The 115,343-nt window shown below is 56.7% G+C and carries 102 protein-coding genes, 1 tRNA gene and 1 pseudogene; 37 read left to right on the top strand and 67 right to left on the bottom strand.

The genetic code is table 11. From position 1 onward, the window contains the following. Positions 1–2: 2 nt before the first annotated feature. Both AABO57_06190 and xerC read right to left on the bottom strand, forming a co-directional pair. A complete protein-coding gene (locus tag AABO57_06190; protein ID MEK6285312.1) occupies positions 3–1,715 on the bottom strand; it encodes a LodA/GoxA family CTQ-dependent oxidase in 1,713 nt (570 codons plus the stop codon). 188 nt (positions 1,716–1,903) lie between these two features. Further along, positions 1,904–2,821 carry a tyrosine recombinase XerC gene (gene xerC / locus AABO57_06185; protein ID MEK6285311.1) on the bottom strand — a complete coding sequence of 306 codons (918 nt, stop codon included), beginning with the start codon at positions 2,819–2,821 and terminating at the stop codon, positions 1,904–1,906. A 259-nt stretch (positions 2,822–3,080) separates the two neighbouring features. Between xerC and AABO57_06180 the strand changes: the two genes are divergently transcribed. From AABO57_06180 to AABO57_06170, 3 genes are all read left to right on the top strand, one after another. Next, positions 3,081–3,689: a PH domain-containing protein gene (locus AABO57_06180; protein MEK6285310.1), complete on the top strand. Its 609-nt coding sequence runs from the start codon at positions 3,081–3,083 to the stop codon at positions 3,687–3,689. A gap of 53 nt (positions 3,690–3,742) precedes the next feature. Further along, entirely contained in the window at positions 3,743–5,053 is a 1,311-nt protein-coding gene (locus tag AABO57_06175; GenBank protein MEK6285309.1) for a DUF6599 family protein, read from the top strand. 70 nt (positions 5,054–5,123) lie between these two features. Continuing rightward, positions 5,124–6,560, top strand: coding sequence for a sigma-54 dependent transcriptional regulator (locus AABO57_06170; GenBank protein MEK6285308.1), 1,437 nt, complete (start codon positions 5,124–5,126; stop codon positions 6,558–6,560). A 346-nt stretch (positions 6,561–6,906) separates the two neighbouring features. Here the strand turns inward: AABO57_06170 and AABO57_06165 are convergent, their stop codons facing one another. From AABO57_06165 to AABO57_06140, 6 genes are all read right to left on the bottom strand, one after another. Further along, positions 6,907–7,692, bottom strand: coding sequence for a hypothetical protein (locus tag AABO57_06165; protein ID MEK6285307.1), 786 nt, complete (start codon positions 7,690–7,692; stop codon positions 6,907–6,909). Between the two features lie 59 nt (positions 7,693–7,751). Further along, positions 7,752–8,453, bottom strand: a complete 702-nt coding sequence (locus AABO57_06160) for an ABC transporter ATP-binding protein (protein MEK6285306.1) — start codon at positions 8,451–8,453, stop codon at positions 7,752–7,754. A gap of 257 nt (positions 8,454–8,710) precedes the next feature. Continuing rightward, positions 8,711–9,874 (bottom strand): HEAT repeat domain-containing protein, encoded by a 1,164-nt coding sequence (locus tag AABO57_06155; protein MEK6285305.1) that lies wholly within the window; start codon positions 9,872–9,874, stop codon positions 8,711–8,713. Between the two features lie 154 nt (positions 9,875–10,028). Beyond that, positions 10,029–11,570, bottom strand: a complete 1,542-nt coding sequence (locus AABO57_06150; protein ID MEK6285304.1) for a HEAT repeat domain-containing protein — start codon at positions 11,568–11,570, stop codon at positions 10,029–10,031. Between the two features lie 23 nt (positions 11,571–11,593). Beyond that, positions 11,594–12,415 (bottom strand): hypothetical protein, encoded by an 822-nt coding sequence (locus tag AABO57_06145; protein ID MEK6285303.1) that lies wholly within the window; start codon positions 12,413–12,415, stop codon positions 11,594–11,596. Further along, positions 12,412–13,005, bottom strand: coding sequence for a sigma-70 family RNA polymerase sigma factor (locus AABO57_06140; protein MEK6285302.1), 594 nt, complete (start codon positions 13,003–13,005; stop codon positions 12,412–12,414). The genes AABO57_06145 and AABO57_06140 overlap by 4 nt, the downstream gene beginning before the upstream one ends. 533 nt (positions 13,006–13,538) lie before the next feature. Here AABO57_06140 and AABO57_06135 point away from each other — a divergent pair. After that, a tRNA-Ser gene (locus tag AABO57_06135) sits at positions 13,539–13,623 on the top strand. A gap of 191 nt (positions 13,624–13,814) precedes the next feature. On the opposite strand, the gene AABO57_06130 is transcribed toward AABO57_06135, so the two are convergent. From AABO57_06130 to lexA, 10 genes are all read right to left on the bottom strand, one after another. Next, positions 13,815–15,047, bottom strand: coding sequence for a tetratricopeptide repeat protein (locus AABO57_06130; GenBank protein MEK6285301.1), 1,233 nt, complete (start codon positions 15,045–15,047; stop codon positions 13,815–13,817). Between the two features lie 247 nt (positions 15,048–15,294). Continuing rightward, a complete protein-coding gene (locus AABO57_06125) occupies positions 15,295–16,722 on the bottom strand; it encodes a Fic family protein (GenBank protein ID MEK6285300.1) in 1,428 nt (475 codons plus the stop codon). A gap of 44 nt (positions 16,723–16,766) precedes the next feature. Further along, a complete protein-coding gene (locus AABO57_06120) occupies positions 16,767–17,996 on the bottom strand; it encodes a glycine C-acetyltransferase (GenBank protein ID MEK6285299.1) in 1,230 nt (409 codons plus the stop codon). A gap of 89 nt (positions 17,997–18,085) precedes the next feature. Next, positions 18,086–19,261 (bottom strand): alcohol dehydrogenase catalytic domain-containing protein, encoded by a 1,176-nt coding sequence (locus AABO57_06115; protein MEK6285298.1) that lies wholly within the window; start codon positions 19,259–19,261, stop codon positions 18,086–18,088. Between the two features lie 42 nt (positions 19,262–19,303). Then, a complete protein-coding gene (locus AABO57_06110) occupies positions 19,304–19,702 on the bottom strand; it encodes an MmcQ/YjbR family DNA-binding protein (GenBank protein MEK6285297.1) in 399 nt (132 codons plus the stop codon). A gap of 11 nt (positions 19,703–19,713) precedes the next feature. Continuing rightward, complete coding sequence (locus AABO57_06105) at positions 19,714–20,274, bottom strand: Uma2 family endonuclease (protein MEK6285296.1); 561 nt, start codon at positions 20,272–20,274, stop codon at positions 19,714–19,716. 92 nt (positions 20,275–20,366) lie between these two features. Beyond that, on the bottom strand, positions 20,367–21,377 hold the full coding sequence (locus AABO57_06100; GenBank protein MEK6285295.1) for an L-threonylcarbamoyladenylate synthase: 1,011 nt from the start codon (positions 21,375–21,377) through the stop codon (positions 20,367–20,369). 89 nt (positions 21,378–21,466) lie between these two features. After that, entirely contained in the window at positions 21,467–23,251 is a 1,785-nt protein-coding gene (gene thrS, locus AABO57_06095; protein MEK6285294.1) for a threonine--tRNA ligase, read from the bottom strand. A gap of 216 nt (positions 23,252–23,467) precedes the next feature. Continuing rightward, positions 23,468–24,793 carry a carboxymuconolactone decarboxylase family protein gene (locus AABO57_06090; protein MEK6285293.1) on the bottom strand — a complete coding sequence of 442 codons (1,326 nt, stop codon included), beginning with the start codon at positions 24,791–24,793 and terminating at the stop codon, positions 23,468–23,470. Positions 24,794–24,914: 121 nt separating this feature from the next. Next, positions 24,915–25,523: a transcriptional repressor LexA gene (gene lexA / locus AABO57_06085; protein ID MEK6285292.1), complete on the bottom strand. Its 609-nt coding sequence runs from the start codon at positions 25,521–25,523 to the stop codon at positions 24,915–24,917. Between the two features lie 447 nt (positions 25,524–25,970). Between lexA and AABO57_06080 the strand changes: the two genes are divergently transcribed. Further along, on the top strand, positions 25,971–26,285 hold the full coding sequence (locus AABO57_06080; protein ID MEK6285291.1) for a hypothetical protein: 315 nt from the start codon (positions 25,971–25,973) through the stop codon (positions 26,283–26,285). Positions 26,286–26,307: 22 nt separating this feature from the next. After that, positions 26,308–26,466, top strand: coding sequence for a hypothetical protein (locus AABO57_06075; protein ID MEK6285290.1), 159 nt, complete (start codon positions 26,308–26,310; stop codon positions 26,464–26,466). Between the two features lie 118 nt (positions 26,467–26,584). Here AABO57_06075 and AABO57_06070 read toward each other — a convergent pair whose 3' ends face one another. From AABO57_06070 to AABO57_06055, 4 genes are all read right to left on the bottom strand, one after another. Next, entirely contained in the window at positions 26,585–27,079 is a 495-nt protein-coding gene (locus AABO57_06070) for an EVE domain-containing protein (GenBank protein MEK6285289.1), read from the bottom strand. Between the two features lie 148 nt (positions 27,080–27,227). Continuing rightward, a complete protein-coding gene (locus AABO57_06065) occupies positions 27,228–27,602 on the bottom strand; it encodes a VOC family protein (protein ID MEK6285288.1) in 375 nt (124 codons plus the stop codon). A gap of 13 nt (positions 27,603–27,615) precedes the next feature. Beyond that, positions 27,616–28,353: a DNA alkylation repair protein gene (locus AABO57_06060; GenBank protein ID MEK6285287.1), complete on the bottom strand. Its 738-nt coding sequence runs from the start codon at positions 28,351–28,353 to the stop codon at positions 27,616–27,618. Further along, positions 28,338–28,814, bottom strand: coding sequence for a DinB family protein (locus tag AABO57_06055; GenBank protein ID MEK6285286.1), 477 nt, complete (start codon positions 28,812–28,814; stop codon positions 28,338–28,340). Before AABO57_06055 ends, AABO57_06060 begins: the two co-directional genes overlap by 16 nt. Before the next feature lie 140 nt (positions 28,815–28,954). On the opposite strand from AABO57_06055, the gene AABO57_06050 reads away from it, so the two are divergent. Together AABO57_06050 and AABO57_06045 are read left to right on the top strand one after the other, a co-directional pair. Beyond that, positions 28,955–29,491, top strand: coding sequence for a DNA-3-methyladenine glycosylase I (locus AABO57_06050; protein MEK6285285.1), 537 nt, complete (start codon positions 28,955–28,957; stop codon positions 29,489–29,491). A 106-nt stretch (positions 29,492–29,597) separates the two neighbouring features. After that, entirely contained in the window at positions 29,598–30,005 is a 408-nt protein-coding gene (locus tag AABO57_06045; protein ID MEK6285284.1) for a DNA translocase FtsK, read from the top strand. Between the two features lie 36 nt (positions 30,006–30,041). Here AABO57_06045 and AABO57_06040 read toward each other — a convergent pair whose 3' ends face one another. Further along, positions 30,042–30,836 (bottom strand): hypothetical protein, encoded by a 795-nt coding sequence (locus AABO57_06040; GenBank protein ID MEK6285283.1) that lies wholly within the window; start codon positions 30,834–30,836, stop codon positions 30,042–30,044. Positions 30,837–30,988: 152 nt separating this feature from the next. Between AABO57_06040 and AABO57_06035 the strand changes: the two genes are divergently transcribed. The 7 genes from AABO57_06035 (at position 30,989) to AABO57_06005 (ending at position 39,742) form a co-directional block, all read left to right on the top strand. Further along, positions 30,989–32,398 (top strand): DNA polymerase Y family protein, encoded by a 1,410-nt coding sequence (locus AABO57_06035; GenBank protein MEK6285282.1) that lies wholly within the window; start codon positions 30,989–30,991, stop codon positions 32,396–32,398. A gap of 116 nt (positions 32,399–32,514) precedes the next feature. Further along, positions 32,515–35,910 carry an error-prone DNA polymerase gene (locus AABO57_06030; GenBank protein MEK6285281.1) on the top strand — a complete coding sequence of 1,132 codons (3,396 nt, stop codon included), beginning with the start codon at positions 32,515–32,517 and terminating at the stop codon, positions 35,908–35,910. A 552-nt stretch (positions 35,911–36,462) separates the two neighbouring features. Next, positions 36,463–36,708, top strand: coding sequence for a CopG family transcriptional regulator (locus AABO57_06025; protein ID MEK6285280.1), 246 nt, complete (start codon positions 36,463–36,465; stop codon positions 36,706–36,708). A gap of 33 nt (positions 36,709–36,741) precedes the next feature. Further along, positions 36,742–38,760: an NAD-dependent DNA ligase LigA gene (gene ligA / locus AABO57_06020; protein MEK6285279.1), complete on the top strand. Its 2,019-nt coding sequence runs from the start codon at positions 36,742–36,744 to the stop codon at positions 38,758–38,760. Positions 38,761–38,773: 13 nt separating this feature from the next. Continuing rightward, the gene (locus AABO57_06015) at positions 38,774–38,968 is read left to right on the top strand and encodes a hypothetical protein (protein ID MEK6285278.1); all 195 of its coding nucleotides are present in this window, start codon (positions 38,774–38,776) and stop codon (positions 38,966–38,968) included. 133 nt (positions 38,969–39,101) lie between these two features. Further along, positions 39,102–39,332 carry an AbrB/MazE/SpoVT family DNA-binding domain-containing protein gene (locus AABO57_06010; GenBank protein ID MEK6285277.1) on the top strand — a complete coding sequence of 77 codons (231 nt, stop codon included), beginning with the start codon at positions 39,102–39,104 and terminating at the stop codon, positions 39,330–39,332. Then, on the top strand, positions 39,332–39,742 hold the full coding sequence (locus tag AABO57_06005) for a type II toxin-antitoxin system VapC family toxin (GenBank protein ID MEK6285276.1): 411 nt from the start codon (positions 39,332–39,334) through the stop codon (positions 39,740–39,742). Before AABO57_06010 ends, AABO57_06005 begins: the two co-directional genes overlap by 1 nt. A gap of 157 nt (positions 39,743–39,899) precedes the next feature. On the opposite strand, the gene AABO57_06000 is transcribed toward AABO57_06005, so the two are convergent. The 8 genes from AABO57_06000 to AABO57_05965 form a co-directional block, all read right to left on the bottom strand. Then, a complete protein-coding gene (locus tag AABO57_06000; GenBank protein ID MEK6285275.1) occupies positions 39,900–40,634 on the bottom strand; it encodes a hypothetical protein in 735 nt (244 codons plus the stop codon). A gap of 346 nt (positions 40,635–40,980) precedes the next feature. Beyond that, a complete protein-coding gene (gene bcp / locus AABO57_05995; protein ID MEK6285274.1) occupies positions 40,981–41,445 on the bottom strand; it encodes a thioredoxin-dependent thiol peroxidase in 465 nt (154 codons plus the stop codon). A 244-nt stretch (positions 41,446–41,689) separates the two neighbouring features. After that, complete coding sequence (locus AABO57_05990; protein ID MEK6285273.1) at positions 41,690–42,304, bottom strand: SRPBCC domain-containing protein; 615 nt, start codon at positions 42,302–42,304, stop codon at positions 41,690–41,692. Between the two features lie 40 nt (positions 42,305–42,344). Further along, positions 42,345–42,875 (bottom strand): heme-binding beta-barrel domain-containing protein, encoded by a 531-nt coding sequence (locus tag AABO57_05985; protein ID MEK6285272.1) that lies wholly within the window; start codon positions 42,873–42,875, stop codon positions 42,345–42,347. 62 nt (positions 42,876–42,937) lie between these two features. Further along, entirely contained in the window at positions 42,938–43,297 is a 360-nt protein-coding gene (locus AABO57_05980) for a hypothetical protein (protein MEK6285271.1), read from the bottom strand. Positions 43,298–43,360: 63 nt separating this feature from the next. Further along, complete coding sequence (locus tag AABO57_05975; protein ID MEK6285270.1) at positions 43,361–44,455, bottom strand: serine/threonine-protein kinase; 1,095 nt, start codon at positions 44,453–44,455, stop codon at positions 43,361–43,363. An 18-nt stretch (positions 44,456–44,473) separates the two neighbouring features. Next, entirely contained in the window at positions 44,474–45,205 is a 732-nt protein-coding gene (locus AABO57_05970; protein ID MEK6285269.1) for a hypothetical protein, read from the bottom strand. 40 nt (positions 45,206–45,245) lie between these two features. Further along, positions 45,246–46,325 carry a PA0069 family radical SAM protein gene (locus tag AABO57_05965; protein ID MEK6285268.1) on the bottom strand — a complete coding sequence of 360 codons (1,080 nt, stop codon included), beginning with the start codon at positions 46,323–46,325 and terminating at the stop codon, positions 45,246–45,248. A 123-nt stretch (positions 46,326–46,448) separates the two neighbouring features. On the opposite strand from AABO57_05965, the gene AABO57_05960 reads away from it, so the two are divergent. The 4 genes from AABO57_05960 to AABO57_05945 all read left to right on the top strand — a co-directional run bounded on the left by AABO57_05960 (position 46,449) and on the right by AABO57_05945 (position 48,247). Next, positions 46,449–46,874, top strand: coding sequence for a transcriptional regulator (locus AABO57_05960; GenBank protein MEK6285267.1), 426 nt, complete (start codon positions 46,449–46,451; stop codon positions 46,872–46,874). A 72-nt stretch (positions 46,875–46,946) separates the two neighbouring features. Further along, complete coding sequence (locus tag AABO57_05955) at positions 46,947–47,414, top strand: hypothetical protein (GenBank protein MEK6285266.1); 468 nt, start codon at positions 46,947–46,949, stop codon at positions 47,412–47,414. A 143-nt stretch (positions 47,415–47,557) separates the two neighbouring features. Next, positions 47,558–47,794 carry a hypothetical protein gene (locus tag AABO57_05950; GenBank protein MEK6285265.1) on the top strand — a complete coding sequence of 79 codons (237 nt, stop codon included), beginning with the start codon at positions 47,558–47,560 and terminating at the stop codon, positions 47,792–47,794. Further along, positions 47,795–48,247 (top strand): putative toxin-antitoxin system toxin component, PIN family, encoded by a 453-nt coding sequence (locus AABO57_05945; protein MEK6285264.1) that lies wholly within the window; start codon positions 47,795–47,797, stop codon positions 48,245–48,247. Here the strand turns inward: AABO57_05945 and AABO57_05940 are convergent. Continuing rightward, entirely contained in the window at positions 48,242–48,493 is a 252-nt protein-coding gene (locus AABO57_05940) for a hypothetical protein (GenBank protein ID MEK6285263.1), read from the bottom strand. The two genes, AABO57_05945 and AABO57_05940, sit on opposite strands and share 6 nt — an antisense overlap. 213 nt (positions 48,494–48,706) lie before the next feature. Between AABO57_05940 and AABO57_05935 the strand changes: the two genes are divergently transcribed. The 7 genes from AABO57_05935 to AABO57_05905 all read left to right on the top strand — a co-directional run bounded on the left by AABO57_05935 (position 48,707) and on the right by AABO57_05905 (position 57,479). Next, complete coding sequence (locus AABO57_05935) at positions 48,707–48,946, top strand: hypothetical protein (protein MEK6285262.1); 240 nt, start codon at positions 48,707–48,709, stop codon at positions 48,944–48,946. Beyond that, a complete protein-coding gene (locus tag AABO57_05930) occupies positions 48,943–49,212 on the top strand; it encodes a hypothetical protein (GenBank protein ID MEK6285261.1) in 270 nt (89 codons plus the stop codon). The genes AABO57_05935 and AABO57_05930 overlap by 4 nt, the downstream gene beginning before the upstream one ends. Positions 49,213–49,441: 229 nt before the next feature. Further along, positions 49,442–53,806: a DEAD/DEAH box helicase gene (locus AABO57_05925; GenBank protein ID MEK6285260.1), complete on the top strand. Its 4,365-nt coding sequence runs from the start codon at positions 49,442–49,444 to the stop codon at positions 53,804–53,806. A gap of 181 nt (positions 53,807–53,987) precedes the next feature. Continuing rightward, complete coding sequence (locus AABO57_05920; protein MEK6285259.1) at positions 53,988–54,500, top strand: hypothetical protein; 513 nt, start codon at positions 53,988–53,990, stop codon at positions 54,498–54,500. 158 nt (positions 54,501–54,658) lie between these two features. Beyond that, the gene (locus AABO57_05915) at positions 54,659–56,731 is read left to right on the top strand and encodes a S9 family peptidase (GenBank protein MEK6285258.1); all 2,073 of its coding nucleotides are present in this window, start codon (positions 54,659–54,661) and stop codon (positions 56,729–56,731) included. 101 nt (positions 56,732–56,832) lie between these two features. Beyond that, positions 56,833–57,105: a hypothetical protein gene (locus AABO57_05910; protein ID MEK6285257.1), complete on the top strand. Its 273-nt coding sequence runs from the start codon at positions 56,833–56,835 to the stop codon at positions 57,103–57,105. Continuing rightward, entirely contained in the window at positions 57,105–57,479 is a 375-nt protein-coding gene (locus AABO57_05905) for a hypothetical protein (protein ID MEK6285256.1), read from the top strand. The genes AABO57_05910 and AABO57_05905 overlap by 1 nt, the downstream gene beginning before the upstream one ends. 145 nt (positions 57,480–57,624) lie before the next feature. Here AABO57_05905 and AABO57_05900 read toward each other — a convergent pair whose 3' ends face one another. Beyond that, entirely contained in the window at positions 57,625–58,419 is a 795-nt protein-coding gene (locus AABO57_05900) for a VOC family protein (protein ID MEK6285255.1), read from the bottom strand. Positions 58,420–58,874: 455 nt separating this feature from the next. Between AABO57_05900 and AABO57_05895 the strand changes: the two genes are divergently transcribed. The 3 genes from AABO57_05895 to AABO57_05885 all read left to right on the top strand — a co-directional run bounded on the left by AABO57_05895 (position 58,875) and on the right by AABO57_05885 (position 68,729). Next, positions 58,875–61,661, top strand: a complete 2,787-nt coding sequence (locus AABO57_05895; GenBank protein MEK6285254.1) for a M14 family zinc carboxypeptidase — start codon at positions 58,875–58,877, stop codon at positions 61,659–61,661. 328 nt (positions 61,662–61,989) lie between these two features. Further along, positions 61,990–67,320, top strand: coding sequence for an MG2 domain-containing protein (locus AABO57_05890; GenBank protein ID MEK6285253.1), 5,331 nt, complete (start codon positions 61,990–61,992; stop codon positions 67,318–67,320). A 452-nt stretch (positions 67,321–67,772) separates the two neighbouring features. Then, complete coding sequence (locus tag AABO57_05885) at positions 67,773–68,729, top strand: OmpA family protein (protein ID MEK6285252.1); 957 nt, start codon at positions 67,773–67,775, stop codon at positions 68,727–68,729. Positions 68,730–69,132: 403 nt separating this feature from the next. Here the strand turns inward: AABO57_05885 and AABO57_05880 are convergent, their stop codons facing one another. Further along, entirely contained in the window at positions 69,133–69,378 is a 246-nt protein-coding gene (locus AABO57_05880) for a DUF433 domain-containing protein (protein MEK6285251.1), read from the bottom strand. 271 nt (positions 69,379–69,649) lie between these two features. Between AABO57_05880 and AABO57_05875 the strand changes: the two genes are divergently transcribed. The 6 genes from AABO57_05875 to AABO57_05850 all read left to right on the top strand — a co-directional run bounded on the left by AABO57_05875 (position 69,650) and on the right by AABO57_05850 (position 77,941). Beyond that, positions 69,650–72,973 (top strand): hypothetical protein, encoded by a 3,324-nt coding sequence (locus tag AABO57_05875; protein MEK6285250.1) that lies wholly within the window; start codon positions 69,650–69,652, stop codon positions 72,971–72,973. Between the two features lie 145 nt (positions 72,974–73,118). Continuing rightward, complete coding sequence (locus tag AABO57_05870; GenBank protein MEK6285249.1) at positions 73,119–73,355, top strand: DUF2281 domain-containing protein; 237 nt, start codon at positions 73,119–73,121, stop codon at positions 73,353–73,355. A gap of 1 nt (position 73,356) precedes the next feature. After that, entirely contained in the window at positions 73,357–73,737 is a 381-nt protein-coding gene (locus tag AABO57_05865) for a type II toxin-antitoxin system VapC family toxin (GenBank protein MEK6285248.1), read from the top strand. A gap of 41 nt (positions 73,738–73,778) precedes the next feature. Then, the gene (locus AABO57_05860; protein MEK6285247.1) at positions 73,779–74,750 is read left to right on the top strand and encodes an ATP-binding cassette domain-containing protein; all 972 of its coding nucleotides are present in this window, start codon (positions 73,779–73,781) and stop codon (positions 74,748–74,750) included. Between the two features lie 4 nt (positions 74,751–74,754). Then, positions 74,755–75,519, top strand: coding sequence for an ABC transporter permease (locus tag AABO57_05855; protein ID MEK6285246.1), 765 nt, complete (start codon positions 74,755–74,757; stop codon positions 75,517–75,519). Positions 75,520–75,661: 142 nt separating this feature from the next. Next, positions 75,662–77,941 carry a S9 family peptidase gene (locus tag AABO57_05850; GenBank protein ID MEK6285245.1) on the top strand — a complete coding sequence of 760 codons (2,280 nt, stop codon included), beginning with the start codon at positions 75,662–75,664 and terminating at the stop codon, positions 77,939–77,941. A 36-nt stretch (positions 77,942–77,977) separates the two neighbouring features. On the opposite strand, the gene AABO57_05845 is transcribed toward AABO57_05850, so the two are convergent. The 11 genes from AABO57_05845 to AABO57_05795 all read right to left on the bottom strand — a co-directional run bounded on the left by AABO57_05845 (position 77,978) and on the right by AABO57_05795 (position 93,113). Next, on the bottom strand, positions 77,978–79,537 hold the full coding sequence (locus tag AABO57_05845; GenBank protein MEK6285244.1) for an MraY family glycosyltransferase: 1,560 nt from the start codon (positions 79,535–79,537) through the stop codon (positions 77,978–77,980). Between the two features lie 55 nt (positions 79,538–79,592). Continuing rightward, positions 79,593–80,978, bottom strand: coding sequence for a glycosyltransferase family 4 protein (locus tag AABO57_05840; protein MEK6285243.1), 1,386 nt, complete (start codon positions 80,976–80,978; stop codon positions 79,593–79,595). Between the two features lie 54 nt (positions 80,979–81,032). After that, positions 81,033–81,980 (bottom strand): GDP-L-fucose synthase, encoded by a 948-nt coding sequence (locus tag AABO57_05835; protein ID MEK6285242.1) that lies wholly within the window; start codon positions 81,978–81,980, stop codon positions 81,033–81,035. A gap of 1 nt (position 81,981) precedes the next feature. Further along, entirely contained in the window at positions 81,982–83,025 is a 1,044-nt protein-coding gene (gene gmd, locus AABO57_05830; protein MEK6285241.1) for a GDP-mannose 4,6-dehydratase, read from the bottom strand. 12 nt (positions 83,026–83,037) lie between these two features. Continuing rightward, a complete protein-coding gene (locus AABO57_05825; protein ID MEK6285240.1) occupies positions 83,038–84,801 on the bottom strand; it encodes a carbamoyltransferase C-terminal domain-containing protein in 1,764 nt (587 codons plus the stop codon). Between the two features lie 13 nt (positions 84,802–84,814). After that, positions 84,815–85,657 carry a glycosyltransferase family 2 protein gene (locus tag AABO57_05820; protein MEK6285239.1) on the bottom strand — a complete coding sequence of 281 codons (843 nt, stop codon included), beginning with the start codon at positions 85,655–85,657 and terminating at the stop codon, positions 84,815–84,817. An 86-nt stretch (positions 85,658–85,743) separates the two neighbouring features. Further along, a complete protein-coding gene (locus tag AABO57_05815; protein ID MEK6285238.1) occupies positions 85,744–86,712 on the bottom strand; it encodes a GDP-mannose 4,6-dehydratase in 969 nt (322 codons plus the stop codon). Beyond that, the gene (locus AABO57_05810; protein MEK6285237.1) at positions 86,705–89,449 is read right to left on the bottom strand and encodes a glycosyltransferase; all 2,745 of its coding nucleotides are present in this window, start codon (positions 89,447–89,449) and stop codon (positions 86,705–86,707) included. The genes AABO57_05815 and AABO57_05810 overlap by 8 nt, the downstream gene beginning before the upstream one ends. Continuing rightward, positions 89,446–90,954: a hypothetical protein gene (locus AABO57_05805; protein ID MEK6285236.1), complete on the bottom strand. Its 1,509-nt coding sequence runs from the start codon at positions 90,952–90,954 to the stop codon at positions 89,446–89,448. The genes AABO57_05810 and AABO57_05805 overlap by 4 nt, the downstream gene beginning before the upstream one ends. Positions 90,955–90,993: 39 nt before the next feature. Further along, the gene (locus tag AABO57_05800; protein ID MEK6285235.1) at positions 90,994–91,914 is read right to left on the bottom strand and encodes a glycosyltransferase family A protein; all 921 of its coding nucleotides are present in this window, start codon (positions 91,912–91,914) and stop codon (positions 90,994–90,996) included. Continuing rightward, positions 91,911–93,113: a glycosyltransferase family 4 protein gene (locus tag AABO57_05795; protein MEK6285234.1), complete on the bottom strand. Its 1,203-nt coding sequence runs from the start codon at positions 93,111–93,113 to the stop codon at positions 91,911–91,913. Before AABO57_05795 ends, AABO57_05800 begins: the two co-directional genes overlap by 4 nt. A 122-nt stretch (positions 93,114–93,235) precedes the next feature. On the opposite strand from AABO57_05795, the gene AABO57_05790 reads away from it, so the two are divergent. After that, complete coding sequence (locus AABO57_05790; protein ID MEK6285233.1) at positions 93,236–94,183, top strand: class I SAM-dependent methyltransferase; 948 nt, start codon at positions 93,236–93,238, stop codon at positions 94,181–94,183. 157 nt (positions 94,184–94,340) lie between these two features. Here the strand turns inward: AABO57_05790 and AABO57_05785 are convergent, their stop codons facing one another. From AABO57_05785 to AABO57_05695, 19 genes are all read right to left on the bottom strand, one after another. Next, positions 94,341–95,270, bottom strand: a complete 930-nt coding sequence (locus tag AABO57_05785) for a glycosyltransferase (GenBank protein ID MEK6285232.1) — start codon at positions 95,268–95,270, stop codon at positions 94,341–94,343. Positions 95,271–95,287: 17 nt separating this feature from the next. Continuing rightward, positions 95,288–96,256, bottom strand: coding sequence for a glycosyltransferase family 2 protein (locus AABO57_05780; GenBank protein ID MEK6285231.1), 969 nt, complete (start codon positions 96,254–96,256; stop codon positions 95,288–95,290). Positions 96,257–96,259: 3 nt separating this feature from the next. Beyond that, on the bottom strand, positions 96,260–97,231 hold the full coding sequence (locus AABO57_05775; protein ID MEK6285230.1) for a glycosyltransferase: 972 nt from the start codon (positions 97,229–97,231) through the stop codon (positions 96,260–96,262). Between the two features lies 1 nt (position 97,232). After that, on the bottom strand, positions 97,233–98,504 hold the full coding sequence (locus AABO57_05770) for a glycosyltransferase family 2 protein (GenBank protein MEK6285229.1): 1,272 nt from the start codon (positions 98,502–98,504) through the stop codon (positions 97,233–97,235). Positions 98,505–98,524: 20 nt separating this feature from the next. Next, on the bottom strand, positions 98,525–99,349 hold the full coding sequence (locus AABO57_05765) for a hypothetical protein (protein ID MEK6285228.1): 825 nt from the start codon (positions 99,347–99,349) through the stop codon (positions 98,525–98,527). Continuing rightward, the gene (gene asnB / locus AABO57_05760; protein MEK6285227.1) at positions 99,346–101,112 is read right to left on the bottom strand and encodes an asparagine synthase (glutamine-hydrolyzing); all 1,767 of its coding nucleotides are present in this window, start codon (positions 101,110–101,112) and stop codon (positions 99,346–99,348) included. The genes AABO57_05765 and asnB overlap by 4 nt, the downstream gene beginning before the upstream one ends. A gap of 146 nt (positions 101,113–101,258) precedes the next feature. Beyond that, positions 101,259–102,011 carry an FkbM family methyltransferase gene (locus AABO57_05755; GenBank protein ID MEK6285226.1) on the bottom strand — a complete coding sequence of 251 codons (753 nt, stop codon included), beginning with the start codon at positions 102,009–102,011 and terminating at the stop codon, positions 101,259–101,261. A gap of 136 nt (positions 102,012–102,147) precedes the next feature. Continuing rightward, the gene (locus tag AABO57_05750; protein MEK6285225.1) at positions 102,148–102,807 is read right to left on the bottom strand and encodes a hypothetical protein; all 660 of its coding nucleotides are present in this window, start codon (positions 102,805–102,807) and stop codon (positions 102,148–102,150) included. Beyond that, positions 102,800–103,690: a glycosyltransferase family 2 protein gene (locus tag AABO57_05745; protein MEK6285224.1), complete on the bottom strand. Its 891-nt coding sequence runs from the start codon at positions 103,688–103,690 to the stop codon at positions 102,800–102,802. The genes AABO57_05750 and AABO57_05745 overlap by 8 nt, the downstream gene beginning before the upstream one ends. Further along, positions 103,678–105,126 (bottom strand): glycosyltransferase, encoded by a 1,449-nt coding sequence (locus AABO57_05740; GenBank protein ID MEK6285223.1) that lies wholly within the window; start codon positions 105,124–105,126, stop codon positions 103,678–103,680. The genes AABO57_05745 and AABO57_05740 overlap by 13 nt, the downstream gene beginning before the upstream one ends. 7 nt (positions 105,127–105,133) lie before the next feature. Beyond that, a complete protein-coding gene (locus tag AABO57_05735) occupies positions 105,134–106,021 on the bottom strand; it encodes a glycosyltransferase family 2 protein (protein ID MEK6285222.1) in 888 nt (295 codons plus the stop codon). A 127-nt stretch (positions 106,022–106,148) separates the two neighbouring features. Continuing rightward, the gene (locus tag AABO57_05730; GenBank protein MEK6285221.1) at positions 106,149–106,625 is read right to left on the bottom strand and encodes a methyltransferase domain-containing protein; all 477 of its coding nucleotides are present in this window, start codon (positions 106,623–106,625) and stop codon (positions 106,149–106,151) included. 269 nt (positions 106,626–106,894) lie between these two features. Next, positions 106,895–107,938: a glycosyltransferase family 2 protein gene (locus AABO57_05725; protein MEK6285220.1), complete on the bottom strand. Its 1,044-nt coding sequence runs from the start codon at positions 107,936–107,938 to the stop codon at positions 106,895–106,897. A 101-nt stretch (positions 107,939–108,039) separates the two neighbouring features. Continuing rightward, positions 108,040–109,056, bottom strand: a complete 1,017-nt coding sequence (locus tag AABO57_05720) for a glycosyltransferase family 2 protein (protein MEK6285219.1) — start codon at positions 109,054–109,056, stop codon at positions 108,040–108,042. After that, positions 109,046–109,762, bottom strand: a complete 717-nt coding sequence (locus tag AABO57_05715; GenBank protein ID MEK6285218.1) for an FkbM family methyltransferase — start codon at positions 109,760–109,762, stop codon at positions 109,046–109,048. The genes AABO57_05720 and AABO57_05715 overlap by 11 nt, the downstream gene beginning before the upstream one ends. Before the next feature lie 92 nt (positions 109,763–109,854). Beyond that, complete coding sequence (locus AABO57_05710; GenBank protein ID MEK6285217.1) at positions 109,855–110,532, bottom strand: class I SAM-dependent methyltransferase; 678 nt, start codon at positions 110,530–110,532, stop codon at positions 109,855–109,857. Then, positions 110,529–111,902: an ABC transporter ATP-binding protein gene (locus tag AABO57_05705; GenBank protein MEK6285216.1), complete on the bottom strand. Its 1,374-nt coding sequence runs from the start codon at positions 111,900–111,902 to the stop codon at positions 110,529–110,531. The genes AABO57_05710 and AABO57_05705 overlap by 4 nt, the downstream gene beginning before the upstream one ends. Before the next feature lie 117 nt (positions 111,903–112,019). Next, on the bottom strand, positions 112,020–112,277 hold the full coding sequence (locus AABO57_05700; protein ID MEK6285215.1) for a YgiT-type zinc finger protein: 258 nt from the start codon (positions 112,275–112,277) through the stop codon (positions 112,020–112,022). Then, entirely contained in the window at positions 112,274–112,573 is a 300-nt protein-coding gene (locus AABO57_05695; GenBank protein ID MEK6285214.1) for a DUF4258 domain-containing protein, read from the bottom strand. The genes AABO57_05700 and AABO57_05695 overlap by 4 nt, the downstream gene beginning before the upstream one ends. A gap of 3 nt (positions 112,574–112,576) precedes the next feature. On the opposite strand from AABO57_05695, the pseudogene AABO57_05690 reads away from it, so the two are divergent. Next, positions 112,577–112,672: pseudogene (locus AABO57_05690) on the top strand (hypothetical protein). Position 112,673: 1 nt separating this feature from the next. On the opposite strand, the gene AABO57_05685 reads toward AABO57_05690, so the two are convergent. From AABO57_05685 to AABO57_05675, 3 genes are all read right to left on the bottom strand, one after another. Then, positions 112,674–113,495: an ABC transporter permease gene (locus AABO57_05685; protein ID MEK6285213.1), complete on the bottom strand. Its 822-nt coding sequence runs from the start codon at positions 113,493–113,495 to the stop codon at positions 112,674–112,676. A gap of 131 nt (positions 113,496–113,626) precedes the next feature. Further along, positions 113,627–113,989 (bottom strand): four helix bundle protein, encoded by a 363-nt coding sequence (locus tag AABO57_05680; GenBank protein MEK6285212.1) that lies wholly within the window; start codon positions 113,987–113,989, stop codon positions 113,627–113,629. A gap of 163 nt (positions 113,990–114,152) precedes the next feature. Further along, positions 114,153–115,241 (bottom strand): glycosyltransferase family 4 protein, encoded by a 1,089-nt coding sequence (locus AABO57_05675; protein ID MEK6285211.1) that lies wholly within the window; start codon positions 115,239–115,241, stop codon positions 114,153–114,155. Positions 115,242–115,343 lie beyond the last annotated feature (102 nt).

Below are 115,343 nucleotides of genomic sequence, written 5' to 3'. Positions count from 1 at the left end.
CACTACGCCTCTGTACTCAGAGATTCGTCTCGCTCAGTCTCGACGACCTGGGTCAAACCGTTCAGCGTCAGCGGGGCGCCGTCTTTCGTTTGATTGACGAGGAACCCCAGTCGGTGCCAGTCGTTCACCATCGCGTTGTCACCGGCGGGCGATTCGCCGGGCAGCCCTCTCGCCCACGGCTCTCGCTCGCGCCATAGCCCGTCGCGTTGCGCTTGAAGGTTCTGGAAAGCTTTGCTCTTAGGGTTGAGCTTCGCCATCTGCTGCTCGAGTTCCTTGAGACTATTGTAGCTCGCGAGCGTCAAGATCTCGTCGGGCCGTTGCGCGGGCCACCAGTGCTCGCGGCATTCGAAGAAGTCCGCCTGCCAGGGCAACGCGCTGCGTTTGGTCACGTCGCCTGGTGCAAGCTGCCGGTGATCAAACCGGAATGGCTCGGCATAGACTTCGGGGTTGCGCATAAGCCAGCCGGCTTCGATGCCCGGGTAGAACGGGCCGCCCGAGCAGTTCTCGAGCGGCGCCCTATCCAGACCCTCGGGCGTCACTTTGCGCGACGGGATGGGTTCACCCTTCCAGTCCGCCTCGAATTCCCCCTCGGCCCATCGTCGCATCAACTCGTACCGAGTCTTAGTGAGTGAGAGCCACGTCCCCGGCTTGCCCGAAACCTTGTCTCCCTCATCCCCCGAGAGCAGAGGCATGAAGCCCCGGTTCGCCTGCTGCTTGGCTGCTGCGCCCGTGGCGTTGGGATTTCGGAGCCTGCCGAAAATGCTCTGGCGAAACTCTTTGTGGTCTGGCCCGTTGCTAGCCAGCTCCGCCAGAGTCGTCGAGAAATTCCCGCCCCCGGCCCCCGGTCCGTGACCCATCAAGGCGACCTGCTGTACCCACTGCAAGTCCAGAGTGCGCGCGAAGATTGGATAGATGTCCTGAGTGAAAGAAGGGCGGGATGGCGCTTGCATCCGTCCCCGGCTGATTGCCGCCTCCATCGCGATGTCGTGGAAGGTGACGAAATGCCTGGTCGGGGGCGAGAAATCCGGCGGGCCGACAATCACCCAAGCAGGCATCGCGGTCAACTGTCGCCCGTCCGTGAGGGTGACCTGGGCGGTCACCGGGCCATCGGAAACGTCATCGTACCAGCCGTCGTTGTTGGCGTAGTGCGTGATGGGCCGCGTCGGGTCCGAGGTCCCCGATTTGCCGAAGCCGCCGATCACAAGGAGCCGGCCATTCTTTTCTGTGCGGATTTCGCCCAGCGGAACCGGGATGCCCATGAATTGGCCGCCCGCGAAGTGGGCCAACTGACCGGGGCCTCCGATCGTCCTCTTGCCCGGATCAATGATCAACGACTGGCGATCCGTGACTTTGGGATTTCGCCGCGGCGCTTTTGGCGTCCCGTGCTCTCCATCACGTCCCCGAAACTCAAACCACTCCGCCTTTTTGTTCGCGAGGTGAACGGACCAGGTGATGATGGCTTCGCCGGCGGTAATCTCTCGGATGGCGTTGCCATCGCGATCGTAGCCGAAGATGCGGAATCGGGCCGCTTGACGTTTGACGCGAGGCGGAACACCTTTGCGGGGCTCCCCGGCGTCTTTGTAGCCTCCGCGCGGCGTTTCGCACAGGCCCGGCACTTCCGGGCCGATAAAGTACTTGTCCGGGCTATTGCCGACGCGGGCGATCCCGATTGCCGGATGAATCTTGCACGCGACGATTTCACGGGTAGCAGCCATTGCGTTCCTCCGTAGAAGGTATTTTATCTCATCATGAATCGAGGACCCGCTCGATTCGTTCTCCACATGCCCCTACACAATTTGAAGACGTATTTCAGCGTCGGAATTCTGCTAAAGCTTCTGCTGTTTTGTTTGAGGACCGGGGAAGATCGCGGATGAAGAGAGCAAAAGAGCGCTTTCTTTGTCGGTCAGGCCCTTGGATGGGCTTTGTCGTATACGCGCAACAACTGTTCAATGGAAACATGAGTATAGATCTGCGTAGTAGAGAGCCGCGCATGGCCAAGCAACTCTTGAATCGCGCGCAGATCCGCCCCGGCGGATAACAGATGAGTCGCGACTGAATGACGAAGCGAGTGGGGGCTTATGGCCTGAGCAAGCGCGCACTCCTTTACGTACTTCTCGATCAACCTGCCTATCGAGCGGGTCGTGATTCGCGTCCCTTGATAGTTAAGAAACACAGCGTTCGCCTGACGCTTATGTTCGGGCGCTTCCGCAAGCAAAGCACCTCGCACTTCAGAGTAAGCTCCGAGAGCTTCCTTCGCCTTGGAGCCGAATGGCACGAAGCGTTCCTTGCGGCCTTTGCCTCGCACGCGGATTGTTTCGTGCTTGAAGTCGATGTCGTCGAAATTCATCCCGGCGATTTCCGATACGCGGCAGCCCGTGGCATATAACATCTCGATTATCGCGCGATCGCGCTTACCCAGCACGGTCTCGGTGTCCGGCGTCTCTATGAATTGAATGATTTCGTCGATCGACATCACTTTTGGAAGCCTCTTCTCAAGACGCGGGCTCGAGACCAATTTGGCGGGGTTCACTTCGAGCAGTTGCTCGCGGCATAGGAACTTGAAGAATGTCCGCAGCGTAGCCAGCTTCCGCGCTATTGACGCCTTCTTTCGCTTGGCCTGATAAAGCTGCGCCATGTACTCGCGAATCGTAATGTGATCGATCTGTCTTATGTCTATGTCGTCGCGCGTTCCGTCAGAGTGTCTGGGGCAGAGGTGATCGTAAAACTGTGCGAGATCGCTGATGTAGTTTCGCAGAGTATGCGCGGACGCGTTGCGTTGATACTTCAGATAGTCGGAGAAACGGTCGATGTACTCTTGCATGACTTAACTTTGAGAATCCTGCGGAGTATCTGGAGGGGGTGGTTCAATTCTATAGCTCGCGGCGCGGGCGTCAAGCGCGAATCCGTAGAACTGCAAAGGCGCGGCCGCGCACAGAACGAGACGCCAGAAATGATGCAGCGTCACAGGCCTGGCCGGAGGTCAGAGCGTTCGCACGGCTCTCAACCTTCTTATATCGCCGCGCGCTCGTATGCTAGAATTCGAGTTGGCTCGGGTAAGATAACAATGGCGTGAGGAAAATATGCGCTGTAACAAGTGCGGTGAGACGCTCCCGGATGGAAGCCGCTTCTGCAATAGTTGCGGCTCGGAGATGCTTACGGCAACCGGCGCATCGAATGGGCCCGTTGCGGTTGGGCCGGCCGGGGCGGTTGGGTCTTACGCCGACGAGCACGAAATATTTACGGTAAGACCGACTCTGATTTTCGTGCTGATCCGTTACATAGTCGGCGCGTTGATCACAATCGCCACGGCGGCGTTGATGGGAGTTCTGAGCAACATGAAGGTGCAGTGGGTTACAGGAACGGTCGCCTTCTTCGTGATACTCGCCGTGGCGCTCATCGCGTTTTCAAATCCAATCTACCATCACATTTTAAGGAAGCGCGAGGTGTACACGCTTACCAACTACAAGCTCGAAATGCGATACGGAATAATCGCGAAGATCGTGCGCAACATACCGCTGCGCAACATTCAAGATGTGACCGTTACGGCATCGGTCTGGCAGCGATTGTTGAACCTCGGCGATATTGGAATCGACAGCGCCTCGGAGTCGGGCAAGATAATCCTGGACGACATACATCATCCTGAACGCTACGCGAACATGATACTCGCCGAGTTGCGGCGCCGGAACTAAAGCGCTCGGCGTGGGGTCTAATCTGGCTGACGCCTGATCTTGGAACCGAACAAATGCATTTGGAGAAGCAACGGCCGGCAGTGCTGGCACTCATACTAGTACTAATATCGCCCCTTGCCATCGGAGCTCGGCAGGCGCCGGCGGGGGAGGATCAACCGGCCAGCGCGGCAGTGACGCCCCTCGCATCGTCGAGCCCGCTCGCGCGATTGCTACCCGGCAGCCTCGCTCGCTTAAGGGCAACCAGCGACATAAAGCCAATAGGTGGAGACAACCTCGTCGAGCTTGTCGGAGACAAAGCGGCAATCTACGAGGAATACCGGGTCACGTCGGCCGCTTCGCGTGAGTACGCGGGAGTTCGCGTCGATGTGTTCGAAACAGAAAACCAGTTCGCGGCACTTGGGCTGTTTATGTTCAATTGCGGAGCGAGCAGGGTCAAACCCATCGAGGAAGATATAGGCTCGGGCGGCGCTCGGCTCGATGGCGAGCTGGTCTTCTGGAAAGGGACCTTCTTTGTTCGCGTTGGTGACCCAAGTCAGAAGCCTTCCCGGGTAAGCTCGACTGTTCGAGAAGCTTTGGCCCGCGCGGTTGCGGATGCGATTGTTCCGATGAGCGCGGTCGTCACCCGTCCGCCTCTGCTCGACAGCTTGCCGGCCGCGTCCCTGGTTCCGCAAAGCCAACGCTATTTCCTGGGTCCGGAATCGCTGGACGCCTTCCTTGAACATGGCCGGGCGATGTTTGAATTCGCCGGAGACACCGAAGCGGTGATGGCTCAGTACGCGCAAGGCGAAGGCCCGAACAGTGGCGCGCCGCAGACGCAGGCGACGGGTCAAACACAGGCTAAGATGGAAAGCGTTGCCCGATCGGCGCCGGGAGCACCCGATTCGCCGCTGAAGCTTCTGATCGTCGAGTTCCACACTCCGCAGTTTGCTACCGACGCTATGGCGCGCGTCACAAGCTACGTCTCATCGCTCCCCGAAACCGATCAGCAGCACATAATCTTCAAGCGGACGGGGAACTACCTGGTCGAGGCAGTGAACGTCCGGGACCGCGAGTTTGCCGAAAGCCTGGTCAACTCGGTGCAATATCCCTACACAGTGAAGTGGCTACGCAATCCGCTATGGCCGGTCAACGATCCGTTCCGCATGGAGAAAACGGCGGATATGTTGCTATCGACCTTTGGTCTGCTTGGCTTGATCCTGGCCACGGTGCTGGTAGGGGGCTCGGTATTCGGCACGACAATCTTTTTGAAGCGGCGAAAACAGCAGCGAGAAGTGTTCTCCGACGCCGGTGGCATGCTGCGCCTTGATATCGAGCCGTTCGAGTCCGTGATGCTAAGACTACCACCGAAGAGGAGTGAAGAGTGATGCGTGAAACGTGATGCGTGATGCGTGATGCGTGATTCGTGATTCGTAACCGGACCCCTGCGTAGAAATCTTGTCACGCATCACGTCTCACGTCTCACGCATCACGCATCACGTTTCACGCATCACTTTCCGCATGCCCAACTCAGTTCTAATAGTCGATGATGAAGAAGGAATCCGCCGCTCGCTGGCAGGAGTGCTCGCGGACGAAGGTTTGTCGGTCGAGACTGCAGCGTCGGGCGAGGAGTGCATTGCCTTCTTTGAGCGGAATCTGTTTAGTTGCGTGCTTCTGGACGTCTGGCTCCCGGGCATCGACGGCATCGAAACCCTCGAGCGATTGAAAGCCGCCTATCCGGACACGGCGGTGATAATGATCAGCGGACACGGGAACATCGAAACAGCCTTGCGGGCGACTCGGCTTGGCGCCGTGGACTTCATCGAAAAGCCGCTTCAGATAGATCGCACCGTGCTTGCCGTTCGCAACGCGCTTCGCCAGCGCCAACTCGAAGCCGACAACCGAAGGCTCCGCGAGCAACTCGACGATGAGAACGCAATGATCGGCGAGAGCGTTCCCATCCGCGCGCTTCGCCAGCAGATCGCCGTTGCCGCGCCGACCAACGGACGCATTCTGATATACGGCGAGTCGGGCACCGGGAAGGAGCTGGCCGCGCGAGCGATTCATCATCAATCTTCGCGAGTGGTAATGCCCTTCGTGGAGCTCAACTGCGCCGCCATTCCCGAAGAGCTGATCGAGTCCGAACTTTTCGGACATACGAAAGGCGCATTCACCGGCGCTACTCAAGCGAAGCGAGGCAAGTTCGAACAAGCCGACGGCGGCACGCTGCTGCTCGACGAAGTCGGCGATATGAGCTTGAAAGTCCAGTCTAAGGTGCTGCGAGTTCTCGAGGAGCAGCGATTCGAGGCTCTGGGTTCGAACACCCCGCTGCAGGTCGACGTGCGCATAATCGCAGCGACGAACAAGAGATTGGACGAAGAGATCGAGCGCGGCGCGTTTCGAGCGGATCTTTTTTATCGCCTAAACGTGATTCCATTCGAAGTGCCTCCGCTTCGCGACCGCCGCGAGGATATCCCGCTGCTTGCGAACTACTTCAATCTCAAATACTCGACTGCGTACAACCGAGCGCCGAAGGCTTTCACCGAAGACGCGCACAAGCGGTTGGCCGATTGCGATTGGCCGGGCAATGTGCGCGAACTGCGAAACACGATCGAGCGCGTGGTCATAATGGCGGCCAAGGAGCGAATCACCGCCGATGACTTGCCGCCGTTTGGAACTCCCGAGGGTGTGAAGATGCCGCCGCGGTACAACTTCACTTCGTATCGCGAAGGCCGCGAAGCCTACGAGCGCAACTACATTCTTCGGAAGCTGGGCGAGTGCGACGGCAACGTCACCCACACCGCCGAAGCGCTGGGCATCGACCGCTCACACTTGTATCGTCGAATGAAAGCGCTGGGCATTAGCGAGAAGCGAACAGGCGGCAATCAAAACTAACGGTCGAGGGTTTCCATTTCCGAAACGCTGTCATCGAGACAAATCACAAAGACGCGAAGACCAGGAGGAGGCATTCGGTCTTCGCGTCTTTGTGTTCATTAGGCTCACTCACACCTCAGAGCAACCATTGGATCGACCTTTGTGGCGCGGCGAGCTGGCACAAAACAGGCTGCTAGAGCCACTCCCGTAGGCTCGCCTCTTGACTGCGGATTGCTGAGGTCGGCTTGCGAAACCGTCCGAGAGAAATCTCAAATGTCTCAGATTTCCAATTTCAGATCTCAAAGCTCAAGCTCAAAGCTCAAGCTCAAAGCCGAGATTCGAACTTGTTTGAGAATTGGAAATCAAATCACTCGCCGCGAAACGTCACGCTGCCGCTAATGCCGGAGACCGAGATGACCGACCCGCCGGAACCGGCTCGTCCGCGGAAGTCTGAATGTCCGACCTTGCTGAGCGTCACATGTGGCGCTGCAGCGTTCACGTCGCCGTTGATGCCGCTGACGTTCAGATCTGCGTTCAAATTGCTCGCCAGCCGGAGCTCGACTCTCCCGCTGATGCCGCTAACGCGAATGCCGCGCACGCTCAGGCGAGGGATCGTTATCAAAAGCACGCCGCTGATGCCCGAGATGTCCGAATACCCGAGCGCCTGCGCGACCTCGACTTTGCCGCTTATTCCGCTGAGGCGCAACGAACCATCGATCTCTCCAATAGTGACCGGTCCGCTAATCGCGTTGAGCTTCAAATCGACATTGCGTGGCAATCGGAGGGTCACTTGCTGGCGGGCCCTTATGTTTTGGCAGTCGTCGGTCCGCTCTTGTCGATGACGCATCACCAGGCTGGTGGGAGTATGCTCGATGCCAACGGTATAGCAATCGAGATCCTTGCGAGTCTCCCCCATTCGCACAATGCGAACTTCTGCAGTCGTGCTGGTGGTTGTTTCGACGTCGACGGAGCCCGATATGACCGACAGCTCGACGCGCGCACCCGGAGCAAGCTCGTAGGTCTGGTTTATTTCTTCGCGTTCAGAATAGTCGCGATCGTCAACGTGCTTGCGCTGCGATTGCGCGCCGGTTAGCGGCGCAAGCATCAAAGCCAGCACCGCGATGCCGAAAAGAGCGATAGATTTCTGTCGCATTGTTAATACCTCCTTAGGGTTTTTCTGTCTTAGCTCACGCGGCCTTTGATATGTCGCCATCACGCCGCCTTTGATTGTTCTTCCACCACCTGGCCGTCGAACAGGTGAACAGTCCGATCTGCATGAGCCGCGTACCGCGGGTCGTGAGTCACCATGCAAATGGTCGCGCCCGCACTGTGAAGTTCGCCCAGCAGCTCCATCATCGATTCGCCGTGCGCTGAATCGAGATTGCCGGTAGGCTCATCGGCCAGCACGATCAGCGGATCGCCCGCGACCGCGCGCGCCACCGCGATTCTCTGCTGCTGGCCGCCTGATAGTTGACTCGGCAGATGTCGCTCACGATGCGCCATGCCAACTCGCTCGAGCGCGTCCCTTACTCGCTCGCGGCGTTCGGATGCTTTAACCCCGCGATAGGTCAGCGGAAGCTCGACATTCTCAAACACGGTGAGGTCGCCGATGAGATTAAAGCTCTGAAACACGAATCCTATTTCTCGATTGCGGATTACCGCGCGTTCGGAGCGTGGCAAATCGGCAACCGATTTGCCGGCGAGAAGGTAGGTTCCGTCGGTCGGCGAATCCAGCAATCCGAGAATCGAGAGAAGAGTGGACTTTCCACAGCCTGATGGGCCCCCGATCGAAACGAACTCGCCTTTGTCGATCTCGAGATGAATGCCCGAAAGCGCGTGCGTTTCCACCTCGTCGGTGAAAAAGACCTTGGTGACGCTTTGCAATCGAAGCAGGGGCTGGTCGAAATGTTTCATAACCTTATCCTTCGGAATGGCCTCACGAATGGCTGTCAAATGAAACGGATGGCTCGGCTGAATCGAAGACGCTAGTTAGTGAGACGCAAAGCCAAAAGGTTTCAGGTGGCTTGGGAAACTGAAAATTGAAAATTGAAAATTGAGTGGAACCCGCGCGCTTTGGCAAGTTTGCAATTTTCAATTTTCAATTTTCAATTTCCGATTCTCGCTGAGGCTGCTTGGTCCCAGACCGAACCCGCGCCACCTGAAGCTCCTACTCACTTCGCCAATATCTCTTTGAAAAACTCCAGCGCGCGCTCATCGCCGGTCTGCCCGAGCCAGAACATCGCTTGCTTGCGCACGGCGGGTTTGGGATGGGTCTTTGCGATCTTGATTAGAAGAGGTATCGCTTCGTCCTTCGGCCTCTGGCTTATGGCGAACACGGCTTGCTTTTGCACTTCTGTGTCGTCGTCGGATTTCTCGACCACGTTCCCCAACACCTCGAGTCCGCGCTTGCCCGCTGTTTGACCGAGCCAGAAGAGAGCTTGCTTTCTCAGTTCGCGGTCGGGGTCGCTTTCTGCAACCTTGATCAGGAAGTTGATTCCTTCATCATTGTTCCTGTTTGCTGAAGTGGATTTTGTGTCGCTGTTGTTTATCGAAGCGGCAAAGATGATTTGCCTCTTGACCTCGCGGTCGCCGACCGTTGGATAAAGCGCTTCTAGAGCCGCAATCGCGCCTGGCTCTTTGCTGACGCCGATGGCGAAGGCCGCCTCTTTGCGAAGCTTGGTGCTCTCTTGTTGGTTGCGGACCAGGTCAACCAGAAAGGGATTGTGACCCGGGATTTGACCGAGCCAGAAAACCGCGCTCGTGCGGACCTTCTCTACCTTGGACTGGCGAACGAAATCTTCAAGCATGCCGCCGACCCGCGGATCGTCGTGTAGCGCGATGGCTACGATCGAATTCCTGGGGGCATCGCCGATTTGATTTGATTCGACAAGGCCTCTGAGCAAACTCAAGCTCTCTTCATTTGCGGCGCGGCCGAGCCAGTAAACGGGGTAGCCGCTGTACTCGCGACTGCGGTCCAGATTGTAGACCTCGACCCTCGCGATCGAACCGTCGCTCGATTCGTGAAGCGCGAAGACACCCAGGTTGCGTGTTTCAATGTTCGAGCCCACCGAAACGCTCGTGCCGCTGAATATGGTAGTGCTTCCGTGGCCGTCGCGAATTTCAACGTCGACCGCAACTCCGGGCCTCACGTCAAACGAATAAGCTGTCCAGAAGCGCGTTTGCTTGGCGCGGCCCTGTCTTAGGGCAAGGTCTATCTTTGATCTCAGGTTCGTTCCTTCTACGGGTATAAAGCCTTCGCGTTGAGCCCGCGAGCTGCCAGTGCTCATCAGCACCGTTCCAATCAACAAAGTGAGCATGCAAATTGTCTTGAGCATTTTGGTGACTCCTTAGAAAAAAATCCGACAAACCTAGTCTCTGGTTTCTAGTTTCTGGTTCCGGGTTCAGAGTTCAGAGTTCCGGGTTTAGGCTTCACCAATGTTGTTGGGCGTTTGGACGCGAAATCCTGAACCCGGAACCACAAACCACAGTCTACTTCAGAACATCTTCAAGAAACTTCAACGCATCAGGGTCGCGGCTCTGACCCAGCCAGAAAATCGCTTCCTTGCGCGCCTGAACCGAAGAATCGCCCTTGGCGATGGTCATCAGCTTCTGCAATGCGCGCTTCTTGCCGGTTTGCCCGAGCGAGAAGATGAGTTTCTTTTTGACTTCGTCGTTCTTTTCGGTGTCATACAACTGGATCAGTAGATCAGCGCCCTGATCGCCGCCGGTCTGCCCGATCCAGAACACCGCCTCGCCTCGTAGCGCGGAACTGTCTCCGCTGCGCGCGATGTCCATGAGCTTCGACTTGGCGCGCGCGTTGTTCATCTGTGACATTGAGAAGATGACCTTCTTGCGAATCTCGACGTCGGTGTCGGCGTCATAGATCTTGATCAACTCGTCGGCGTTTTGTTCGTCGCCTCGCTGCCCGAGCCAGAAGATCGCTTCCTTGCGGATTTCGGGATCGGCGCCGGAGCGAGCGATCTCGCTGAGCTTGGTTCGGGCTTGCGCTGTGCCGCGTTGCGAGAGCGCGAACACAACCTTCTTTCGAATCTGCGCGTCGGGATCGGACTCGAAAATCTTGATCAGCTCGCCGTCAACCGCTTCGCCTCCGCGTTGGCCCAGCCAGAAGATCGCTTCCTCGCGCACTCTGCGTGACGTTGCGCTACGAGCAAGCTCGCTCAGAAGCGCGCCGGCTCGCGCGCTTCCGTGCTGGGATATCGCGAACACCGCCGCTTTGTTCACTTCAGTGTCTGTAGAACTTGTCGCCAGCTCCTTGAGCAGGTCGAGCACGCCTTCGTCGTTAGTCTGTCCCAGCCAGAAGATCGCAGACTTGCGGAGATGCGCGTCTGTTTCATTACGGACGATCCCGAGCAGCAAGTCTGAACCGGCCTTGGTGTGATGCTGGCCCAGCAGGCTGACTGCCGCCTCCTTCACGCGCTTGCTGGCTCTGGAGTCGCGCTTCAAGAGATCGGCGGCGATGGCAGCGCCTCGCTCGGGATTACCCTGGAAAATACTTTGCAGCGCTACGATCTTGGTCTCCTCGTCGTAGTTGTCCAGACTGCCCGGAGTCTGCCTATTGGGTAGCGCCGAAGCGAGCTCGATTCGCATCGAGCTTGCGTCGTCTTTCCATTTCGATCTTGGGTACTCGTTGATCAGCCTCTCAAGAGAGCGATCCGCTTCCTGATACTTCTCTTGCTTCTTCAAGGCGAAAGCGAGCCAGTAGAGCGCGGCGTCGGTATCCTTGCCCTTCGGATATCTGCTGATGTATTCGCGGAACTTCGTCGCGGCCTTCTCCCAGGATTCATCGCCAATGAGGTCTCGCCCTTCGCGGAAGATCTTCATCTCGGCGTCCGAGGCGTTGGACGTTTGAACCAGCCTGTTGAGCTTCTCCAGCTCCTGTGTGTAGCGAGCGGCGCTGCTGTTGCGGGGCAGCACGAGCAGACTGCTCAAGCTGAGCGCGATGATAAGAAGCGGGATCAAACGAGATGGTCTCAGCCCGGCTAGATTTGGAACGGTAATAATGCGAATCATTTTCTCTCCTTGAAATTCCCGTTTTAGAAAACCTGGCTCAGAGTCGGCGCCGAATAAATCTGCAGCGCGGAGATAATCTCTTTCTTTTGCATCCGCTCTTTGATTGAGCGCACGTCGTCGCCGGAAGGTCTGTCGGACAAATTTGCTATGTCGAGCAGGAACGGCTCCAGGCCGCCCAGCAAATCTTCAACTGGCATATTGCCTTTCGCTTCCGCGTCGCGGCGCAGAAGAACGTTTTTGTAAAGCAACTCTCTCGACCCCTGCCTCTCGTAGGAAAGATCAGCGCCAGGCCGCGAACCGGAGTTGCGAGTGTTGTCGCGAGTGTTTCTGAAGGATCGTAGCAACAACTGGGCCCGCTCGATGTGACGAGCCGTCTCCACGTCAATGAACGGATTGATGAGTGGCCGGCGTTCGGCGATCGAGCTCGAATCGACGACCGGCAAACTTTCCACAAACCGTTCCTCAGAAGGTCTGCGATGAGACTTTCGCGGGGCCCTGACAGTCGTTGCCGCGCTTGGCAGGTGCTCCGGTTCCTTCACAGTCGCCAACAGGTCTTGAGGCTTGTCCCGCCTCTCTGCCGGGCGATCGTCGTTGGAGGACAACCCGGGCGGATCGATGATGCCCCTGTTCTGAACTTTGAAAATCCATAGTCCCGCCAACACCATCAGAATCGCTGCCGCTGCCGCGGCTAACCGAATCCATCCAGTTCGCCTGTTAAACAAGCGCGAATCGAGGACCGGGCTTAGCTGCTGAGGTTGATAGCGATACTTGCCGAGCACTCTTTCGAGGCGTTCAACTTCCAGATCGGGCTCGCCGGATCGGTCCCACAGATAATCGTCGTTCATAGTTGCTTCTCCATTCCCAACTTTTCACGGAGCAGCTTCATGCCGCGGTGTAGATTCACTCGGACTGAGGCCGGAGTAAGACCGGTGCGGTCCGCGATTTCAGGTCCGGTCATTCCTTCAACCAGTCTCAAGACCAGTGTCTCGCGGTAAGCTTCCGGTAGCCCGCAGATCTGTCCGAGCACGTTAGCGGCTTCGCGGTCCGATTCGGAGCGGTTTTGCGTTGCGAGGTCTTCGTTCAACTCTTCGGTCTCACGTTTTCGCCGGTGGAAATCCATAGCGCGGTTGCGCGCAATCATCGCCAGCCAGCCTCCGAAGGCTCGGTCGTCGCGTAGCGTATCGAGCTTCTTGAGAGTGATGAGGAAGACGTCTTGCACAAGATCATCGACCTCGCTCCACGGCACGCGAGCCAGCAGTATCCCGTGCACCATCGGCGCGTAGAGGCTGTACAGTTTGGCGAACGCCTCATGCTCACCGTGACGCACAGCCTTCAGCAACAAGGCTTCTTCCGAGATTTCCGTCACGGGAGCCCGGGCCGCTGGCTGAGTTTGTTGAGCCACGAGGAGTAGGCCGTTACTATCAATCTTGTACATCCTTTATCTTGTCCGGCCATTAAGACGCGAAATGGCGGACGACCGTTAACAAGGCATTGAACAACGTGCTGAGATTCGATTGTTCATCCATGCGCTTGAAACGCGCCAGGCGGTTAGCGGCCTTCGAGCCGGATTGTCTAACTAAGCGGTATTAGTTTGAATATTTACGTGACAGTAGAAACCGAAGTTCAGTTGCTTGCAAACTGGGTACTTCTCTTTGCTTTTCCGGTTGGCCTGATTCTCAGCCATAGACGGCTTTGATATAGTCGCGAGCAACTCGGCAACCATGAGGGAATTTGGATTGTGGCTGTCAAATAACCTCCTCTTCTTCTCTGGTTGAGGGACACAACCAGTTGAAGGGACGCAGAAAACGGGAAGGGACACTCGCCCGAGTCTCCCTTCCCGTTATTTTTTTGTTCACGACCTGAGAACGCAGAGGTTGCGCAGAGAATGATTCAAACTAAGACATCACTTGGCAGCAGCGAATCTTGAAATGAGCGCGAGGGCTCACCTATACTCTCTTCGGTTATCGAGGAGGGGTATCCTAATGGTAAGGAAGCGGTCTTGAAAACCGCCGGGCGAAAGCCCTTGCAGGTTCGAGTCCTGTCCCCTCCGCCACTTCACATCAACCGTTCAAGCGATCGCCGCCGCCGCCGCCTATCCACAGGAGCCAAACTGCCGGTCTTCAAACATCGCGCTAAAAGCGAAGGGCGGCTCGCGCCGCCTTCAAGAATCTCATCTCACCCCGTTCGGTCTTAGGCTTTAGGCTTTGAGCTTCTTCTTAGCTTCCGGATACGCAAGCGCCCTTTCTAACGTGAGCTGATTGTATTCGGTAATCTCTTTGTAGAGCTTCTGAGCATTGGCGGCGTCGCCGGTCTTCTCATAAGCGCGCCCAGCAAGAGCTTGTGGAACGGATCAGTAAGGTCGGTCTGCTTGAGCTCTTCGACCGCTTTAGCATAGTCTCCTGCTTCGAGCCTCAAGTAACCGGCCAGATAATGGTACGACGGCCAGAACTGCTCGCCCTCTTTGCCGCCGTCTTCGATCATCTTCTTTATCAGCTCGGCTTCTTTCCAGGCTTCTTCGCGCTTGCCCATCTTCGCCAGTGCGCGAGCCTTGCCGTGATGAAGCCGGCCCAGCCAGATCTTCTTCTGCGTCTCGTCAAGTGTGCTGCCCGGTATCGTGTCGTAGCCTTTCGCGTAAGCCTTGATCGCATCCTCGGCCTTGCCGAACTCCAAATGCAATCGCGCGATTGAATTCCAGATGAGCACCGCGGGGAAGTTTTGCTGTTGCGTCGAGGCCTGGTAATCCGCGACGTAACCTTCGAGCGTCTTAACCGCTGACTTGATGTCGCCCTGATAGATGTACGCGAGCGCGAGCCCGTAGTTGGGACCGAACGGCGCGCTGCCTTTCACCTGCTTGGCCAGCGAGGCGTTGAACATCTCGCGGGCCTTGGCGGAGTTGCCCTTCAGCAGTTCAATGTTGCCGAGGAACGTGTAAACGCGCGGCGTGCTGCCATCGATTCTGAGCGCTCTCTCGAAAGCCGCCTTCGCTTCGTCGAGCCTTCCAAGATTGGTGTACACCTGACCGAGCAGCATCTGGACCATTCGCTCGTCGGGGTATTGCTTCGCGAGGTCGAGGAAGATCGTAAGCGCTTCACTCAGCTTCTGAGCGCGAGTGAGCAGCACGGCCTCGATGTACCGGCGCTCGCCGTCCGAAGCGTTCTTTGCAAGCTCGACCGCCTTTTCGCTGTTTTGCTTCACCTCGTCGGGCGTAGCACTGGTCGTGGCAAGCAGATAGTAGCCAAACGCGAATTTGGGATCGGCCTCGACCGATTTCTTTGCAAGCGTGTTCACGTCAGGCCCGAATTGAAACGTCTCGATCCGGTTGACGATCTGCGTAACGTAGTCTTTCGCTTCTCTTGAACTGGTTGTGAACTCGATCCTCTTGTTGCCTTCAGATACTCTCGACGCGAGAGCATTCGAGGCGGCGAGCATAGTGAGAATCAGAACGGCAAAGATGCCGCGCGAGTAGTTGGGTTTCATCCTTTACTCCTTATTGAGAAAACTATTGTTAAGGCACACTTCGAATCCGACATCGAAGTCGGTTTGTTGATATTGAACGGATAGACTTTGATTAAACGACAAGAAAAGGGACGAAGTTTCTTGAGAGATCGTCGTGAAGCCGCCGAAATGCTGCATCAAGGGCGATCGACATAGCCGCTGCGACGATTCAATTCTTTGAACTCGGGAGCCGCGTGATTTCTGCTAACCGTGCTTGAATAGCAGACTCTTACTCTTGTGGATTGCGTAAGGCTGCGGCGCGAGTGGATAACTCATTCAGCGCTTCCGCGATCAGCTTTTCGCTCCAAACCGAGAGTCGCATGCGAACTGAGACGGTTGGCTCAGGTGACAACTCTGAGACCGCGGCTTCAAAAACGTCGTCGGAATCAAGGCTTCGGATCAATACGTTATCTGCGCCTTTAGCGTCGTTCGGCACCTCGACCTGGAATCTGCGTTGAACCGACGCGCGGAATGGATCCGCAGACGAGAGTGCGAACCCCCCTGCTCTGTTTTCCCGCACGCGATAGCCTATTCGAAGTGGCGCGCGGTAGTCGGACAGCACGCTTCCGATCGAGACCACGTTTGGCTGATCAACCGAGTCCAATCTCTCATTTATCCTGTCCCTGAAGGCGTTGAACAGGCTGGTTGCAATACCATCGGAAAAGTCTCGAGCGTCGGTTTGCGCTTTCTCTCTCAAATACAGGCCGGTGAGCTCATTCAGCGCTGCTTCCAAATTCGGCGCCTTGGCAGCTTTGAAGCTATCCTCGGTGAGCCGAATGGTGTCTATCGCCTTTTCAAGAATGAAGTCCACGAATCTTTGGACGTCACCGCTGTCAGCAGCCTCCAAGGCAGGCAGGTACTCGGCATCACCCTTTAGAATCAACAATGGGATTGACTCTGCTCGGTACGTGAACACTGACGCTAGCGCCCTCGCGACTCTTCCATTGCCATCGGCAAACGGGTGCACTGAAACGAACGCATAGTGTGCGTAAGCCGCCTGGATGATTGGGTGCGCCGCATTGAACGCCTCACTGCGAAGCTCTTCGCAGAGCCTGTGCATCTCCGCTGGCGTGAGGTCGACCGGTGACCATGAGTGGATCGAGCCGTCACGCTGCACGACATGGTTTGGATTCTGTTTGTATTCCCCCTTAGGCAACGGCTGGTGCTGTTTACCGATTGATGTTTGGACTTCATACGTATCCTGCGACTCGCATACCACTTCGTGAAGTTTACGAATCCAGGCCTCCGCGATGGGGATCTCTTGCGTTGCGAAATCCAAAACGTAGTCATACGCCTTCAGTTGCGATTCAAACAACGCGCGCGCGTTGGCTCCTCTCTGCTCGACCAGGCTCTCCCAGGCAGTTACTTCCATTGCCACAGTCAACGTGAATCCCCGATCAGTTGGGTAAAGCCCTTCGATGGCCCCTGTGTCCCAAGCGGCAGCCCTCTTAACCACCTCAAGCGCGCGCGGGAGAAGATCAGGTGAGGTGGCTCGCAGCTTACGAATAGCCTCGGCGTAGCGCTCCCACCTCTGCGAGTCGACAGTGGACTTGGCCAACCATTCCGCGAACGACGGAAACGGCTTGTAACGCGCATCAGCTTCACGAGGATCAAACGTCCGCGTTGCTTCTTCTCGGACTTCATTTAGCGGATCCATCTCTAACCTCTATTCAATGAAGCGTCCTCGAAACGTATTCCCAGCTAGAGCACACCAAGAGCCTTGCCAACCTTATCAAATGCATCAAGCGCACGGTCGAGATCTTCGCGTGTGTGGGCCGCTGAGATCTGTGCCCTCAAGCGAGCTTCGCCTTTGGGTACGACCGGGTACCAGAGGCCTTTGATGTATACACCTTCCTTCAACAACTCCTGGCTCATGTCCTGCGCAAGCGCGGCTTCGCCTAGCATCACCGGTACAATCGGGTGCCGGCCCTCAATGATCTTGAAGCCCAGCCGCACGATCTCGCGACGGAAGTAGTCGGTGTTCTCGCGGAGTTGCTCGACGATTGAAGGATTCTTCTCGATCAAGTCGATCGCTTCAATTGACGCTACAACGACCGAAGGCGGCATCGTGTTCGAGAATGTGTAAGGCCGCGATTTCTGGCGGAGGAATTCGATCAACGGAGTTCGTCCCGCGATGAACCCACCACACGCCCCGCCCAGCGCTTTCCCAAAAGTTCCGGTGATGACGTCGACCTTGCCGTACACGCCAAGTTCTTCGATGGTGCCGCGACCGGTCTTTCCCAACGCGCCGGTCGCGTGAGATTCGTCCACAAACAGCAGCGCGTTATGCTCATTTGCGAGTGCAACAAGTTCAGGCAACGGCGCGAGCAAGCCTTCCATCGAGAACACCCCGTCGGACGCGATGATCTTGATGCGATAATTCTTGCCGCGGTCCTCTTCGAGCATCTCGCGCAGATGATTCACATCGCCGTTTCGATAAAGGCGCGACACCGTCTGCTTGGCCACGGCCCTGCAGAGACGAACGCCGTCGATGATGCTCGCGTGATTGAGCTGATCGCTGTAGATGACGTCCTGGTAGTCGCTCTGCCCGAAATCGTTCGCGAGCAGCGCGGTGAAGAAGGCTTCGTTCGCGGCGAAGCACGACGAGTGAAGAATCGCCGCTTCGCAACCGACAAACTGCGCTATGCGGCGTTCGAGCTCGATATGAATGGGCTCGGTCCCGCAAAGGAATCGCACTGACGAAAGTCCGTAGCCCCACTCGTCGATTCCGCGGTGTGCGGCTGCTTTGATGCGAGGATGATTCGCAAGCCCGAGGTAGTTGTTGGACGCGAGCATCACCACCCGGTGGCCTTCAACGATGACCTCGCCACCCTGCTCGCTCTCGAGCGGGACTTCGTACTTGAAGGTCTTTGCCTCTTTGATGTTTTCAAGTTCGCGATTGAGTGTTGAGTAAAGCTCAGTGGGATTCATTCAGGTCTCCTTTGATCAAGACGACCGATGACCGACGACGGAAGACCGACGGCCTCCGTCGCTCGTCCACCGTCGGCGGTCATTCGCTCTCACTTGCTCGTCCGGTCTGGCGTAAGCAGAAGCTTGACCGCCTCGTGGTTCCGCACCAGCTCGAAGCCTCGCTCGAAATCTGAAAGCGGCACTGCCTCACGCGAGATGATCTGTTCGAGTCTTGCCTTCAATCCCGACTTCTCCGTCGCCAACAAGTCCAGCATTGCGTACCAGGTCTCGAACAGCCGTCTGCCGAAGATGCCTCGAATCGTAACGCCTTTCCACACCGCGTACTTCCCAAAATCAAAAGACCTCAACGGGCGCGCGGGAATTCCAAGAAGCAGAATCTGTCCGCCGTTTTTAACCATCGCCCCTGCGTCGTTGTAGGCTGATTCGGCTCCGCTCATCTCGAGCACGACGTCGATGCCGCCACCGTGCTCGTTGCGGGCGCGCTCCATCAACTTTTGTTTCTGGCCTGGCATCGCCTCTTCGTTGGTGTCGAAGCAGAAATCAGCGCCAAGCTCGCGCGCGGTCTTGAATCGCGCCGCCAGCCGGCTCGCATCGAAGCGTCCGCGAGGATCGGAAAAGTCGGTGACGTATATTCTGGTAGCGCCAAGCGTTCGCGCGACTGCGGTGGCCATCAGTCCCTGAGCGCCGCATCCCAGGATCGCTACAGTCTTCCCTTCGACGTCGCCTTCCATCACCGTGTGCACAGCATTTCCCAGCGCGTCAAGAAAAGCTCCAAAGCGCGGCGGGATGACTTCTCGTCCCCCGAAGCGTTCGAGGTTTACGACGTTGCTTGCGGGCACGACTACGTACTCGGCGAACGCGCCGTCGAGATGCAGCCCTTTGACGCGGATGTTCTTGCAGATGTGCTGGCGGCCAGTTCGGCACTGCTGGCAATGGCCGCAGAAAATGTGCATCTCACTGGTGACATAATCACCCTGCCTGGCGATTCCGGCCGGAACGTCTTCGCCGACTTCAACTACTTCGCCGCAGAACTCGTGACCGACTACGATTGGCTGATAACGCGACACGTCGCCGCCGTTGTAGGTCAGCATCTCATCGCGCATCCCCGGCTTCGATGTGATCTGATAAATGCTCTGGTCGGTGCCGCAGATTGACGCTGCTTCGACGCGAATCTTCACTTCCGAATGTCCCACCCGCGGCTCGGGTTGGTCAGTGACGAACTCGAGCCCGTCTTCAGTGAGGCTCTGTTTCTTGAGTGCTTGCATTCGTGCTCCCGTTGTTGATGCCAACCCGAAGTTGCCGGCAGCCTACTTCTTTCGCGGCGGCTTCGGCTTGGCGGCTGCTTTATTGCTCGCGCCAAGTTCTGCGTGCGCCTTCCTGGTTAGCTTCGCAAAGATCATCTCATATGAATTCTTGATCAGCGGTTTGATTTCAGAATCGCCAAGCGCGTCCAGGCTTTCAAGCATCACCCATTTGTTCCGCGCCGTATAGGGCGCGGGTATGATGCCCTCGAGTTCGATCAACTCGTCAAACTTCTCAGGGGTGCACTTGAACGAGAAAGAATGTGGTGGATCGAGGCTTATCCCGGCGAATATTTTTCCCGAGATTCGAAACAGCAGATCGTTGCCCCACTGAATGTCCTCTGTTGCGTGCGGAAGAGAGAGGCAGTAGTTTCGGATCGAGTCGATGTCCATCAGAGGATGCACGCGGGCGGTTCTCAAATTCTGAACAAGTCAGTCAGCTTCAAACGGAATCCGGGGAGTACCGACGAGGTCAATTCATCATCGCCGCTGAAGGTAGCAGCCAATTCCAGTCCTGATTTACCAAGTTCGTAAATCTCCACTGCTCTATTTACCAAGTCAATGAGCCAATACTCTTTAACGCCAAATCGGCCGTAAAGGCGTCGTTTGATCGTTCGGTCTCGACGCTCATTCTCAGCGCCCGGAGAAATGATCTCAATCACGAGATCAGGCGCGTCCGTGAATCGCTCGCCGGAAATAATTTGTGCGCGACGCTCATTGCTGACGAATACAATGTCTGGAATAACGCCGTTGAAATCATCAAAGGTCACGCCCGGCCCGGGCACAATCAAACCAATCGGGTTGCGCATCAGAAAGACATCGATCCCGGTCAGCAGATTCCGAAACACGAGTTGGTGAGTGATGCTGGGCGCACGAGACATGTAAATCTCCCCCTCGATGAGTTCATATCGGTTTCCATCCTCTGGCATGAGATCGAGATCTTCGATAGTCAGAACAGGTTGTATCTGTGTGGTCATGCACGCCTCCGTGCTTGCGATTCTTCCGCAAGCGAGCCGTGGTCATATTATCACAAAACCGTAAGCCGAGCCGCAGCCTACGGAATCATTAGTCATCGGCCATCATCTTGCCACGCGGCCCTGCGAAGCCGATCCATAACGGCCGCCCCTTCACCAGCCTCACTGATGCCTTCGACCACAACCACGCGGGTGTTCTTATCATCAAGCTCGCGTAACGCGGCGTAGATGGAATGAGCATAGTCTTTCGCACTGTTTTCCAGGCGAATCTTTGAGAGGTTCGGGTCATCGATCGCGACTGCCGAGTGACCTACGAGCCCCACGCTGCCTTCTTTCAGATGCTCTTTGCAAATGCCTTCAATCAAGCCTGCCGAGCCGTGCTCGACTAGGATCACCTGGGCGCGAGGGCTGTAGTGTCGATGCCGGGTGCCCGGCGAGCGCCGCAGTTCTTCTCCGGACGTCGCTTGCTCCACCGGTCCAATGACCGCCATCAACATCTCGCGGGTTATCCAGCCCGGCCGCAGGATCATTGGTGGATCGGAAGTCATATCAAGCACCGTCGATTCGATCCCGATGTTCGTAGTTCCGCCGTCGAGAATCATATCGATTCGCCCGCCCAGATCTTCGAGCACGTGCGCTGCGGTCGTTGGGCTCGGTCTTCCAGATGCGTTAGCGCTCGGCGCGGCAATGGGAGTGCGCGAGGAGCGAATCAGGGCGAGGGCGATTGTGTTCCTGGGCATTCGCACGGCAACCGTCGATAAGCCCGCCGATGCCGAGGGCGCGACTTCCGGCTTTCGCTCGAGCACCAAAGTCAGCGGGCCTGGCCAGAATTTATCCATCAGCCGCTCGGCGTTTTTGCTTACACCGCTTGCTGCGAGGTCAACCATATCGCGGCTACTGACGTGAACTATCAGCGGATTGTCGGCGGGTCTGCCCTTTGCTTCGAAGATCTTCTCGACCGCGCTCTGGTTCATCGCATCGGCGCCCAGTCCGTACACGGTTTCGGTTGGGAAGGCGACCAGACCCCCGTTTCGAATGATCGACGCCGCCCGTTCGATTGCTTCCTGTTGAGGGTGCTCAGGGTCTAGATGGATGGCCTGGGTCATTGCGTGAAGGTCCGCCGGAGTTCAGAGTACAAGCTTTAGCTTGCTAGCCACTACAACAGCAAGCTAAAGCTTGTACTCTGAACTCCAGACTAATAGTCAAAGCTCGCTTCGACCTTTATCCGGGCGACGAACTCTTCAAGCGGTACGGCGCCCTCGTCGCCCTTCTCGCGCGAGCGAACAGCCACCGCGCGCGACTCGGCTTCCTTCGCGCCGGTGACCAGCATGTACGGAACCTTCTCGAGCTGCGCGTCGCGAATCTTGGCGCCGATCTTATCGTCGCGCACGTCCAACTCGACGCGAATCTCTTCGGCGAGCAATCGCTCGTAGACCTCGCGCGCATAGTCGGCGGTCTTCTCCGATATCGACAGCACCTTCGCCTGCACCGGCGCGAGCCACACCGGAAACGCTCCGGCGTAATGCTCGATCAGGATGCCTACGAACCGCTCCAACGAGCCGTAGATGGCGCGATGAATCACAACCGGAATCGATTCGGCGTTGTGCTCGTTGACGTAGCTCAGCCCGAAGCTCCGCGGAAGCTGAAAATCCAACTGGATCGTGCCGAGCTGGTGCTCGCGTTTTAAGGAGTCCTGGACCATCTGATCGATCTTCGGCCCGTAGAAGTTGGCCTCGCCTTTCTCGACGGTGTATTCGAGATGGTTTTCCTCGAGCGCCTCCGCGAGCAGCTTCTCGGCCCGGTCCCACACCGCCGGATCGCCCATGTGTTTCGACATATCATCGCCGCGAACACTCAGCGTAAAGCGATAACCCATACCGAACGCCTTGTAGACTCGGGCTACCAGCGCGAGCAGCCGGTTCACTTCTTCGCCGATCTGGTCTTCGGTGATGAACAGGTGAGCGTCGTCCTGTTGGAACTGGCGCACGCGGGTTAGGCCAGCCAGCACGCCGGCGCGCTCGTTGCGATGAAGCACGCTATGCTCGGAGAGTCTCAATGGAAGCTCGCGATAACTGCGCCGCTTCGCCCCGAAGATCAGCATGTGGCCCGGGCAATTCATCGGCTTCAACGCGTATTCGTGTTCATCTTCGTGGACGATGAACATGTTCTCTTTGTAGTGAGCCCAGTGCCCGGAAGTCTTGAACAGGTTCTCGCTGAACAGCAGCGGCGCCTTGACCTCGACGTAGCCGTTGTGCGCGAGCAGCCGTCTTATGGTCTCCTGAAGCGTGTGATAGATGACCGTGCCCTTCGGCAGCCAGAACGGCGCGCCCGGCGCCCACTCGTGAGTCATGAAGAGTTCAAGCTCGCGCCCGACCCTTCGATGATCGCGCCGTTTCGCCTCTTCGATGTTGTGCAGGTACTCCTCGAGCTCGTCCCTGGTTGGCCACACCGTGCCGTAGATGCGTTGAAGCATCGGGTTCTTCTCGCTGCCGCGCCAGTAAGCGCCGGCAATCGAAGTGAGCTTGAAGTGTTTGCACTCGCTTGTGCGCCGAACGTGCGGACCCGCGCAAAGATCGGTAAATTCGCCGATCGCGTAAGTCGATACCGTGTCGCCGGGAATGCCATTGATCAATTCGGTTTTGAACTCCTGGTTGTGTGACCCGAAAAAGTCGAGCGCCTTCGATTTATCCCAATTCTCGCGTTTGAACTCGATCCCTCGTTTGACGATCTCGCGCATGCGCTGCTCGATTTCCACCAGGTCCTCGGGCGTGAGCGGCCGCGGCAGCATCATGTCGTAGTAGAAACCGTTCTTGATCGGCGGACCGATGGCGAACTTGGCGTCGGGGAAGATTTGCTGAACAGCCGAAGCCATTATGTGCGAGGTCGAATGTCGCAGGCAGTGCAGCTTGTAGTCGCGCTCGGAAGGGAAGTCCTCGACTCCGAGCGCGAAATCCTCATCGCTATGAAACTCGTCGGCCATCTTAGTGCGTCTCCTCAAAGAGATCAGGCGGGTCTATGCTCGACCCGAAAGGATTATGGTACATCACGACGAGCCAAACAGGCATGTCCGAAGCAGCATTCGATTAGACAAAACCCCAACTGAAGTTGGCGGTGTTGACACAGTCTCTGAACGACTGGGCTAATGGAAAAACTGGGGTCGGTGTCGCTCAGGTTTTGACGCGGATCGGAGCGCTCTTCAATTTCGATTCGCTGGGGTTTCGAAGCCGATCATTCCTTTGTCCAACTGCGCACCAAAGCTATTGAGCGCCATCGCCAGCATCTTGTACGCGCCGACCGTGAATACCAAATCCATCAGTTGCCTCGTATCGAAACGCCTCGCGAGCGCCGTCCAGGTAGCATCACTGATCAGAGCATCGTAGTGCAGCTCATCGACAGCTTTCACGATTGCTCCATCAATCGGTCTCCAGCCCTTAGCGTCCGGTCCTTCTGACAGGCGAGTGATCTCCGCGTCAGTCAAACCCGCGTCCTTGCCAAGGCTCTTATGCGCCGCCCACTCATACTCGCCGCTCGCAAGCCAGGCTATCCGGCAGATCAGCATTTCTCGTTCTCTGGCCGGCAGCGATGACTCTCGCAAGATGTATCTCGCAAAGGCCAGCCACGGTCTGTACATCTGCGGATGACGCGTCAGCGTGCCGTAGACGTTCATAACGTAGCCCCGCTGCTGTTTGAAACCGGACAAAAGCTCGCGTTCGTCATTGGACCAGTCGCTCTCCGGAGTTGGCGGGATCCTCGGTCTCGAGAGCCGAATCGGAATGCCACCTCTGCGGTTCGGCCCGGGTTGGAGCGTGCCGGCTCGAGTTGGAAAACCGGCAGCGTCCTGCTCAAGCCGAACACCGAAGCTGTTGAGCGCCATCGCCAGCATGTGATACCCGCCTACGGTCATCACAAGATCCATCATCTGATGAGTGTCGTAGCGCATTGCCAGACTGTTCCAAGTCGGATCGCTAATGAACATGTTCCGATACAGCTCGTCTGCTGCAAGCACCAGCGAAGCGTCGAACGCATTCCATCCACGTGCTTGCGGCCCTTTGGCTATGCGCTGGATGTCTTCTTTTGTCAGGCCGTTTTGGATTCCGATAGTCGTGCGCGCCGACCATTCGTACTCCCCGCTTGAGAGCCAGGCGATTCGGAGGATGAGAATCTCGCGGTCTCGCGCCGGCACCGTCGAGCCGCGTTGAATGTAGCGGCCGAAGGTAAGACGAGGTGCGAACAGCTTTGGGTGGCGCGCCAGGGTCCCGTAGATGTTCGGCACGGACCCACGTTCCGTCTTGATCGGGGCGAGAAGTTCGCGCTCCACCGCGGTCCAATCTTTTTCCTCGATAGGTTTGATTCTCGGCTCGCGCAAGCGCAACGGCACACCGCCTCGGTTTAGTTGCTTGTTGACAGGCTGCTGAGCCACGACTCGGCGCAAGGAAGTATCCGCGAATGAGAATAGAACGACGCAGAGGAGAGTGGTTCGTGCGCGGCCTATGGCTCGGGGAGTAATGATCGGCTGTTTCATGTCGTCTATTCCGGCTGCATTCGGGGAACCGGATTATAAAACAGTAGGACGCGGTGTTGAAACAGCGCAGTCGGGCAGTGAAGAACGGACGGGAAGCGTCGGGGATCCGGCTTGATTTTCCTCACCGTTTGTACTTACGAATAAGCCCCTTTACGACGCCCTGAATCGTCACGCGATCGGGCGGGCTAACGATGATCGGTTTATATCGCGGGTTAGCCGGCTCGAGTCTTATCTGATTGCGTTCCTTGAAAAAAGTCTTCACCGTCGCGTCGCTCCCATCCACCAGCGCTACGACCATCTCGCCGTTGTTAGCCGTCTGGCGCGACTCGACGATGATGCAGTCGCCTTCGCGTATTTGCTCGCCGATCATCGAATCGCCGCGCACGCGAAGCGCGAACAGGCGCTCGCGGCCCATGAAATCGCGCGGCACGCAGATGGTTTCGTGGCTGAGGATTGCTTCTATCGGTTGGCCGGCTGCGACTACACCCAGCAACGGTATCTCGAAGTCCTGTTCCGAGGCTTCTTCTCTCACGACCTCGATGCCGCGGCTTACGTTCGGGATGCGGCGGATCAGCCCCTCACGTTCCAGTCCCGCTAAAATGTGGTGAACGCTTGCCGGCGAGCTGAGCTTGAATTGTTTGCCGATCTCCGCCATCGTTGGCGCATAGCTGTGCGCATCGGCGTAACGGCAAAGGTAGTCATAGATCTGTCGCTGTCTTGGTGTGACCATATCGCCTCCAGGTAGCACAGACTTCAGTCTGTATAGCAACCCCCGAGGAGTTCAATGTTTGTACGATGATGTCTACCGCCACGGGCCAACTCCGTCAGGAGTTGGATGTACGATTAGACGACTTCGACACCAGCCGACATTTCAACCGGCCGGGGTGAGGACTTGTCGCCGCCGATTACTACAAACATTTGACCACTACGTGGTTGCTGCCCAGACTTCAGTCTGATCTCGTCCGCCCGCATGACTCTGAAGCTCACAGACTAAAGCCCAATTCCTACTTTCGCACCGTCCTGAAAATTCACTGAACATTGTCGAATACCAGCCCCGGTAATGTCAAGAAAAAAGTGCATACGGCGAGCGAAAATAGTTCTTGACAATGTTCAGAGATTTTCGTATATTTTCGGGCACTCCCTATGAGCAGGAAAACGAACTCAAAGGTGATTCGCGATGACTATACAGCAAGCGATAAGAGCGAGATTGAGAATAGAACCAGGCCGAAAGGTAAACACGTTTGGGGGCTGGTGCAGGCGAGACAGGGTTCTGTTGGACGGATACGAGATCGGAAAAATTCAGACGAGGCGCGCGCGCAGCCGCACGGAGATCCTGACCATTGCCTCGGGTGGTTTCGTTCCGGGGCACAATGTTGATTGGCTGGTGGCACAGGCGGGCGAGATCCCCGCTGGCTCGGCGGTTTTCAGGATAGACAGGTCTCGATCGAGGATGGATCGCAAGGTTGCGGTTTTGCGGCGAAGCGCAATGTGACGCATCGCAGCACGAGAGACGGGTGTCAAAGGCGAGCACTCAGAACAAAGAAGAGCGGATTGCGAGGCTCGAAGCTTTGGCTACAGCGGTCGAGCGCTGGCTTGCGGATCCCAGATATGTGACCGAGCAAATGATGATCAAAGCGCTTCGGGAAGTCTACAAACTTGGAAGAGGCACTTGAGGGCTCGCATATCACACGTTCGTGCCCCCGAAGTTAGTCATCGATGCAGCAACGCGTCGAATAGTAGCGAAGGATTGGTTCCCGTTTCTCAACGCCTGCGGGTGACGCAGCCCCCGCGTCATCCCTTGGCCTTTCTTGCGCCAGTGGCTTTGCGCGATCCAAGTTTGATGACGAGCTTGAACTCCTTTTCGGTGACCGATTGAATCGAAAGCCGGCTCCCTTTTCTCAGCAGCATCATGTTCTGCAGTTCCTTCTGCTCTCTCAATTCTGAAAGCGCAACCGGGCGGTTGAGTCTTTGTTTGAACTTCACTCGCACGCAGTACCAGATCGGATTCGCGGGCGTAGCCTTCGGATCGTGGTGCGAGTCGCGCTGGTCAAACTGAGTGGGGTCCGGTTCAGCGCGAGCGCTCACTTCGGCGATACCTACGACGGCGGGCGGCTCGGTGCTCGAGTGATAGAACAGTACTTCGTCGCCAACGCTCATTTCTTTCGTCATGAAGTTTCGCGCCTGGTAGTTTCTCACTCCTTCCCAAAGCGTTGACTTGTCTCTTTTCAGATCATCGATCGAGTATGAGGTTGGTTCGGATTTCATCAACCAGTATCGCTTTGGCATAGTTTCTCCAGACATCTATGAGCCGCTGGGCGGGGCTTGAGGAAATCGTGAAGAGATCTGTATGGCGTCCCTCTGTGGCCGCCCCCCTCACACGATGAAGCCTCTCACGGCCAAGGGGCGCCCACTGTGGGACGCCCATACAAGCTTGCTACTTCGTCGCATCGATCGAGAAATTTGGGTTCTCAATCACGCCCAGTACGTTACCAAACGGGTCGTTGACGGCCGCAACCCGGATGCCGCCGCCGACATTCTGCACCGGACTATGCGCCGAAGCGCCGAGCTCCAGCAGCCGGTTGAAGGCGGCCTCACAATCGCTCACACCCCAATAGGCGCTCACGCCGCCGGCGCCGGTTGTGATGCCGGTCATGTCAGGATCGAGCCCCAGCTCAAAGCCGCCGACGTTGAAACCGACGTAGAACGGCTGATCGAAGTACGGCTCTATTCCAAGCACCGAGCTGTACCAGGCCTTAGCTCGATCCAGCTCATTCACATGATAGATAACCGTTCTGAGTCCTCGAAACATTTCCGCCTCCTGTTCAGCGAACTTTGCTCTTGCCGGCATTTCTTTCCCGCGGGTTCTTCAGTCCGGTTGAGAGCTTATTTCCTACTTCCCTGACTACTCGAGCCGCGATGACGTTCTGACGTTCGTCGAGAAACTGTTTCACCGCGTTTGCGTCGCGCTTCGACAGTTCGCGAAGCGCCCACGACATCGCCTTGACGACCATATCGTCGCGATCCGTTACCAGTAGGCGGCAGACTGCAAGCGTGCGCGCCGTATCACCGCTTCCTCCTTGAGCCTTGCTGTTGAGCGGCACAGTGCTGACCAGCGCAGCGCGGCGCCACCAGCGGTCCTTTGAATGCGCCCAGCGATGAATGAGCTTGTCGGGAACTTGATTCTCCCGCCACGCGGGTCCCGCTAAATAGCAGGCGAACATATCGACCGCGCCCCAACTGTTTATGCCGCGGCCAAATCGTTCGAGTTCCGTTTCACGCAAGCTTGCGAGTGCCGCTCGATGATGCCGAATAAGCTCGTAGGCAACGAAGCGATAGTCGCTTGACGGATCGTCGAGCAGTCGCCCCGCAATTTCCAGGACGGTGGCGGACGAGGCTTTCGAAAGGCGCTTTGAGAACTCGCGGCGAACCGCTCTCACACGTTCGGTGTTCAATCCTGGCAGCGCGCGAATCCGGTGGGCGATCTCAGCCGCAAGCGCGTCGGCGCTTTCGATCGGGCCGTCGATAGAGCGGGTCTGGGGCATTGTTATCGCACGCCCCATTCCCAGATTCCATAACCAACCTTCTTGTCGAGCGGGTGCCCGGACTGCTTCAGCGAGAGAGCAATCTGGCCGCGGTGATGCGATTCGTGAGCGATGACATAGCCCAGGAAAGCCGTAACATGCGGTTTGAACCCCTTCACCTTGCCCCCGTTCTCGATCGCTTTCTTGAGCAGCGCTTCCATGGCCTGCCCGGATTCCTTCAGTCGCCGCGCCAGCAGCTTCTTGTCGGCGGCCGCCTCCTTCTCGATCTTCTCGAGACCTTCCATGAGGTCGGGACCGGACACCTTCAGCCACATCAGCCTGACGTTGTGAAGGTGAGCTACTTGCTCGGCAACGGTTCGCCCCTTCGAAGCCGAGATGTCACTGAGCGCGTCTGCCGGGATCGCTTCGAGCAGGTAGAGGTTGATGCGGTTGTTTATGTTCCACGTGTCGACGATTTGGTTTTCGAGATCCGGACTCATCTCAACTCGTCCTTTTTTCAGAGTGCCGGGCACAGCGCATGAGTTCTACCGCGCGAGCATATCCAGACGCAAGCTCGAAGGAATTTGATCGAGAGCCGTGCTGCACGATACATTGTTTCAACTAACGAGAAGGAGTCGAAATGGGCAGCTACTGCGATATCGCACCCGGGCATCCTTATCATGGTCCGTACCACGCAAAGGAGTACGGATTTCCTATTCGCGATGAATCGAAACTATTCGAGCGGCTGGTGCTCGAAATCAATCAGGCGGGTTTGTCGTGGTTGACGATTCTAAAAAAGCGAGAGAACTTCCGTGCCGCGTTCGACGGGTTTGACGTCGATCGGGTCGCGGCTTATGGAAGAAGAGAGCGCTCACGTCTGCTCGGCGACGCCGGTATTATTTGCAACCAGCTTAAGATCAATGCGGCGATCGAGAACGCGCGCCGCATCGCCGGAATCCGGGATCGCGACGGATCATTCGCGAAGTGGCTGGATGCTAACCATCCGCTGGCGAAAGACGATTGGGTAAAGCTATTCAAGAAGACCTTTGTGTTTACAGGCGGGGAGATCACCGGCGAGTTCCTGCTCAGCACCGGTTATCTTCCCGGCGCGCACGCTGTGACATGCCCGGTGTACGAGCGAATCGCAAAAAGGAACCCGCCTTGGATGAGGAGCTAGTTCCCGTTGCACACTTCTGCGCCATTCACTGGATGCGCAGCCCCCGCGCGATCTGTGATATTCTGTCGCAGCAACCCCCACTTCGCGATCAGCATTTGAGGTATCGATGGACTCGTCCAATCTGGAGCTTCGCCTGTCAGAGTTGCGCCGCGAACTGGAAGAGATTCTCTTGATGATCGAGGCGACCCCGAGCGCCGCGGCGCGCGCTAACCAACAACGCGAGGCTTCACTGTCCAATCTCGGCGATGCCGAGCATGAAACCAGTCAACCGGCGAAACCCTGCGATGCCGACGCGTCTGTGCCCGACGAACTATACGACGACGCGCTTGTCGTGGTGACCGAGTTTGGCCAGGCATCGCACGCGATTCTGCAGATGTGGCTCTCAATTGATTACCACCGCGCGGGGCGAATACTGCGCGAGTTCGAAGCTCAGGGGTTGGTGTCGTCTAGAGGAAAGGTCCGTCACAAAGCCTATGGTCTGCGACGTTCAAAGGGCATGGAGTTCAGGCTTTAGCCTGGGTTTGTTTTGCGAAGCGGGGAAGAACCCAGGCTAAAGCCTGAACTCCATGCTCTTCCGCGCATTCTCTTGATAGTATCGGCAGCTCGATTTCACCGGGCAGGACGGGCACAACGGCTCGATCCTTTTGCACAGCTCCTGCCCGTGACGGCGCAGTAGTTGATGAGCCGCAATCAACCAATCGTAGTCTTTCTTCAACTCGTCCTTGACCGCCTCTTGCGCCGAGCGATAGGTCGAAGAGTAGCTCTTTCGCTCTTCGCCATAGCCAAGTCGCAGCAGCACTCGCAGCCCGTTCGAATCCAGTGCGAGGATCGGATGGGTCTTCGAGACGAGCAATATTTTTTCCGCGCCTGGGTCACCGATTCCCGAAAACTTCTTCAATGATTTCTTTGCCTGAGCAAGGGGCAGCTTGAGGACTTTGTCGAGGTCGCCATCGAACTGTTGCAGCGCAATCTGCGCGATGCGCCGGAGTTTTTCCACCCGCGCGGCAGGATGCATTCCCCCGAGGCGGGCCACTTCGAGCAAGGTCTCCTCGTGAGCCATGAGGATTTCAGGCGGCGTTAGGCCGACTCGCTCGCGAAGAGCGTCGAAGGCTTGCTCGCGGCGCTCGTCACTCACCAGGTAAGCGACGTTCTCGAGCAAGATGATCCCCAGCGGATCGGTGACCTTGGGTGGCTCGGGCGGGCCATAGAATTCCCGCAGCTCGTCGATGATGTTTTGGAAAGACTTGCCGCGAGCATGTTGCAAAGCTTGCCCTAGCGATTCCTTTAACTCACCAAACAACGCATCGCTCATGTGTTCCGATCTTTTGTTTTTCTTTTCTGCCATTCGCGACACTCGATTATCACGACACAGAGGCACATGGATCAAGGCTTCGCCCCTGAAAGCAACGGAGATTCGAGAGCTTGACGATTTTAGATTATTTTCGTATATATTCGATGGATTTTCGGATAACTGGGAAAGCTCGGAACGGATTTGAAATGTTCGCGTGTATTCATAGCCCCAATCTCAAGAATCATGCGACGCTGGTGGACTGTGCTTACGCGTTCTCGCCGCTGGTGGAAGAGACCGCCGGGAACACGGTCGTGCTGGACATCGAAGGCTGCGAGTTGTTGTTCGGCTCGCCTCGCGAGATTGCAAAAGAGATCGCGCGCCACGCCGCGGAGCTCGGTCTCAAAGTCAATGTAGCCATTGCTCGAGATCCTGATGCGGCCATTCATGCGGCAAGAAGTTTCGGTGGCATAACCGTCATCCATCCCGGCAAAGAAGCAAAACGCCTCGGTGATTTGCCGCTCGCGTCGCTGGATGCTTCTCTGGCTCGCGTCGAAGCTGATCGCGCGGCGGAGATTTTAGAGACGCTCGAGCTTTGGGGCATCCGAAGCTTTCGCGATTTCGCGGCATTGCCCGAAGCGGGAGTCTCCGAGCGGCTCGGGCCTGAGGGTGTGCGGTTGCAAAAGCTCGCTTGCGGTGAAACCGATCGCCCGTTGTTGCTTTCGAAGCCGGCGCCGGGGTTCGAGAAATCCCTCGAGCTTGATGATCCTATCGAGCTTCTCGAACCGCTCTCTTTCATTCTTGCCCGACTGTTGAATCAGCTCTGCGCAAACCTGCAAGCACACGGGCTGGCGGTGGATGAACTGAGGCTTCGATTGAAGCTTGAAGATAAAACCGAACACGAGCGAGCGATTCGCCTGCCTTTTCCGATGCGCGACGGCAGAGTCTTTTTGAAGTTGCTGCTGCTGGACATCGAATCGCATCCACCAAAGTGTGCGATCGTCGCGGTGTCGATCACCTGCGAACCGGCGAAGCCCCGATCGATACAGAACGGACTGTTTCAGCCGCTCGCGCCTGAACCGGAAAAGTTAGAGCTGACGTTAGCGCGGCTCGCCAGACTGGTCGGTGCAAACAACGTCGGCTCGCCTGAGTTGGTGAACACGCATCGGCCGGGAGCTTTTCGCATCAAGCGTTTCATCGTGAAGAGAGACGTTAACCGCAGAGGACGCCGAGCGCGCGGAGCTAATAACCTGACAGGGCGAGGGGGCGAGGGGGCGAGGGGGCGAGCCAATCCTCGATCTTCAATCCTCCATTCTCGATCCGTTCTTGGCTTCAGAGTGTTTCGTCCTCCGTTGCGCGCGGAAGTCGAAACACCAGGCGGCTGGCCGACTCGGATCAAAGCGCAAGCCGCAGCCGGTCGAAGCATACGCGGCAAGATTTTGCATCTGGCGGGTCCGTGGCGCACTTCGGGTGATTGGTGGACCGAGGACCGCTGGTCTCGCGACGAGTGGGATGTAGCTGTTGCTGGTTCTGATGCTTCTTCGGAGAAGGGAACGCTCTATCGCATCTATCACGATTTGCGGAGTGATGCGTGGTTTGTTGAAGGGGTATATGACTGATTGCTAAATGGCCGTAGCGAGCTTTGCGGAACTTGGCGCTCTTTGCGCGAAACATGATTCGCAGAGAAACGTTTCGCGCAAAGACCGCCAAGATTCGCAAAGACGCAGAGTTGGTTATGACCGAAGACTACGTTGAACTCCACGCGCGATCCGCGTTCAGCTTTCTGGAAGGCGCGTCGCTTCCGGAAGAACTGGCATCCGTGTGCGCGGAACTCGGAGGCTCGGCGATGGCGCTGCTCGACCGCGACGGGGTCTACGGCGCGCCGCGGTTTCATATGGCGGCGAAAAAGACCGGGATCAAAGCTCACATCGGCGCAGAGATAAGCGTTGTACTCGCAACCGGTCACGCATCACGCATCACGCATCACGAGTCCCCGCGCATCACGACTCTTCCTTTGTTAGTCCGGAACCGCGCGGGCTATCAGAACCTCTGCCGCTTGATCACTCTAATTAAGCTTCGCGCTCCGAAGCACGCAAAGCCCGGCGAAGTCGCGGCCACCTTGGACGAACTGGCTGAGCATGCCGGGGGATTGACTTGTTTGACCGGCGGAGATGATGGGCCGCTCTCGCACGCGCTCGGAAGCGGCGGTCTTGATGAAGCGGCCAGGTTAACCGAAAGGCTTGTTGACATATTCGGGAGGGGCAACGTCCAGGCCGAGCTTCAACGCCATTTCAATCGCGAAGAAGAATCGCGCAATCAGGCGCTGATAGAAATAGCGCGAAGGCTCAGGCTCCCGCTGCTTGCCACCAACGGCGTGTGCTACGCCAGCGCCGCGCGCCGTCAGCTTGCCGACGTGTTGACCTGTGTTCGTAACCATGTGCAGCTTGAAGCTGCCGGGCGATTGCTCGGTCGAAATTCCGAACGTTATTTAAAGACGGCTTCTTCAATGTCGAAGCTGTTTGCCGACCTGCCCCAGGCAATCGCAAATACGGTTGAGCTTTCTTCCCGGCTTGAGTTCACTCTCGAGGATCTCGGGTATGAATTTCCGAAGTATCCCGTCCCCGCCGGCGAGACGATGGATTCGTTTCTTCGCAAGCGCACCTGCGAAGGCGCGCGGGGGCGCTACACCGGCGCGAACGGAACGCCGACTTACCAGCGTGCGCTTCAACAGATCGATCGCGAGCTTGCCTTGATCGAGAAGCTTCATCTCGCGGGTTACTTTCTGATCGTTTGGGACATCATCAACTTCTGCCGGGATCAAAGAATCCTGGTTCAAGGCCGCGGCTCGGCGGCCAACAGCGCGGTGTGTTACTCGCTTGGAATAACCGCCGTCGATCCGGTCGGCATGGAGCTGTTGTTCGAACGCTTCCTCTCCGAAGAACGAGGCGAATGGCCGGATATAGACCTCGATTTGCCGAGCGGCGATCAGCGTGAGCGCGTGATTCAACACGTCTATCAGCGTTACGGCACACACGGCGCGGCGATGACCGCAAACTGCATCACTTATCGCGGCCGTTCGGCGGCGCGCGAAGTTGGCAAGGCGATGGGCTTTGATGAAGAAACGATCACTCGGCTTTCAAGTCTGGTGCGCGCTTTTGAATGGCACGATCCGAAGGACACAACCGAGCGTCAGTTCCGCGACGCCGGGCTCGATCTGTTGGACCCGCGCATCAAGAAATTCTTCGAGCTTTATGTGGCCGTGCAAGACCTGCCGCGCCATCTGGGTCAGCACTCGGGCGGGATGGTGATCTGTCAGGGACAACTCGATTCGGTTGTTCCGCTCGAGCCCGCGGCAATGCCCGGCCGCGTGGTCGTTCAGTGGGACAAAGAAGACTGCGCCGATATGGGCATCATCAAAGTCGATTTGCTGGGCCTCGGAATGATGGCTGCGATTGAAGAATGCCTGACGTTGATTCGCGATCATTACGATGAGGAAGTAGATCTGGCGCATCTTCCGCAAGACGACCCGGCTGTCTACGACGCGCTGTGTAAGGCTGACACGATTGGCTTGTTCCAGGTCGAAAGCCGCGCGCAGATGTCTTGTCTTCCGCGGTTGCGGCCTCAAAAGTTTTACGACATCGTGGTGCAGGTGGCCATCATTCGACCCGGCCCGATAGTCGGCAACATGGTCCATCCTTATCTGAATCGGCGGCTTGGCAGGGAAGAGCCTGCGTGTTTGCACCCTTCGCTTGAACCGGTGTTGAAGCGCACGCTCGGGGTGCCGCTGTTTCAAGAACAGTTGCTGCGCATCGCGATGATCTGCGCGAACTTCACCGGAGGTGAAGCCGAAGAGCTCAGGCGCGCGATGGGCTTCAAGCGTTCCGAAGCGCGCATGCAGGAAATCGATATCAAGCTGCGGCGTGGCATGGAGCGCAACGGAATCACCGGCGAGACTCAGGATAAAATCGTTCAAGCAATTACTTCATTCGCGCTATATGGCTTCCCCGAATCGCACGCTGCGAGCTTCGCGCTGATCGCATACGCAAGCGCTTATTTGAAGTGCCACTATCTTGCCGCGTTCACTGCTGCGATCCTGAACAATCAACCGATGGGTTTCTATCACCCGGCTACGATTATCAAGGACGCGCAGCGGCACGGGCTGAAGATCAAGCCCATCGACATCACTTGTTCGGACTGGGAATGCACGATTGAAGATGGGGGATGGGGGTCAGGGGATGGGGGTTGGGTTGCTGAAGAGCGAGCTTCTTATTCGTCTACCAATCCCCAACCCCCAACCCCCAATCCCCGACCCCTGACCCCCGACCCCCGACCCCCAGCCCCCGATCTTCGGCTTGGCATGCGATACGTAAAAGGGCTTCGAGAAGAAGCCGCGTGCGCGCTCGTGCGTGAACGTGCGAAGGGCTCGTATGTTGACATCGACGATCTGCACAACCGCGTGCCCGAGCTTCGCAAGGATGAGATGAGAAAACTCGCAGAGGTTGGCGCGCTGAATTTCATCAGAGGTCAGTCAGTAGTAGACGGTCGGCGGTCGACGGTCGACGGTCGGTCAGCAGTAGACGGTCGGCGGTCGACGGTCGACGGTCAATTCTTGCATCGTCGCAGCGCGCTTTGGCAAGTCGAACGCGCGGCTCGGGCGGTTGGGCCTCTGCTCAAAGAACAGAAGGATCAGAATGCCGAATCGCCGCTTCCGCCTATGACGATAGAAGAGCGGGTGAACGCGGACTTTCGCGGAACAGGGCTTACGGTAGGAAAGCATCCGCTCGCTTATCGCCGCGACGAATTGAACAAGCTCGGTGTCAAGCGTGCGATTGATCTGCGCGAGATACGCAACGGCGTTTGGGTAAGGGTTGCCGGGTGGGTCATCGTTCGCCAACGGCCCGGAACGGCGAAAGGGTTTTTGTTCTTGAGCATGGAAGACGAGACCGGCATCTCGAACATAATCGTTACGCCGGATATCTTCGACCGCAATCATTTAGTGTTGGTGAATCAGCCGCTGCTTCTGATCGACGGCGTGTTGCAGAATCAGGATGGGGTGATTCACGTCAAAGCTCGGCGCATTCAGCCGCTGTCGTACGCGATGACGGCCGCGGCTTCGCACGATTTTCATTAACCAAAAGACCCCTAACAGGCTGTTGAAAAAGTCGATGACAACACGAGTATTCAGGTGAAATCCCACCAACGCAGTTGGTGGTGCGTTCATACTCAGCCTACACGGGACACTTGGCGCTGGGCGCGGGTTCCGAATCCCACCAACGCAGTTGGTGGATCGTTCATATCCAACCTCGCTCTTGATCAGCCGGAAAGTGAATCCGAGCGGAGCGCAGTTCACAATGAGCCTCGTGCATAGTTTCTTCCCTTCAGAGATCCGATTGGCGGGCCCACAGCATTACATCGACTATGGCTTTCTCGCTATCGCAGGATGATCGGTGAGTACTACGGACTGGCTTTATGGGATAAGCCCAGGGATCCGCTGAACAACGACAGGATACGACCCCCCGGCGCCGGTGCGAGAAATTCTTGAATCGCAAATATCGCGTCAAGTGACGCGCGTCCAGCCGACTTTCTACGAGATAACGGCCGTAGTTTCGCAGGACTCTTATTGACCGGTTGATTAGGCTAAGAGTCTGTCATACGATGAACCTCTGGCTCTACTAGGACAAACATGAAAACGATATCCCTGACATTGTCCAAGACGCTCGATGCGAAGCTCACCTCCGCAGCTAAGCAACAGGGGACTACGAAATCGGCAATAGTCCGTGCCGCACTAACGCACTATCTCGCTCGAACTGCGGAACCTCCGCCCGAATCTTTCGCGGCGCTCGCCAAAACTCTCATCGGCTGTGTTTCTGGAGGACCACCCGATCTCTCGTATAACAAGAAACACATGGATGGTTTCGGACGAGACTAGATGCCCGACCAAGGTCTTCGCTCTAGAGAACTGATGACTACTCAAATCGACATAGACCGCATTGCCGCTCGCGTCGCCGACCTTCGGCAAAAGCTCGAATACCACAACTATCTCTACCACGTTAAGGACACCCCTGAAATTTCGGACGCCGAATACGACCGGATGTTCCGCGAGCTGCTCGAGCTCGAGAAGGAGCATCCTGAACTTGCGTCTCCCGACTCTCCGACCCAGCGAGTCGGCGGCGAGCCGCTCGAGCGGTTCACCAAAGTCGAACACCACGCGCCGATGCTGTCGCTCGCCAACGCCTTCAGCGAAGAAGAGCTGCGCGCATTCAACCGGCGCGTGTGCGGTTTGCTGGAACGCGAAGAAGCGGCCTACGTCACCGAGTTGAAGATTGATGGAGTGGCGATCGCGCTCACCTATAAGAACGGCCGTTTTGTCAGAGGCGCGACTCGCGGCAACGGCGTTGTCGGCGAAGAAGTGACCGCCAATCTGAAAACGGTCAAACAGATCCCGCTCAGACTCAAGGCCGGCGGCGAACGCATTCCGGAAATGGAGGTGCGCGGCGAAGTCTATTTGCCGCTGTCGACTTTCAACGCGCTCAACGAAGAGCGGGCCGACCAGGGGCTGGCGCAGTTCGCCAATCCTCGCAACGCGGCTGCGGGTGCAATCCGCCAGCTCGATCCCAGGGTCTCGAAATCTCGCCCGCTTTCATTTTTTGGCTACGCGATCGGGTACATCGAGAACGGCGAGATCAAGTCACAGAAAGAGATTCTGGAGACGCTTGAGGAGTGGGGCTTCCCTGTTAACACGAACTATCGCTGGCACGAATCGATCGAGGGCGTGCTCGAGTTTTGCCGCGGTTGGGAACCAAAGCGCGAATCGCTCGACTATGAAATAGACGGCGTCGTGGTCAAGGTTGACGACCTCGAGGATCAAAGAGTTCTGGGCACTGTCAGCCGCGACCCGCGATGGGCGATAGCTTACAAGTTTCCCGGACAAGTCGCGACTACCAGACTCAAAGAGATCGGAGTCAATGTCGGCCGTACCGGGTCGATGAATCCTTACGCCGTGCTCGAGCCGGTTCGTCTCGGCGGAGTCACGATCAAGCTCGCGACTCTGCACAATGAAGACGACGTTCGGCGTAAAGATATTCGCGTCGGCGACATGGTTGTAGTCAAACGCGCGGGTGACGTAATACCTCAAGTGGTCGGTCCGGTGCTGGAACAACGCACCGGCAAAGAAAAGATCTTCCGGTACCCGGACAAGTGCCCGTCCTGTGGGCAGCGGGTCGTCCACGAAGAGGGCGAAGCGATGGCCTATTGCGTCAATCGCGAATGTCCCGCTCAGATCTTCGAAGGCTTGAACCACTTCGTAAGCCGCGGCGCGATGGACATTCGCGGGCTCGGTCCGTCGACCATATGGAAGCTGCTCGAACTCGGCTTCATTGGTAACGCGGCCGATCTTTATTCGCTGACCGAAGAGCAACTGGGGCAGCTACCGGGCTTCAAAGAGAAGTCAATTCGGAATCTGCAATCGGCCATCGAAGAGAGCAAGAAGCGCCCGTTCGAAAATGTTTTGTTCGCGCTGGGGATCCGGCACATTGGCGAAGGGGTGGCCGCTCTGCTCACCAGGGCGTTTCACGATCTCGACGGCTTGCTGAACGCAAGCGAAGAAGAGATAGCAGGTATAATGGGCATCGGGCCGCGAATCGCGCACAGCGTCTTTGAGTACTTTCAAGACCCGCAGAATCGGAAGCTGGTTGAGAGGCTTCGCCAAGCCGGGCTTAAGATGGAAAAAGAAGAACGCGCCGTCAAGCGCGGGCCTCTGGTAGGGAAGACCTTCATCATCACCGGCAAGCTTGAAACAATGCCGCGAAGCGCGGCGGAGAAATGGATCGAAGAGCGCGGCGGCATGGTGCTGCCATCGGTTTCAAAGAAGCTGGACTACCTGGTGCTGGGCGCCGATCCGGGATCAAAGCTGGCTAGGGCGCAGAAACTTGGAGTGCACACAATCACGGAGAAACAATTGTTCGAGATGGTAAGCGAATAATCGGGAGACTTAAATGGATACTTTTCAGGCTAAGGGGAGTTCTTTTGAAATCGACCATCGCAGCGGAGCTATAAACCTGACGATCGACGCCGGAGATAACACAGTGGCATTTTCTCTCTCAGTTGTCGAAGCCTCCCAACTGGTGGCGATCCTTCACAAGCACATCAACGAAGCGGCGGTCGAGAAGCTCCGAAACCGGACCCCGTAGCGCTGTGTAGTGGGCGCGGTATTGTTCGGCCTACTTTTCTAATTAAGTAAGCCACAATGGTGTTGACTTACTTTCTCGCCATTGTTAGAATTTCAACCAACCAGCATACCCGGCTAAACGAGGAGACAAGTTCATGGAGACCACCGCGACTTCCAAGGGTCAGATTGTTATCCCGTCGTCAGTACGACGAAAGCTAGGCATCAAAGAAGGAACTCGTATCCACATACAGGTGGACGAGGAGGCAAGACAGATAATCCTTAAACCAATAACCCGTGAATACATTCACGGGCTGCGTGGGAGGTATCGTGGCAAAGGGCTACTTAAAGCATTGATGGCTGAGAAGAAGCGCGAGAGGGATCTCTGATGCCTAAGAAGCCTAAGGCGATTGTCCTGGACTCGTGGGCCGTAATGGCATACCTCGAAGACGAACCGTCGGGCGAGAAGATAGCCGACATCTTGGCCGATGCTCACGAGGAAGGCACCCCTCTGCTGATGTCCGTCATCAACGTCGGAGAAGTTTGGTATATCGTCGCGCGCGAGGTTTCTCAGCCTGATGCCGAACGCTGTTTGAGAGAGATAAAGGAGCTCGGGATCGAAATCATCGACGCCGACTGGGGCATCACGCAAATAGCTGCTTCTTTCAAGTCGAGATGCAAAATGTCATATGCCGACTGTTTCGCGGCTGCTCTGGCGAAGGACCGAAAAGCTCACGTGGTGACCGGCGATCCCGAGTTCAAACAGGTTGAGCAAGAAGTGCAGGTTTTGTGGGTTTGAATGAAAGAAAAGAATAAGGAGTTGTTGAGATCTTGATCCTGAGCGAGTGAAATCAAATAGGAGCTGAGTGGGAACGAGCGCGCAACCATGCTGAGGCTCGCAGGATTGAATTGCGCACTTGCGACTTTGACTGAAGCTGTTGATTTTTATATGCGAATCAACCGAGCCAACAACCTTTCGCTTCAAAGCGAGCTTCTCGTTCATCCAGACACACCGGTTTGCATCGCTGGACGTGAAGCTGAAAGCCGCCGAGGAGATTCGCACACGTCGGAAGCAAGGCTTCTTTTAGGCCAGGCGATGCGGATGGCCGCAACCACTCCACGCTTTCTCTGTTCAGCTCCAAGACAAGCGATGCGCAAGACCGCGCGTTTGGATCGCGGCTGATTACAAGCATTGCCGTCGGCGTGTTCTCGATCGCTCGGCGGAAACGAAACCACCAGCTCAATTGAATGCGGCGAGACTGCTGGGGAGAAATGTCTCCAAGGTCCAGTGCTACCAGCCCAAAGCCGCCGCTCTGCAACAGAAGATCGGTTGCTTTGATTGCGTGCTCGACGTTCGAGGCGCAGCGTATCCAGAGCAGTTGCTGGAAGTCTACGCCGGCCTTGGCAGACGATGTGGCGTCGAACGAGTCGCTGGCGTCCACCAGAGCGCATACTTCCTGACAAGTAGTGGACGCGGCCAGCGCAGAATGAAGAAAGCTTGTGCGGCCCGATGATGCGGGACCGAGAATTTCAGTGACGGCTCCCCGCGGGAGACCGCCCGCAATGCGATCGACTTCGGGGATGCCGGTGGACATCACTTCTGCCGCCGGTTTCTCCCGCAGCTTGAACGCAGAGCCGAAACGCTGCGCCAGCTCGGATTGGATTTCTGCTTTTGAAAACGCGAGCTTCAAAGCGGTTCCTTCAGAAGCATGTAGGTCGTCCCTCGGCGGCGTCCCTCTTTCAATAGCGTGCTCTTGAATCGCCGGAGGCGCCCACGAGGGATGTCCTCGAATCGAAAATCTCTGAAGATTTTCGAAAATAACTCTGCGCTTGTTCGTGTATTGCTGTCAAGCATAATATCAATTATTAAGGACGCCAATTGGTTGCAGAGTCGTGGCCAGGCGAAAATCTCAAGGCTCAGCAGAAGTCTTATTCCCGAGAGGCCGACCGACCTTGCCCCTTTCATCGACGATCTGAAGAAGATCGCACCTCTGGTTAGGTGATCGGGATTTGCTTCCGGGGATCGAGAGCCGTTCCTCACCCGAGTGATTTGATCGCCTCGATAACTTCCTGGCTGTGGCCGTCGGCTTTGACCTTGGGCCACACCTTAGCGATCTTCCCGTTCTCGTCGATGATGTAAGTGATCCGCGCGATCCCCCAATACTTCCTGCCGTACATGCTTTTCTCTTGCCACGCGCCGTACTTTTCCGACAGCTCGTGGTTCACATCGGCGAGCAGTGGGAAGTTCAGGTCGTGTTTCGCGCGAAACTTCTGATGCAATTTTTCATCGTCGGCGGAGACGCCGAGCACCACTGCGCCGAGTTTCTTCAACGCGCCGATATCGTCTCGAAACGCGCAAGCTTCAATCGTGCAACCGGGCGTCAGGTCCTTCGGGTAAAAGTAAAGAACAACCTTCTTGCCTTTGAAGTCCGAGAGCTTGACCTTGTTTCCATCAGCGTCATTCACCGTGAAGGGCGGAGCTTTTTCTCCAACTGAAAGCATCGTCGATTCCTCCCATGTAGCGTAGACTGTCCAGTCTGCGCCTTACATCCAACCGAATGGAATCGGGCGCAAGACGCAGACTGGACAGTCTACGCTACGGCCTTAAAGCTGAAAAGCGACGCTGTAATAGCGAGCGCTACTTGCCCAGGCGATCTTCTTAAGCAGATGAACAGCAACTCACTCACGGGAGAAGGGGGTTCGCGCAAAGTCGCAAAGCCGCAAAGAACAAAGGCGGCGCAAGCTCTCACGCCTCCAGCCACGTCTTCAAGCGGTCGAGCGCCTGCCCCCATCCTTCTCTCAGCCCGTCGGCTTCTTCGCGCTTCTGGATTCGATCGTGGGTTATCATCACCCCGGTTTCCCCTTTTCCCTTGTCTTGAAAGACCACGTCCACGATCGTTGGCGAGGTATGCGAGGGATTCTCCCACGTGAATCTGAGGCCCTTGTTCTTGCGGACTCGCTTGAAGAGGCCCGTTTCGCCGTCGTCGTTCGAGTAGCGCCCGCCGTCGGCGACTTCAGCCTTGTTCTTCTTCGAGAACCATTGATTCAAACCTTCAGACGTAGCCCACGCCTCATAAGCCTTATCGACCGCCGCGGCGATCGTCTTCGTGACGCAAATCATGTAGCCCTTCGGCCGGCCGTCCTTTTCGGCCACGCCGCGCGCGGCTTCGTATTGAACGTTGATGGTCGCGCACCACCATGGATCAAGCTTGCACTCGGCGTAGAGGAAGGTGCCGATGTCTCGCCGGCCCTGCGCGATGCCTCCGCGCTTGTCGAGAGCTGAAAACCATTCCTCCCAGCTCTTGCCGGTAGCCGCCTTGACTTCGGTCAGTGCGTGTTCTGCTTTGAGATTAACTTGCATGCGTCTCCTGTGGGTCGTCAAAAACTTGGACTCGGTGCCGCTACTTCTTTCTCTTGAAGTGGCTCTCCGTGTAGACCTCGAACTCCTTCCCCGGCGCGGCCAGCTCAAAGGTCTCGATGAATTCATTTTCGCCGACGATTCGATAAGTCTCCCTCGCTCTCCACCCTGCACCGATGTTCTCGATGCTCTCGGAAACAAACCTCAACGTCTTTCCGTCCGAAGGCTCGCGTTCAGAAGCATAGTGGCTAACGAACCCTTCGACGTGGAATTGCCGCAGCACGAACTGCCCTCTGTTGCGATCGTAGCTAAACAGCCCCCAATCCTCGTGCACTTCGCCCTTTGGATTTGCCTTCTGTGGCGGATAAACCGACTTGTTCCGCGCCTGAAGAAACTTTCTGTTGAGCACGTACTGATACTCGCGTTCGATCTTAGAGTTGCCGGGCTGCCCCTTGCCGGTTCCTTCCCAGGAACCGGCAAAAAAGTTGAGCGGCTTCCAGACGTCGGGCGAATTGTCTCCCTGAGTGGAGCTTATCACCGACAGCAAAAGAACCAGCATAAGCGGTATAAGCACAGTGAATCTCCGTTCGTGATGATGAATAATCGCCGCCGGCACGCAATCGAAAAACTTCCCGGCTAGCGGCTAGCGTTTGCCGTTTGCGTGCTGGGCCGGCCGTACTTCTGCGTCGCGAAGCCGACGACCAGACCCAGGATGGAGCCCGGAAGGATTATCTCGAAGTAATGATCCTTCTGAAGGAACGCTACGAGGAATGCGAGCAAGAACCCCACGGCGAGTCCGAAGACAATTCCCAGCAGCAGCGAGTTGAACTTTTTGGCAAAGAAGCCGATCGCGATGCCGGCGATCAAGCCCTTGATCGTGGACCCGGCTACAATTCCCGCCAACTGATCTCTGACCGCCGGCGTGAACCACGCGGTCAGTCCGTCAAATACTCCCAACACTCCACCGAGCACTAAACCAAGCACTGGCTTCGACATTTGCAGTTCTCCTTAGTTGTTGTTGACGCTTCTCAATTCTATTAAACTTTCTCGGCGGCGTCTTTAACGCCCCACCCAGAAAAATACAATCAGCCGCATTATCAGGTAGGCGACGATCAGCAGAACGATGAAGCGATTCCTGCTCAGCCATCGACCGGCCTTCTCGAAGATGTTCTCCCGATAAGCTGAGACGGGCTGGCCGTCCAAAAACCTTATCACCTCACCGGCGATTTCTTCGGCGCTCGCATACCGGGCGTCACGCTGCTCGGACATCGCTTTCAAACAGATGGCCTCGACCGCGCGCGGAATCTTTGAGTTGATCTCCCGTGGATGAAGCGGGCGAGAATGGGTTTCCCGGTCATCCGCTGGCCGGGCGAACTCGGACGGCGGGCGGCTTGTGAGCAGAAAGTAAAGAACCGCGCCAAGCGCGTAAACGTCAGTGCGTTGGTCGAGGAGTTCAGTTTTGCCGAGCGCTTGCTCGGGCGCCATGTAAGCCGGCGTGCCGATCACGGTTCCACTGCTCGTGTCGGAGGGCGAGCCGGCGTCAATAAGTGGAAGCGTCGCCACAAGGTCGGCATCTTCGATGACTCCGAGCTCGGTCCTCTCTGGCGAGCCGGCAGCTACTTCAGCTCTTGGGTGGCTCAGCACCTTCGCCACGCCCCAGTCCATGACCAGCACTTCGCCGAACGGACCAACCATGATGTTTTCGGGCTTCAGGTCGCGATGAATCACACCCCGCGTATGAGCGAATGCCACGGCTTCGCAGACCTTTTGAAAGATCCGCAGCAGATCGGAGAGGGACGTCGCGCCGGTAGCGAACTCATCGAGCCGCGCACCCTGCACAAGCTTCATCGCGTAGAAGACCCGGCCGTCATCAAGCGCACCAACATCGTGTATTGGAACGATGCTCGGGTGTTCGAGCAGCGCGACTATCCTGGCTTCCCGCGTCATTCGCGCGGCAAGCGCGCCCGTCTGCTCGGCCACGTTCATGACCTTCACAGCGACCTTACGGCCGAGGTCGATGTCCTGCGCGAGATAGACCGTCCCCATCCCGCCCGAGCCCAGTTTGTGAACGACCAGGTACTTCGAGCTGCCAAGATCGGGCAAGTCTGCTTCTTCGCGCAGGCGCTGGACGGCGTTGTCAGAGAGCCATCTCATGGCATTTCATGTGGCATTTCATAACGGGGCGGCTCCAAGAAGCGCGCGGGCTTCGCGCCGGTATTCTTCGTCGGTTGCGGTCATCTCGCGAAGCTTTTCCAAAATGATTCGGCGAAACTCGCGCCGCGCGTATGCAAGATAGTTCGTAACGTCGCTTGTAGAGAGATTGAACTCCGCCGCGAGAGCCTTGTAGCTTGTCTTCGGCCCATCATCGTCGTCGTCAAGCACGTATCGCTCGAATAGCCGAAGGTGAATCTCTTTCCCGGACTCGGCCAGGCGAAGGCGAAAGCTTTCAAGGGCGAGGCTAAACACGCTTCGCGCCCACTCCTTTTCAAAGTAGTCATCGATTGCGTTTGCGGCGGGGGGCGTCGCGATCTTCAACTGTTCTTCGGCGCCGTCGAAATCAAGCGAGAGAATCGTCGCGTCGCCTCCGCGTTTGATGCGGTGAGCGGCCTTGTTTTCATTCGCGACGAAACCATCCAAGCAGGTTCGAAGGAAGGTTCGGAATTTTGCCTTCGACGCGTCGTATCGGGCGAAGAAGTTCTTTTCCATCGCCTCCAGAAAAAAACCCTGAGTGAGGTCTCGAGCGTCTTCGGTAGGTTTGTTCCATTTGATGCGGATGTACTTGTAGACCGGCATCCAGTAGGCGGCGATGAGGACTTCGAACGCGCGGTTTCGTTCCTCCTGATCTGAGCTTGAAGCGGCGACGATTGCGGACAACCGCGTGACTGGAAATCTGTCGCTTCCCATAGTTTTGACGGGCTTCGCGTTCCCCCGCGTCCTCCGCGGTTTAGTCTCTTTGGGTTTCAAACAAACTTAACTGTGGGCCGCTCGGCCGCCGGAACGCCGCGGTAGAAAGCTCCGGCCCGCCTCCCTCGATCCCGGCCTTGCGGCACGCGAGCTTGAACATCGACCTGATCTGTTCGGCGAAGACGCCCTCGCCTCTCATCCGTGAACCGAAGCTCGGATCGTTCAGCTTTCCGCCGCGCATCTCGCGAATCCGGTTGAGCACTTTCTTCTTCCGATCGGGAAAGTGTTCCTCTAACCATTTCTCAAACAGCTCGCCGACACCATGCGGCAAGCGCACCACCACGTAACCCGCGTGGCTGGCGCCGGCCTTCGCCGCGGCCTGAATGATCGAAGGAATTTCGTGATCCGTTAAGCCTGGAATGATCGGCGCCACCAACACGCGAACGGGGACGCCAGCTTCCGCCAATGTTTGAATTGCGTCAAGCCTGTTCGCTGGCGTTGACGTTCGCGGTTCCATCACTCGCGCTAGCTCAGCGTCGAGCGTGGTGACAGACACGCAAACGGCCGCCGCGTTGAAACTCGCGAGCTCTTTCAAAAGATCGATGTCGCGGGTGACCAGTTGGTTCTTGGTCACGATGACGACCGGATTGCGAAACTCGGCCAGCACTTCCAGACATCGCCGCGTGAGCTGTAGCTTCCGCTCGATCGGTTGATAGGCATCGGTCACCCCGCTGATGGCGACGACTTTCGGCTGCCACTTGGGCGAAGCAAGCTCCGCGCGAAGCAACTCGGGCGCGTCTTCTTTGACGAGTATCTTTGTTTCGAAGTCGAGCCCGGCGGAAAAGCCGAGGTACTCGTGATAGGGGCGAGCATAGCAGTAGATGCAGCCGTGCTCGCAGCCACGATACGGGTTGATGCTCGCTTCGAAGCCGACATCCGGGCTGTCGTTGAAGGTGATCAGCGACCGCGACGCATCTTTCAAGTATTGAGTCTTTACCGCGCGTTCTTCATCATCAGGCGAGTCGATGATTGGAAGATACGCGAGCCGCTCGAACCGATTGGGCGGATTCTCAGGCGTCCCGCGGCCACGCGATGAGTTGGGCTTTGATTCTGATTGCACGGATCAAGCAAACTGCAAGCTGAGACTGATGTCAACCACGATTGGAAGTTACGCGGATTGCGCTTCAACCCTGAAGCTCGCCAATGCTTGACGTTTGGTTCACAGCGCGTGAACATCACAGACATGACTGCGGTACCTAGCGTGCGGATCGATGCCAGGAAGTATTCTCGTTTGCTCGCCAAGGCCCAGCCTCGCGCAATCACGAGCGAAGAAGAGAATGAACGTATGCTCGCCCTGGTCGATCAACTGATGTCGAAGGGCGAAGAGAACCTGACTCCAGAAGAGAGCGCTTTGCTCGACTTGCTTGTCGCGTTGATCGAGAAGTTTGAGACCGAGCACTATCGTCTCGAAAGGAGCTCAAAGGCGACGCCTCTCAGCATCCTGCGGGAACTGATGGCCGCTCGCGACTTGAAACCAAGCGACCTTTGGGAGGTGTTCGGCTCGAAGGGTCTGACCTCCGAGGTGCTCAATGGCAAGCGCGCGATCAGCAAGAGCAAAGCGAAGGCGCTTGCGGAGTTCTTTCACGTCTCCGTGGAGCTGTTCATCTGAGAGTTAGGTTGACGAAGAGGAGGTTCTCCAATGTGGCAATGTCTGTGCGGCACAGAGAATGATGATCATGTCATGAACTGTGTGAACGACCATTACAACCGCGATTATGTGAAACGAAAGCGAGAAGAGGAAGAAATCCACCGTGAGGAACTCCGGTTCCCGGGCGTGGCTGACCCTTCCGCGACGAAGCGCCCGATCGACGAATTGAGGTCGCCCGTCGTAAATAGGTACCAGGATGCGTATCGCGTTGGGGCGGGGTTGGTGGGACTCGGAACTATCATCAAAGTTGTCGGCTTGGTGCTTGCCGGCATCATCGTCGTCGGCTCGTTGAGCATTAGCGCGCTGACCGAGGTGGGGATCGTCCTCGCCGCGATAGTGGGCGGTCTATTCTGGGTCTTCGGTGTCATCGTTGCCGCGCAAGGCCAGGTGCTTCAGGCCCCACTCGACAATGCTGTGGCCTCGTCACGCTTCTTGACGGATACTGAGCGCGCGGACGCGATGGGCTTGCCGCGCAGCGTCGCGGATCGCTCGGGTGATTAGTCGAAACGCGGCCTGACTATCATCTTGCGGTTTCCTCACTTTGAAATCGACCCACAGCATAACTCCCGATTCGACGAGCTCGCGGGCGCAGGGTGCCAGGTGTCTCGTGGTACAATTGCTAGCGAAAAAGGAGGTTTCAAAACATGACCATTGAGGCTTTATTACAATCGAATTTGCGCCGCGAGTTTGAAGCCGCCGCCCGCTCTTCCAAGCAAAAACCGGTAGATGTGCTGGCTCAATTGATGGCTGAGTTCATCGAATCGCAAAGAGATTCCAAACTCTTTGACGCAATCGAACGCGAAGGACGCAAGAGTGGGTACACCGAAGATGACGCAGTGGATTTAGTTCGCACTTACCGGCAACAATATGGAGAAAAGTAAGTGCCTCGCAAAAGAGCCCGTATTCCTGTGGTGTTCGATACGAACCTGTTTGTCACACGCTTTATCAAACACGATCGCCACGGCATCAATCGTCGCGTGATGGATTTGTGGCAATCTCAGCGTAAGTTGCAACTGATCATCAGCCCACCCGTTAAGCGTGAATATCTAAGAGTTTTGGAAGCTTATGCCGGCATCGCACCCGATGTTTTGAAACTGCTTGAGGCTCGTCTTGACACCGCTTCCTATGTGACACAGGTTAATCTCGGAACCCGCGTCCGTTTGAGCCGTGATGCCACAGACAATAAATTTCTCGCCACGGCACGCGTTGGCAAAGCCAAGTATCTCGTGTCGCGTGATCATGACTTGCTCGATATTCCGAAGGCGGAGTTGCGCGGGTTACGTTTTGAGATTGTCACGCCGTTAGAGCTATTGCAAGAACTTGGAGAGCTATGATTGTCTCCGTGAAGCACGATAAGTTTTTACAAGTTCAACAGCATCGTCTTCAGTGTAGTTCGTGTGGCGGATGTCGCGCTCGATGTCGTCGAATATAGTCACACCTTCTTGTGTTTCGAGAAAATCAGCAATCACATCCGCCAGTAATTCAACTGGGCGACGACGTTTATCGCGGGCTGTTTTCTCAAACTCGCGCCATAAATCAGACTGTATCAGTGTATCTATGGTTAAGGTTCTACTCGACATCAGTGACTCCTCCTTACTTGTTTCGACTTTAACATGATGGGAGAGTTTGAAACAACGAACGATAAGAAATTGAAACCAAACACGCGACGAACAAGAGGATGGAGGCGACTCCAAAAAGCGGCGCTCCTCATCCATTGGCGTTAGACCAATGGCCCTTACCTTAACTTGCGTGGTCCATTTGCAATCACTACTATGGCCTGAAGGACAGAAGGCATGACTGAACTACTCGAGCGAGCTATCACCGAGATTGGCAAACGACCCGCCGAGGAGCAGGATGCTATTGCCGCACGTATCCTTGCCGAACTAGCGGATGAAGAAGAATGGACAACCCGCTTCAATGCGACCACTGACCAGCAATGGGACCGGCTATCTGAACTGGCGCGGCAAGAAATCCGCGCCGGGGATACTAACCCGCTGGATGACGTTTTCCCAGGTGGTGACCGGAGTCTGTGAGATCACGAGCTACAAAGCAGTTCCGGAAGCTACTTGAACAGCTCCCACGTGCAATTCAAGAACAAGCTGATCGAGCCTATGAGCTGTGGCGAACCGATCCTTATCACCCTAGCCTCCAATTCAAGCGAGTTAGCCAACCGCAAGCAATCTACGCAGTGCGTGTGGGAATAGGCTACCGGGCAGTGGGATTGCTAGAGACAGATCAGATTTACTGGTTTTGGATCGGTTCTCACGCTGAATACGATCAACTGCTTAAACGACTGTAGCGGGGTTGGCTTAACAAGTAGTTGGAAGAGACGCTCATTCAACATAGCTATGAGGGGAATTGGCATCCCGGGCACCCGCTGAAGGGCGTCATTGTGTTGATGGTATCTGGCGCCGAGAGTCGTTGACACGGTCATCGCCGGCGGTACCTTTCACGCAGGCCGACAGGGTTGTTGCATTGTCTCCAGCGCCGGTTCTTTCCGATAAGAGCCGCTGGTATAATACCGCGCTATGAGCCTCAACCTCTTTCACCCCGCGGTCGCCAACTGGTTCGCTAAGCAATTCGACGCGCCGACACCGTCGCAGGAACGCGCGTGGCCTTCGATCAAAGAACGCCGGCATACGTTGATCTCGGCGCCTACGGGATCCGGCAAGACGCTATCGGCTTTTCTCGCGGCCATCGACGATCTTGTCAGGCTCGCGCTGGCCGGCTCGCTTGAAGACACCACGCACGTCGTCTATGTCTCGCCGCTCAAAGCGCTGAGCAACGACATTCAGAAGAACCTGCAGGAACCGCTCGCAGGCATTCAGCAAGAACTGAAGTTGCTCGGGGTGGACGATATCAACATTCGCACGATGGTTCGCACCGGCGACACTCCTGCATCAGAACGCACAGCGATGATCAAGCGGCCGCCTCACATCATCGTCACCACGCCCGAGTCGCTTTACATCTTGCTCACCAGCGAAGGCGGCCGGCGCATGCTTAAGACCGCGCGCACGTTGATCGTAGATGAAATCCACGCGATGGTGGGCAGCAAAAGAGGCTCGCATCTCGCGCTCTCCGTCGAACGACTGCAAGCGCTTGTCGGCGACGATCTGGTTCGCATAGGTCTCTCGGCCACGCAACGTCCCATCGAAGAAGTCGCGCGATTCCTGGTTGGAACACGGAACATCGACAAAGACGGAACGCCGAATTGCACGATCATCGACTCAGGTCACAAGCGCGAACTCGATATCGCGATTGAGGTCCCCGGCTCGCCGCTGGGCGCGGTGATGTCAGGCGAGGTCTTTGATGAAGTCTACGATCGTCTCGCTCAGTTGATCGTCACTCATCGAACGACCCTCGTGTTCGTCAACACCAGAAGGATGGCCGAGCGAGTCGCGCGTTATCTTGGCGAGCGCATCGGCGACGAGAACGTGACTTCACATCATGGCAGCCTGGCTCGTGAGCAACGACTTGTCGCCGAACAGCGCTTGAAAGCAGGCGAGTTGAAAGCTCTGGTTGCGACGGCCTCGCTCGAGCTTGGAATCGACATCGGCGACATCGATCTGGTGTGCCAGCTCGGTTCGACTCGCGCGATTTCGACCCTGCTTCAACGCGTCGGCAGGTCGGGCCATAGCGTGACCGGCTTTCCGAAAGGAAGAATCTTTCCGACTACTCGCGACGAATTGATTGAGTGCGCGGCGCTGCTGGATTCGATTCGGCGAGGCGAGTTGGATCAGTTGTCCATTCCCGAGAAGCCGCTCGACATACTCGCGCAACAGATCGTTGCCGCGGTCGCAAGCGATGAATGGACGGAGGACCAGTTGTTCGAGACGATCCGCCGCGCATATCCGTATCGCAGCCTCGATCGAAGCGAGTTCGACGAGATAGTGAAGATGCTGCGCGATGGGTTCACAACTCGCCGAGGAAAGCGCGGAGCTTACTTGCATCACGACATGATCAACCACCGGTTGCGCGGGCGAAAAGGCGCGCGGTTGACGGCGATCACTTCGGGCGGCGCGATCCCCGACAACGCCGACTATACCGTCGTGCTCGAGCCCACAGATCAGGTAATCGGCACGGTCAACGAAGACTGGGCAGTCGAGAGCATGCAAGGCGACATCTTCCAGTTAGGGAACACGTCGTGGGAGATCGTGAGGGTCGAGAACGGGCGTGTTCGAGTCGCCGATGCTCACGGCAAACCGCCCTCGATTCCGTTCTGGCTTGGCGAAGCGCCGTCGCGAACGCATGAGCTTTCCGCGGCGGTCTCGCGGCTGCGCACCGAGATCGCTGACCGATTCGCCGCTGATGCTTACCCCGATGCTGCGGGGTCAACTCTTGCGTGGCTGATTGATGAGATCGGTCTTTCAACTGCTGCCGCCGAACAGATAGTCGAGTACCTGATAGGAGCGAAGGTCGCGCTTGGGGTGATGCCTTCGCAAGAGACGCTGGTGATCGAACGCTTCTTCGACGAGAGCGGGTCACAGCAGATGGTGATTCACTCGCCCTTCGGGAGCCGGTTGAATCGCGCGTGGGGGCTGGCGCTTCGCAAGCGATTCTGCCGCAAGTTCAACTTTGAGCTTCAGGCAGCCGCGACCGAAGACGCGATCGTGTTGTCGCTGGGCGCGACGCATAGCTTCGCGCTCGATGATGTTTTTCATTATCTGCGTTCGTTTTCAGTTCGACCGTTGCTGACTCAAGCCCTGCTGGCCGCGCCGATGTTTGAGATTCGCTGGCGATGGAACATAACTCGCGCGCTTGCCGTCCCGCGGCGTCGCGGGGGCAAAAAGATTCCGGCCCAGCTTCAACGGATGTTCGCCGAAGATCTGCTGTCGGCCGTTTTTCCGGATCAAGTTGCGTGTGGTGAGAACCTGCCCGCAGGCGACATCGAGATTCCCGACCACCCGCTTGTGAACCAGACCGTTCAGGACTGCCTCGAAGAAGCGATGGACATCGAAGGCCTCGAGGCTTTGCTCGCGTCGATTGAGCGCGGCGAGAAGACCTTGATCGCGCGCGACGTTGTCGAAGCCTCGCCGCTCGCACAGGAGATCTTGAACGCGAGGCCGTATGCCTACCTGGACGATGCGCCGCTTGAAGAGCGCAGAACCCGCGCGGTTTTTCAGAGGCGATGGCTTGATCCTGAGACGGCTTCCGATCTTGGCGCCCTCGATGTTGGAGCGATCGAGCGAGTGCGCGACGAGGTGTGGCCGCAGGTCGATCGAGCTGACGAGTTGCACGATGCACTGGTCGAGCTTGGCTTCATCACAGCGGATGAAGGGAACCGTGAACCAGATTGGCCCGCCTTCTTGAGCGAGCTTGAAGCGGATCGGCGAGCCGCGGTTCTTCGCACGGGCGGTCGAGATCTTTGGGTCGCCGCGGAACGGCTGCCTCAACTGCAGGCCATCTTCCCGCTATCCAAAACTGAACCGGCGATATCGGCGCCCGATGCTCTCGCTGTTGTTACGTGGACGAGCGACGATGCGCTTGTTGAAATTGTGCGTGGAAGACTCGAGGGAGTTGGGCCGACGACTATCGGCGCGCTGGCGAGCTCGATGGGCGTGCCGGCTCTCTCGATTGAAGCCGCGCTTGCGAGACTGGAGGGCGAAGGGTTCGTGATGCGCGGGCGCTTCACGCCAGGTGTTGAAGAGACCGAGTGGTGCGCGCGGCGGTTGCTCGCGCGAATTCATAGCTACACGCTGAATCGTCTGCGCCAGGAGATTGAGCCCGTCTCGAGTGCGGACCTTGTGCGCTTTCTTCTCACCTGGCAGAAGCTCGCGCCGGAACATCAGGTTGAGAGTCCCGAAAGCCTCGCCGCATTGATCTCGCAGCTCGAGGGTTTCGAAGCCCCCGCTGCTGCTTGGGAAGGCGAGATCTTTCCAGCAAGGATGGTCGACTACGATCCGGCGTGGCTCGACTCGCTCTGTCTTTCAGGGCAAGTGATGTGGGCGCGATTGACGACGCCGCGTCCGGGACCGGAACGCTTGAAAGCATCGGGTCCGGTGCGCACGACCCCGATAGCTTTGCTAAACAGAAAGAATCTATCGCTATGGGCGCCGCTGTTCCCACAGCCTTCAATAAGCGACGTCAATCTCTCATCGGCCGCGCAATCGATCTATGAATACCTTGTAAGCGGCGGCGCGTCGTTCTTCACCGACCTGCTCGAAGGGGTTTCGCTGCTCGAAACACAGATCGAAGAAGCGCTCGGGGAGTTGGTTGCGTGCGGGCTTGTGACGGCAGACAGCTTTACAGGTTTGCGCGCGCTGCTCACTCCTTCGAACAAACGGACTAATGCTTCGACCAGGCGAAAGCGCCGCGAAGCAGTTTACGCGATGTCGAGTGCCGGCCGCTGGTCGCTGCTGTCACGCGAACGGAAGACTCGAAATGGGCGCGAGTCTTACGATCCCGAAGCCGTGGAGAAGATCGCTCGCACGCTTTTGCGGCGGTATGGAGTAGTCTTCAAGCGATTGCTTGATCGCGAAGGCTTGCCGCTGCCGTGGCGCGAGTTATTGAAGACCTATCATAGACTCGAAGCACGAGGGGAGATTCGCGGCGGGCGCTTCGTGTCCGGCTTCTCAGGAGAGCAGTTCGCATTGGCTGAAGCGGTGGGTATGCTGCGCGCTATACGCCGGACGCCCGGTGAAGGGGCGCTGGTCAGCGTGAGCGCCGCGGATCCTTTGAACCTGGTTGGCATAATCACGCCGGGTAACCGGGTCTCGGCGTTCTCGACAAACCGGATTCTTTATCGCGATGGAGTTCCTATTGCGACGCTCGAGTCCGGTGGCGTTCGCTTCCTGGTAGACATGGATTCAGCCTCGGAATGGAAAGCGAAAAACGCGCTAGTGCGCAGAGCAATCGCGCCTCCGCTTCGTACTTACCTGAGCCGCCCGGCGTAAAGGTCCGCACCCGTTGTGTGGAATCGAGTCCTAAGAGTAATATTGGCCTCGATACTTCACAGCCTGCTTAGAATGGACTGACGCTTTCGATCTTCATGCAAGAGGTGCTGAAGCTTCGGTAGTGGGGTAAAAGCAAAGCGATGGGTATCCGCGTTACGACTACCGAAACCGGTGGGTAAGTATGGATAGTTTCACCATAGGTATTCTTCAGAGCTATACAGAGATGTTGTCTAGAGTCCAGGACTCTTCGGCCCAACTGCGCAACTCTTCGTTGACGAGGTTTGTATGGATTGTAGCTATCGATGGGTTCGCTGTCATCAACATGAAAGCCTATTCGGAGGGCGTTCTCCACAGAGCCCCAACGCGATGCGAACTAACGTTCCTCCTAATACCCTGGTTGTTTTCCGCACTCGCCGCTGTGATCGCTCATTTTTTTGTTGATGAGGCAGCAGTGAAAGACTTGGAATACACGATTGGCAGAGTATTCGATCTTCAGCTTCAGAGGATCAGAACTGCGGAAGTAGGACTTGAACCGGAGGAGCTCATGAAGGTTTTGAATGATCCGAAGTGGCTAAATGAGAGGGCGGCCGTGACAAGATCGGGCAAGTGGGTTAGACGTCTTGAGTTGACTAGTTTCGGCAGCCTCGTTCTCGCGTTCATCGGATCGTCAGTATACCTCCTCGCCGCAATGTGAAGTCAAAGCCCCTTGCGACTTGACTCTAAACCCGCAACCCAATATCGTGGCCTAGCCGCAGTGGAAGAAATCGGCACTCACCTACATAACGAATTCAAAGCAGCAGACTCGCTCGAGTTTCCAGGGGTCGCGCAGGAGGATCACCCATGAGGATTACCATGATGAGAAAGCTTTTTCGCTCCAGCTTGATGGGGCTTTTTCTGGTTTCAATGTGTCTGGGCGCATTCGCTCAGGCCAGGAAAGGTCCAGCCGACAAAGGCACGCTCGACAAAGAGACCTTCATGAATATGGAGAGCGTCGCGGGTCCGGCGATCTCTCCCGACGGCAAGCAGATAGTTTTCACTCGCTCGTGGGTCGACAAGGTCAAAGACGAACGTGTGAGCAACCTCTGGATCGTCGACGTGGACGGCACTCGAACGCGCGAGCTGACCACCGGCAACTGGCGAGACAGTCAGCCGGTCTGGTCCCCCGACGGCAAGCGCATCGCCTTTCTTTCGGACCGCGACGGCACCAACCAATTGCACATCCTTTGGGTCGACACGCGTGAGGCTTCGCAACTCACTCATCTCGAGCAAGCGCCTGGAGGAATCAATTGGTCGCCCGACGGCAAGTGGATCGCCTTCACCGCTTTTGAGCCTGACAACGATCCAATCCTCGCAGTGAAGCTGCCCGAGCGGCCCCGCAACGCGCAGTGGGCCAAGCCGGCCGTGCTGGTAAACCGCCTGGCCTGGGCCGCCGATGGACGAGGTCCGTTGCCGATGGGCAACACGCAGATATACACCATCGACTCGGTGCTTGGAGGCACGCCTCGCCAAGTCACCTCCGGCAAGTACAATCACAACGGGCCCGAGTGGTCGGCCGACGGAAAAACGATCTATGTCTCCTCGATTCGAAAGCCGGATGCCGAGTACTTGCGCGGCGACAGCGAAATCTACGCCGTCGATCTGAAGACTCTCGATGTCAAACCGCTGACCGACCGCAAGGGTCCGGACGGCGGTCCGCAGGTTTCACCCGATGGCCGCTGGATCGCATACACCGGCTACGACGAAAAGAACTATACCAATCATGTTGCAAGCCTCTACTTGATGGACAACGCCGGCGGAAACAAGAAACTGTGGGCTGGGAACCTTCCAAGTTCTCCGCGCGGAGTGCGCTGGGCAATCGACGGGTCGGGCGCGTACTACGACATGGAGGAGAAGGGTTCGTCGCACATCTATTTTGTCTCAGTTGATGGAAAGATTCGACAGGGCACCCAGGGCGTTTCCGTCCTTGAAGGCTACTCGATGGCGAACAACGGACAAGTAGCCGGGGTGCGGTCGAGCTTCAAAGAGCCCGGCACGCTGGTCACCTTCAACATGAAAGACCCTGCGAATGTGAAGAAGCTCGTCGATGTCAACGAAGACGTTCTTGCGGGCGTCAGGCTCGGCGACGCTGAAGAGCTATGGGTCAGCTCGAAAGACGGTTTGAAGGTGCAGGGGTGGCTGATCAAGCCGGTGGATTTCGATCCGGCTAAGAAGTACCCAATGGTGTTGTGGATTCACGGCGGCCCGTGGTCGATGTACTCGGTAGCGTTCAGTTGGGCGTTCCAGAACTTCTCGGCAAACGGCTACGGTGTGCTGTTCATGAATCCGCGAGGTTCGACCGGCTACGGCCAGGACTTCGTCAATGGGATTCAGTATTCGTATCCGGGCAAGGACTACGACGATTTGATGGCGGGCGTTGACGCGGCGATTGCGAAAGGGTGGATCGACGATAAGAACCTGTTCGTCTGCGGCGGCAGCGGCGGCGGCGTGTTGACTGCGTGGATAGTCGGCAAGACGGATCGCTTTGCGGCTGCGGTGTCGATGAGACCGGTGATCAACTGGCATTCCTTCGTCGGGACTACGGACGGCCCGGCCTGGTACAACCAGTTCGAAAAGTATCCGTGGGAAGACCCGATGCTCTACGCAGTGCGTTCGCCGCTGCACTATGTCGCGAACGTGAAGACGCCGACTATGGTGATGACCGGGGAGGCTGACTTGCGAACGCCGATGCGGCAAAGCGAGGAGTTCTATCGCGCCTTGAAGATGCTGAAGAAGGAAACACTGCTGGTGCGGATGCCCGATGAGTATCACGGCTGGCGTCGCCCGTCGCATCAGTTGCTGCAGCAGCTTTACCTGATGGCGTGGTTCGACAAGCACAGCCGGAAAGGCAAGGGTGCTCCGGTGGACGCAGGCACTTCGCAGAAGTAATGCGTTGAGGCGCGCTCGCGGGACGACCGTTCCGCGAGCGCGCGACGAGCAATCGTGAAGTTTGTTGTTATTTAGCGCGCCGCGGGCTAAGATTCGCACAGATGTCAACAAGCACGGTACAATGGAGCCAGCAAGAAATTGAGCAGTTCGTCGAGCGCGCGAAGCAGATCTATCGAGACAAACTAGCACCGATTCTTGAGCCAGAGCATACCGGAGAGATCGTAGCGATCGCTCCTGAAAGCGGAGATTACTTCCTGGGAACGAATGAAATAGATGCCACTCATCGCGCCCGAGACGCCGGACGTATTGGGCCTCTATACTTCCTGCGCGTTGGCTCAGATTACACCTACCGAATTATGTCACCGCGACGGTAATGCAACTCGACGGCTACTTCAACGCGACGGGTGAACCAGCAATTCAGCTCGATCTGGGATTTGGACAGGCAGAAATCCTGATTGACACTGGGTTTGCCGGTTGGCTGATCGTGCCGACTGGCTTTGCGATTGATCTCTCCGATGCCTTTGAAGGCTTCCAGAATTTTCTTACTGCCACGGGTCAAACTTTCACGGCAGTGGTTTATTTTGTTGAGATCGATTGGTTCAACGAGCGAATCGACGTGCCTGTAGCCGTCAGCCACCAGATCACCGAAGCTCTTCTCGGAGGTCAAATGTTGAGCGATTGCCTGCTTTCAATAGACTACTACGATCGAACCGTGAAAATCGTACGTCGCACTTCCCAATCGGACTGATGGAGTGAGAAGAAACCTCATTCGCCTCTGGACCGTCGGGCATCATAACGAGGGCCGATTAGAGATTAGAGTTCGGAGTTCAAGCTCTCGCTTGTCCACGATCGCCAGGGACAAGTTGAAGCTTGAACTCCGAACTCTCCTTCGACTACTGCGCGTGGCCCGTTAGCTTGATGATCGCGAACATCGCGCCTTGCGGGTCGCCAATCACCGCGAACCTTCCGACGTTCGGAATGTCGGTCGGCGGCACGAATAGCTTTCCGCCTGACGCCGTAGCTTTGTCTGCGCTGGCATTGCAGTCTTCCACCATGAAGTATGGAAGCCAGTTGGGCGGGACCGGTCCCATCTCCGGCCTGATCTCCATCATCCCGCCGATCGACTGACCGGCGTTGCTCCACTCGACGTAGACTCCAGCCTCCCCCATGTCGCCCTCTTTGGATGCCCAGCCGAACAGTCCCTTGTAGAACTCGGCAGCCTTCTTCCGGTCAGTCGTCCAAAGCTCATCCCAGCCAAACGTGCCGACCTCGCCGACAAGCTTTGCGCCAATGTGCGCCTTCGCCTGCCACACGCAGAAGGTAGCGCCTTGCGGGTCTTGAACAATCGCCATTCGTCCGACATCCATAACGTCGAACGCATCGGCCATCACGTTGCCTCCAAGGGAAGCTGCCTTCTTTGCCGCGTCGTCGGCGCTCTCGACCGCAATGTACGTCATCCAGTGGGGCGGTACGCCGTGAGCTTTGTGCTCCGGCTGCAAATCGCACATTGCCCCAACTTCGAGGCCTCTAATTCTGAGCATCGTGTAGACCATATCCGGACCTGCCGGCGTGTCCTCCGCCTGCCAATCAAACAAACCGCAATAGAACTTCTTTGCCGCAGCCGAATCGCTGGTGTTGAGCTCAATCCAGCAGAAAGATCCGGGCGCGTGCTTGGTTACTTCTGGCATAGTCTCTTCCTCCAATTAAGAAATGGCCACAAAGACACACAAAGAACAGGGGCCGTTCCTTTTTTGGTTCGTGTGCTCCAGCGGCGGTTTTAGCAGTTCCCCATGAATACTATTAAACTCTTCTCGAGTTCTCTTTTGATCGCTTACCAGAATCGCTCGAGTGTGGGCATCACGCAGGCAATGAATTGAACCTCAAGCAGCCTGCCTCGATTCTGCTGTCTTGAGATTGAACCACAATCGCAGCGGCTTTGCATGTGGTTTTGTTCCAAGAACCGTCCGGTTCTGGCGAGAAACCGGCAAAGATGATAAAACTCACGGCGAGTTCAGCGCCGCGAGTTCTTGAGTTCGTATTACGGCCTTTAGGCGGAAGTTTGTAGCACAATGGCCGGACTGTGACCACGTACAAACTTCCGCCTAAAGGCCGTACTACGAACTTTCTAAAAGGAGACCCAACGATGCACGCTTTCCGCTTTCACCCGCGAGGGCTATCCATCCTGACGGCCTTGATATTGCTCAGCGTGGTAAGCTCCGCTCAGCAGTCAAAACCTCAGACACAAGACGAAGACTTTGCCCGTTCCGTCAAAGAGTGGACGACGAAACCTGAATTCATGAGCCCGCTCGTCGATCACCTGCCCAAAGTTTCAGGGATACCCTCGCCAAAAGACGTGCTCGGCCATCACATAGGGGCGCCCGGCAAGCTCACCTATCATGCGGAAGCGCTGAACTACTATCGCGCGCTCGCCGCCAAGACGGCGCGCGTAAAGGTTTTCTCGATCGGCACCACCGATGAGGGACGTGAGTGCGTGGTCGTGGCGGTCGGCTCCGAGGAGTCGATCAAGAACATCGACCAGTATCGCGCTTACCTCGCCCAGCTTGCGGACCCGCGCAAACTCACCGACGGCCAGGCTCGCGAAGTAATCGCGAAAGCGAAGCCGATCTATCACGTTATGGGCGGGCTTCACAGCGGGGAGACCGGCCCACCCGAAATGCTCATGGAGCTCGCATATCGACTCGCCGTCGAAGACTCGCCGGTGATCAACCAGATTCGGGACAATGTGATCGTCACCATCACGCCGATTGCCGAACCCGATGGCCGCGACCGCTACGTCGATTGGTACTACCGCTACAAGATCGATGAGAAGACCGAACAAGATAGCCTGGGCGGGCCGCCTTACTGGGGCAAGTACATCTTTCACGACAACAACCGCGACATCAATTACTCGCAAGTGACGATGCGAACGCTGATCGACTGGTATCTACAGTGGCACCCGCCGATCATGCACGAGCTTCACGAGTCGGTGCCGTTTTTGTACACCTTCAGCGGGCAGGCGCCGCAGAACCCGACGCTCGATCCGATCCTGTACGGTGAGTTGCCGTGGTTTTCGAACTTCGAGATGACCCAGATGATCAAGTACGGAATGCCCGGCGTATGGACGCACGCTTTCGTGGACATGTGGTCGCCCGGTTATCTCGGATTCATGTCTTCGAATCACAACGGCATGCTGCGAATGTACGAAACGTTCGGTAACGCGGGCGCGAATACGATGAAGCGCAAAGTGGATTCGGGAGAGGCGACCGGCGGCGGACGCATCAGCCCTACCACCCGCGAATGGTATCGCCCGCTGCCGCCGTATAAAGAAGTGGTCTGGTCGATGCGCAACAACACGAACTACATGGAGACCGGCGTGCTGTCTGCGCTTCAGCTCACTGCGTCGTTTCCAGGAGTCATCCTCGAAAACTTCTATCGCAAGAGCCGCAACTCGATCGAGTCCGGTAAGAAAGACGCGCCGTTCGGTTATGTCATTCCGGCGGGTCAGCTCGATATGACCCGCGTTGCGCGGCTCGTCAACACGCTTCGTATCCAGGGTATCGAGATTGGCCGCGCGGCCGCCGAGCTCAAAGTGAACGAAGGGACCTTTTCTGCCGGCTCGCTGGTCATCAAACGCGATCAGCCTTATGGCAGGCTGGCAAAGATCCTTCTCGAGAAGCAGGATTTTCCCGATCAGAACCTTCGGACCTATGACGACACCGGTTGGACCATGGGCTTGATGAGTCACGCCGAGGTGAAAGAGATCGCGGACAAAACGATTTTGGACATCGTCGTCCAACCTGTCGACAAGCTCGAGATCAAGGGAACTGTCGCTGCCGGCCAAACAGCGACTGCTTATGTGATCGCGCACTTCGGCTCTAACAACATGATCACTCTGCGCTATCGACTGAAAGACCTCAAAGTGGAAACCGTCGAGCAGGCGTTCAAAGACGGCAACACCGAGTTCCCGGCGGGGTCGTTCATCGTGCCTGCCAACCAGAGCGGCAAAGATGTTCAAGCGCGAGTCAAAGCTGCGGTCGAGCCGCTTGGATTGACCGCAGCCGCGCTCTCGAGAATCCCTGACGTGCCCAGGCACGAATCGGATCTCCCGCGGCTGGCGATCTACAGCACCTGGGGCAACACCCAGGAGGTTGGCTGGGTGCGTTATGCGTTGGACAAGTTCGAAGCGCCTTTCGATCTGATCTACAAGGAGCGCGTTAAGAAAGGTGACTTGCGCGCTTCGTATGATGTGATCGTTGTGCCCAATCAAGGACGCGGCGGGAAGGGACTGGTCTATGATCTCGAGCCCAAAGCCAGGCCCATCGCGTACACAAAGACCGAGCGGTTCAAGAATCTTGGGATGTACGGCGAGTCCGAAGACATCACCGGAGGCATGGGCATCGCGGGCGTTGCGGAGTTCGAGAAATTCATTAATGCCGGCGGTCTGTTGATCACCCTGGGCAGCGCGAGTTTCTTCCCGCCGGAGTTCGGCCTCACTCGAACGATCGACGCAGGCAGAACATCGCCACAGTTTTACGGGCCGGGGCCAATCGTCGAAGCCGAGATTCTTCAGGCGGCGCATCCGCTTTTCTACGGGTACTCGCAGAAGACAGTCCCGGTGAGGTTCGCAAACGGGCCGTTGCTTCAAGTGCCCGAGCGCGATCGCGGCAGTCAGGTGTTGATGCGATTTCCGGGCGGCGATAGCTCGGTGTTGAGCGGGTTGATGAAGGGCGCGAGCGAGATTCGTAACCGGCCGGCGATTGTTGATGTTCCGGTGGGCCGTGGCCGCGTGCTGCTGTTTTCCACGAACCCTTGCTATCGATGGCAGAACTTTGGCGAGTTCAACATGCTGTTCAACGCTATCTTGAATTTCAACGACATCAAAACCGTGCAGAAGAAGGCCGATCAAACACCGGATGGACAGGATAAGTAGACGAGAACCAGAGTGACTCTTGGCGTTCTTTGCGGACCTTTGCGTCTTTGCGCGAAACTTGTTTTCGTAAAGGTCCGTTTCGCGTGAAACTTGTTTTCGTACCAGGTCCGTTTCGCGCAAAGACGCAAAGACGGACGCAGAGACGCAAAAGGCTCATCTGGAAATCTGCCGCAAGAGATTTCTAGCCTGCCGTTCTACTATCGCGGTTTAGTAATTGCCGAGCAGCCCGTAAAGAGAAGTCCCCAATAAAAGAGCGTCACAAAGAACACGTGCGCCGACTGAAGGTCCAAGCGCATGAAAATGAAGATTGTATCCGGAGGTGTGCCCAATGAGTTTCGTGAAACAGAACAGATGGTCGAGAACTGCCCTGGTGTTGATCTGCGTCGCCGTTGCGACGCTCTTGCTGACGATCGCGCCGCGCGATGAAGTGTTCGCCGACGACAACGAGCTTGCCGCCATTTATCGCAACGGCTCGCTTGAAGTGTTCGTGCCCAATCAAGAAACCACGGCTCGCAACCAGACGTTGAGCCTCGAGATACTCGATGCGAACGACAAGCTTGTTGCCAGGGCCGTTCGATCCATATCGTCCTCAGATAATCGCGCCTCGAGAGTAACGATCCCTCTCGATAAGAGCCTGGCGCTCGAAGATCTGGCGTGGGATCGCTTGAAGATCAACACCGGCGATTCGTCAAAGATCGTTTCGCTTTCGGAAATACTTCGCATACCGGTAGTTCGCATCTTCGCGCAACGGGCTTACGCCGCCGGATCAACGGCGTCGGTGCGAGTAATCACGTCCGATTCGAAAGCCGGCAACCCGCTTCGCGACAGCCGGGTGAAGCTCGAGCTTATGGACGGCGATCGCTCTACCACGCTTTTCACAGGGCGAACCGACGCGCTGGGCACCGCTCAAGTGTCCTTTACCCTGCCTGCTGGAAGCTACGGCTCACGGCAGTTGCGAGTTACGGCTGACACGCCACTCGGCACTGTCACGGCCAATCAACCGATTCAACTCGAACGCCGGGATCGCATACTGCTCACCACCGACAAGCCGCTCTACCAGCCGGGTCAGACGATCCATCTGCGGGCGCTCGCGCTCGATGGGCCGACTCACGCAGCGGCAGCGGAGCAGCCGATCACGCTCGAGGTCGAAGACGGCAAAGGGAACAAGGTCTTCAAGAAACGTGATCGCACCGACCGCTTCGGCATCGCCTCGGCGGACTTCGAGCTCGCCGACGAAGTCAACTTCGGGCCTTATCACATCCGCGCGATCCTCGGCGATAACGAGGCCGCTTCCATGCAGGAGAAGACCGTCACCGTAGACCGTTACGTTCTGCCAAAGTTTAAGGTGGAAGTCGAGCTGAGCAACGACGCGGCCAGGCAGCAGGCCAGCTACTACTCGCCGGGCGAGACGGTGAAGGGGAAGATCACTGCGCGATACTTGTTCGGCAAGCCGCTCGCCAATGCTGAAGTCACGGTGAAGGTCACAACTTTTGACGTGCAAGCGGTCGAGCTTGGACAAGCCAATGGCAAGACCGACGCCGAGGGTCACTTTCCGTTTTCATCCAAGCTGCCCGATTTCTTTGCCGGCCGCTCGACTCAGCAAGGCAGCGCCCCAGTTTCCATCGCTGTCGAAGTCAAAGATACTGCGCAACACACCGAAACAAAGTCGCGTAACGTTCTTGTTTCAAGAACGCCTATCCTGATAATGGCAGTCCCTGAAAGCGGGCGGTTGCTTCCGGGGCTTGAGAACCGGGTTTATATTCTGACTTCTTACCCCGATGGAACGCCTGCTCCGGCAACTGTCACTGGAAACATTACTCCATCGCGCATCCAGACCGACGCGAGCGGAGTCGCGACGATTACACTTCGCGCGGGCAACGACCCGGTCGTGCTCAATCTGAAAGCCGTGGATGCGCGAGGGCGCGCCGCACAAGCAGACGTGAAGCTCGATAGCGCGAGTCAAACTCAGAGCCTGATGCTTCGCACCAACCAGGCCGTTTACAAGATCGGAGATAAGCTTCGACTGGAAACTATTTCTACCAGGAAACGGGGCGCTGTTTACATCGACGTAGTGAAGGATGGGCAGACGCTGATCACGCGAGCTATCGACATATCCGGCGGGCGCGGAGATTTATCGCTCGATCTAACGCCGGCGATGTTCGGAACGATCGAAGTTCGGGCATATCAAATTACCTCGGACGCCGATCCGATTTCAGATCGCCGCCTCGTCTACGTCGATCCCGCTGATGATTTGAAAGTCGAAGTTTCCGCTGAGCAAGAGAGCTACAAACCCGGCGAGGAAGCCTGCGTCAACTTTCGCGTCACCGACCAGGCGGGCCGGCCGGTATCGGCGGCGCTCGGCGTCGAGATCGTCGACGAAGCAGTGTTCGCCCTTTCCGATAAGCAGCCGGGCTTCGAGAAAGTGTTCATGTATCTCGAGAAACAGTTGCTGACCCCTCGATATGAAGTTCATCAATTCTCTTTTGATAAAGTGCTGCTCGATGACTTTGAGGGAGAGAAGCCTGCGCAGATTGCACGACGCGAGCGCGCTGCCCAGGTGTTGCTCGCGGCGGCGGGAACGGTGAGCGACAAAGATGTTCGAGCGGAGTTTGGCCGCGAAGCAATACAAGCGAAGCGCGGCCAGTATCTCGCGCTATACGCCGGACGGCTCAACGAAAAAGCACAGACGATAGCTCGCGCGATGAGCGGTTACTACGAGCATCACGAGGCTGCGCCTTCGGGCTTCAATCGCGATCTGCAGTTATTCGCCTCGGAAGGGAACGCGCAGAGCAGGATACTCGAAGACTCCTGGGGAAATCCGCTGGTCGGCGACGGGAGATTCACTACAAATGCTAACTCGTATTTGACTCTTCGCTCGATGGGACCGGACCGCCGCGCGGGGACTGCCGATGACATCAGTTTTCAGGTCTATGCGCAGCGCAAACCGCAGACTAATGCGAATCGCTACGGGCAGTTCAAGGGCCGAGCGACCGTGCACAGCGACGCGATTGCAGGGGGACGCGCTGCAGTCGAAGGTACAGTCAAAGACAAAGACGCCAACGCGATTGCCGGCGTGAAGGTGTCGTCGCGGCGAGTCGCAAACGGTATGACCATTTCGGTGTACACGGATGCGAGCGGACGTTTCACGATACCGAATCTCGCGCCGGGAAGTTATCAGGTGGTCTTCGAGAGCGAATCGTATCAGCCTACCGTTTACAGGACGCTTTCGCTTAACGCGGGCGCGCGAGGAGTCGTTGAAGCTGTGCTTGAATCGCGCGGCATCACGCCTGTCACTCTGACCGCTTATTTGAATTACAGCGGTGAGTTCGGCCAGGCAATTGGAAGAGCAGGGGGCAGGCCGGAAGCGATATTGGAGTTCGCAGTGCGGAAAGACGCCGCGCGCTTAGCTGATATGCCGGCAGGCGTAGTTGCGCCGAGGGCCGAACCCTCACCAAGCAAGGTGGTCGCGCCTGGCGGTGATCGAGATGAGAAACAGGCTGCTGGAGCCGAGCCTCGCGTGCGAAGCTTCTTTCCTGAAACGCTCTACACGAATCCGTCGCTGATCACCGACGGACAGGGGCGCGCTTCGATTCACGTTCCGATGGCCGATTCGATCACGACCTGGCGAGTCACTTCGCTGGCTTCAACCGCGCGCGGGGCGCTCGGCTCATCGACCGCTCCCATTCGCGTGTTTCAGGATTTCTTCGTCGATCTGGATCTACCGGTCTCGCTCACTGAAGGTGACGTCGTTTCGGTGCCGGTCGCAGTCTACAACTATCTGCCAAAGGCCCAACGAGTCTCGCTCGAGTTGAGACAAGACCCCTGGTTCGCACTCGACAACGACAACGCCAACAAGCAAGTCGAAGTCGGCGCAGGCGAAGTGACCGCGGCTTCCTTCCGCGTGAAGGCTTCCAAGATCGGCGAGCAGCAGTTGCAAGTCACCGCGCGGCTCGTGGACGCGGCAGCCAATCAACCGGGCGACGCAGTGGCGCGCTCGGTCACCGTGCTTCCCAACGGCGAAGAGCACGCGGTTGTCGTCAACGAACGACTCGAAGGAGCGGTGACCAAGGACGTAGTGATTCCCGCCGGCGCGATAGCCGATGCATCGAAGATCTTCGTGAAGCTTTATCCCGGCGCGCTGTCGCAGGTAGTCGAGGGACTCGATTCGATCTTGCAGATGCCGGGCGGCTGCTTCGAGCAGACTTCGTCCTCGACTTATCCGAATATTCTGGTGATGGACTACCTGAAGACCAGCAAGAAGATCACGCCCGAGATTCAAGCAAAGGCCGAAGGCTTCATCTCACTCGGCTATCAGCGGCTGGTGACGTTTGAGGTGCCGGGCGGCGGTTTCTCGTGGTTCGGTCAGGCGCCAGCGAACAAGATACTCACTTCTTACGGCTTGATGCAGTTCTCCGATATGTCGCGAGTGCACGAAGTCGATCAGCGATTGATCGATCGCACGCAGAACTGGCTGGTCTCACAGCAACAGCCCGACGGCAGCTTTAAGCCGGACACTTACTTCATCAACGAAGGCGCGACGAATCGCTACAACACAGACGTCGTGCGTATCACCGCGTACATCGGGTGGGCGCTTGCGGCTTCGGGCTACAAGAGTGAAGCAGTCGAGAAGGCGAAGCAGTTCGTCGCCTCGCACATAACGGGCAAGGAAGATGTCTACACGCTCGCGGTGATCGCGAACTTTGCGGCGGACTACGGCAAAGACAAAGCGTGGACAGAAGCCGCGATCAACACTCTTGCGGCGCGTGCAACCGAGGGACCGAAGACGGCTTACTGGAAACAGGAAGGGGAGACCCCAACATCTGCGCGAAATGATTCGGCTGATCTTGAAACGACTGCGCTTGCCGCGCAGGCGTTGCTCAAGAGCGGCCAAAAGAGCGGGCTTGCGAAGAAGGCGCTCGACTACCTGACCGAAAAGAAAGACGCGTTCGGGAACTGGCAGACTACGCAGGCGACTATTCTTTCATTGAAGGCGTTCCTGCTGTCGTTCACAAAAGGAACGAACGCGGACACCGCCGGAACGGTCGAGGTGTCGATTGACGGCAAAGCGGTCGAACGCGTGCAGATCACCAAAGACAACAACGACCTGTTGCACCTCGTTGACCTCAAGGCTTACACGCACGAGGGAGCGCATCGCGTAAGCCTTTCGTTCGCAGGGAAGGGAAGCATGCAGTATCAGATCATCGGGCGCTACTACGTTCCGTGGGGTCGGCGAGTGGACGCCGGCCCGCGCGAGCCTCTCACGATCGACGTGAGCTACGACCGCACGCGGTTGGCGCAAGACGAAACAGCGACAGCGAAAGTGAAAGTCCAGAACAACACGCCGGCAAAAGCCAAGATGATCATGGTTGACCTTGGAATTCCGCCGGGCTTCGAACCATCGGGGGAAGACTTCGCTGCGTTGGTGGATTCAACTCGCGACAAGAACGGCGGCAAGCTCGAGAAGTACACGATCACCGCCAAGCAGGTTATCCTCTACTTTGACGGTTTGAACGCGAGACAGCGGATGGACTTCTCGTTTAAGCTCCGAGCCAAATTCCCGGTGCGAGCCCAGACCTTCTCTTCACGGGTGTACGAGTACTACAACCCGACGGTCGAGGATAAGACGAAGCCAGTGGAGATGACCGTCGTAGCGAAGTAGGGAAACACGGATGAAGTGAGTTCGTAGTACGGCCTTTAGGCGGAAGTTCGTAGCATATCGACTGGACCGCGATCGGGTTACCAACTTCCGCCTAAAGGCCGGACTACGAACTCACAAGCGAAGTTCGTGTGGCACATCCAGCCTGATGCTCCCTGGAATCCCCACCCCCACCCCTATGAAATCCCAAGCACTATGGCGCGAATGCCCGAGATTGTCTAACATTCAACTATGCCCGAATCCACTGTGGACCGCGCAAGGTTATAGTTGGTTGCGGGCAGTAGTGATGTACCCCATCCTCACAATGAGAATTGACTTTGGGGCGTGGACGACTTAGGGCGTTTAAGAGCTGACCGCCCTCAGATCCTTAAAAACAAGAACCCGGTCGCGTCGAAGCGGTGTTGGACTCGCGGGCGACCCGATATTTGCGAATGCTCCTAAGGAGGATGTTATTAATGAGACTTCAAAGATTTGCTGTACTTCGCTTCTTCATTCTTGTACTGCCGCTCCTGGCGCTGAGTTCTTCTTCAGTGCTCGGGCAGGAAAACAAGTCAACCACCCAGACTCGTGACACTGGTGTAAGAGCCGGGAATCGCGTTGTCTCCAGCGGACAGAAAACAAAGGTCAAAGGAATAATAGTTCGCCGCGACGCCGACACTTTCGCCGTCGCCGATGATGTCAACGATGAGACCGTCGTTCTGCTGACCGATCGCACCACCGTCAGGTCGAAGGGCGGCTTCTTACGCTCCGGCAAGGACTACGGCGTGACAAGCTTGCTGCGCGGGCTGAGAGTCGAAGTCGAGGGTCGCGGCAATCGAGACGGCCAACTCGTCGCCGATAAAGTGCGCTTCGATTCAGACGATCTCAAGACCGCCCGTGTCGTGGATTCGCGTGTAGCCCCTGTCGAAGACGCGAATAAACGTCTCTCCGGGCAGGTCGAAGAGGTGGGCGAGATTTCAAGGCTCGCGAGAGACGAAGCCGGCGTAGCGAGAAATGCAGCCGGCAAAGCTCACGAGCGCATCTCCGCGCTTGACGATTACGTCGTCCAGGATTCCGCCAACATCTACTTCAGAGTGAACAGCGCGGTCATTTCGCTTGAGGACCAGCGGGCGCTCGACGAGCTGGCTCGCAAAACGGCGACGACCAAAGGATACGTCATCGAGATCGCGGGGTTCGCCGATTCTTCGGGTGACGTTGCGCGCAATCGCGTGTTGAGCCAGCAACGGGCGGATGCCGTGGTGCGTTACCTGCAGGAGAGCCACGATATTCCATTGCGGCGTATGGTGACGCCGTTCGGGTATGGCGCGACGAAGCCGGCGGCTGACAACACTACGCCGCAAGGACGCCGTCAGAATCGTCGAGTAGAAGTAAAGATACTCGTGAGCAAGGGAATGGCCGGGTCGGGCTCATAGCGCGCGCACCTGTTCATTTCAGGATGAGATAGGTTGTAGTACGGCCTTTAGGCGGAAGTTCGTAGCGGCTCGGCCGGCTGGCGACCGGTTACGAACTTCCGCCTAAAGGCCGTACTACAAACTTCCAATCGTTAGAGGGATTAGAGTGATTCTGATAATCTCCGAATGAGAACTTATACCTGCCGCGAGAAATCCAATATGTCACTCATCAAGGTCAGACCCAATGGACAAGTCACGCTCCCGTCATCGCTCCGCGAGCGGGCGAAGTTGAGGGTGGGTGATTTGCTAGAAGCCAAGCTAGAGAAGGGGAGAATAACTCTTACGCCGGCGAGCCTCATCGACCGCCACATCACTGAGAGCCAGGAGAGAACCCAGGACGATCACGCTGCCAGCGTACCACTTTTCAATCTCGGTCTTGAGATAGGGTGCTGACAACTGATCGTCCAACATCGCCGCCGTCGAGGAAGCTGATCACGTGACGCGCATCAATGCGCGTGTATTTGATCGAGGGCCGCCCCCCACAGACTCCAGGCGCGGCTACGACGTACTGACCCAGAGGGTAATACTCATAAACGTCGCCGCCGTGATGCTCTCTCACTAACTCCACTTTGGCTGTCTTGTTCCGCGGTTTGGGCAATCTGGCTGCCACTGTCTTAACCGTCCTTTCGCCGAGAGTCTAGCACAACCCGGATTAGCCGACCCAATGTCCGACAACGCAACTCGAAAATCACACAGTCGCGGTGTCGTGGTCACATTCCTCGGCTGGCTGGTCGAGCCTCCACTTTCTTCATCCCGTCCTTTCGTTGAAATGCCTTCTCGCCTGTGATATAGGAAGGGCCGCAGTTGGCCGGACCTCAAGTCCGGCTGCATCTCACGCCATAAACGAAATCATGCCAGTGGAGACTCACGCGGAGGCGCATATGAAACGACTACTTCTCATTCTGGTGATCGCGGCGATAACGCCAATTGCGGTTCGCAGTGCCCCGCCAGAACCTAACGAAGCGGCGTTGCTCGTGAACCTCAAGTGGCGATCGATCGGGCCCGCTAACATGGGCGGTCGCGTCACCGCTATCGAAGGCGTCGCGGGCGATCCTTACACCTTCTACGTTGGCGGCGCGGACGGCGGCATATTCAAGACGACTAACGGCGGGACAACTTTCAAAGCGCTTTTCGACAATCAAGCCGTGCTGTCGATCGGGGCCATCACCGTAGCGCCTTCTGATCCTAACGTCATCTGGGTGGGCACTGGTGAAGGTGATCCGCGCAATACAGCTTCGTTTGGCGACGGCGTCTATCGCTCTACTGATGCCGGCGATACCTGGAAACATCTCGGCCTCAATGAGACCGAGCGCATCAAGCGAATCAAAGTCGATCCACGTGATCCGGACATCGCTTATGTCGCGGCATTGGGCCGAGCGTGGGGACCGAACGACGAGCGCGGCGTGTTCAAAACAACCGACGGCGGAAAAACCTGGGCGAAGACATTGTTCATCGACAAGGACACCGGCTGCTCGGATGTCGATCTTGATCCGCAGAACCCACGAATACTCTACGCGGGGATGTACACCTATCGGCGCAAACCGTGGCGCTTCGACTCGGGCGGGGGCCAGACCGCGCTCTACAAATCAATCGACAGCGGGACAACATGGAAAAAAATAACTAACGGGCTTCCGAAGTCTCCGATGGATCGAATCGGAATCGCGATCTCGCGTAGCAATCCGATGACCGTCTACATGATCACCGAAACCAAGACCGAGGGGAATCTGTTTCGTTCCGACGATCGAGGCGAGACCTGGCGAATGGTGCACAACGATCCGAACATCAACTTTAGGCCGTTCTACTACAGCGATGTTCGCGTTGATCCCAACGATCCCGAGCGTGTCTACTCGCTCGGCGGCGGGCTGTCGGTTTCGCGTGACGGCGGGAGGACTTTCGCGCGAATCGCCAACGGCGTGCATGGCGATCATCAGGGGCTGTGGATCGATCCTATGAACTCGAACCGGGTTCTGAACGGCAGCGACGGCGGATTCCAGGTCTCGAATGACAAGGCCGCAACCTTCGATATCATCAACAACGTCGTGCTGTCGCAGTACTATCACATCAACTACGATATGCGGCAGCCTTACTATGTGTACGGAGGCTTGCAGGACAACGGTAACTGGGTTGGTCCGAGCGCGACGCTCTTCCGCGAAGGGATTCGCAAAGACGATTGGTACACGGTGAGCGGCGGCGACGGGTTCTTCGTGGTCCCGGACCTCAGCTCGCCCAACATCGTCTATTCTGATTCGCAAGGCGGGACCATCAGCGTAACCGACACAAACAGCGGCAACACGCGCAGCATTCACCCTTATCCAAAAGAAGTCGGTTCGTCAGGTAATGCGATTGTCGGCTACAAATACCGGTTCAACTGGAACCCGCCGATCGTGGCCTCGCCGCACGATCCGAAGACCGTCTACTATGGCGGCAACGTGCTGTTCAAGACTACTAACTATGGACACTCGTGGCAGGAGATCAGCCCGGATCTGACGACCAACGACAAGAGCAAGCAGCAAACATCGGGTGGTCCTGTCGTGACAGACAACACAGCAGCAGAGTTTCACTGCACGATCCTCGCGATAGCCGAATCTCCGGTTAAGGCCGGGGTGATCTGGGTTGGCACCGACGACGGCAACGTTCAAGTGACCAAAGACGGCGGCAAGACTTGGACGAACGTGGTCAGCAACATCAAAGGCCTGCCGCCGAATTCGTGGGCGCCGAACATCGACGCTTCGCACTTCGACGCGGGGACGGCTTACGCTGCGTTCGACCGTCATCAAGACGATGACTTCGGCCCGTGGGCATACAAGACAACCGACTACGGCCAGACGTGGGCGTCGATCAAAAGCGATCTTCCGGTTAAAGGCTATGTTCACGTCGTGAGAGAAGACCCGAAGGTGAAGACCCTGCTTTACTGCGGTACGGAGCTTGGCGTCTTCGCATCGTGGGACGGCGGCGGTCATTGGGTGTCGATCCGCAACAACGTTCCGCCGGTAGCCGTGCGGGACATCGTCGTTCACCCGCGCGACAATGATCTGATCATCGCAACACACGGACGCGGCGTCTACATCCTTGATAGCGCGACAGCGCTTCAGGAGATCGCGACGGCGAAGGCGAATGATGTGTTTCTGTTCGATGTGCGTCAGGCGACTCGATATCAGATGTGGGGCAGGGATTCGAACCTCGGCCAGAGGACTTTCACGGCGCAGAATCCTCCGAGCGGCGCTTTGATAGATTATTACTTGAAGGCTGAGGTGAACGGCCCGATCGTCATCACCGTCGCGGACAAGAGCGGTAAGACTATCAGGACCATTCGCAGCACCGCTAACAAGGCGGGTGTCAATCGAGCAGTGTGGGATCTTCGCTATGATCCGCCGACTCCGGCGCCAGGCAGCGGACCGGGTGGAGGCGGTGGCGTCGGGAGAGGAGGCGGGCAAGGAGCAGGCGGCGGGGGCCAGGGTCGAGCCGCGGCAGCAGTTCAAGCGGGAGCGCCGACCGCTGCGCCTGCCGCGCAAGCCTCGGCTGAACAGCCGGCTGCGGAAGGATTCGGAGGCGGGCGTTTCGGAGGAGGAGGAGGCCCGGCGGTTGTGCCAGGGGATTACACCATCACGTTGAGGGCGGCGGGGAAACAACTGAGCAAGACCGTTCGTGTTGGGCTCGATCCTCGTGTGAAGATTTCGGACGCGGAATTGGCGGCGCAGTTGGACGCCGCGTTGAAGCTACGCGATCTGAGCTCGACACTCAACAGCGTGGTTGCTCGCGTTGATGATCTGACGCGGCAACTGACGGCGCTCACCGAGACGATGCGAAGAGTCCCCGATGCGGCGGCTACTGCTGCAAGTCGGGCTGGCGACGGAGATGGCGGCGGACCCGCAGCAAGAAACGCTAGCCAGACCGACAACGCGGCCACTGACATCAACGCCGCGCTCGATGAACTGAAAAAATTGCGCGCGACGCTTGTCCGAGAAGCGCAATTCGGTTATCGCTATCCGCCGAAGCTGCGCGAGGAGGTCAATTCACTGATGGGCTCGATCAACTCAGCGATCGCGCCGCCAACCGAGCCTCAGATGCTTCGGTTGCGTGAAGTGACCGAAGAGACTCAGAAGGCGGTTGCGGATTTGAACGCGATCATCTCCGGCTCGATTCGCAGGATCAACGAGAAGTTGAGCAGTCAGCCTCACGTCGTCACGGGCTCGGCGGTGAGGTGACGTCAGGACTTCAACACAAAAGCATGAAGTCACAAAGCTAATGCCTCAATCGCATTATATAGCGAGTTTCTGCTTTTGTGCGTCCAGCTCCGTCGATATTGACATTCAAACAAACATGCGCGACAAAGGAGCTTAAGACATCGTCATGGAACAACAGAAATTATTGCAGGAATTAGCTGCTCTACCGCCGGAAGGACGCCGGCAGGTCGAGAGACTCGTCCTCCTGCTCAAGAAGCGTTACGCCCGGTCAAGCTCCAGAAGGAAAGCCAAGCGATCTCCTCTGAGAGACGAGAAGTTCATCGGGATGTGGAAGGATCGCGAGGACCTCAAAGACAGCAGCGCGTGGGTCCGTTCAGTTCGCAAGAGTGAGTGGATGAATTGACGTGGCCGACTTCGTGATTGTTGATACCGATATCTTGATCGACGCGAGCCGAGCCATTGGTGAGGCGCTCGCATGCCTGGATCAGCTCGGGGACCGCTCGGCATTGGCCGTGAGCGCAGTCACGGAAATGGAGCTAGTGGTTGGCTGCCGAGACAAAGCGGAACTTCGTACGCTCGACAAGTTTCTGAATCGATTCCAAGTCATCAGTCTTAACGAGCGAATGAGCGATGCGGCCGTTGACTTGTTGCGCCGCTACCGCCTCAGCCACGGGCTGTTGATTGCTGATGCGCTCATCGCTGCAACCGCACTAGTATTGGATACACCCCTGATATCGAAGAATCAGCGCGATTATCGATTCATTGCCGGTTTTGAACCTGCTTAGTTACCCAAATCCATTCCCGTCGTCTTGATCAAAGGCCAGCAATGGACAAAGTCATCGTCGTCGAGAACCTCCAAAAAATCTACAAACCCAAGAGCCGCAAACAGGCGATTGAAGTGAAAGCCGTTGACGGAATCTCATTCGAGATCGAACGCGGCGAGTTCTTTGGGCTGCTGGGGCCCAACGGCGCCGGTAAGACGACGACCATCGGCATTCTAACGACGCGAGTTATTCCCACTGGAGGCCGGGCGTTGGTCGACGGCATCGACGTGCGCCGCGACCCTGTTGCGGTCAAGCGCCGCATAGGCGTGTGCCCTCAAGTGAACAATCTCGATCGCAGCCTCACCGGGAGCGAGAACCTCCTGTTTCACGCCGAGTATTTTGGCATCCCGAAGCGAGTGCGAGAGCGGCGCGCGCAAGAATTATTGGAGCGCTTTCAATTGACCGAACGCGCCAATGAGAAGCCCACGGTTTATTCAGGCGGGATGGCTCAGCGGTTGAAGATCGCTCGAGCTTTGATGCACGATCCGGCAATTCTTTTTCTCGATGAGCCGACTACCGGTCTCGACCCACAAGCCCGCCGCGCGATCTGGGACTTGTTGCTGGAGTTCAACGCCAGGGGTCAAACGATCTTCCTGACGACGCACTATATGGACGAAGCGGATCAGCTTTGCCAGCGCATCGCGATCATGGACAAAGGCAGGCTGCTTGAAATGGGCACGCCCTCGACGCTCAAGGCTGGAGTGCCGGGCGGCTACTTGATCGAGCTGCAAGTCCAGAGCGCGGACGGTGCTATCAACTCTCTCGCGTCTGCCTTGCCGGCGCTTGCAGGCGTGGTCGAAGTGAAGGTGCAGAACAACACCATTCGGGTCTACGCGGACAAGGCCGAGGGTCTTCTGGCCAATGCAATGCGAGTCGCCGGCGAGCTGGGAGTGATGGTAACCGACGCTCACGTCTCCGAGCCAAGTCTCGAAAATCTGTTCTTGCATCTGACCGGCAGAAGCTTGAGGGACTGAAGATATGGCGACAATGATAGCGCTGCTGCACCGCGATATTCGCGTAGCTCGCCGCGAGCTGAAGTTCTTTTTCCTGCGCGTTGGAATTCAGCCGATATTGTTCACGTTTATCTTCGGCTATGTAATGCCGCGCCTGGGAATCGTGCAAACCGGCTACGCGAATGCGCTGCTGCCGGGCATACTCGCGCTGAGCATGACGCTTTCAGGCATGCAGGCGGTAGCGCTCCCGCTGGTGGTCGAATTCGGATGGACGAAAGAAATCGAAGACCGGCTGTTGGCGCCGATCAGCATAATGGGAGTCGCCGTCGAGAAGATAATCGTCGGCATCATTCAAGCGGTCATCGCCGGGCTGTTCGTACTGCCGCTGGCCTGGTTGATGATGGGTACGCACCTCAATCTGCAGCCCGAAAACTTTCTTCTGCTGATTTTGGTCGCGCTGATAACGGGCTGGCTGTTCGCGGCGCTTGGGATGGTGATGGGCACGATCGTTGAGCCTCAACAGATCGGGCTGATGTTCAACGTGCTGCTCGGTCCGATGATCTTTTTCGGGTGCGCTTATTATCCGTGGGCGTCGTTGGAAGTGCTTCCGTGGTTTCAAAACTTCGTGCTGATCAACCCGCTGGTTTATGCGAGCGAAGGCTTCCGCGCCGCGTTGACGCCCCAGTTGCCACACATGCCGATGTGGTTGATCTTCGGAGGGCTGGCGGGCTTCTGCTCTTTTTTTACCTTTCTCGGGTTGCGTCAGTTTGAACGCCGCTCGCTTGAATGAGCCCTGGGAGCGCAGGATCGAGGATAGAAGATCGAGGATCGAGTATAGATCGAGAATATCTTCCATCTTCTATCCTCGATCTTCTATCCTCGATCTTCTATCCTCGATCCTGCGCTCCCAGGCCAACTACATGGAGGTCGAGATGATTCGCCGCATGCTTCTTTTCCTGATCCTGGCGATGATCGCTGATGCGCGAGTACTTGCTCAGCAATCCGACCCCGGACTCCTCACACTCGATCGGTTGTTCAACTCCACGGAGTTCACCGGCCAATCGCTTGGCCCGGTGCGTTGGCTTGATGGCGGAGCCGGCTACACGCGGCTCGAGGCTTCAACCACGGTTAAAGACGGCCGGGACATCATTCGTTACGATACCGAGAGCGGACGGCGCGAGGTGCTCGTTGCAGCCGAGCGCTTCGTTCCAAGCGGCAGCTCGGCCCCGCTCGCAATCGACGACTATGCGTGGTCGCCGAACGGCAAACTCCTCCTCATCTTCACCAACTCGCGACGAGTGTGGCGGCAGAACACTCGCGGTGACTATTGGGCGTTGAACAGGGACAGCGGAATGCTCACGAAGCTGGGCGGCGAAGCCAAGCCGTCCACGCTGATGTTCGCCAAGTTCTCGCCCGACGGCACACGCGTCGGGTATGTGCGGGAAAACAACCTGTACGTCGAGACGCTTGCCGGCAACCGAATCGCTCGGCTGACCGGCGACGGCTCGCGTACGATAATCAACGGGACGTTTGACTGGGTCTACGAAGAAGAGCTGGATCTGCGCGATGGCTGGCGCTGGAGCCCGGACTCCAATCACATCGCCTATTGGCAACTCAACAGCGAAGGGGTTCGCGACTTCTTTCTCATCGACAACACGAGTTCGGTGTATCCGATTCTCACGCCGATTCCTTATCCAAAAGCGGGCGAGAAGAACTCCGCCTCGCGAGTTGGGGTCGTGAGCGCGCAGGGAGGAGCGACACGATGGCTGGACGTCCCCGGCGATCCGCGAAATCACTACATCGCGCGAATGAACTGGGCCGAGAGTTCAAACGAAGTCGTGCTCCAGCAGCTCAATCGCTTGCAGAACACAAACCTGGTGATGCTCGGCGACATTCGCACCGGGAAAGTGCGCATGATACTAACGGATCGCGATGATGCGTGGGTGGATATACACGGGGACGACGTCCAGTGGCTGGATAGCGGCAAGCGTTTTCTGTGGGTGAGCGAACGCGACGGCTGGAGGCACGTGTACGTTGTGTCGCGAGACGGAGCGACGGTCAAGCTTATCACCCCTGGCGAGTTTGATGTGATCAGCGTCGTGAATGTCGATAAAGCTAAAGGATGGTTGTACTACTACGCCTCGCCCGAGAACGCGACGCAGCGGTACTTGTACCGGGCTGCGCTTGATGGAAGCGGCAAGCTCGAAAGGGTGACTCCCGCAGCCCAACCGGGAATCCACACCTACGACATCTCGCCCGACATCTCGCCCGACATCTCGCGGAACGCCGGATTTGCGTTTCACACGTTTTCGTCGTTCGGCAAGCCGCCTCGAATAGACTTGGTGCGCTTGCCCGGCCACGCGAGTGTGCGCTCGCTGGTCGATAACGCTGCCCTCAATGAGAAAGTGAATAAGCTAAAGCGAGGCGCGAGCGAATTCTTCAGAGTCGACGTCGGCAGCGGCGTTCAGCTTGACGGCTGGATGATCAAGCCTCCGGACTTTGATCCGGCAAAACGGTATCCGGTGCTGTTTCACGTGTACGGTGAGCCGGCTGGGCAAACGGTGCTTGATCGTTGGGGCGGGAACAACTACTTGTGGCACGTGATGCTCGCGCAGCACGGCTACATCGTGGCGAGTGTGGATAATCGCGGGACTCCGGCGCCGCGAGGGCGGGCGTGGCGGAAGATCGTTTATCGACAGATCGGCGTGCTGGCGTCGCAAGAACAAGCCGCGGCCGCGAAAGCCATCATAGACCGCTGGAAGTTTGTCGACGCGACGAGAATCGGCATCTGGGGCTGGAGCGGTGGCGGGTCGATGACCCTCAACATGATGTTTCGCTATCCGGAGATCTACAAGACCGGCATGTCGGTTGCGCCGGTGACCAATCAACGTTACTACGACACGATCTATCAGGAGCGCTACATGGGTCTGCCGCAGCCGAACGCAGAAGACTACAAGCGAGGCTCTTCAATCAATTTTGTTGACAAGCTGCAGGGCAATCTGTTGATCGTGCACGGTTCGGGCGATGACAACGTGCACTACCAAAACACGGAAGCGCTGATCGACGCGCTGATCGCGGCGAACAAGCCGTTCACGATGATGGAGTATCCGAACCGCACGCATGCGATCAGCGAAGGGGCTAACACGACCCGTCACTTATTTGGATTGTTAACCAGGTATCTGCAACAGAACCTTCCCGCTGGACCGCGTTGACGTGCCGGTCGTCGGTCATCGGTCGCCGGTCGTCTCTCAGGCTTCGGCTCGCCTGTCCGGCCGGACGCCTACTTTAGTCTGGCTGTCCGCCGATTGCTTTGCGGACTCTGGTCCGCGAGCCGCGTTCTGAGCCGCTCGGTCCAAAGCGCCGGACAGGGCGGCGTTAAATCCGGAGACAAGAAGATTGATGTCCACCAGCAGCGCCGAGCCGTTGCATCTGCGATAAAGCGAGAAATCCCCGAGCCGCTGGCCGCTTGTGTTTTTCAAATCGAGAGTAAGGGTCCATTGGGAATCGGCGGCGCCTTCGTTTCGCGCCCCGTTTGGTTTTTGCCACTCGAGTTGTGCGCCGTTGCTGTGTTCATAGGCAAGTGGGGGCGCAAACCTCAGATCAAACCCGTCGAAGTCGTTACCTTCAAATGCGTCTCTTAGGACTCGTTCAACGCCCTCGAAATCCTGCGATTTCGACAGCGCTTCCGTAGCTCGGCGAATCGCCAGATTGTTGACGATGATTTTCTTTTGGTCCATCGTGCGCATCGCGACTCGGCCGAGCTCAACGAACTCGTGATAGCCCAGATGCTGCACGCCCACCCAGATCCCCGTGCCTATGACGAAGAGCACTATCCCAACCATCGGGCCCGAAGGATACAAGAGGAAGATGCTCAGCAGCCCGCAGATGGCAGAGACCACATAGAGAATCACCACGACCTGCTGCTGAGAAAAGCCGCGCTCGAGGAGTTTGTGATGAATGTGCTGGCGATCCGCTGCAAACAGCGGCTGGCCATTAAGGAATCGGCGAAGCACCGACAACACTGTTTCCAGAACCGGCAGACCGAACGAGACGACCGGAATGGCTACGGCTACGATGGTCGGAGTCTTCTGCGCGCCCGCCAATGCAAGCGCGCTCAGCATGAAGCCGATAAACAGGCTGCCGCTGTCGCCAAGAAAAATCGTCGCGGGATTGAAGTTGAAGCGAAGGAATCCTAGAATCGCGCCCGCGAGTGCAAGTGTCAGTGACGAGACCAGAAAATTGCCGCTGACCAACGAAATGACGAACACCGTAACGGTCGAGAACAAGGCCGACCCGGCCGCCAGCCCGTCCACACCGTCGAGCAGATTGAAGGCGTTCGTGATCCATAAGACCCACAGTATGGTCAAAGGCAGCGCCAGCCACCCGGGGGTATGCGATCCAAACAGCAGCGGCAGTTGAAAGACTCCGAAGCCTCCGAAAAACAGCAGCGTCGCGGCAACACCTTGCACGGCGAACTTCACCTGCGGCTTCAGGGGTTTGAAGTCATCGTACAGCCCTAACAGAAACACGAGCATGGCGGGCGCCAGAAGATACAGAACGGTTCGCCGCGAAAGCGCCGCTTCCAGACCCGGCAAGCTCGGAATCGCTATCAGCGCTATCGCGATGACCGCGAAGGCGATGAATATCGCGATTCCTCCCAGACGAGGGATCAAGTCTTTGTGTATATGCCGGGAGGAGGGCGGAGCGTAGACCCAGCCTCGCGAGTTGGCGATGTTGCGAACGCTGCGCGTAAGAAGAAATGAGACTAGAACGGCGGCTACGAATACGCCGAGATACGTTACTGTCATGTGACACCCTGGCATTTCCCCGGTAACTGCAAAGGGGCTTCAAGGAGCGGACAGATCATAATATCGTGTCCTTGATTCTTGCCTCGCCTGACCCAGGCGCCGAAGACGAGACCGCCTTAAGGCTAATACACTTTGCGAAAGTCTCCAAGTAAGCGCTAACCGCGCGCGCCCGGTCGAAGCGAACTTCAAACAACGAGCGGGCCGCCGAACCGAACTCCTCGAGCTTTTGCCTGTCTGACGACCATTCCGTGATCATCGATGCCAGCCGGCCGCTGTCACCCGAAGCGACCACCGCACCGCACCGATTCTCGGTGACGATGCGAGCGATATCGCTGCGCGGATCGCCTACAAACAGCAACGGCCGCCCCGCTGCCATGATCGCGTAGGCTTTGCTGGGCACGCTCAAGCCCGCCAGCCCATCCGCCAGCGTCACCAGCAGCGCGTGCCCCGCCGCCAAACTGTACCGCAACAGATGCCGCGGCTCATAGGGCAACAGCTTCACATTTTCAAGACAATGCTTGCGGCGGAACTCCCGAATCTCAGCCTCCTTTGCGCCCTCGCCGACAAACAGGAAGAGTATGTCAGAGCGGTCGCGCAGCAGCAGCGCCGCTTCCAACACTGTCGAGAATTCATTGACCCGGCCCAGATTACCCGAGAAAAGAACAACAAAGGATTCCTCGAGGTTGTGTTTCATAACGAACGGATTGTTCGCTTCGGTGAGCGGCCGGATATCAGTTCCATCTGCCCAGTTGTGTATCACGTCTATCCGCGAGGCTCGCGCGTCACCAACCTTTGCGGCAATGTGCTCGCGCATTGACTGGCTCAACACAACGATGCGGTCAGACTTCCTGAGCACTTGACGACTGATCCACTCCAGCGCCTTCGTCGCCGGACTCCCGGGCCGAAGCGCGCCCAACGCGACGGCGATGTCAGGATAAACGTCCTGCACCAGCATGATCACGCGCATGCGTCTGAGCCGGCCGATCAACAGCGCCACCAGCCCAATGAGCGGCGGTGTCGTGAGCGCCATAACCGCGTCGTGCGATGGCAAACGCAGAAGCTTCCACGATGCGCCGAAATAAAACGACAGATAATCTGAGATTCTTCCGGCGATGCTCCGCTTGCCGAAGCCTGTCGACCACGCGCGCGCGATGCGCACGCCTTTGTATTCATCGCTCGGGCGCAGCTTCTCACCGCCGGTGTAACGTCCCCGGCCCGCAAGCGCGGTGACTGCGACGCCGCGCTCTACGAGGCTCTCCGCCAGATCAGTCATCAACTGGCTGGTAGCCGAATGGTCGGGATAGAAGAACTGGTTGAGGATGATTATGCGCATGGTAAAAACGACGGACGTCGGGAGACGACGGGAGACGACGGACGACGGACGACCGACGACGGACGACCGGTCATCGGTCGGCGCCGGTCGCCGGTCGTCTGCGGTCATCGGTCTCCCGTCGTCCGTCGTCCTCGGTCATCTCCCGTCAGCGGTCGGCGGTCGTCACCCGGTCGTCCGTCGCTTCCTGTACCACTCGACTGTTCGCCGCAATCCCTCGGAAAAATCAGTGCGCGCGCGAAAGCCGAGTAGCTCGGCGGCCCGAGTCACATCGAGCGCCCGGCGCGGCTGACCATCGGGTTTCGTTGTGTCCCAGACTATCTCGCCGCTGAATCCGGTTTCTCCAGCGATCAGCTCAACGAGAGCGCGGATGCTGATTTCGATTCCTGATCCCAGGTTTATTGGCTCCCGGCCGTTGTATTTTTCGGCCGCCAGCACGATTCCTTCCGCGGCATCATCGACGTAGAGAAACTCGCGGGTGGCGCTGCCGGTTCCCCAGACTTCGATTGCGGACGCGCCTCGCTCGACGGCGTCGACGCATTTTTTGATGAGCGCCGGAATCACGTGGGAAGAAGCCGGGTCGAAGTTATCATCGGGACCGTACAGATTGACCGGGAGCAGATAAATCGCGTTGAGGCCGTACTGGTCGCGATAGCCCTGCGCCTGAACCAGAAGAGCCTTCTTCGCGATGCCGTAGGGCGCATTCGTCTCCTCCGGGTAGCCGTTCCACAGATCATCTTCCCTGAATGGAACTCGCGCGAACTTCGGGTATGCACAGACGGTCCCGAGCTGTACGAACTTCTCAACCGAATGATGGCGCGCGGCTTCAATCAGTTGGACGCCCATCATCATGTTCTCGTAAAAAAACCTGCCCGGGTTTTCGCGATTCGCTCCGATGCCGCCGACGACGGCCGCGAGATGAATCAAGACGTCCGGCTTTATCTCGCGATAAAGGCTTTCCACGTCGTCTCCGCGAACCAAATCATAATCGCGATGACTTGCGACAAACACGTTGGCGCAACCTGATTCACGCAGCCGCGCCACAACGCGCTTACCAAGAAACCCGTCTCCCCCGGTAACGCAGATTCTTCTGGTGGCAAGGTAGCTGTTCACCTTAAGAGGCTCCCCATCCGGTTGGAGCCGACCGTCGACCGTCGACCGTCGACCGTCCCGCTTCCTGAGTGGCCAACTCGAGATCGTGATCGACCATCTCCTTCACCAGTTCCTTGAAACTGATGGTCGGCTCCCACCCCAGTACTCGGCGAGCCTTGCTCGCATCGCCCATAAGCACATCGACTTCAGCGGGGCGATAGTAACGCGGGTCTATATCGACGTGTTCCTTCCAATCGAGGTCGAGGTATCCAAAAGCTTCGCTCAGAAAATCTTTGACCGAATAGGATTCGCCGGTTGCGATCACGTAGTCGGCGGGCTCGTCCGCTTGAATCATCAGCCACATCGCTCTCACGTAATCCATCGCGTGGCCCCAATCGCGACGGGCGTCGAGATTGCCGAGATAGAGCTTATCCTGCAGGCCGAGCTTGATCCTGGTTGCGCCCCGCGTGATTTTGCGCGATACAAAAGTCTCGCCGCGGCGTGGCGATTCGTGATTGAAAAGGATGCCGTTGCAGGCGAACAGACCGTACGACTCCCGATAGTTGACCGTGATGTAATAGCCGTAGGCTTTCGCGCAACCGTAGGGGGAGCGCGGGTAGAAGGGCGTCTTTTCGGTCTGCGGGACTTCGATGGCTTTGCCGAAAAGCTCAGACGAAGAAGCCTGATAGAACTTCGGTCTTATCCCCGCCTCGCGGATTGCTTCGAGGATTCTGACGACACCCAGACCGCTAACCTCGGCGGTATACTCGGGCACATCGAAGCTCACGCGCACGTGGCTCTGAGCGCCCAGGTTGTAGATTTCGTCGGGCTGCACCTTTCGCAGAATCGTGTTCAGCGAGCTCGAGTCATTCAGGTCGCCGTACACGAGCCGCAGCCGAGTTTGAGATTCATGCGGGTCCTGGTACAGATGGTCGATGCGCCCGGTGTTGAATGAAGACGACCGGCGAATGATTCCATAGACCTCGTAGCCTTTCTCGAGAAGCAACTCCGTCAGGTACGAGCCGTCCTGTCCGGTTATTCCGGTTATCAGCGCGCGTTTAGTCATAGGTTACCCAAATCAGCAGCGTCTTACTGCGTTGTTGCCAATGTACAACACGTCCATCCGAGTCTTCAAAAAGCAATCAATCGCGTCGCGCGGCGTGCAGACGATCGGTTCGTTCTCATTGAAAGAGGTGTTGAGCACGACCGGCACGCCCGTGAGATCGTGGAAATCTGAAATAAGCTGATAGTAGCGCGGGTTCATTTCGCGCGACACAGTCTGCAGCCGGCCCGATCCGTCGACGTGCGTCACCGCCGCAATCTCCGACCGGCGTTCGGACCTTATCTGATAAACCATCAGCATAGTGGGAGCCGGATGCGTTTGCTCGAAGTAATCTCCCACGTACTCTTCCATGATCGACGGCGCAAACGGACGAAACGGCTCGCGCTTTTTGATTCTTTCGTTCAAGACGTCTTTCATCTCCACACGCCGCGGATCGACCACGATCGAGCGATTCCCAAGCGCTCGCGGCCCGAACTCCATTCTGCCCTGGAACCATCCCATCACCGCCCCGTTTGCAATGTCGCTCGCAGCCTGGCGCGTCAGTTCTCGATCGTCGAAGGTCTGATAAGTCAGCCCGCTTCGTTCGAGCTCCATGCGAATCTCGGCATCAGAGAACTCCGGTCCGGTGTAAGCGCCTTCCATCACGAAGCCGCGCGGCCGCTCGAGGATGTTGTTGTAGATCTGGTAGCAAACGCCAAGCGCGGTCCCGCTGTCGCCGGCCGCCGGCTGCACGAACACCCGGCGGAACGGCGTGTTCAAGAGTATCTTTCCATTCATCACCGAGTTATAAGCGACGCCGCCCGACAAGCCCAGATCGGTCAGCCCGGTCACGTCGTGCAGATGATTCAACACGTGAAAGCCGACCTCCTCTAACCGCATCTGCAAACTCGCGGCTATGTCGCGGTCGCGATCGGTCAACGGCGATCCGTCTGCTCGCGGCGCGCCAAACAGCTTTGAGTATTCATCCGAGAAAATGCGCCCGATCACAGGCGAGCCATCATCCCAGGTCATGTCGACGCCTTCCGCGTGATGCCGGAAGTAATCGAGGTTCAAGCGGAACTGCCCGTCTTCTTCGGTCCTGACTATGTCGCGGAACTCTCCGATGAATTGCGGCTTGCCATAGGGCGCCAGTCCCATGATCTTGCCCTCATCGCCGTAGTGCGGGAAGCCAAGGAACTGAGTCGTCGCCGTGTAAACGATCCCCGTCGAGTGCGGATACTCGACGTGTCCCCGCACTTCGATCGAGTTGCCTTCACCCTCGGCCCACATCGTCGAGATGAAATCGCCGAAGCCGTCAATCGACAGCAACGCCGCCCGTTCAAACTGCGAAACGAAGAACGAGCTTGCGAGATGCGCCCGGTGATGTTCGATGTTGTGGAACTCGGACTTCAGTCTGTCTCTTGAAACACCGAGCGCCTTGGCCAGGTCGTCTTTCAAATCGCGCACCCTGGCTGCGTTCGCCAAACGCTCAGATACCGCAGCGAAGATACCCCGGTCGCGTCTGTCAAATCCGCTGACGCTTTTGACAGCCCTCGTCGCGGCGAACAGAATTTTCCGGTGAAGGTGGGCTGAGGGATCGCGCGAAACGCCGACGTGCTCAACGTCTTCGATCGTGATGCCGGCCGCTTCCAGACAATAGCGAATCGACCGCGCCGGAAAGCCGGCGCAGTGCTTGATGCGGTTGAAACGCTCCTCTTCCACCGCGGCGATGAGCGCGCCGTCTTTTATGATCGCCGCCGAAGCGTCGCCGTGATATGCGTTGATTCCGAGAACGAACAAGGACCTCCCCCTTCTATTTGCGCTGTTTGAGCGCCGTCAAGGCCGCCCGCTCCTCATCACTTTTCGCTGCGATGACTGGCTTCTTCTCCGATCCAAGCAAAGCCTCAATCAAGTAGAGCGACAAGATCAACTCTGATAACAATCGTTGGAATGCGTAGTAGAACCCGGCGCGCCCATCGAGGATCGCTCCCTTTATGAACAAGCAGTAAAACAAGACGGCGAACGGTGCGAGGATCCGCGTCTTTCTCAACCGATCCGCCCATTCCAGATCTCCCCATGCGGACTGGCCGAGCTTGGCCGCCTCGAGCTTCATATATCGAGCTTGCGAACGAAGCCAGCGATCGAAGCTCTTTCGATCGTCGTGCAAGATCGGCGCGCGCAAATCCACCACCTCTCCCTGGACCAGCACGCGCTGCGTATGCCCATCCTGCAGGTACGAAGCTCCGTCGCGGCGAAACAGCACCGTCACCGGCGGATAAGCCGATCCGCGCAACGGCCTGCCGCTGACGCAATAAACAAAGCGCGCTCGATAGCCCGCCGTTTCCCCTCCGGGTGTTAGCTTACTCAGCTCCTCGACTAGCTCGGGTGTTAGAACGAAATCAGCATCCAGCGCCAGCACCCACTCTGAAGCTATGCCGGTTTCGTTCAAGGCAAAGTTCCACTGGCTCTCGTGACAATCGAACTCTCGCTGAACCACCCTTGTCTGCGAAGTTCGGCCGGCGACTGCAAGGGTTTCATCATCGCTGAAGCTGTCAACTACCACTATGTCTCGCGCCCACTGAAGCTGCTCGAGCGTGCGCCCGATGTTCGGAGCTTCGTTGTAGGTCAAGATGACGGGCGTGATTTGATCAAGCATACGCTGTTGGACGGATGACCGACGACGGACGACAGGCGACGGTCACCCGTCCTCCGTCGTCGGTCATCCGTCCTTCCTCTGACCTCTTACCTCTCTTCCTGCTCGGCTTCGACCATCAGACGCACAACGTCTCGCATCTTGTTCTGCGCCAGCCAACCGAGGCGTTCTCGGGCCCTGGTTGGGTTCGCTCTCCCAACGGTTATGTCCGCCGGCCGCAATAGCGCCGGATCCAGGACCACGTATTTTTTCCAGTCGAGTCCCAGACACGAAAAGGCCGTCTCAACAAACTCTTCGAGGCTGTGCGACTCGCCGGTCGCTATCACATAATCCTCCGGTTTGTCTTCCTGGAGCATCAGCCACATGGCTTCCACATATTGCGGCGCCCATCCCCAGTCGCGTTGAATCGAGATGTTACCCAGATGAAGCTTCTCCTGGCTTCCGGCGGCGATCCGGCAAGCGGCGGCGACGATCTTCTTGGTGACGAATCGCTCGGGCCTCAAGGGCGACTCGTGATTGAACAGCATTCCCGAGCAAGCATACAGACCGTAGGCCTCTCGATAGTTGGCCACTTCCCAGAACGCGGCCGCCTTCGCCACGGCGTAAGGGCTGCGCGGGCGAAAAGGCGTGTTCTCATCGGCAGGGAGATCGGTATCGCCAAAGCACTCGCTCGACCCCGCGTTGTATAGCCTGATGACCAGGCCGGTGAATCGAATCGCCTCGAGCAGGTTCAACGTTCCTTGCGCGATGCTCTCGAGAGTCTCTACTGGCTGTTGGAATGAGAGACCTACCGAGGTTTGTCCCGCCAGATTGTAGACCTCGTCGGGTTGGATCTTCATCAGCGCCTGTAACACGCTGCGAAAGTCGGTCAGCGAAACGGATTCGAGGGCGACACGATCCCGAATATCCAACCTCGAGAGGTTGGCGAAGGACGCAACTTGCGCATCTCGCGACGCCCCAAAGACCTCATAGCCTTTTCCCAAAAGCAACTGAGCGAGGTAGGAGCCGTCTTGACCGGATACTCCGAAGATCAGCGCCTTTCTTTTGATCTTAGACATGCTGGTTGATCTGACGGACGACGGACGACGGACGACGGGCGCTCTCGGGTCCCCGGTCGGCCGTCGTCTGTCCCCGGTCTACGGTCATCTTGCCCCGGTCTCCCGTCTCCGGTCTCCGGTCTCCCGTCGCCCGAGACAGAACCCGATCGTAAAGCTTTACCAGCGAATCGGTCATTGCCTCCACCGAGAAGCGATCATCGGCAAGGCGGCGCGCGTTGGCGCCGAGACGACCGCGCAGCTCGGGATCGTCGATCAGGCGCCGCATCGCAGAAGCCACCAGCCCGGCCTCGCATGGCGCCACCAACCCCGCGTCGTATTCCTTTGCGTCAACCGCTATCCCCACCTGATCCGACATCACACACGGCAGCCCCGCGGCCATTGCTTCGACAAGCGCGATGCCGAAGTTCTCCGAGTAAGAAGGCAGAACAAACAACGATGCTGCGGCCATCGCGGACAACTTATCCTCGCCGTCAAGAAACCCGGTCCACAGAATCGCGTCGGCGATCCGCAGTTCCTCCGCCAGTCTACGCAAGCCCTCTACAAACTGCGCGTCGCCCTCCCCCGCTATCACAAGCAAAGTCCGCCGTCCGTCTCCGGTCGTCCGTCTTCGGTTGTCCGTCGCGAATGCGCGCAGCAATAGATCCAACCCCTTCTTTGGGTCGAGCCGCGACAGGAACAAGATGATGTCGTTGCCGCGCGCGCGAGGGAACTTCTCATAGAATCTTTCAGGCCCCCCCAACTCACGAAACCCTGACAGGTCAACCGCGAGAGGAATCACCACTGATTGATTTCTAACGCCCGCTTCCTCGGCTTCGAGCTTCTCCTGCTGGCTGGTGTAGTGGATTGCCGCGGCGTTGCGTATTATGCGCTGTTCGATAAAGCGGAACGAAAGCCGCTTCAGCAACCTTCGGCGGTTCTGCATGCCCCAGCGATTCAACACGCCAAGCGGTCTGACGATGTAAGGCACCCCGTTCTTAGCTGCCAGAGTTGCAGCGGCATAGCTCGAATACGAGAACAGGGCGTGTATGTGAACGAGGTCGTAGTCCCGAACGTGGGCGGAAAGCCATTTCGATAACGGAAACGAAACCTTGTAGAACTCAGACTGCCGGCGAAAGTTGAAGTAGCTCACTCCCTCGCTCCTCACGGGTCCGTCGAGATCGGCGCCAAGCGTCGCGGCTTCCTGGTCTCCTACCGTAGTCGCCACATCAACCACGACTCCCGCGCGCTGAAGCCCTCGAGCGATCAACGGCATGGCAAAGCTTGGCCCGCCGTCTCTCGAAGACATGGAGGGAATCACGTGGAGAACGCGCAGGGAGGACCGAGGACCGACGACCGAGGACCGACCGGAGACCGGGGACAGATGACGGTGGACCGAGGGGCGACCGGAGACCGGGGACAGATGACGGTGGACCGTCGTCCGTCCTCCGTCCTCCGTCGTCCGTCGTCCGTCGTCTGTCGTCAATCGCCCGTCGCCCGTCACCCGTCGCCCGTCGTCTGTCGTCCGTCGCCCGTCCCCCGTCGTCTCTCGCCCGTCGTCTGTCGTCCGTCGCCCGGCGCTTGTCACGAACTCGAGCGCCCGCATTGTGCCCTGAACCGCCCGTTCAACAGAGTAGTTATTGATTCGTTGCCTGGCTTGCTCCCCCATGCGAGCAAGCTGTTCAGGATCCGAAGCGAACGCTTGAATCTTTAGCGCAAGTGCGTTGATGTCTCCACACGGGAAGACGCCACCGGTGACGCCTTCTTCAACCAGATCGGGACCACAACCGGCTTGGTCGCTCACGATTGCGGGGAGACCACAAGCCATCGCCTCGTTCACCACCAGACCCCACGTCTCACCGTGATCCGAAGGCAACACCAGACAATCGGCGGCTGCATAAGCGCGAGTGATCTGTGACTGATTCAAGAAGCCCGCGAAAGTGACCGGTAGGCTGCGACTCTCCGCAAACTGTCGAGCCTCATCCATCAGCTCGCCGGCGCCGGCCACCAGCAGGTGAATCGAAGGACACTTCCGCCGAGCCACGTCCATCGCTCGCAGCAGATCCATTATTCGTTTCTTCGGCTCCAGCTTTCCCGCAAAAAGAAAACAGACCCGAGGCCGGTCTTCGGTCGCCGGTCGCCCGTCGTCGATGTTCCATCCGGCGCGCAAGGAGTCGCGTTCGACGGCATCCCCAACGAGCTGGGCCGCGAAGCGATCGTTGTCCACAAAGTACGGACAGGAGAAAACACGTTCGTCCGGGATGCCGTACTGAAGATAGAACTCGCGATTCAGCTTGCCGATTGCCAGGAACGCATCGAACCGCGAGAGCAGCAGCCGATGTAAAGCTCGAACCGGCGAGGGCCTCGGTCGCAAGCCGTTGGATTCTCCTCGGACTATGCGCGGGATTCCGAGCCTGATCGCCGCCCATAGCGCTTGCAGCAATGGCAGCGCCTGCCATCCGGTGATGATCACGACATCGGGCTTTGCCCGGGCAAGCAGTGAATAGATAGCCGGGGTGCTGCTTCGAAAAAAGCCTCGCAGGCTCGGCGATCTTCTTTTGTTGGGAATCAGCTCCCAGTCATAGCCTTCAAGCAGCGGAATGTCCCAGGCGAAAGCTTCGCCAAACCCGACACCCTGTTGCCGCTGGTCGGGCAAAAGCGCGTAGTAAACTTTCAGGTCAACGTGCTCCTGAGCCGCGAGCTTCTGAAACCACGGTGTGTGGTATTGAATTGGGTGAGGCGAAACAACCGCGACTTTCATTGCTTATGGGATGACGGGGGACCGACGACGGACGACCGGAGACCGGGGACCGGAGACGGGCGACGGAGGACCGTCTGCCGCAGGTCGATCTCTCCCGTCGTCCGTCTTCGGTCGTCGGTCTTTCGCATCAGCATCTTCGGCATTGCCATCACGAACCCAAGGAAGAATCCCAGGACGATCAGCACAAACGGGTCTCCGAACACCTGGTGGGCGGTGGTGTACACGAACCCATTAGTCATCAGGAACGCCACCAATCCAAAGATCAGCTTCGACAACGCGGGGTCCACCTCTCTCACGAACGTTATGTACAGAATGATCGACCACATGTAACGGGCCAGACTTATTACCAGCCACAGCAGCAAGATCAGCCCCGGAATGCCAAGCTCGGCCAACACCTTCGCGAGCCCGCCCTCTGCCGCTCCGCCCACAATGTTGGCCCCGCCGCCGAAATGCTGAGCGCCTTGACTACCCGTTCCCGCCCCCGAGCCCAGAATCCCGTTTTGCGCTATCACATATTGGAAGGAATCTAGGGTCATCACTGACACCCGCTTTGACACGTCGGTTCGCACGCTCGCGCCGCGCTCGTAATACGGGAGAAACTCAGTTGTGGCGACATCGGAGGCGATGTACATGTAGCTAACCGATCCCATTACCAGGCCAGCCGCAAGAAGAAGGGCTGAGCTGGATACGAGCGCAGATTTGAACGCCGACCTTCGGAACCAGATCAGCAAGAGCGCATAGATGGAAGCGAACACCACAATTTCCACAATAAACTTGCGCCGTCCCGTCAACAAAAGAGCGCCCATTAGAAACACCACCAAACCACCCGAGCTCCATTTGAGTATTCGGTTGCGTCGAATCGAAAGAGACAAAATTATGAGCAGGCATACGCACGTGGCCGCGTGCCACGCCGCGATCTCCGGACTGCGAAGAAAACCAGAATAGAGATCCAGCCGCCCTTTTTCGACAGAGTAGATGAACAACCCTTCGCCGACAGCCTTGAGTGCGGTCCAGTCATAGCCCACATACGATAGGTATATTCCGGATAGCATCACGATGCCGGCCACCAAATAAAACTTGATGAGCTTGACGATGTCCCGCTCGCTTCTGCTGAATTGATATCCCAGCAAAATGGCGGGGAGCGGCGCCAGATACGACAGCGCACCGATTGCGCCGATGGTTGGGTTTCCGGTTTTGATGACGGCAGCGACGCTCTGAATCCCGACGAGAAGTATGAACAGATTCAGCGGCGTGCGCAGGACACTACTCCACGAATGGACGGGGCGAAAACTGATGCGAACGTTGCGCAGGTGCGCGCCGATCAACGTTGCCAGCAACGGCGCGCCAACCAGCGCCGTGAAATAGACAGGCTCGCCCGGCATCAGCTTCCGCAACGGGTCCTGAAGGAAGCCCACCAATAAACAGATGGAAACGCCCGCCCGCCAGTTCGCGACACACAACGCAAGGACGATGACAAGAATGGAATAAACTTCCAGATCAGTCATTTAATGAATAGGACCGACGACTGACGATGTGGGCGACGGTCATCGGTCTACGGTCCTCCGTCGTCGGTCATCCGTCCCGATCAGACGCGGACCTCTGGCCGCTAGAGCGACCGCCCATAAGAAGCCCCAGAGTTCGGCGATTAGCGTTCCTGGGATCCACCAAGGATGTCTGAGGTGATGTTTGGTTCTAACTGCTCGCAAGGGCCGCCAAAGCATCTTCAGTACGCGGCGATGGACTTGTTTCGCGCGAAGCAAGTAATAGTAGTCGCCGACCGCGTGGCTTGGCTTGATAGTGGTAAGGTAATTGCCGTACGAACGAGTTCCACCCATGGTTGCTTTCAGGTGGCGAATGCTCGCCTCGGGCTCAAAGTAAATCCTCTCGCCGGCCGCGAGGGCACGCGCCGCGAAATCAGCTTCAAAGCGATAGGCTGCATGCACGAAATTCTCATCAAACCCTCCGACCTTTAGCGCCAACTTTCGTTTTGTTGAGAAGTTCCCACCCATCACTTCCGTGATTAATCTAGAGGTACAAGAGCAAAACCGAAACGTATTCGAGGTGCCCGACTCTAGATCCGGTTCTTCCCCTGGTTGCAGGACCTGTCCCGCTACAATGTTCCAACCATTCTGGTGAGCTCGTGCGTGCGCCCCGATCAGGTTGGCGCTCGGAATCACGTCATCATCCAGGAATAGGACCACGTCCTGTTTCGCTTCAATCAAGCCGACGTTCATCGCGTGCGGTATCGAAGGCTGCGAGAGACGCACCCACCGAATCATTCCTGTACTCGCTAGCTCGCTCAGCGCAACAGCGGTCTCGGATGAGTGCTCCTCCGTCTGATCAACGACAAGTACCTCGACCGCGCCCGGGTCGAGCCTCACAAGATAGTCGATCGTATCCAATAAGACTTTCTCTCGCCGGTAAGTCGGTACCACAATCGAAATCGAAGGAGGCGCAGATCTCACTCTCGTGCGCTCCTTTTCTCATTGAGCGATCTCGCAAAACGAGCAGCCGCAACCATCCCCTCGACGTCCTCTCGGTAGCTCCAACGTCCGATGATCGCGCGCGAGCATTCTCCCATCCTCCGCGCAAGCGACGGCTCCGCCACAAGCTGGTTTAGGCGCGACGACAGCGTGTCAATGTCTCCGGCCGGGATCACGAAACCGTTCTCACCGTCTCGGACGATATCTCCGCTGGGACCAATCCGATCTGACACGACGCAGGCGAGGCCTGCCGCCATTGCTTCGTTCACGACGGTCGCGCGCGGATCGAAGTACGAAGGTAGAACGAACACATCACTCATGCCATAGATCTTCGGGAGAATCGATTGATTGAGGAACCCGGTGATCCGAACGTTTGTCAACGAGTGGGTATCGCGGGACCTCTCGAGGCGCTCCCGCTCGACTCCGTCGCCGACAAACATCAGGACGGCGCGCTCCCGATTCGGCATGCGGGCGAAAGCCTCGAGCAGATCCATCGGCCCTTTTCTTGGTAGAAGCTTTCCCGAAAAAAGGATGACGATTGCCTCAGGTGTGATCTCATAAGATTCGCGGCATTCGATCCGCTCAGCTTCGTTGAGGCGACTTTGCCGCTCGAAGCGATCATTGTCGACCGCCCAGGGGACGAAGAAGAACCGGGTCTCGTCTCCCCCATAATGCTGATAATAGTCGGCGTTGTAACGTCCCGAGACTAGAAACCCGGCTGTCCTCGCGAACAGGGCTCGGAGCACTCGATCACGAACCCGCTGGCGGATAGAGTGACTGCGCGGGATTTCGCTACTGTCGCCGTAAAGGAAAAAGGGGATCCGGCGAAAAAGACATAGCGCGAACCCGAGCCAATAGCTCACAACTCCCCATCCCATGAACACGACGGCGTCGAAATCCCCCTTAACCAGCCGACGGGGAAGATCAAAATTGACCAAGCCCCAACCGTTGAGCGATCCGAGTGGTGAGTAGTTGCGGAGCGTCTCGTAATGGTAGCCGGATAGCAACGGAATGTCCCATGCTAGAGTCGTTTTCATATCCCGATCTTGGTAGATCTCACTACCGGCTGAGTCGCAGTAAAAAACCGTCAGATCAACCTCACCGCTTGCCTCTAGGCGCTGGAACAGAGGAGCCTGGTACTGAATCACGTGCGAGGCGACGATCGCGAGGCGTGGTTTCATCGAAGCCGCACTGTCTGCATGAAGCGAATCCGGTATCTGAGGCGTCATCCGCGCCTGTGACACAGTGTTAGAATGAAAAGCGACGTCTCATAAAGATCATTTCGTTCGAGAGTGAACATCGGATGAATCACAGGCTTCCAATCATTTGCCCGAAGTGCCTTTCGCGGCGGGTAGAGACGGCCCTCGACGATAGCCTGTCTTGCTCGCGCTGTGCTTCTAGATTTCCCGTCGTCGCCAGCTTTCCGATCCTTCTCGAGGACGAAGAGGTGCGAGCGCAGCTCGCCTCGGAGACGCCGCTTGGCGACACTCGCGTTGCTTTCTATCAAAACGATGAAGAATACCTTCCGAACACCGGCCCTGAATCGCTTTTTTCCTCAGCCCTCGCCTCAGCCGCAGGCAACGGTCCCGTACTGGAAATCGGCTCCGGTCGGGGAGCGTTCAGGAATATCGCACGCGACTACGTGGCGCTCGACCTTTCATTATCGGCCCTGCGCCGGAATCTCGCCGGGCATGTTGGACTCTGCGCGACTGCGGATTTGATTCCTCTCGCGTCGGCGTCGTGCCGGTTTGTCTTCTCGGTTCAGACACTGGAGCACATTCCATCGACCGATCGGGCGTTTGAAGAAATCGATCGCGTCCTCGCGCCCGGCGGCGTGGCCTACCTCGCACCAGCCTGGCATTGTCGGCCGTGGGTTGCGGACGGCATTCCGGTTCGTTCCTATCGCGAACTCGCGTGGAAGCAGCGAGTGGTCAAAATGTCTATCCCTATCCGGAACTCGGTGGTTTTCCGTGGCGTCGCGAGCCTCCCTTGGAGAGTGTGGAGGCGCCTGACACAAGCGGGAGCCGGGCCTCTGCGATTCGCCAGAATTCGCCCGAACTACGAGCACTTTTGGATGTCCGACTCAGATGCCTGCGCTTCGATCGACTCACACGAGGCGATACTGTTTTTTGAGCGACGAGGCTATGAGATCTTGAACCCCCGGGGTGGCGTCGCTTCCCGTCTTCTATTTCGCGCCGGCCCGGTCATCGTTCGCAAAATGCCCTCGAATAAAGGGACTCGCAACGCTTGATGGTTAGTCGCGCGTCGCACCGAATCGCCGCCGATGTGCTTCGAAGCTCCGCCGGTCGGCGTCGCGGTGGAGCAAGCATGCAGTTGGATCATTTACGCCTTGTACGAACGATAACGTTGCTGGCTTTCTCCGTTAGCAGGTTCATGGCTTTCGCAGATTAACCGAGTAGCAACCGAAGCGCTGACTTAACGTGGAAGGGATTTGATCTGAGCGCTTGCTGAAAATAATGTGCAGCCACCGGGTTACGGCGCTTCCTCAAACAGCTCCCGATGAAATAGAGGGCCTTGGCCCTTTGAAGTCTGTCTTGCTGACGTTTAGTCGACGGTTTCATTAGCTTCACCTGGTTCAAGATGCCGACGTCGTTGATACTCCTTCGGCGTAGTCCGGCGCTCGCGAGAATGAGCTTCGCTATTTCAACCTGCTCCCTTCTGTAGAGTCCGCTTATCGACTGCACAGTGACGGCCGCTTGATATAACACCTCCGGCAAAACAATATGCTCTCCCTGCTCGGCAAGCCGAATCCACAGATCAAGATCTTGACCGAAGTAAAATGCCGAACGATATCCTCCTACCGCTTCGTAAGCGGCCCTGGGAAACATAGTACTTGGGTGACTTGATGGTCCCTCGATGACAGCCGGGTCCAGCGTTAGCAGCCGTTCGGTTGCGTCGCACGGATTCCGAGTCACATCGTAAAGGTATTCATCTTGCGGCCCGACAAATCTTGTCCCACAGGAGACCAATGAAGCATCCGGCCTCTCCTTGATACATGTGAGCTGTTTTCTCAATCTTCCGGGCATAGACACGTCACCAGCGTCTTGCCGGGCGATGTACTTTCCGCGCGCTGCCGCGCACCCATTTATCAATGCGCGCGTCAACCCCTGGTTCTCTTGATCAACGACTCTGACTCGCGAATCTCGATCCGCATATTCTCCCGAGATTCGGTCTGATTCATCCGTCGAGCCGTCGTCCACGATTATCAACTCAAGCGATACCCCTTCCTGGGACAGAATGCTATCTACGCTTTCACGCAGATGATCCGCGCCGTTGTAGACGCTCATCACTACGGAAACCTCAATCTGCTCAGTCACTCGCTACGACCTCGCATTCAAACTCGCTTGATTCTACGTTTGACGAATGAGTGGAAGAGATTCGCTCTTCTAAACCCCAGCGCTCTACTCAACAGCCGCATGTATTTTGTTCGCTCCGCATCTCCGGCAATGAAGGTCGGGTCAAGCATCAGTATGTGCTCAACCGCTCTTTCAAATGACGGTCTGTCATGGAGGCTCAGCACTCGCAGCTCCTTGTAGTAGTACCTGGCCATCCAATGCGCACGCGGCGCCGTAAGCTCGCCACGTTCCCTCAGCGTCTCCTCCATCTTGTGGAGGATCCGGTGATGCTCGAGCGCGTTCTTTAGCAGCGATGATGAGTTCGTAATTCGAGCTCCCTCGTGTTCGCGCATCCAGTAGGTGACTTCATCCAGGGCCACAATCTTCCCCATGCGCAGAGCGGCCCGGCAAAAGAAATCCCAGTCGTCGAGCTTCGACAGGTCCGGGTCCCACTCCAAATCCGCGATGTAGCTTCTCCTGTACAGCGCGGAAGAGGTCGGCGCCGCGCGACCCCATATCACCGTATCGGGCAGAGGCTCCATATTAGGGGCCGGCCACCGCTTCTCTGTACCAGGCACGGTTTGACCCGCGCGGTCTATTCTTGCCGCTCCCCAACCCGAAACCACTATGTCCGCGTTGTCATTCTCCGCTAAAGAAACCTCTCGAGATAGCGAGCCCTCTACAAGAACATCATCAGAGTCGAGAAATTTCACATACTTGCCGCTGACCGCCTTAAGCCCGGCATTACGCGCATTCGACTGTGCAGCGTTCTGAGTAAGGAAGACCGCCTCAACGTCTTCTTGATACTCCCGCAAGAGCTCGCGCGTTCCGTCAGTCGAACAATCGTCCACGACGACGATTTGGAGTTTCAGAGAGTTGCTTCTCGTTTGCTGACGACAAGACTCTAAGGCCTGGGGTAGCAGACCGCACCTATTGTACGTGGGGATAATGATTGAAACATCGATCATCGACTACGCTCGCCGGTATCTGTCCGATAAACACGCCAGCTTCCCCGCTCTGTTCCATCCAACAACATTGGCGAAGAACGAATACAATTCGAAATCCCATCCTCGACCGCGCGCCTCTCCCGAGGCTTTTCTGGCGAGGGCAAACAGCTCCTTGGATTCTTCATCGAGGCCGGCAGCCCCGCACTGGCGCGACAGCAGGAAAAGCTCTCGCGCGAAGTGCTGCATCTCCGCAGCCCCCGCCCCTATTCCCGCTTCTCTTGCATGCGTCAGAATGAGCGCGTGCGCCGCCGCGCGATCCTTCAACTTTCGGTTGTCGCGCGTGCCTCCTCTGCTCAATCTGTGTTCGTCGTGGTCCCTCTCTTCGGAAACAAACTCGGCCACGTAATTCAAGAGGATGGCCTGAGTGGCGATCCGGCAATCGTATTCCCAGTCCTCTTCGTTGCGCAGGTCTAACCACGATCCGGCCTGATCCGTCACTCGCCTCCGGTACAGAGGCGTCGAGGTGCCCCACCAGCGAGATTCGAGAAAGGACGGAAACATGGTCTCGGTCCGTTCGCCGGTGCGCTTCCACGCGACGGTATTGGAGGCTTCGCCCTTTCTGCCCAATCTCGTCTTGCCATAAGAAACTCCGCACTGGGAATTGGCATTGAGCCCCGCCACTTGCTTCTCGAACTTTTCGGGCAACAGCAAGTCGTCGCTGTCCAGGTACTGAATGAACTCGCCGCGCGCCGCCTGGCGTCCCGCTTCTCGCGCAAGCCCAGGCCCGGTGTTCGACTGATGAATCACGTGAACCTCTTGTGGATGCGTCCGCACAAGCTGGTCGGCGACTCTCGCTGTGTCATCGGTCGAGCCGTCGTCGACGACAATGATCTCGATCGGGCGATAGGTTTGCGAAAGTACGCTGGCGACAGCCTCGCGCAGCATCCCAGCGCGGTTATGGACCGGGATGATCGTGGAGACCACACCTTCCATCATCCTAACTATGCCTCGCTTCTTCCAATGGCGTGGCGGCCTCTACCTTGTGCTCTGCCGCCACCTCGATCGACTTCTGGGAGGACGCCAGGAAGTCCTTCCACAACCCGACGATTCGCAGAAGACTCGCGGTGACCACGCACTCCGTAGCTATCAAGAATCCAAACGCCGCTACGATCACGCGTGACCAGTGCAGCGTCACGTGCCGCGTCGTGAAGTACTCGACGACGCCGGGCCACACAAGCACCACCGAAACCAGAACCGACAGCGCGCTGATTGTGAGCAGCGAGGCCTTCGAGAAGACCTGATATAGAAGCTGGCTGCCGAAGCTATTCCAACGGCGCCGTTTGTTGGTCAATTCGAAAAGCTCGTCAGCGATCACCGCCGCGCACAAGAGCGTGAACCCTATCGCGCCCAAAAGCAGACCAACAACGAAACGATAGATCATCCATTCTTCGAAGTAGTGATTTCGCAAATAGAACTCGGCAGGCGAAATCGCCAGCAGCAAAACGCCAAGCGCGCAAAGGCTGAAACACAGCGTGAACACTCGGGCTGGACGATAGAACAACACTGCGTCGACAATCGCGCGAAGGAACCGAAGCCCGTCCGTCACCGCGCGCAGCTTGCTCACGCCGACGCGTTCGGAATAAGCCATCGGGAGTTCGATGATTCTCAGCCTTTGCATGACGGCACGCGCGCTCATGGCCGGAGTGAAGTGCAGTCCGTCAGGCAGCGGGTACAGCTTGGCGAGCGCTTGGCGGCGAATGACTCGCATCCCGCTCGCCGTATCGGTGACTGCTTCACCGCTCAGAAAGCCAAGCACCAGAGCGAAGATTCTATTGCCCAGGCGACGCACTCGTGGCATGTGACTGCCTGGCCCCATCCGCGAACCTAACGCAATGTCGGCCTCTTCGCCTCGCATCGCCGAGCATAGTTCGCCAAAGAAGCGCGGATCGCAGGTTCCGTCCGCGTCGACGAACGCGAGCAGATCACCTTTGCCGCTGTTGAAGCCTTCCTTGATCGCCGCGCCGTAACCTCGGTTGTGGTCGAACACGATAAGTTTGACCTGCGGGTTGCGATCGGCGAGGTCGTGCGCGATCTCGACAGTGCGATCGGTCGAGCCGTCGCTGACCACAATGATCTCGACCTCGCTGATGCCGCCCGCCTCGCATATCTCCGCGCTTGCGGCGAGGCATCTGGAGATCGTGCCGCCGATGGCTTCTTCTTCATTCAATGCAGGGATGACTACGGTCAAGCAAGGCTTGTTGGTATTCATAGCATCATTGTGAGTCCGCATTAGAGATTCGCTGGTTTGCGAGCAAGAACGCAATACTGCGCTCCGAGCGGCATCCGCTCGGCGAAGCGTTCAAGCGGCCGCAACGCCGACAACATCTTTGGAAAATAAAATCGATACCGCGTCCCTATCATAGTGAAGCCTGCGTCGGCGAGCATCGCCCTCGCCTCGCCCGGCGCCAGCGGAATCGCGTCGCGATCAAACGGAATTCGACGCATCACCAGGCCATCAGTAAGCACGGCGACCTTGCTGCTCGCTTTCAAGAACGGCCATCGCTGTTCAAAGAGCGCTCGCGTTTGATATGAGTCGTAGACCACGAAACTCGTGGCGCTTCGCGAGCGCGCTTCGTTCGCTAGCTCGTGTGCCGGCGCCCACTGCCACTCTCCGTCCGCGCCGCCCGAGATTAGAAAGGCGTTACCAGCCTGGTCGATTGCGGCGAACCCTCCCAACCAGGGTCCGATACACTGTGCCTTCAACGCCGCCCAGAACACCGTGCCATTGGGGAACGCAAGCTGCCGCAGACCAAACGTCGCCGTGCGCGCGCTCTCGACGCTGTTGTCGCGCGACAGGAAGATGAACTCGCCAGACGATTGAGGGAGGCCCAGGCTCTCAACTTTGCTCAAGTCCTGAAGAGCTCGCGCGTCGAGTCGCAGCGGCCAGATCGAGGCAAAAGCGCAGAGAGCAATCGCTACGACGAACGGCAACAGAATGCCGACCAATGCGACCGAAGACGGACGACCGAAGACGGCGGTGGGTCGGTCGGTCCGCGGTCCCCGGTCCCCGGTCGTTCGGTCGTCTGTCTCTCCTCGCCCTTCTTCCGTTGTCATACTCCTACGTACCTTCTGGACCAAAGATTCAAAAGCAGTAGCCTCCATGCAAGGTTGCTGAAGATGCTGATCGCGCGCGGGAATGAGTACCCCTGCCGCTTGCCGTTGAAGTAATCGGTCATCGCAGCACGCAGCCCGAGCTCATCGACCCAGCCGTTGCGATCCAGGATCACTTGTCGAGCATAGTCGCGAAACTTTTCAGACTCGTCCATCCACGATGCCGCGATCGACGCCCCGAACTTCTCGCGCCGCGTTGTCTCAATAGGCAGCAACTCGAACCGCTCGGCCATCGAACGCAATAAGTATTTGTTGGCGCCATCCTTCAACAGGCAATGCGCCGGTGTGCGATAAGCCAGCTCGGCCACTCGCCGGTCGAGGAACGGCGCGCGAGCCTCCACGCTCACCGACATGCTCGCCTTGTCCACTTTCATCACGTAGTTGTTAGGCAGTTGATTTCGAGATTCGAACAGCCGCACCGCGTTGAACAGATCGCCGTTCGACTCGCCGAGGTGTCGCCTCATAATTGCCGCGAACTTCGCGAAGTGACTGCCGTAGCGCCGGCCCGCGTAACGCCGGTAGAGCTGGAACAGCTTCCACGTCATCGGTCCCCGAGCGCTCATTGCAGCGTCGAAGATCGGGTAGCCTCCGAACAGTTCATCCGATCCTTCGCCCACCAGCACCACCTTGATTCCAAGCTCGCGGCACTTCTTGTACATCAATCGCGTTGAAACCGTTCCCCAGTCGGCGAACAGATCGTCGAAGTACCAGGCGATCTCTTCAAGGTCTTCGCTGATCTCGTGCGGATGAATTGTGATCTCTCGATGATCGGACCCAATGTGATTAGCGACCGCGCGCGCGCGCGGGCGCTCGTCGATCGCGGATTGAGCAAAGCCCATGCTGATCGTTGTTATGCGCGTGTGACGGGCTGCGAGCGCGGCGAGTATGCTGGAGTCGAGCCCGCCCGAGAGCAGCAAGCCAACCGGCACATCGGCGATGAGGTGCTGGGCGACTACTTTCGAAAGCGTTTCATAAAGCTCCTGTTCGCGGGCACCCATCTCGCTCGCATCGGGCGCAGGCGGCGTGAAGAAAGCCTTGGGCTGAAAAGCGGCGCCCTCGACCACTTCCATCGAGTGACCGGGTGGAAGCTTGAAGACGCCTTCAAGCGACGTTGCATGATCGTCAAAGGTGTAGCCGAACTCCAGGAACTGGTCGAGTGCATCGCGATTGATGTGAACCTTGAAATCGGGCAGCGCCAGAAACGCTTTGATCTCGGAGGCGAAGACGAAGCCTTGATCACTCGGCAATGCCGCGTAGTACAGCGGCTTCATGCCTAACGGGTCGCGCGCGAGAAAGAGCTTACTCTCGCCGGCCGACCAGATCGCAAACGCAAACATTCCGTTGAAGCGATCCAGGCACGCCGGTCCCCATTGAATGAAACCGTGCAGCACGACTTCGCTATCAGTGCGCGAGTGAAACTGATGCCCCAGCCCTTCAAGCTCCCGTCTCAAGTCGAGGAAGTTGTAAAGCTCGCCATTGTAGCTAAGAACGAAGAGCCCGTCCTCGCTTGCCATCGGTTGGTGCCCGGCTGGAGAGAGGTCAATGATGCTCAGCCGATTGTGTCCGAAGGCGACACCGCGCTCGCGATCGAAGTAGTAGCCTCGATCATCGGGTCCGCGATGCTCGATGGCGTCGGCCATGGCGACTAAGTGGCTATCGTCGCGCGCAGTCCCTGGTCTAAGAAGCCAACCGCTAATGCCGCACATGGACTATCTCTTTTCACTGTCGCAAGCGCATTTTCTGCTGGCAAAACGGATCCCGCCTGCCGAGTAGCTATGATGAATTCCTTTACCTTGTGCCAACATCGTCTTTCGTGGAGTGAGCTAAGGGTAACGCGGCCATGCATTGACTTCTAGTTGCGGAAAGCCGTTTCATTCGCAAAGCAGACGTTTGCAAACCGAAGGCGACTCTCACCTGACCACTCGAGATTCTGATCATAGAAGCCGTAGACGTGGAAACCATTCGCCATCAGAAACTCGCGTACAAAATCGAACAGAACGTGACGAGTATCGCCAGGATGGAATCCCACCTCAGCCAGCACGAACGCAACGCTCGCCGAAGACAGCAGTGAGGCGGCTCCCTTGAGCACCTCAAGGTCGAATCCCTCTGCGTCCACCTTGAGGAGATCGATCCGTTCAATCCCGCGCACAGCGCAAAAGGAATCAATTGTGTCTATCTGCACTTCCTCAAAACCGAGAGAATTCTCAGGCTCAATAAGGGAACTGGTCGTCGAATGATCGGTTAGATAGATCTTGCCGGTGCCAGGCGCACTGCCCAGGGCCATGTGAAAGCACTGAACATAGGAGTCGCCTTTTGCACTCTTGTGCAACTCCTGAAAATTACCCAGAACGGGTTCGAAACAGTAGATGTTTGCAAGCGGAAAAGCTTCTCGGAACTTGTTAGCCGACTGACCAATATTGGCGCCCACATCGAAAATACTCTCGATGCGACAACCACTTTTCCTGATGTCGTACCAGTCCTCGCGCGCGTGGGCACGGACACTGTAGAGGCGAACGCCCATCGCATTCTCGAGTGCTTTGTTGATACCCTTCTTGACGTGGCGTTTGACTGACCCGAACAACCCCATTGTCAGTTTACCTTCCAACAATGACCATCGAAAAGCTTAAGACACCAGCCGCTTATTCCGCACATAGTTAGCTAGAGCAGGGAGCAAAGGCCAAAGGGCACCTAGCTCTTTGCCCTTTGCTCTTTGCACTTGGCTCTTTGCTCTTAGCAGACAGCTAGGGGTGTATTCGGATAATGTCATCTGCGACGCTGAACTTCAGCTCCGGCCGTGTGCTAAAAACGAACTGTTGGACTTCCTCGACGGTTGGATAATCGTGCTCGCCGGTGAAGCACCGAACATCATCGATCAAAATCACGTGTCCGGATACATCGTGGTGAAGTATGGATTCAAGCTCCCTCATTATCGGCGTCTCAAGTTCTCCTCGTGCCGTGATGCCGTGCGAATAGTGTGCATCGAGCCAGAACAGGCTGGGGACGCGAAGATCGCGTAGAAGCTGAGGCAAGATGTCGCCGCTGTCGCCGCGGAGTATCGTTATGTGCTCATAGAGGGTGAACCTGCTTTCTGCCCTTTCGAAAAGGGCTGAGTCCAGCTCGACTGAATAGATTCTACTGAAGGAGGTTTTTACAGCGTCAACCATCTCACCTTCATACGTTCCTGTTTCGATGAATGCGGCCACGTTAAACCTTTCTCCGTACTCCCGAACCGTGCTTTGCTTAACCTCTTCGGTCGATGAAGGTCCGAGGCCCCAGGTGTCCGACGCTTCACTCTCCGGAGGCCTTCTAGCTTCATTCCACATCCTGAACTTTCTCAGGAGGTCGTACAAGAAAGTGCGCTTTAGAGTCGATTTGACTAGGCTTCTGATATTGTCAATCACGCTCTCTCAAGGATCCTAGAAAGAACAGAAAACGTTCCAATCTGTTTTGAAAGCGATCAATCCTATTCGCAACGCGAAGTCCGAAATAGCCTAATTCCTTAATTCCATAAATCTCTTTTGCGGCGCTCAACTCTCTTACCCACACGTCGCGATATTTAGAGTTCTTCGCTTCTTCATGGATTCTATAACCTCCTAAGAATCTTCTTATTTTTTTGAACCTGGCAGTTTCCCACATCCTAAAAAACAAATCGTAATCCATAACAAAAAACTTTTCCGGGTTAAGTCCGCCGACTCGATCATAAACTTCTCTTCTCCAAAAACAGGATTCCTGGCCAATAGATTGTCCCAACGACCAGTGATATCTAAAAAGCATCGCCGGCCAGAAATAACGATTCACTTCAGTACTATCGCTGTTAATGACTAAGGTATTTCCAAAGACGACTCCTATAGCTGGATTCCTGGCAAAAGCTTTCCCGATGTGCATCAAGGCTCTTGGTAGTAGAATATCATCCGAGTTAAGCCAACTCAGAATGCTACCGGTTGCTCGATTGAAGCCTCTAGCAATCGCATCGGCCTGGCCGTCGTCCCTCTCACTCTGCCAGTAGGCAAGATGTTTTTCGTACTTTCTTATTACATCCAAACTACCATCAGTACTGCCGCCATCCATGATGATGTACTCGAGATTCGGATAGTTCTGAAGAAGAACTGACCGGATGGTTTCTTCCAAAAACTGCCCCTGATTGAATGAAGGCGTAACAATGCTGATCTTTGGCCAGGGATTACCGTTCCGCATGTTCGGTGCTACCGGTCTCGAACCTTGCGTCCACGGCCAGCCTGATTTGCCGACAGCGGCCGCCGGAAGTTCGCTTATTAATTCAAGCATGATCCACGCTGGTGCCGATCATTAGCTTCAAGCATAAATACTGTTTGGGAGGCGAGAATCTCCTTATACCACGAAATAAACGCTTCGGCTTGCAGCTTCAAATCGAATCGTCTGCGCACGTCTCCAACGGCGTTTTCGCCGAGCCGTTTTCGCAGCGGCTCGTCTCGCAATAGTGTTTCTATTGCTGATACCAATGCTCCGATATCTTCTTCTGGCACCAGTATGCCCGTCGCTTCTTCCATCGGGTATGAGGGGTGTTCGGTACTCGACGCGGGTAGATGCAGACTCTTCATCTGTTCCGGAATTCCTCCTACGGCGGTTGCGATCGCTGGAATACCGCATGCGCGTGCTTCCAATACTGTCTTACCGAATGATTCAACCTTTGCGGCGTGGACGTATATATCGGCAGCTTGATAATACCGTGCTACGTCTTTTGGGTTCTCTTGAAAAGGTACAAAGCGTATTTCCGCCTTCCCGATCTTTTCCAACGGCGCATCCTCTCCTAAAGCGATAAAGACCAACTCCCCAGGATTTGACTCAGCGACCTCAGCCACCGCAGCTCGAAAGGTCTTATAGTCTTTGAAAACATTTTGCCTGATGCCATTGGCCGCAAAGAGCAGCATTCTGGCCTCTTGAGAGATCCCGAGTTCCGCGCGCGCCCTCCGCCTATCTCCGGGACGGAAAACGGAAAGATCAACGCCGTTTGGAATGACCCTGCCCTCGATAATGGCAGGAACAAGAATGGATTTCTTGATTCTTTCCATAAGCCACTGTGAAGGTGTGGCAACATAGAGCCGACTCTTTGTGAATATATCTTTTTTTCTTTTCCAATTGTGAGCTGTGCTATCTCTTTTGACCGCAGGGAAAATCGTAAGATCAGGACAATCCCCGCACCCACTTTCCCACCGAGTGCACGCGAAAGAGTAGGCACAGTGACCACTCAATAGCCATGCATCATGCAGGTTCAGAATGACCGGGACTTGATGGCTCAGCCTCGGCAGTTCTCGCAAATCAAAGTAACCGCCGTGCAGATTATGACAATGGATAATGTCTGGACGCTTTGGAGTTATATCAAGCAGATGCTTCGTCCCTGGAAAATCGAAATCCTCAATGCCAAGCTGCTGCCCGATCCAGCGATTCGGCTCACCGGTCCAACGCCACATATTAATGAGACGCCCAACTCCGCGCACTTTGGTCTCCAGCCGATTGTGAGAAGCTGCGATTTTGAGCCACATCCTTGTCCACTGATTTCGGTACTCATCATTGGGGATGACGAGTACGTCGGGGTCATCACTACGCTTAAGACCCACCGCGAGCCAGCTTTGGTGTCCACTCGCACGGTAGGCGTGAAAAAGGTTTCTCGCTATAGACTCCGCCCCGCCCAATATATCTGCCATACTCACCTGAAGAATGCGCATCGGGCGATTTAATTCCATTCAACCTTCACGCTTCCTTAGGCTTAAGCAGTCGCCAAACCTTTCGGAAAGCGCGAATCGGTAGATAGACGACTCGGATTCTCTTCTTCAGTATTGCCGACCAAGTATCGGCCTGCTTCATGGCCTTTCCACCGAAATTGTGATCGAAGGTATATCGATCGGCAGCTTTATCTCGCACGACAAAGGGTGGATGATTGATATCAACAATATCTTCTGTTGGCAGATTCATGAAATGTGCTTCTCCCTGCGTATGGGTAGCATCTGGTCCGTATCCTATATTCGACACAAGGTTCTTGCTCGGCAATACAGCTAAACCATTCTGGGACCAACAGGCATAGTTCCATTGATAGTCCCAAATATCCGGCGCACCCGCATAAGTCTGATCAAAGATATCCGTCCAGTACTTCAGCTCGTAAAGGTCTTCACAGCAGGATCCCATCAGCCCTGCGTTCTTGAATTCGGGCCAGCTCTTCATGCGCCAGTCGAAATGTTTCCAAGCCCGCTTCCACGTGGCCCAGCCCCACGCATGAGTTATTTTCGAGAAGTAGTAGCTATATTCAGTTCGCGCTATTCCTCCCTGAAAGTTATTGCCGCTGATGTGCATCACACGTTCATCGTCTCGGTAATAAGCAAGTAACTCTTCGCAAAATCCGAAAAACGATCTCGAAGGAATACAGTCGTCCTCAAGAATTATTAGCTCCTCAAATTGGGACATTGCCCAGTCGATGGCAGTATAGATGCGAATGCCACACCCTAAATTCGTATCGGAGAAATTGGTCCTGATGTCGCAGTTCCAATCTACGTTGCGAATAAGTTCTCTTGCCTGTTCACATCGATCTACCTCCTCAGGAAAGCGCGGACCGTCGGCCGCGACAAGCAGGGTTTGAGGCTTCACGCATGCAATCGCCTCCAGTGTGCGTCGCGTTAGCTCGGGGCGATTAAAAATGATTAAGAGCACCGGTACTGACATATAGAAGTTTCGGATTCTTTACGTGACCTAGTGAGGTTGATTAGTGAAGCTGTCACTTTACAGCTTGTGCGTATATTGATTCGTGGCGTCTAACCTCGAGATCTACTTCCGGGTCGAAGACTCGGATGCAAACATCCCGAAAGCCCGCCTCCGCAAGCACCAGCACGAGATTCTCTTCGTCGAACAGGTGCTTGTGTTCTCCGCCCATGTACGCAATAAAATTCACATAGTCAATTTTGCTTTTGTAGGATAAGCCGACATCCAAGCTACAGAAACGGGCTTTGTCAAAGGAGCCGGGGTCGACATACGCATTTAGAAAGATCCGCGCGTCCGGCACCGCAACCCGCAATGTGCCGCCCGGCTTAAGAATGCGATGGCATTCCCTGAGCAAATGAATCATTGGAATCGGATAGGAGAAATGTTCAAGGACGTGCGACGAATAGATCAATTCCACTGAGTTGTCAGGGAACGGAATGGACTGGGTGAGATCCAATCTAATGTCTCCACCACCAGTGATATCTGACGCCACCCAATCCTCCATGCCTGGGCGTCTTGCAGACCCTAGTTCCAGTTTGATCGGACGGCCGCTCGTTAGAAACGATTTGACGATGGCCCGATTCCTACGGGGGTTGATAGATGTTCTGCGCTTCCAATAGACAAACCGCCACAAAATAAGCAATGAGTCCATTACTCTCGGTGGCAGCACAGTCTCTGCAATATCCTTAGCTTGGTTTCGACGATTCATTCAGGTAACCGATTCGGCGGGATCGGATAACTCTTCGAATAACCTGCGCGAGATCACTCGTCGAGTACAACAGACTTTTCGGATCGGCCTTGTCTTGGTATTAAGTTTCTTTTCAACCTCCCCCAAAACATCCGATCAAATAGCATCGCAGGTTCAATCGTCAATGATTTGAGCAGTTGAGATTGTGCATGCAAAAAACCAGCGTTTCGTTGAGTTTGGGCAGCACTTAGTGCATCGACGGCACGATTGTGCCGCTTTCTCTTTTGTATTTCTCGATGTTGTTTAACACTAAGTAGACCCTCTGCTTTACGCTTGATCAAATCTTCGTCAGGTGCAAACTTCTCCAGAGTTGAGCATGTTTTTGAATTGGGATGCAGGCGAAAATATGAGCCAATTGTTTCCGGGTATGCCTTGTACATAAAGCCTCTAATAAGGAGTCTCACAAAGAAATCCTTATCGAAAGCGTAATGCATGTTTTCATCAAAACCATTTATCTCCAGATGAAGGTGGCGCGACCAGAAGCAACTGGGTTGAGGAATCATTTCTGCGCGGTAGATCCAGGTGTACAAACTGTGAAACTCGCTTACGGGTCTGGGATATCGGATGCCGGCTTCGTCAAAATCCTCCATACTGAAAGAGATCCAGAAGTTGTCGGGGGCTTCCAAATAAATTCGCGCCACTTCGGTGAGTATTCCTTCTCCGTAGATATCATCACTGTTGATATAGGCGAAGATATCGCCTGTAGCTCGGGAGAACCCTTTGTTTATGGCGTGCGCCTGGCCGTTATCTTTTTCACTTACCCAGTAACTCAACCAGGGCTCGTACCGCTTAATCACCTCAACAGAGGTGTCAGTGCTTCCGCCGTCGATAATTATGTATTCCAGATTTGGGTAGCCCTGAAGCAAGACAGAGCGGATCGTCTCTTCGATGAACTGACCTTGATTGAACGAGGGGGTAACAACGCTTATTTTAGGCAATGGTTGCCCGCTCTTTTTCAATGGCAGCAGAGGCTCGGTGCCTTGGGTCCATGGCCAGCCGATTCTGCCTGGCTGAGACGAAGGGAATTGTTGTGATAACGCCATACTATTCAAAGCCATCGCTCTCTAGATTGATTATGCTACGTGGCACCAAGCGCCGCACCGTCGATCACTAAGCCGCCTAGAGCCGGTGATGTATTCTTCTACGACGGCGACGCACCTTACCACCCGAAACTAGCCAGCGTCTTATCAACGAGTTTGACCCATTTCTTGTGATAGATCGGTTGGGTTTTTCTTAACCAGCGGTGGAGGAGTTTATCAAATGGGCTTCGAGGGTCCTGGTAGGTGATAAGCGCATCATTGGGATTGGTTTTCTTTAGCAATCCGGACCAATTCACACCCCATATATCTTCTGTTCTAAATGCTTTCGGCGTATGCTGTGCGAACATCGCCAACACTTCCCGATCCCACCAGTACGTAGCTTCCTCTCGGACGCTTGTCATATCAATGCCCTTTTCCTCGTAGCCAGAAACCCAGTCCTTTTGCATGGAATAGATCTCACCGGGAGGAATCGCGTTCATATGGTGATATTGCCTATAGATGTCAATCGCACTGCGCGAAGGCTGATTGACCCGCTCCAGGCACTGATACCATCGGTGCTTACTTTCCATTCGCTCCCACTTGATATACTGATAGTGGAGCACTCGAATATTCCTAAGTCTTAATCTAGGCGCATCGGCAGGGACGGGAACTCTCGGACTGTGCATCAGAAAGCCATTGTGTTCACTACCATCATCCATGAAGCCCCAGGCATGATAGGAATCGGGCGACCAATAGGATTGAAGATCAGGCCGCAGATTGACCCACCTGAAGTAAATCACTGTTCCCACAGCCGCCCGAAGAACGGTGTTCCATTCGGGGCACTTCATGAAATTGGCAGTAAGAATTTCATCGGCATCCAGAGCAATCAGCAATCGAGGCTCAGGAAAGCGTCGCGCTGCCGCCAAAAGGATTTTCTGGCGCTCCGTCTCGCTGTAAGTCGTGGATGAGTTGTCTATCAGAGCGACCTTCGAATATCTGCTTGCGATTTCTCTAGAGCCATCCTCTGAACCTTGATCTGCGATCACGATGTGATCTGCCCAAACACTCGCGCATTGGAGAAACCGATCTAGAATCCATGCTTCGTTCTTAACAGGGGTCAGACAGATAATAGTTGGTCTGGTCTCCTCAGAAGACATTCTTGTTCCTGACGAAAAGCACGTTACCCGCGTCTGCCCAAGCTAGCTCTTCCCGTTCTACCTCGAAGCCCTGTTCTTCACACCATTCGCGAACTTCAGAATAAAGTGGTGTACCTTCGTATAATTTTTTAAGGCTAACCTCGGTGTAAATAGCACTGACAGTTCTTAGCAGTTCGCAAGACGCTCTTAACATTGCGAGTTCATAGCCCTGCATATCCAGCCATAGCAGATCAACCTTTTCCACCCGATTTTCTTTAGCCCATTGGTTCAGGGTGATGGTAGGGACATCGATTGCCTCCTCGAAATATACCGTGGGATGTTCAGACAAGTGCTCCTTCGGACGTAGTAGAGAGCTGGATGCGTCTGAGGAACCGCTACTGACAAACAGATTCGCAATGCCTGTCTTGTCGCTTAAGGCACACGGGTACAACCTAACATTCTCCAGCCCGTTCGTGTTTTCTTGGAGGTGACCATACAGATCAGGAACTGGTTCGAAGGCATGGATAATACCCTTAGACCACAGCGTGCTCATTTCTATTGTGTCCCAGCCTAAGTGGGCGCCAGCCTCAACAATTATAGGGTCATCAGGAATAAATCGTTTAATGTACTGCTTGGACACAACACCTTTTATGGTCTGCTCACGCGGATGGTGAGGACTGAGCCGCTCTTTAACAAAGTGTCTAGTTGCCCTTTTTATTAGACTCATACGGCGACTTTAGATTCGACGGATAACTTTCTACTGGCAGAGTTCGGCGACGAGAGGCTTGGTTCCACTGGAATGCTCGTATCTTTGCTAAGTCAAGTGCGCTGGCCGACCCATAAGCTTTCTAAGACTCTAAGGGGTTTATATCTCCCAGAAGGTAGTACCTTGTTATGAACAACCCATGTTGGTCCAAGATTCGAGCGACTTGGATCGTAATCGTGAAAGAGCAAATAGCCGCCGGGAAGAACAGCGTCTTGATATGCGTCGAAATCAAATGAACATCCTTCGATGGAATGGTCGCCATCTATGAACAGTAAGTCGATCGCCGGCACGGAACCAACGAACTGTTGAGAATACCCGCGGAGCGTCTTAACCTTTGAGGCTACTTTGCCCCGCTCAAGATTTCTTTGAAACGTCTCAAGCAGATCAAGTTGTTTTTCCTTCTGTATTTCTCTATAGACGGCCTCACTATCTGCATCTGCTCCTCCATCAGCATTAAAAGGATCGATGACAGTAACCGTGCCGCCACTGAGACCACGAGCAAGGCAATAAGTGCTTTTTCCTTGCCAAACGCCGATTTCAAGAACCGAAGCATCTTTCTTCAAACTTCGGGCAAGATCGTACAAAGCAAGCGCCTCAGTTTCGGATAACCAGCCATCAATTAAATAATATTGAGGAATGCGCGTCCTGCAACGAAAGCGAATTAGATGCGGATGCAGCAGGTGGGTTAGCAGGCGGTACCCAGAAACAAACTTACGGACGACTATGTTCATGTGATTGCCAGATGCTGCCACTCTCCTTCAATTAATACCGGGCCATTTCCTCCATGGAAACCGACTCCCTGGCCATAGAAGTCGCCGGCGTCTATGTCGAAGCGTCCCACGAAATCCTTAGGAAAATCTGTTTCTATGCCGTTGACCAGTAGGCGCACTGCGACGTAATAAGTTCCAGCAGCTAGAATCAGCCTGGGTGTCGTGAATTTCAACACGCCGTGTTCATATACAGGGCTAAATGTGATGCCCTGATAATCGCTATACAGCACGCAGACTGCCTGACCCGTAACTGTGTGGATCGAGAAACCAAAAGAGAGCGAGCGCTCGGAACAGGGAGTCGCTTCGTAGCCAAACACAAGTGTCAACGGCTTTCCGCTCGCGGCAGAATAAATTCTCTGTCCGTAGTCGTCTTCAAGACCAAATGAGGCAAAACGGACCAGTCCATTGCCAACTCGTTTTATGTGATCGTTATCCTGGGAGTCAATTGTTGAAACCAACTCGCGACTGTAAACCCGAATCGCATCGGCAGTCGTACCAGCAAACTTAATCTCGCCGGAGTTCAAAACCACACAGCGCGTACAAGAAGATTCAATTGCGGACATCTGGTGGGATACTAACAATGCAGTTCTTCCGGAGGTCACCACGTCGCCAATCTTACCCAGGCATTTCTTCTGAAACTGCGCATCCCCGACCGCGAGCACTTCATCGATAATCAGTATCTCAGGCTCGAGATGCGCGGCCACAGCGAAAGCCAACCTTACGTACATCCCCGATGAGTAGCGCTTGACCGGCGTGTCCAGGAACTTTTCGACTTCGGCGAACGCGACTATCTCATCGAACTTCCGCTTGATCTCTTCGCGGCTCATCCCGAGGATCGCGCCGTTCAAGAAGACGTTCTCGCGGCCGGTCAGCTCGGGATGAAACCCGGTGCCCACCTCAAGCAAGCTCGCCACGCGGCCTCGAATTCTAACTCGGCCCGTGGTCGGCTCGGTGATCCGCGAGAGGATCTTCAACAGAGTAGACTTGCCCGCGCCGTTCCGCCCGATGATGCCGACTACTTCGCCTTGCTTGACGTCGAAGGACACATCCTTCAAGGCCCAGAACTCCTCGGAACGACCGGAGACCGGCGACGGAGGACCGGGGGGAGGACCGATGACCGGCGACTGAGGACCGGAAGAAGGACCGGAGACGGACGACCGAGGACCGTCTGCCGTCGCCCGTCGTCCGTCGTCCGTCGTCCGTCTCAGCAAGCGGAAGGGCGCGGAGAGCGAGTCTGCCAGCACGTCGCGAAGCGTCCGATGGCCGTTCGCTTGATGGCCGATGATGTATTTCTTGCCGAGGTTTTCGACTGTGATGACTGTGTTGGACATATGGGCAAAGGACTAAGAACTAAGGGCCAAGCGCGAAGGGTGATGCGCCTGCACCTGATCGTGTAACCCTCGTGCAGAGAACTGCCGCTTTATCTCGTATGCCACGTTAACTACATCTCACGCTGCTAGCGCGGCTGTGGCAATAGTCTCTTTCCGACTCCAGGCAGAAGGGTTCTTTCTGATTTCGTCAATCGCGTCCATCGTGCGGCCGTCAACGTACTGACTGTGACAATTCCGGCAGTGGTACACCGGGATGTTTTCGATCAGCACGCGCCGTGCGCCGCGCCCAAACACTTTCGGGGTCAGCACGACTCTAGCCGTGCGCTGACCGCACAAGGCGCATTCGACATCACGGGCCCTCTTCTTTCTTTTCATAGCAGGTAGGTAGTGATGATGATTATCTTGTCGCTTTTGAGATTGGCCACGACTTCGATTTCCTCGCCGGCTAGTGTCTCACCGTCAAGGATATATTTGTAGTCCTTAAAATTGCTGTCCCACTGACGGGCGACGATCTCGCCGTTCAGGATGCAATGCTCAAGGTCTACTTTCAGCAGGTCATCAGCGTCCATTTCTTCAATTGCATGAATGGTCAGGATGATCCGATTTTGCCTGACGCCGAAGCTAGGGCGACCGGCGACCGAAGACGGATGACCGCAGCGTGGGTCGGTCAACGGTCTCCCGTCGTCCGTCTCCCGTCTTCCGTCTCCCGTCTCCCGTCGTCCGTCTCCCGTCTCCCGTCGTCCGTCTCCCGTCTTCCGTCGTCCGTCTTCCTCAAATCACATCCGCGAACGTGCGTTCAGTCTTTCTGAAATACCAGATGCCGCTTGCCAACATCAACGTCACAAGACCAATCGATAGCAAAAAGCCCGGTAAGTAAAGCTCAGCGTCTCCGCCAATGATCGCCCAGCGGAATCCGTCGATCACCCCTACCATCGGGTTCAAGGAATAAAGCAAACGCCACTTCGCCGGCACGATGTTGGTGCTGTAGCCGACAGGCGAGGCGTAGGTCCCGAATTGCACAACGAACGGAACGATGTGGCTGAAGTCGCGATACTTGACGTTGAGCGACCCGAACCACAAGCCCGCTCCCATCGCCGCCCCAACCGCGAGCAGCGTGAGCAGGGGTAACATGAGCATTCGCCAGCTTGGAGCAAACTGAAACCACGCCATCAACACCAGCAACATCGCGAACGAAATGAGAAAGTCGACGAAGGTGGCGATGACCGAGCTTACCGGGATCGCCAGACGCGGAAAGTAGACCTTTGAGATCATGCTCGCGCTGCCGACAAGGCTGTTGCTGCTTGCGGTGAGCGCGTTGGAGAAGAACTGCCACGGCAGCATCGCCGCAAAAACCAGAATGGGATAAGGCGCGTTGCCCTCCGAAGGGAGCTTCGCCAGCTTTTCAAAGACGACCGTGAACACCACCATCGTGAGAAAGGGGCGAATCAGGCTCCAGGCTATGCCGATGACCGTCTGCTTGTAGCGCACGGCGATGTCTCGCCAGGCTAGAAAGTAGAACAGCTCGCGGTAAGCCCAGAGTTCACGCCAGTAGTGTTTCAGGCTTCGGCCTGGTTCGATGATGATTTCGTTCATGATGACGGATGACGGGGCGACGGAAGACCGGCGACCGGCGATGGCCGACGGGAGACCGAATACGACCGAAGACCTATGACCGGCGACCGTCAGCGGTCAGCCGTCGTCTTCTGTCGCCGGTCATCGCACCGTCAACGGTCGATCTTCAGCGCTCTCCTCATCGCTTGGATCTTTGCGAATAGTTTCTCGCCAAGCTCCCGAGCTGGCCGAAGATCTTCACCGCTCAAGTACTTTCGCCTCTCGATCACATCCTGCCAGGCGACCGTTTCAACGAAAGAGCGCAAAGCCATTCCCAGGAAGCGCAACTGCTCTGGATCGGTCTGGCTAGTAGAACCTTCAGCAATGTTCAGCACAATCGAAGTCCCCGCGCGAGGCATTTGCGACTTCAGGTTGTACTCCTCGCTGCGGGGCAAGCGAGCTGTTAACTCGTATAGGAGATCCAAATAGTCCAGCGCCAACTGATAGGTCTCGAGCTTCTGGAACTTGTAGGTCATAAAACGACGGACGACGGGAGACCGACGACGGGAGGACGACGGGAGGACGGCGACGGAGCACCGACAAAACGACCGGAGACCGTCATCGGTCGGCGGTCGGCGGTCCGGTCGTCCCCCGGTCATCGGTCATCGGTCGGCGGCCGGCGGTCCGGTCGTCCCCCGGTCATCGGTCGGCCGTCGTTCCCACCAGCTCTTCCACCTGCTTCTGGAACCTCGGGAATCCGAACGGCTTGATACAATCAGGCACGCACTTCTCCCGTTTCAATATTTCTTCCAGCCCCTTCAGTAACTCGCCAGGGTTTTCGGCATCGACCATCACGCCCAGACGCCCGTCAACCAGCGCATCCCGGCTGCCGTCGTTCCTTCCGCCTAACACTGGCACGCCGCAGGCGGCTGCTTCCAGAAACACGAAGCCGAATCCCTCGCTGGTGCTCGGCATCGCAAACGCGTCCGCCAAATTGTAGTGATCGATCTTCTCGTCTTCGCGAATCCGGCCAGCGAAGATTACGTGCTCCTCGAGACCCAGCGTCGCCACCATCGCTTCGAGCCGAGCGCGATCGCTCCCGTCGCCGACGATCAGGTAAACGAGATTAGGGAATTCGACGGCCAGCTTCGGAAGCAGCGCGATGATTCGGTCTTGCCCTTTGTAGCGCTCGTGGCCCGGAAGCCTCCCGACCGTGAGCAGCACCCGTTTGCCCTCGACCCCGTAACGCTCGACTAGATAGCCGGGTTTGTCGCCACTCGAGTATCGATCGAGGTGTACTGCGTTGGGAACGATTTTTATTCGGTGTGGATCGAGTCCCGACCAGCGAATGAGCCGCTCGCGTGTAAAGCGGCTGATGGCTATCGCGAGGTCCACTTGCTTCGTGCCCCACGAGCGGAGTCCACGGCGGCGTTCCCAGGCTTCGATGCCGTACACCTCCAATATCAAGGAGCTGCGTGTGAGCCTCTTGAGCAGTGCGGCAACCGGAAGCAGATTGATATGCCCGCATAGAATAACGTCCGGATTTAGGCTCAATCCGTGTCTCAAGGCCGCCAACACGTAGCGCGCCGAACTGCTGGCACAGAAGTGCTGCACGAGTTTTTCCGGAGGCGGCTTAAGTCCTGAATCAGGGTCGGGGTAATGCCGCGTCAGCGAGACAACCTGGACGACACGGTCCAAGGCTAAGAGCGTGTCCAGCAGGTCTCGATTGTACTGGGCGATGCCACCGAATCCGCGGTACGCATCAGGCATCAGCGCAAGTATCTTCATGAGTAAATGACCGACGACGGAGGACCGGAGACGGAGGACCGGAGACCGAGGACCGGAGACCGAGGACCGGAGACCGAGGACCGGAGACCGAGGACCGGAGAC

The sequence above is a fragment of the Acidobacteriota bacterium genome (assembly GCA_038040445.1).
In the GTDB taxonomy this organism is placed as follows: domain Bacteria; phylum Acidobacteriota; class Blastocatellia; order UBA7656; family UBA7656; genus Onstottus_A; species Onstottus_A frigus.
This window is presented reverse-complemented; position numbering and strand designations above follow the sequence as displayed.

Excerpts from the sequence above, each read along its gene's own strand:
- AABO57_05745 (MEK6285224.1), bottom strand. The coding sequence starts at position 103,690 with ATGCTTGAATTAATAAGCGAACTTCCGGCGGCCGCTGTCGGCAAATCA.
- xerC (MEK6285311.1), bottom strand. The coding sequence starts at position 2,821 with ATGCAAGAGTACATCGACCGTTTCTCCGACTATCTGAAGTATCAACGC.
- AABO57_05810 (MEK6285237.1), bottom strand. The coding sequence starts at position 89,449 with ATGAAAGTCGCGGTTGTTTCGCCTCACCCAATTCAATACCACACACCG.
- AABO57_06025 (MEK6285280.1), top strand. The coding sequence starts at position 36,463 with ATGAAAACGATATCCCTGACATTGTCCAAGACGCTCGATGCGAAGCTC.
- AABO57_05955 (MEK6285266.1), top strand. The coding sequence starts at position 46,947 with ATGAACTGTGTGAACGACCATTACAACCGCGATTATGTGAAACGAAAG.
- AABO57_05950 (MEK6285265.1), top strand. The coding sequence starts at position 47,558 with ATGACCATTGAGGCTTTATTACAATCGAATTTGCGCCGCGAGTTTGAA.
- asnB (MEK6285227.1), bottom strand. The coding sequence starts at position 101,112 with ATGTGCGGCATTAGCGGTTGGCTTCTTAGACCAGGGACTGCGCGCGAC.
- AABO57_06060 (MEK6285287.1), bottom strand. The coding sequence starts at position 28,353 with ATGGGGCGTGCGATAACAATGCCCCAGACCCGCTCTATCGACGGCCCG.
- AABO57_05975 (MEK6285270.1), bottom strand. The coding sequence starts at position 44,455 with ATGAGATGGCTCTCTGACAACGCCGTCCAGCGCCTGCGCGAAGAAGCA.
- AABO57_05920 (MEK6285259.1), top strand. The coding sequence starts at position 53,988 with ATGGATAGTTTCACCATAGGTATTCTTCAGAGCTATACAGAGATGTTG.
- AABO57_05715 (MEK6285218.1), bottom strand. The coding sequence starts at position 109,762 with ATGAGTCTAATAAAAAGGGCAACTAGACACTTTGTTAAAGAGCGGCTC.
- AABO57_05910 (MEK6285257.1), top strand. The coding sequence starts at position 56,833 with ATGTCAACAAGCACGGTACAATGGAGCCAGCAAGAAATTGAGCAGTTC.
- AABO57_05710 (MEK6285217.1), bottom strand. The coding sequence starts at position 110,532 with ATGAACATAGTCGTCCGTAAGTTTGTTTCTGGGTACCGCCTGCTAACC.
- AABO57_05675 (MEK6285211.1), bottom strand. The coding sequence starts at position 115,241 with ATGAAGATACTTGCGCTGATGCCTGATGCGTACCGCGGATTCGGTGGC.
- AABO57_05700 (MEK6285215.1), bottom strand. The coding sequence starts at position 112,277 with ATGAAAAGAAAGAAGAGGGCCCGTGATGTCGAATGCGCCTTGTGCGGT.
- AABO57_05895 (MEK6285254.1), top strand. The coding sequence starts at position 58,875 with ATGCACGCTTTCCGCTTTCACCCGCGAGGGCTATCCATCCTGACGGCC.
- AABO57_06070 (MEK6285289.1), bottom strand. The coding sequence starts at position 27,079 with ATGCCAAAGCGATACTGGTTGATGAAATCCGAACCAACCTCATACTCG.
- AABO57_06175 (MEK6285309.1), top strand. The coding sequence starts at position 3,743 with ATGCATTTGGAGAAGCAACGGCCGGCAGTGCTGGCACTCATACTAGTA.
- AABO57_05720 (MEK6285219.1), bottom strand. The coding sequence starts at position 109,056 with ATGTCTTCTGAGGAGACCAGACCAACTATTATCTGTCTGACCCCTGTT.
- AABO57_05915 (MEK6285258.1), top strand. The coding sequence starts at position 54,659 with ATGATGAGAAAGCTTTTTCGCTCCAGCTTGATGGGGCTTTTTCTGGTT.
- AABO57_05765 (MEK6285228.1), bottom strand. The coding sequence starts at position 99,349 with ATGACAACGGAAGAAGGGCGAGGAGAGACAGACGACCGAACGACCGGG.
- AABO57_05685 (MEK6285213.1), bottom strand. The coding sequence starts at position 113,495 with ATGAACGAAATCATCATCGAACCAGGCCGAAGCCTGAAACACTACTGG.
- AABO57_06100 (MEK6285295.1), bottom strand. The coding sequence starts at position 21,377 with ATGACCCAGGCCATCCATCTAGACCCTGAGCACCCTCAACAGGAAGCA.
- lexA (MEK6285292.1), bottom strand. The coding sequence starts at position 25,523 with ATGGTCACACCAAGACAGCGACAGATCTATGACTACCTTTGCCGTTAC.
- AABO57_05770 (MEK6285229.1), bottom strand. The coding sequence starts at position 98,504 with ATGAATACCAACAAGCCTTGCTTGACCGTAGTCATCCCTGCATTGAAT.
- AABO57_05900 (MEK6285255.1), bottom strand. The coding sequence starts at position 58,419 with ATGCCAGAAGTAACCAAGCACGCGCCCGGATCTTTCTGCTGGATTGAG.
- AABO57_05935 (MEK6285262.1), top strand. The coding sequence starts at position 48,707 with ATGACTGAACTACTCGAGCGAGCTATCACCGAGATTGGCAAACGACCC.
- AABO57_05960 (MEK6285267.1), top strand. The coding sequence starts at position 46,449 with ATGACTGCGGTACCTAGCGTGCGGATCGATGCCAGGAAGTATTCTCGT.
- AABO57_05890 (MEK6285253.1), top strand. The coding sequence starts at position 61,990 with ATGAGTTTCGTGAAACAGAACAGATGGTCGAGAACTGCCCTGGTGTTG.
- AABO57_05970 (MEK6285269.1), bottom strand. The coding sequence starts at position 45,205 with ATGGGAAGCGACAGATTTCCAGTCACGCGGTTGTCCGCAATCGTCGCC.
- AABO57_05805 (MEK6285236.1), bottom strand. The coding sequence starts at position 90,954 with ATGACTGATCTGGAAGTTTATTCCATTCTTGTCATCGTCCTTGCGTTG.
- AABO57_05840 (MEK6285243.1), bottom strand. The coding sequence starts at position 80,978 with ATGACCGCAGACGACCGGCGACCGGCGCCGACCGATGACCGGTCGTCC.
- AABO57_06155 (MEK6285305.1), bottom strand. The coding sequence starts at position 9,874 with ATGCTCAAGACAATTTGCATGCTCACTTTGTTGATTGGAACGGTGCTG.
- AABO57_05775 (MEK6285230.1), bottom strand. The coding sequence starts at position 97,231 with ATGATGGAAGGTGTGGTCTCCACGATCATCCCGGTCCATAACCGCGCT.
- AABO57_05885 (MEK6285252.1), top strand. The coding sequence starts at position 67,773 with ATGAGACTTCAAAGATTTGCTGTACTTCGCTTCTTCATTCTTGTACTG.
- AABO57_06050 (MEK6285285.1), top strand. The coding sequence starts at position 28,955 with ATGGGCAGCTACTGCGATATCGCACCCGGGCATCCTTATCATGGTCCG.
- AABO57_05815 (MEK6285238.1), bottom strand. The coding sequence starts at position 86,712 with ATGTCTAAGATCAAAAGAAAGGCGCTGATCTTCGGAGTATCCGGTCAA.
- AABO57_06055 (MEK6285286.1), bottom strand. The coding sequence starts at position 28,814 with ATGAGTCCGGATCTCGAAAACCAAATCGTCGACACGTGGAACATAAAC.
- AABO57_05990 (MEK6285273.1), bottom strand. The coding sequence starts at position 42,304 with ATGCAAGTTAATCTCAAAGCAGAACACGCACTGACCGAAGTCAAGGCG.
- AABO57_06140 (MEK6285302.1), bottom strand. The coding sequence starts at position 13,005 with ATGTACAAGATTGATAGTAACGGCCTACTCCTCGTGGCTCAACAAACT.
- AABO57_06030 (MEK6285281.1), top strand. The coding sequence starts at position 32,515 with ATGACCGAAGACTACGTTGAACTCCACGCGCGATCCGCGTTCAGCTTT.
- AABO57_05790 (MEK6285233.1), top strand. The coding sequence starts at position 93,236 with ATGAATCACAGGCTTCCAATCATTTGCCCGAAGTGCCTTTCGCGGCGG.
- AABO57_06005 (MEK6285276.1), top strand. The coding sequence starts at position 39,332 with ATGCCTAAGAAGCCTAAGGCGATTGTCCTGGACTCGTGGGCCGTAATG.
- AABO57_05980 (MEK6285271.1), bottom strand. The coding sequence starts at position 43,297 with ATGTCGAAGCCAGTGCTTGGTTTAGTGCTCGGTGGAGTGTTGGGAGTA.
- thrS (MEK6285294.1), bottom strand. The coding sequence starts at position 23,251 with ATGGCCGACGAGTTTCATAGCGATGAGGATTTCGCGCTCGGAGTCGAG.
- AABO57_05855 (MEK6285246.1), top strand. The coding sequence starts at position 74,755 with ATGGCGACAATGATAGCGCTGCTGCACCGCGATATTCGCGTAGCTCGC.
- AABO57_06150 (MEK6285304.1), bottom strand. The coding sequence starts at position 11,570 with ATGATTCGCATTATTACCGTTCCAAATCTAGCCGGGCTGAGACCATCT.
- AABO57_06160 (MEK6285306.1), bottom strand. The coding sequence starts at position 8,453 with ATGAAACATTTCGACCAGCCCCTGCTTCGATTGCAAAGCGTCACCAAG.
- AABO57_06080 (MEK6285291.1), top strand. The coding sequence starts at position 25,971 with ATGACTATACAGCAAGCGATAAGAGCGAGATTGAGAATAGAACCAGGC.
- AABO57_06120 (MEK6285299.1), bottom strand. The coding sequence starts at position 17,996 with ATGAATCCCACTGAGCTTTACTCAACACTCAATCGCGAACTTGAAAAC.
- AABO57_05940 (MEK6285263.1), bottom strand. The coding sequence starts at position 48,493 with ATGTCGAGTAGAACCTTAACCATAGATACACTGATACAGTCTGATTTA.
- AABO57_05820 (MEK6285239.1), bottom strand. The coding sequence starts at position 85,657 with ATGCTTGATCAAATCACGCCCGTCATCTTGACCTACAACGAAGCTCCG.
- AABO57_05680 (MEK6285212.1), bottom strand. The coding sequence starts at position 113,989 with ATGACCTACAAGTTCCAGAAGCTCGAGACCTATCAGTTGGCGCTGGAC.
- AABO57_05705 (MEK6285216.1), bottom strand. The coding sequence starts at position 111,902 with ATGTCCAACACAGTCATCACAGTCGAAAACCTCGGCAAGAAATACATC.
- AABO57_06090 (MEK6285293.1), bottom strand. The coding sequence starts at position 24,793 with ATGAAACAGCCGATCATTACTCCCCGAGCCATAGGCCGCGCACGAACC.
- AABO57_06040 (MEK6285283.1), bottom strand. The coding sequence starts at position 30,836 with ATGGCAGAAAAGAAAAACAAAAGATCGGAACACATGAGCGATGCGTTG.
- AABO57_05795 (MEK6285234.1), bottom strand. The coding sequence starts at position 93,113 with ATGAAACCACGCCTCGCGATCGTCGCCTCGCACGTGATTCAGTACCAG.
- gmd (MEK6285241.1), bottom strand. The coding sequence starts at position 83,025 with ATGACTAAACGCGCGCTGATAACCGGAATAACCGGACAGGACGGCTCG.
- AABO57_06065 (MEK6285288.1), bottom strand. The coding sequence starts at position 27,602 with ATGTTTCGAGGACTCAGAACGGTTATCTATCATGTGAATGAGCTGGAT.
- AABO57_05850 (MEK6285245.1), top strand. The coding sequence starts at position 75,662 with ATGATTCGCCGCATGCTTCTTTTCCTGATCCTGGCGATGATCGCTGAT.
- AABO57_06130 (MEK6285301.1), bottom strand. The coding sequence starts at position 15,047 with ATGAAACCCAACTACTCGCGCGGCATCTTTGCCGTTCTGATTCTCACT.
- AABO57_05845 (MEK6285244.1), bottom strand. The coding sequence starts at position 79,537 with ATGACAGTAACGTATCTCGGCGTATTCGTAGCCGCCGTTCTAGTCTCA.
- AABO57_06105 (MEK6285296.1), bottom strand. The coding sequence starts at position 20,274 with ATGACCACACAGATACAACCTGTTCTGACTATCGAAGATCTCGATCTC.
- AABO57_06180 (MEK6285310.1), top strand. The coding sequence starts at position 3,081 with ATGCGCTGTAACAAGTGCGGTGAGACGCTCCCGGATGGAAGCCGCTTC.
- AABO57_05780 (MEK6285231.1), bottom strand. The coding sequence starts at position 96,256 with ATGATCGATGTTTCAATCATTATCCCCACGTACAATAGGTGCGGTCTG.
- AABO57_06035 (MEK6285282.1), top strand. The coding sequence starts at position 30,989 with ATGTTCGCGTGTATTCATAGCCCCAATCTCAAGAATCATGCGACGCTG.
- AABO57_06165 (MEK6285307.1), bottom strand. The coding sequence starts at position 7,692 with ATGCGACAGAAATCTATCGCTCTTTTCGGCATCGCGGTGCTGGCTTTG.
- AABO57_05740 (MEK6285223.1), bottom strand. The coding sequence starts at position 105,126 with ATGGAATTAAATCGCCCGATGCGCATTCTTCAGGTGAGTATGGCAGAT.
- AABO57_06010 (MEK6285277.1), top strand. The coding sequence starts at position 39,102 with ATGGAGACCACCGCGACTTCCAAGGGTCAGATTGTTATCCCGTCGTCA.
- bcp (MEK6285274.1), bottom strand. The coding sequence starts at position 41,445 with ATGCTTTCAGTTGGAGAAAAAGCTCCGCCCTTCACGGTGAATGACGCT.
- AABO57_05870 (MEK6285249.1), top strand. The coding sequence starts at position 73,119 with ATGGAACAACAGAAATTATTGCAGGAATTAGCTGCTCTACCGCCGGAA.
- AABO57_05875 (MEK6285250.1), top strand. The coding sequence starts at position 69,650 with ATGAAACGACTACTTCTCATTCTGGTGATCGCGGCGATAACGCCAATT.
- AABO57_06015 (MEK6285278.1), top strand. The coding sequence starts at position 38,774 with ATGGATACTTTTCAGGCTAAGGGGAGTTCTTTTGAAATCGACCATCGC.
- AABO57_06145 (MEK6285303.1), bottom strand. The coding sequence starts at position 12,415 with ATGAACGACGATTATCTGTGGGACCGATCCGGCGAGCCCGATCTGGAA.
- AABO57_05860 (MEK6285247.1), top strand. The coding sequence starts at position 73,779 with ATGGACAAAGTCATCGTCGTCGAGAACCTCCAAAAAATCTACAAACCC.
- ligA (MEK6285279.1), top strand. The coding sequence starts at position 36,742 with ATGACTACTCAAATCGACATAGACCGCATTGCCGCTCGCGTCGCCGAC.
- AABO57_05925 (MEK6285260.1), top strand. The coding sequence starts at position 49,442 with ATGAGCCTCAACCTCTTTCACCCCGCGGTCGCCAACTGGTTCGCTAAG.
- AABO57_06190 (MEK6285312.1), bottom strand. The coding sequence starts at position 1,715 with ATGGCTGCTACCCGTGAAATCGTCGCGTGCAAGATTCATCCGGCAATC.
- AABO57_06125 (MEK6285300.1), bottom strand. The coding sequence starts at position 16,722 with ATGGATCCGCTAAATGAAGTCCGAGAAGAAGCAACGCGGACGTTTGAT.
- AABO57_06115 (MEK6285298.1), bottom strand. The coding sequence starts at position 19,261 with ATGCAAGCACTCAAGAAACAGAGCCTCACTGAAGACGGGCTCGAGTTC.
- AABO57_05725 (MEK6285220.1), bottom strand. The coding sequence starts at position 107,938 with ATGGCTTTGAATAGTATGGCGTTATCACAACAATTCCCTTCGTCTCAG.
- AABO57_05905 (MEK6285256.1), top strand. The coding sequence starts at position 57,105 with ATGCAACTCGACGGCTACTTCAACGCGACGGGTGAACCAGCAATTCAG.
- AABO57_06045 (MEK6285284.1), top strand. The coding sequence starts at position 29,598 with ATGGACTCGTCCAATCTGGAGCTTCGCCTGTCAGAGTTGCGCCGCGAA.